Consider the following 115,343-nt stretch of genomic DNA (forward strand, 5'->3'; position numbering starts at 1 on the left):
GACTATACTATCGTGTATGATCCGAAACGTTATGAAAATCCAACATGGATTCCTACTGGTTGCGTCCGTACAATCCCACATCCGCTTAAAAATGAACGACAGTCATTTCTGAAGGAATTGGGGACACCCCAATTAGGAGTCATTTGCTCCTATAGTCGCATACTGTGGAAAGAGTTGATAGACCTATTCCCCATGGGCGTGGTGAATATCCATGGCGGAAAGCTGCCGGAATACCGGGGTGCCAGTACTCTGCAATGGGCCATTATTAACGGAGAAGATAGTACCGCTGCTACTCTGCATTTTGTGGATGAAGGAGTTGATACGGGGCCGGTTATTGATTCCGCTGAAGTCGTGATTGAAACACATGACAGCGCCTTAATCGTACTCGGCAAAATTTTGAATGCTTCTGCTTTGCTTTTGGACATCTGGCTTCCCAGCCTTCTTCAAGGAAAAGTTTCCGCTTACCCTCAGGATGAGTCTAAAGCGCATGTATGGCCCCGTTGCACTCCCGAAGATGGACTTATTGACTGGGCGCAGAGCGATGAAGAAATCAGTCTTCTGACACGCGCTTTGGCTGCGCCGTGGTCGGGAGCTTTTTACTACACCAATGACAACAAAAAAGTTGTGATTGATTACGCTCTTTCTCCGCCTGAAGTTGCAAAATTGAGAAAAGAGGCAGGGCGCGCTGCTTGGTAAAATTGGGAATTTGGGATTTGATCTGATAAATTAGGCCGCTGTTGCATTTAACCCTCCACAGTACAATGCGAGATCAAGTCCTTTTTATCCAGCGAATACATAGCATCGAGAAAATGCATCTGGAAACTGCCGGGACCGTCAGCCCTAGTGGCGGCCATCCCGCCCGCACTATTCATGATCACCATGCCCGCTACACCAGCATCAAATGCGGAGTCGGCCACGGCAGCACAGGCACCGCAAATGGCGGTAGCGGTACATCCCATGCCGGTTACCTTAGGCATTAGAGGACTGCCTCCCCGCAACCACACAGTATCTGCAGCGGAAACAACCATATCCAGCTCTCCACTTACGGCCACAACACAACCAAAGTGCTCTGAAAGATATTTAGCCGCTTCCTCTGCGGTCTGTGTCTCGTACATGGAGTCCACACCTTTTGTCTGTCCGTCTGCGCCAGCCATGGCCATAATTTCGGATGGATTACCGCGAATAATAGTAGGGGAAACTTCCTGAAGTATTTTCGAACAGGCCTGTGTCCGGAATGTGCTTGCACCCACGCCCACCGGATCAAAAACAACCGGCTTGGATGCAGCTTTTGCAGCTTTTCCGGCAATAAGCATGCTGGAAATCCATGGTTCGCTCAGCGTACCGATATTCAGCACAAGGCTGTTGGATATGCCTACCATCTCCTGCATCTCTTCCTGCGCATGCGCCATAATGGGCGATGCACCGATAGCTAGCAGGGCATTGGCTGTATTATTCATAACCACGTAGTTGGTGATACTGTGTACAAGCGGTGCTTTGGAGCGAATCTGTTCAACAACATTCCAGGCACGGTCAAGTATAGTCATAGTCAACTCCCATATATTCGTTTGATCCTGATATTCATCAATGACTTAGCAGTTTGCTCGACTAGATAGCGGTGGATTGAATTAATATCTCTGATTAAGTTTTCTGTCTAATTGATTCATTTGTCCTAATTATTGAGTTCTCCTTTGATGTTCGCGGGGTCAACCTATGTACTGAAGGCATAAAAAAAGGCTCATGAAACATTCCACTATGTACCATACTGGTGTGGATGTGCCATGAGTCTTTTTTTGAAAAAGTCCAATTATTTCAATTGAGTGGTGGAGGCGGGGGACATCGAATTTAGGGTTTATGTTGTCGGGATGTTTTTATTTTTTAAGTTAGGGAAATTGGTGTACTCGTGTGGGTACTCGTATGGGAGTAAATTATTTTGATTTAGCAATTTGAGGAAAGATTGATTGAATATTTTCGCTAGTAATACTTATGAGGTTGTGTGAAAAGTCTTCGTGCCGAACATAGCCAATAAATGGTTTATCAACAATAAAAATGGAGATGTATTTTTCTCCATCAAACCCTATTACTTCTGACTGTGCTGTGCATTTGGTTTCCTCATTGAATTGAATTTCTGAGCCATCATAGTTCTCAAAAGCTTTGGGGAAAACTATGGTTTTAGCTGGAAGTGTAATTGCTTTTAATGATGTGTTTGAAGACTTAAATTTTGCTCTATAAATACTTCTTGAAATAAGAATATCTGTTGTTGCTTGCAGAATATATTCTGCCTTGTTTTTGATATCTTCCATTTCAAAAAAGCCGTAATCTACGCTTGTATACCAATTTTTGTCTTTATCTTGATATACAGATGGTGTGATACGCCAAATATTCCAGAATGTTGCATGGTCAACTCCACATCTACTGAGTTGTCTGTCAACAGCATTGTGGTCTAGAATTATATAGTCAATTGGGTTACGAACGTTGTCTTCAATATATTTTTTATTTTTTGCGTAATGGGGGGCCCTTGAGTAAGGGCAAGTAATCCTTTATGAATATTATCATCTGCGAATTTGGAAATATCGTAATCTTTTTCAATATCTAAAAAAATTGCTTTTCGGCATTCAATTAAACACTCTCCATATTTACAATTTTCATAGTAAAAACTAGCTTTTGTCATGCAGCTTTTGATCTCGATATTATCTAAAGCATCAGTCATGTCGACAGAGTTAAAGTTAGAATTTAGTACGGTCTGCGTGGTTTCAAATAAAAAATTTGAAACAGCAGGAAGAATGTTATCAACTTCTCTCGCATTTGGAAAAATACCATAATGCTTTGCTGAAACTCGCATTTTATTTAATCTTGTCAATTGTTGTCTATATGGTAATTGTTCAGGGTGTATAGATGTATTTATTTTATCTATGTATGTGTTGAAATTATCCTTTTCTTTTATATCAACATTGAGATGTTCAGATACAGAAATTAAAAATGTTTCAATAGCATCTTGAAGCAGGATAACCCCGGTACATATTGAGAAATCATTAGCAATTTGTATGTTGTTTAGCCCAAGGTGATATTGATTTTTAGCTAAACATAGTTTTTTAAGTACAGTTTCAGTCATTACATACCTATATGGAGTTGAAGCAGACTTCGTATTTAACGAAGTCTGCTAGAAGGTTAGCTAGTATGGCACTCACGAGAACAGTAGTAGCATCCATTTGACTGCGCATAATATTTACGCGCTTCAGCTACAGCCTGATGACAACTTGAAAATTCACCAAGATAAAGGCGATTTTCTTCTTTAGGCATGTAATTGCAGCCTAATTTGTGAACTTCATGGTCTCCATTACTCTGAGCATTTCTATTCACATAATATCTAGCCATAAGTCCTCCTTTAGGGGGTGTAAATGAAATTGATATTGCTTTTATCACTGCTAGTTTTATGTGTAAATAGATTTCTCGAATTTTAATAGGCAAGTCAGAATCTAAGTCTATTTAATATATTTTGTTACATAGTTTAAAATGGGTGTGCCGTTAATAGTTGACGATGAGTTATTTTCAATGTTTGCCTTTGCGATGAATACCCCTCGACAATCACCGCAAAACCTGTGGCAAATAACCGCCTCATTCACCGCAAACAAGGGCAAAAGCAATGTGGATACACGAACATCAAGACTGGCCGAACTTCACATGGAACGCTGAAAAGCTCATTTCCAAGCTGGCAGACGTCCTGTAGCCCTGCGTGACATCAAAGATTTGAAGGAGCGTGGAATACTGCTGCAGAACCCCGGAGGCGGGCGGAGTACTAGTTATCGGTTGGATTGGTTTTCAAGTGAGGGGTCAGAGTAAATAGGATTTTTATTTTTACACTGTGCAATGTGAGATTAAGTCCGCTTTATCCGCGATATCAGGTAAGAAAAGGACTCACGGTTTTAAACGTGAGTCCTTTTCTTGTTTTCAATACTTGTTTCATCGGTAGGTAGGAAGAAGTGTTGGTCATATTGAGCTGGAACCTACTGAGATGAAAACACTTGTGCTTAAATATTAAGCTTGGTAGCATGAATTAAGTATTTGTATTACTTTTCGTTTATGCGGTTTAGGATCATATGATTTGATGCTTGATTTACAATTTATGTGTCTTGTTGGTGTTACTAAGTAGATAATTGTTCGACGTATTGCGGACCAATATGAGTGTTGTGCTTCTCTGATGTAAGGGGTTTAAAGATTTTTAAGGAATAATTTCGAATGGATAAATTGAAATGTAAGATCGAAAAATACTGGAATTGGCGGAGTTCAAGTTACGCTTTGGATGTTGAGAAATCACCGGAAACGGAAAAGGCTTGGGATACGACAATAAAAACTTTGGCAAAGTCCGGTCAAAATCTAGATGCATTGGATATAGGTACCGGGCCCGGGCAACTAGCCTTTTATCTCGCCGGGGCAGGTTTTAATGTAACAGGGTTAGATATTTCCCCGGAAATGATCAATAACGCCCGAAAAAGGGCGGAAGAGATGGAGCTTTCTATAGATTTTCGTACCGGTGATGCGGAACATCTGGATTTTCCTGATAATAGCTTTGACGTCGTAGTATCCAGAAACCTTATATGGACATTGCCCAATCCTGATCTGGCACTAAAAGAGTGGCACCGAGTCTTAAAGCCCGGTGGGCGCATTATCGTTTCAGATGGTTTCTGGCAAAACCAGACATGGAGGCGGTTTTATCAAATACCAGTGAACCTGCTAAAGAGTGTATTTCAAATAAATAGTAGAATATCATTACGTTTTTTTCTTCATTACGCCAGTATGATGAAACATTTACCGTTATATGAAGGGGTTAAAAAAAACGAAGTACAAAAGTTATTACAATGTGCCGGGTTCAATGAAGTTTCATCATGGGATATTGGGCAGTGCTTCGGAAAAAATCCTTATGCATTTGCGTTGAGTGTCAGCCCCTCGTTCTTCATCGTTTATGCCGACAAATAATTACCCCTTAAAATCATTCCACAGACATTTTATATCTTCGCACAGAATGGAGTATCCAGCTGAGCGATTCATCTATCTGTTTAACTTTTTCTTTTAAGGAGATTGCACGATGCTTTCAAAAAAAAGCACGAATGTTTCTAAGTGCTTGATTGTAGTTTTTATGTTGTTATCCGTTTTGATCTGTTCTTCGTTCAATGTATCCGCTGCACAGCCTAAAGTTGTACGCATCGGAGACCTTTTTGCTAACACCTATACCAGTCTTGATTCTCAGAAATCATCTTTCGGTTGGTATACGTCTACGTTGGGCCTTTCCGAGACCCTGTTCCGGATTGATGATAGCTACGCTGTTGTTCCTTGGCTGGCGGAGTCTGCTTCTGTTGATGGAAGTACTTGGACCATTAAACTTCGGGATGATGTAGTTTTTTCAGATGGCAGCAAGCTTACAGCTGATATCGCAGTAAGGTGTATAGAGCGTGCAAGCAAGGTAAATGAAAAGTCTCAAATGCTTAGGGGCGCGTCCTTAGCCGTCGTGGATGCGAAAACATTTACTATTTCCACTCCTAAGCTCCTGCCTACAGTGCTTAACGAACTCTGCAACGTTTATATGGCGATGATAAACCTCGACACCACAAAAGATATTGATAACGCTCCTGTCTGTACCGGCCCATTTAAGGTGGATAAATTTGATCCCGGTGTATCCACCAAGCTTGTGCGTAATGATAAATACTGGGGGGGCAAGGTAAGTCTTGATGGAGTTGAGGGACTGTACGTCGCAGACGCGGATACTCTCTCCCTTGCTTTTCAGAATGGAGAGATTGATGCATATATCGGCCCCACAACCAATGATCTCAGCATCTTTTCTGCCTCTCCTGAAAAGTATAAGGTTGTCGCTATTCCTGCTTCCCGCCTGTATTATTACTACTTAAGCATGGAGCGGCTTCCGTCTAAAGAGCTTCGTGCTGCAATCAATATGGCTATTAATCCTAGTGATGTATGCATCTTACTCGCTGGTCTGGCCAGTCCCACTGTAGGTGCCTATGGTACTACTACAGCATATGGTAATATTACAAAGCACGGTTTTGACCCTGTGGAGGCGAAGAAGCTTATTGAGAAACTAGGTTATACTCTTGATGAGAATGGCTACTATGCTAAAGATGGCAAGGAAATTGAGCTGGACATCGCTTACTACGCAGCCCGTTCAATTGATAAAATAGTTCTCCTTATGCAGGAACAGTTAAGATCTGTAGGTATCAAAGCCAAGTTGAGTGTTACCGAGGACCCGGACGGCACCTATATGAGTACTGGAGACTTCGATATCGGCGTATACTGCATGACTGCGAACCCTTCAGCTGACCCTTATTATTTTATGGAACGTGTAGTCGGCGGTGGTAAATACACTTCCGGCAGGTATAACAATGCCAGAGCCAAGAAACTTCTGGAACAGCTTTATTCGGAACCTGTTGCAGCACAACGTGCTAAGCTTGCCGTTGATATTCAGCAGCAGATTGTCAACGATGAAGCTATGGGCTTTTTGGCAATCCTTAATAAGACTACGGTTATGAGAGCCGGGGTTGCAAACTGCAGTGAAAGAAACCCGATCAGTTTCTATTTTCTGAATGCCAATACCGCTATCAATGACTGATGCATAAAGCTGATATGTTCTTCAACGGCGTGTGGAATTATACTCCACACGCCTTTTTGTGTCTTACAGGTTTACTATGCTGAAATATTTCCAAAATCGTCTACTAAGGCTCATTCCTGTGCTTTTAGTGATAACGTTCATTACATTTTCTCTTATGTTCCTTGCTTCGGGTGACCCGGCACAAAAGAAGTTGATAGCTCAGGGGATAGCACCAACAGAGGAAGTGCTCGAAGCCACTCGGGAGAGCATGGGGTTGAATGATCCCTTTCTAGTTCGGTACGGGAACTGGTTGTGGTGTTTTTTGCAAGGAGACCTCGGCGAGTCTTACGCAAAAGGGCTGCCTGTATCCCGGCTTATGTGGAGTGCGATGGGCAAAACAGCAATGGTGGCAGTTTCAGCATTGGCTCTTTCTCTGATTGTATCCATCCCACTTGGAATCTGGACCGCAGTCAAAAGAAACACAGTTACAGATTATCTTGTCAGGTTTTTAACTTTTTTAGCCAATGCCATCCCCTCTTTTTTGGCTGCTTTATTATTGATTTATCTGTTTTGCGTGTTTCTTCAATGGCTTCCTGTGCTTGCTAAAAACAGTTTTCAGGGGCTTATTTTGCCTACTGTCGCTCTTGCCATGCCGACAATGGGCAAGTTTATCAAGCAGATAAGAGCGGAGGTGCTTGGTGAGCTGGGACAGAACTATGTAACTGGAGCTCAGGCAAGAGGTGTAAAGTCCGGTACTATTCTTGTCAAAGACGTGCTTCATAATTCCATGCTTTCCATATTGACAGTCATAGGTTTTGCCGTGGGGCATCTGTTTGCTGGCAGCGTTGTCATTGAGGCTATTTTTCAGTGGCCGGGAATGGGAAAGCTGGTAATGGATGCCATTACAGCCAGAGACTACCCGGTTATACAGGGGTTCGTAGTTTATATTGCCATCATTTATGTACTCATTAATTTGCTGACCGATCTAGCCTACCGTTACTTTGATCCAAGGGTCACTGAGAGTTGAGAATAACCGTATGAAAACAATACATAAAGATTTTTGGATGTGGGTATTCATCGCTATAGCCCTTTTATTGATAGTAGGAAGTTTGTTTGCTCAGCACTTTGCTCCGAATGATCCGTATGCCACGCACATAATGCGTATGCGGGAGACTCCGGGGGCTGAGTATCCAATGGGTACGGACGGTATGGGGCGTTGTGTCTTTTCTCGTCTGCTATACGGTGCTCGGACGAGTATTTTTTCGGCTCTGAGTCTGGTTTTCGTCACTGCTACGTTCGGGGCTTTTGTGGGCATTCTTTGCGGTTATTACAGCGGTTCTGCCGATAAGGTCGTTATGCGTTTTATCGATGGCATTATGGCCTTTCCACAGATGGTTTTGGCTATTTCTGTGGCCGGTATTCTCGGAGGAGGAATGGGCAACGCAATGTTGGCAATGGGATTTGCTAGCTGGACACCATATGCCCGCCTCGCACGCAGTCGAGTCCTTTCGCTAAAAAATGAGGAGTTCATTCAAGCCGCCAGAATTTCAGGCTGTAGTGATGGTGTAATTATGGCCAAATATATTTTGCCGAATATTTTTAATTCACTTCTCACCTTTGCAACGTCCCAGATTGGTACAGTCATGCTTGGTTTTGCAGGGCTTTCCTTTCTTGGGCTCGGCGTACAGCTTCCTCAGGCAGAGTGGGGCAGTATGATCAGTGAGTCCAGGGGAATGCTGCGTACAGCTCCATGGACTGTCATGTATCCGGCTGCGGCTCTGGTTATCACTGTAATGGTATTTAACTATCTGGGGGATGCCTTGCGTGATCGTATCGACGTTAAGGATCTCGGTGAGGATCGTGTATGAAAAATACAGTGTTAAAGCTGCAGAATCTTAGCGCTGGATATAATGGAGAGGATGTCATACGAGACATTTCCTTTGAGGTAGGCACGGGAGAGATTTTCGCATTAGTCGGTGAATCTGGATCGGGTAAGTCTACCGTCTTAAAGACTATAATGGGGCTTCCGTCCAATGGAGTACGGATTTCCGGTGGCGGATTAACTTTCAATAGGCAAAAACTAACTGAGCTATCTGCTGAAGAACGTAGGCAATTGTTGGGTGAAAAATTGTGCACGGTATTTCAGAACCCTGCGACTTCTATGAATCCCATACGGAAGATACGCAGCCAGTTTCTGGATACTATGCGTAGCCATAACCGGAGTGATACTGAAAAATCTCTCGCTGCAATACGGACTGCGTTCACCAAGCTTGGGCTGGGCGATGCTGATCGGGTGTTGGATTGCTGTCCTTTTGAACTTTCAGGGGGGATGTGCCAGCGTGTGTCGTTGGCCATGGCTATGGTAATGGAACCAAGCCTTATTCTTGCTGATGAACCTACCAGTGCTCTGGACGTGATGAACCAGCGGCAGGTTATTGATGAATTTCGTATTTTGCGTGAAGAGTGCCGGGCTTCAATCCTTTTGGTTACTCATAACATCTCTCTTGCATCGCATATTGCTGACAGGGTGGCCATCATGCATCAGGGGGAGATTGTTGAATGTGGAGTTACTGGAGAGGTTCTTAATTCACCGCAGAACTCATATACGAAAAAATTGATAGCCGATGTACCCTGTGTTCGGACTGTTTGTCCTGTTTATGATTATTCATCTAAGTTTCTTGAGGTGAGTAATGTAACAAAACGGTACAGTGTTGCTGAACGGACGATAGAAGCAGTCAGGGACGTCGGTTTTACTCTTTCTCGTGGTGAGGTGTTAGGAATTGTGGGGGAGTCAGGATCTGGCAAGAGCACACTTTCCAGACAACTCTTGCAGTTAGAGAAGACGGATGAGGGGAGTATTAGATATGATGGGGAAGAAGTTACGGCCATGAACAGGCGGAGCCTATGCACCCTTTATCGTCGGGCACAGATGGTGTTCCAGATTCCGTTAACCTCTTTTGATCAGAATAAGAGAATTCGTGTAACCATGAGGGATGCTGTACGCAACCTCACTAATCGAAAAAGGAAAAAAGCGGCGGATGAATATATCAACGAATTGATGTGCCGAGTGGGACTTACACCTGAGTTGGCGGATCGTTATCCTTGGGAAATATCAGGAGGGCAGTGTCAACGTGCAGCCATAGCCCGAGCCTTGGTTGCCGAACCTGAACTTCTTATTTGTGACGAGGCTACCAGTGCGCTCGATGTTTCTTCCCAGGCACGAATTGCAGATCTTCTACGTTCTTTGGTTCGAAAAAGTAACATGAGCATGATATTTATTTCTCACGATATTGCTTTGGTTAGTGGGCTTTGCAATACTGTGATGGTGATGAAAAATGGTCGGTGTGTTGAATATGGTCCGGTAGAAAAAGTTATCACTGATCCAGAAAGCGAATATACTATGGAGTTACTAAAAGCGTCGTCTTTTTGTTATAAAGATCAACTTTTTTGTTCTTTGTGAAACTGTATGGGACAGTGACATGCATGTTTCATTGCCCAGTCGGTTTGCTAAAAATTGATTTGAGCATATAGCCTAGGTAACAATTAATTTTCCAAAAGGAAGCCCGTGTCGAAAGGCACGGGCTTTTTCATTCTCAACAGGCGGCAACGGACGATGATCTACTCCAAAGAACGTAACACTCCTTCGGTTCGCAGGAAAAGTCCGCTTCAAATTCAAAGCACTATTTATCTTTAAATACAGTACAATAATTCCCATCTTCATTCCGACATTTGGAACAATGCACGCATTTTGCCCGTTTTGTATCACCCTCTTTCCAGCGTTTGAACAGATCAGGTTCTGCCAGTAGAGGGCGGGATAAGCCGAAAAGTTCAATCTCCGTTTCGTTAAGTATGGATTCGATATGATCCGGTTGTGACAAGCCGCCCACGGTAATGACCGGGATACCCACATCTCGGCTGATGATGTCGCCATATTCGGCAAAGTAGCCCTGTTTTTTTAGTTCATGACCATCGAAAAATTCACCGGCCAGGGATTTCGCCTTGCCGTGGATATTGCCGGATATTTCTAAACCATCCACGCCCAACTTTTCCAACTTAATACTAATCAACCTTGTTTCATCAAAATTCAGTCCGCCTTCGAAAAATTCACTGGCGGTGAGCTTGACCAGAACCGGATATTCAGCACCGACTTCTTTGCGCATGGCTTCATATATTTCAACCAGAAAACGCATGCGGTTTTCTAATGAACCTCCGTATTCATCAGTGCGCCTATTGTAGTACGGACTCAAAAATTGATTGATCAGGTAGGTATGAGCTGCGTGGATTTCAACCCCATCAAAACCGGATTCCTTGGCCCGCCTCCCGGCATCGGCAAAAGCTTGAACGATATTACTGATATCCTCTTTAGTCATGGGCGTGCCGCAAGTTCCAGTGCTTCTCTCGGGAACATTACTCGGCGCGAAGATCGTCCGTTCGCCTACGTTGTAAGTGGTTTTGGTGCCGCCATAAGCTATCTGAAGGATAATTTTGGAACCGTGTTTGTGTACTGTGTCAGTCAGTTTGCGATAATCGGCTATGAAAAAATCATCGTAGATGCCCATCATGCCCGGATTGGGTTGCTCCTCAGCCACCACATTGGCGTACCCGGTGATGATCAGCCCCACTTCGTTTTCAGCCAGAGTTTTGTATATCTCGTAAAGTCGGGGAGTCATGAGCCCGTTCTCGGTGGTCATGTTTTCCCAGGTGGCACTGCGGACCAGCCTGTTTTTAAGATTCAGCGGACCGAGTTTACACTTTTCAAAGAGAGTCTTCATTTTTCTTCCTAATATGAAATTGTTTGAATCATAACTTTACAGTAAGATGTTACACTTTGTTTTTTTCCCGGAATGGCATTTGCATCAACTGTGCCTGATTCTTGACTCAAATTCTTTACTTTCATAGAAAAGAGTGAACAACAAATTAAGAGCCGATATGAAAACCCCCGACCCGAATCAATTAAATATAGCCGACGTGTTAAAACGCATTGATGAAGTGCGTGACAAGGATCTTCAATGCATCCTTAGAACTGCACTGGAAGCTGCTCAACAGGAACTCCAGAAAAGCACCAATGAACTTCATCGCTTGCGTTTAAATCTGGAGAATTCATTTAACAGCATCCCGGATGCGATTGTCACTGTGGACGAGGATATAAGCATCCTTTCTGCCAACGCGGCTTTCCTTTCCCTTTATGGTGGCATTCTAGCGGACTACAAAGGTAAGACTTTTGAGCAATGTTTCGGCAAAAACTCCGCACCGTACAACAGCGTAATCCGCCAGACCCTGGAGTTGGGCAGGCTGACCTCCCATTTCCGGGTGAATACAATCACGCCCGAGGGCAAGGTATGTAAACTGGAACTCAACGCTGCCCCCTTGCGCACCGGAGAATATAGCTTCGGAGGTGCGGTACTTGTCATTAAGGATATGACCAGACTCGCGGTTCTGGAACAACAACTGGAAGACCGCAAACTGCTCAATAACATGGTCGGAAAAAGCGACTCTATGAAAAGGGTTGCCACTCTGGTGCACAGCCTTTCGGACATTGCCACAACCGTGCTGATTACAGGGGAATCCGGTACGGGGAAGGAATTGATTGCCGATGCATTGCATTACACCGGGGGCAGGGCGGATAAAAGGATTGTAAAGGTGAACTGTGCGGCTTTGTCGGAATCCCTGCTGGAAAGTGAATTGTTCGGGCATGTACGCGGAGCCTTTACCGGTGCTTCACGAGATTCTGAAGGGCGTGTTGCCGCGGCTGAAGGTGGAACCCTCTTTCTTGATGAAATAGGGGATCTGCCGCTCTCCATTCAATTGAAACTGTTGCGGTTTTTGGAGTATAAGGAATACGAACGCGTTGGCAGCTCCAAGCCTCGTAAGGCTGATGTGCGCGTGGTTACCGCTACAAACGCTGATCTGGTGCAGAAGGTTAAAGACGGTTCCTTTCGTAAGGACTTGTATTACAGGCTTAATGTATTTCAGATTGAGCTTCCTCCGCTCAGAGAGCGTCGTGAAGATATTCCGTTGCTGGCGGAAAGTTTTATGAATACCTTTAATAATGAGCTGGGACGCTCCATAAAAGCCATCTCACCGGAATTCATGGATGCTCTTGTTAAGTACGATTGGCCGGGGAATGTCCGTGAGTTGCGGCATTGCATTGAGTATGCGGCAATCCTGTGTCTTGATGAGGTCTTGCAGTCCATCCATCTACCACAGAATTTCAGGAAGAACTTCAATTGTTTTTGTGATCATTCAGATGTGAAACAAGTGGTCCGGCATGAAGCTACGGCTCCTGCTGTAACCTCTGAATCATCTGCCAGACGGTATGCTTTTGATAAGCAAAAGGTACTTGATGCTTTGGAGCAGGCAGAATGGAAGAAAGCTCGGGCCGCTCGAATTCTTGGCATAAGTCGCCCGACACTTTATCGCTGGATGAAGAGGGCTGGGATCCTTGAATTGTAAACCGTAACGCTGACCTTTACACTTTGACATGTTCGGATTGTTTGTTACATGTTTATGTAACGAAAAGTGTAAAGAAGAGTGTGGTGTTACACATTACACTTTGTGTGAAATATAGAACAAACAAAACGTTTGAAACGCTTTTTGTATAATGTTTTTTTAGTATAAAACATTTAAAATTAACTACTTATGTCTACTTTAAAATTGTGGCACGCGAACTGCTAACGGGACGCAGGAGCGTAAATTATGACTCTTAACAGATGTAAAATGCTGACTCCCGACCAATACAATTCCTTGCTCGACGAGAGCATGGGATTATTGGTTGTAGGGTATCTTTCGGATGACCTGATCTCAAGCAGGCAGATGCAGATCCTTGCGGACTTTGCGCAATCTGCTGCAAAGCGAGTGACCTGTGCGATTTTGAATCCCGCATACGGTGCGTACTTCGAGAAGAATCTGAAGTTGGATGGAAGTCCTACTTTTCTGCTTTTCTTCGCCGGAGTGGAACAACGCCGCTTTCTCGGATCAGCCGATTTCGAAGACCTCAGGGAGCTTGCCAGCGGACCTGCGGGTGACGTTGCCTTGTAATCACGGTTGGAGGACTGTGGCAACGAAACTGTGCTGTCCACTGAGACTTAGAGTGCAATTTTAAAGGAGATGAAGTGTATGCCTGATTCTAAGGGTACAAAAGGTAAAGCAGCTATGATGTCCCGTCGTAAGCTGCTCATGAATGGAGGCGCCATGGCGGCTGGAGCTGTCCTTTTCGGTGCGACCGGCAGTCTTGCCAGTGAAAAAGCCCCTTCGGTCCGTTCCGAACTACCGACCACAAAGTGGGACGGAGAATTCGACGTGCTGGTTATCGGCAGCGGTTTTGCCGCTTTGTCCGCAGCTATTGAAGCGCGTCGCAAGGGCCTCGATGTTATGGTCGTTGAAAAAATGCGCGTGCTGGGCGGCAACTCCTGTATCAACGGCGGCCTTTTTGCTGTGGCGGGCAGTGAACTGCAGAAAAAGGAAGGCGTTAAAGACAGCATCGATACCATGGTCAATGATATGCTCAAGGCCGGACGTGGTATCAACCATGTAGAAATTACTAAAGCCATCGCCGAAGGCTCCATAGATGCCTACAATTTCGTTATCCAGTGCGGTGCTGTGTTCAAGCCCAAACTTTCATGGCTCGGCGGACACTCCGTAGCCCGTACCTACCTGACCCACAATGCTTCCGGTTCCGGCATTGTCCGTCCGCTGGTGGATACCGCCCGTGCTGAAGGCGTTGTCCTGCGCACCGGTTGCAAAATGCTCGACTTCATAGTCAATGACGATGAACGCATTGTAGGCATCCGCGTCCGCGACGGTTATCGTTTCCCGGATGAAGAAAGCGGACAGGTTCGGATGTTCCGCGCCCGCAAAGGCGTTGTTCTCGCTACCGGTGGTTTTAGTCAGGATGCTAAGTTCCGTGCTGCCCAAGATCCACGTCTGGCTGGCGAGATCGACAGTACTAACCAACTTGGTGCAACAGGAGAAGCCATGCGCGCGGCCTTTCGTGCCGGGGCTGTTCCCGTACAGATGTCTCTTATCCAGCTCGGTCCGTGGGCTTCTCCCGACGAAAAGGGATTCGGCGTTGCTTCCATGTTCAATATTCAGTCCGGTTTCCGCTACGGTGTAATGGTTGACCGTTCCAGCGGAACCCGCTTTGTAAATGAACTGGCTGACCGTAAGACCCGCGCCGATGCCATGCTAAAAAAAGTAGACGCCAACGGAAGTCCCGACTACCCGATCATCATCGTCGACAGCAAGGGCGCAGAAGCCTGCCCAACTCTGGACCGCTGCCTGAAATACAAGGTTGTGCACGGTTTTGATACCATCGAGCAGTTGGCTAATTTTTACAATGTTCCTGCTGCCAAGCTCTCCGAAACCATCAGCAACTACAATAAATACGTTGCGGACAAGCACGATCCCGAATTCGGCAAACCGCTGAGCACCGCAACTCCCATCGTCAAAGCGCCTTTTTACGCCGTGCGCGGTTGGCCCAAAGTGCACCACTGCATGGGCGGAGTCGAAATCGACGTAAAAGGCCATGTCCTTCATTCCCAGAACTTCAAGCCTATCAACGGCCTTTATGCCGCAGGCGAAGTAACCGGCGGCCCCCACGGGGCAAGCCGTCTCGGCAGTTGCGCAATCACCGACTGCCTGGTCATGGGACGTATCGCTGGCAACAGCGTTGCTGGAAACGAATCTAGTTAAGATTAGTTTAAAAAGGACATTCCAATGAAAAATATAAATAAATTCGCTTTCGGAGCGATTCTGCTTCTGTTTGCAATGGGAATTTTCCTTGCGCCTAACGCACTGCGCGCACAGGATAAAGTTGAAAAAGAAAAGAGTGTTGCTGAAATTGATATGGAGCAGCACAAGACCAAACAGTTCACTATCGACATTATTGACGATGTAGTCTTCGACAAACTTCCAGTCAAAAGCTACCACAAAAAGGTTCACCAGAACGGTGCTAACTGCGAACTTTGCCACGGAGTGAAAGCACCCACAGCACCGCCGGACACCCGCAATTGTGCCAACTGCCACGGCACTCCCGAAGATGTTGCCAAGCGCACTGAAAAACTTGAACCCAATCCGCATAACTCCCCGCACTGGGCCAAGGAACTCCCCTGTGACACCTGTCATAGAGAGCACGGTAAATCTGAGTTTTACTGCAAAAACTGCCACCACTTTGATTACCAGGTTCCCTAAGAATTAATCAGGAGGAATTTCGCATGCTTATTAAACAGGCTTCTGTTTGCCTGGTCTTGACTCTTGCCTTATTTATGGCCGGAGTAGTCCATGCAGCGGGCGATACAGCCGCCCATTCAGAGCAATTATACTCAAAGGCCGCCCAGTTGCGCCAAGGTGCGCTGAAGCAGAATCAGAAATGCTTCTCCTGCCATGGTGATGCTGAGATTACCGCAAGATGGGTAACTGACCGGGGCCGTACTCTTCAGCTACATGTTGATGAGGTGGACTACCGTAACTCAGTGCATAGCGGGCAGAGCTGCCAAAGTTGTCACGAAGGTGCGACTGAAGACGCTTTTGCAAGTGCACCCCATAAATTCAAAAACAAAAAGCCCATGGACTGCCAGTCCTGTCACGGCAACTACTTCAAGGATATCTACGAACAGGTTGACCGCAGCTACCATACCAAAGCCATAGTTAAGAAGGGTAAGGAATTCAGTTGCGCATCCTGCCATGATGCCCATTCTTTCCATCTCCCGGAAAGGACAGAAGAAATAGTATCAGGCGTTGTTGAGACAAACGAACGTTGCTTCAAGTGCCATTCCGACCTGCGAGGATACCAGAAACTGACTGATAAAAAACTGCTCGACCAGAAGATGGGCCATTGGTTTCTGCCCAATAAGGAAAAGCATTTTGAATCCGTTAGCTGCGTAGCCTGTCACGGAGGAAAAGAGGGGACTGAAGTTCACGTAATCATGGAAGTCAAAGACACCAAAATTAACTGCGAGAGCTGTCATTCCAAGTCATCCGCCATGACTAGTAAGCTCAACAAATACCGCAGTGAGCAACGTGCCTTTGCAATGGTTAACAAAGGTCTCTTTGACGATACTGAATTGAAAACTAAAAATGCTGAAGCCATCAAAGCTTCCATGGGCGAAGCTGACTCCATACTCGGCTTTATGAACGCCCGCCTGCTGGATGGCAAATACGTTGTAGGCGTGACCCAGACTCCGTGGTTGAACACTAAGTTTGTCCAGATTCTGGCTGCCATGTTGCTCCTGATCGCAGTACACGCGGCCTTGCGTATGAAAGGCACCAAAGCTGTCCACGCCGACGGTGAGACTGTAACCATGTTCCCCCTTGCGGTCAGGGTATGGCACTGGATCAATGCGGTTCTGTTTGCCATCCTCATTGTCAGTGGATTTGCAATGCACTTCGGGGTAGGCATGCCCTTCGAGCCTGCGCAATCCACCCACGCATACTTTGCTCTTGGGCTTGTAGCACTCTGGATTTTGTATTTACTCTATCTGATCCTGAGCGGACAGCTTATGCAGTATCTGCCGCGTGCGGATTTCATTTCCGCAAGCTTTGCGCAGGCCAAATACTACATGCTGGGTATTTACAGAGGACAAGAGAACCCGGCCGGACATGATCCTGCAAAGCGTCTGAATCCCTTACAGCAGACTGCTTATTTGTCCGTACTCTTAGTGCTGTTCCCTGCATTGATTGCATCTGGGCTGGCTTTGTTTATCCCTGAAGTTATCCCCCCTGAACTGATGGGCATGAGCGGTAAGCATCTCGTTTCTCTGGTTCACACTGGAGCAGCATTCCTGATGGTCCTCTTCATTATAATACATCTCTACCTTTGCACCACCGGAGATAGCGTATTCGCCCTTGTCCGTAGCATGGTCACAGGTAAGATGAAGAAATAACGTTAGCCATAATATACACCTACTGGACGGGGTCCCTCTTACCTGTCTCCTCGTGAAAGATGGGGCTGGGCCGTGAGGTCCAGCCCCTGCTTAAAGCTCAGTTTAAACTGGAGAGAGCATCTTATCTGATATCTGCTGAACAGGTCACAGGTAACCGGTAAGATGATTGAATAGCGTAAGCCATAATATACCTACCGGCAGGGCCCTCATTCCCTGTCACCTCGGAAAAGGAAGGGGTTGGGTCGAACGACTCAGCCCCGTCTTTTTAGATAAAAGTATAAGGATAGAGAGATGTATAAATTTGCACGTGTAATGACTTTAGGGATTTTTTTAATGTTGGTTGGCTCAACTGCTTTTGCTGCAGAGTTTGTTTGCCTGGATGTTCCTGAAAAGAAATGGACAAAGGAAGAGCAGCGCAACATAGACCTTTTTTGGAATGATACTCTTGCCTACCTTGAAGCCTATGTAAAAGCCCTTGAAACTCCCACCGGGAAATGCCTTGATTCTGCGGAAGCAGTAGTCAGTTCTTATAATTCTGAGACAGGTAAGCCCGAAAAAGAATGTATCACCAAGAAACGTGATGTTGAATTGCTGATCAAGCACGTCAAAGCTGTTCTTGCCGAGCCGGAAAAGGCTAAGCGCTGCTTCGATCCACAGTTAAGCAATTCTAATGGTTGGACTAAGCTTTACACTCCCAGCAGGGAACTCCAGAACTATTCCCCGGTTTCCAAGTGGTTGAACCGTCCAGTTGCTGTTGACTATTTCGAAAAGGTAAAAGATCCTGAAATCAAAAAGGCTGGCATTGAACTCAACAAAAACTTCGTTGCGATTGCTTCTAAAACAGATAGCTCTGACCATTTTAGCCGAGATGTCACTCTTAAGGGCTTGCCTCACCTTTGGTCTTCTGTAGGTTGGATTCCTTTTTATGCTGAAAGCGAAAAGGCATGGAACAAAGATATTCGGGGTGGTTACCTCTATGCTGAGGTGATGGGGCCATGGGGTAACCTACGCATCGATACCATTGATGGCGAAACCGTTGGGGCTGAAATCGGCATGACCGCGCAGTTGAACGATTCATCTTACCCAGTGCACTTCCACCATCCGCAGGAAATATACATGACCTTGACCACTCCTGAACACCCTAAACAGAATCAGTTTCTGCTGATGGATTGGGATAGTGATCAGTTTGAAGCTGTCCGCACTGAAGACGGATTTGACGTAGAGGTTAAAGGAGAAGGCAAATGGGAGAATTGGTATATGAGCGCAGACCCGAAAGAGAACTGGCTTATCTATCTTGAACGTAATGCGCTTCATGCATTTTATGCTGGAGATGACAAGAATGCAGACTTAGAAAATAGCGGTTGGGTAAGTGTCTGGGCTCGCACAACAGCGCGTGACAATAATCAGACAACTCAGATATCTGTCCCTGCGGACAAGAACACAAAAAGAATTTTGCCTGATACACATGTTCATGCTCATACCAAGCGCTGGAAACCATAATATTATTTTAAATGTTTAATATATAAAAACCGGGACGTTCGTAAGGCCGTCTCGGTTTTTTTATGAAAAAAGGTAAATCAAATCTTCTGAGATGAATGGAAAATATTAAGAATATCAACCGCTTCACCCTGAATACGGTAGGGGATAATGTAAGGTGAGATAATCACTTCTCGTGTCATTGGAACTCGACCGGGACGGCCACTTTCTGGGAACTGTTTCAATCGCTGGCAGCCGTCCCATATACGTTTTGCTTCGGATTCCATGACTTCTTCGTCAGCTTGCTCAGCTAGATAGCGGCGGATAGAATTAAGATCTCTGATTGCGTTCTTTGTCCAATTGATTCTAGTCAGCTTCAACCTTTAATCCCCACTTTCCGAAAGCTTCTTCTACTTCGGATGTTGTAGCGAATTCGCCTCTATCAGCCTGTTCAAGGCTTTCAACCGTCTGGGCTATCTGCCATGCCTGTTCTTCAAGAAAACGCTCCAGCGCGCTTGCAACAAGAAAGGACTTGCTGCGGTTCGTCGCTTTGGCAAGGGCATCAAGCTTTGATGCGGTTTCATCTGAAACTCGTGCGGTAACTGTGCTCATAGTTAACTCCTTTTAGACAATGTAGACATTGTATACATTGTAGTCAACTTTCTGATCGAGAGCTATTTTGACCTAATTATTAAGCTCTTCCTTTAGTCGCGCGGTTTTAACCAATTGATTTTCCAATTCCTCAAGTAAAGGATTAACTTTTTGTTCCGCTTCAACAGACTGACTGTTGGCTGCTTTTCGCCGTTCCTTTACCATTTCCTTAAAGGCTTCAAAGTCTCTACCGTTCTCGTCTTTGAGGGTAGGATCTGCTCCAAGCTTTAGAAGTAGCTTGACCGCTTCAAGTCTGTCACTGCCGTAAGCATAGTGAAGCAGGGGATGGCCTTCTATGCCGTCCACATTGAAGCCCATTGAGATGAACGCCAGCAACATTGCTTTGCAGTTATCCGAAAGAAAGCTGTTATATATTGCCGGTAATCCTCCGTCTGAAGGTTCATCATAAATATCAGCACCAAGAGCGACCATGGTCGTTACTGCTTCCACGGACAGACCGCAGGCCGCACGGTGTAAGGGAGGGCCGTAATTGCCATCTTCTACGGTTAGGGATGCGCCGTACTCATGCAGCATGATGATTGTTTCTGCTTTGCTCGCGTAGCATATGGGGGTGAGGTCTTCGACGTTACGGTTATTGGGATCTACACCGACATCAAGCAGCAGCTTTGTGGCATCGGTGTTATCGTTTAAGGCTGCGATATGGAGCAGTGAGTCTCCATATTCAGTGACATGGCGCGGATTGCCGCCATGCTCCAGCCATTCCCATACGGCTTCAATGTCGTGTTTGCTGAGCGCATCTTCGATATTCCCTTCGTAATGATTCATTTACTGACTCCTTTACCTGCTCAATAGTTTATTAATTCCAGCTTTTAAAGTCTTTTTGCGGCTTCTGGGGTTCATAATCTTTTGAACTAGAGCTGAGCTAATCTTTCCAATTCGTTCAAAACTTGCTCCAATTCGCTCTGCAAGTCCCGGCAACCTTGTATTTCCTTTTCCAGCTCGGCTATCTTTTGATTTTGTTCGCCCAGACGGCGTGCTTGTTCCTCTTCGATTCGGCTCAGCGCGTCCAATAAGCTCTTCTGTAATTCGTTCATGGCTTAATCCTTGAGTAAAATGGCGGGACGGTTTCCTGATTGCCAATTCTGCTTCAGGCTTGTTCCGGCTGGTAGAACTATGAACCTGCGGTTGTTGTCCAGAAGGGGCGTTACTCCCCAGCTTACGAGCTTTTTCTCTATTGTCCTCTGGTGTTCTATCTTCTGGGAAAGTTCTGCTAGGGTTGTTCCCTGAAGATCTATCCAGAATAGAGTCCCGCCCACTAGGACCAGACAGCAAACGAATGTCACCGCTAATGATACTGCGACTGGGATCTTCAAGGATCGGTGCATGTCGCGGATTAAGGTTTGTTGAATTTTCGAGAGTTCTGCGGTCTCTGTTTTTATAGCGGTTTCGATGGTACTCAGCTCGTGTTTGGCGGATTTTAGAAACGCTTTTCTCAAGCTCTGCAATCCTTCTTGAATTATCTGCTTGGAACTTTGCGCTTGTTCTTCCATCTGCTCCTTCATTTTCTCGGCTAAGCTCAGCGCGTTGTTTGAACTGCTCGGCTGTCCATGATCTTGCATAAAGTACTCCTTTTAGCCTGATGCGGCGGTTTTTCCGTTTCTGGGAAACAGTGCTTTGGTCGTTTTCTGGTAGTTCAATAGTTATGTATTCTTTGCCTTGGCGCGGTACACCAAAACCGAATTCCTCAATAGTCCTGACTATGTCTTGCCGGTTATGAATAAGACCGGCTTCCACACCTTGAACGATCGCTTCAGTTACGGTTCGTCTTACCTCTGAGGCATTGCCGGATTTATAGCTCTGTATCGAGCTGCCCGGACTGACCAACCTTGCGCGTTTCATTTCATCAGGGCGTGCCCAGTTGTGACGACGGTTGTGAAGTTCACACCACGGATTATACTGTTTCTCCCATCCCGGCGGGCAGGGATTGAAAGCTTTATCTGATCGCAACTCCGTGCGCGGAATCACAAAATGCATCTCATGATGGCCAGCATGGCTGTGGCGAACCCAAAGGATTGAATATTGATCCGGTTCAAGTCCTGCAAAAGCGTATGATTCAAAGCTATTCATCAATTTTACTTCGTCTTCAGGCGTGACCTTGTCCTCTGGTGCCCATGAGAGAACGCCGGAAGTGTATCGCCATTTGCGGGTAGTGGTATCGATGAGGTCTGAGGTTAAGTCAGGATCTCCACGCAGTACTTCAGGTGGATTCTCCTTTCTCTTGGAGTCCTTTTTACCCGTCACATATTCAACGACCTTCGCACCACGTCCGACTCCGTGCCGGAACACTTTCATAAGCATTTGAGCTGCTCCTTGATTTCGAGGAGAGCTAGAACCACCTGTGCCGCTTCAGCATTTTTCTTATAAGTATTTGCCCAACGAGCTATTTGGTTCATGTTGTTGCCGATGCGGGCCAAGTGGATGACTTTTTGTCTTTCTGCTTTCGTCTTCCTGACTCTTGGGCGATTGAGTTTTTCGCGCACATAATCGCCTAGGCTCATGTCTTCGGCTTCAGCCTGAAGCTTGAGTATTTTCTTTTCCGATGGAGTGACACGTGTGTTCACGAACTCGGTGCGTTTCTCTTCATTATTCTTCATGGAGTCTAAACCTCGCAGAGAGTGGAGTGCTTGCACGGCTCTTAATCTTACGTGGGATCGAAGGGAGAGAATCTCCCTCGCCAGTTCCCGATGTGCAACATTGGGTAAACTGGCTTGGACAGCTACAGCACATTACTATGTACGAATCTTGGTCTATCGTGCTGGCGCGAAATTGGGTCGCAGGTTTAACTCCATGGAGAAATATGAGAGCACTTTTATCAATATGAGTTATTAACCTTAAAATACGTGTCATAGGTGTCATAGCCGTCATTCCTGTTGTAGATCCTTGTTTTCATAACCATTTTTAGAAGTGACACCTGATGACACCTGAAAAATAGGTGTCACCTTAGATGTCACTTGCTTATCACCTTGAAATTCTAAACTTTTATTATCCTCAGTGACATCTGTGACGCCTATGACACCTTTTTCTACTGGGAAGTATCTTGAAAGAGTTTCGATGATTTCCGGGGTCAGTTTAGCGCCACGTTCCTTGCTGCTACGTCCCGTTTCGATGCCTAATTTTTTGTATGTTTTGCCAACTGCATCCGGCTTGATGTGAAATGATTCTGGCAATTCATAATTAAGGAATTCAACAATACGTGAGGTGGGAAGCAGGGCCTGATTTAGTTCTTTGGAAAGGGCAACAATTGCTTGCGCAACTCTCCGTTCAATGGCTGAAGCTTCCTGAAATTTGTTTCCGGCAGAAAGTAAGGTCCAGACTTGTCTTTGCTGTTCCTGAAGCCATTCCATCAAAACAATGGTTCGCTGAATTGATTCATGATGAACAGGACTCATCTCAGATTTGCCAGTGCTCCAGCAGTCCAACATGTGAATAATCAGGCAGATTTTGAAGAAAGCACCGCGTAATTTAGGTGCAAGAGATTCGAATTGTTCAAGCTCCGGTTGATACCAGTGAGACAGAACCTGATTGTCGTACCAGTCTTTGACTTTGTGTTTGGCTGCATCGGATAGCTTGATTATTTCAGGGGAGTTCTCCGGACCAAAATTCAAGTCTAATGCCTGATGAATGAATCCATGGATATGGTCAGCCGGTTCTCCATCAAAACTTTCAGATGTCCATAGAGGCGGAGCTTCTTGCTCACAACGAATGAAAAGGAAGCGGGGCAGAAAGCCGGAAACAGTATCTTTGTGCTTGAAGAGTGACGGAAGTAGATCCGGCTGGACTGTCCCGAAGATAGAAACGCAGGCGTGCGGTATATGAAGGGCATCCTTAGTGCTGCGAGACACTTTCCATGCGCCACAATCGTATGCGGAAAGCAGGCGGGCTTTGTCTCCTCCGTCACTGCCTTTGTTGTCGTAGCGGCCTAGATCGGCCAGCAGGCCGGAAAGTTCATCACGGTACCAGAGAATGCCACGGGGATTATTGGACAGAATTGAACCAACGGCTTGCGTGGTACTGTCCTCAACGTAAATTTGCTCCCAAGTAGGGTAGATGGGTTTGTCTGGAAGTGTGTCGTTTTTGCGCTGAGCGCGAGCAAAAGAGCTTTGCCATTCCCTTAATTCCAGCTCGTATGCTTCTAACTCTCGCTTATGCTCTTTAAATGCAGCATTCTCTTGCTCATGAATTGGTTTCAATATGGCATTTGAGCACGGACTTTTACCCATGCCCGACCGCGCTACCAGTCCCCAATATAGATTCGGGTGCGTGATCCAGCTTGGTTTAACTTCAAGGCCTCTGGTTCTTCCGACTGCTGCACCGATCACAGCAAGAAAGGTTACAGCAGGAACGGCAAAAGGAACCGTAAAAGCTGAAGCTGCTACGGATAGCGAGTCTTCAACACTGGCCGGGAGAACTCCTTGCGGGAAAGAGGTTGGCGAGGGGAGCAAGTTACTCCCCTCAAAAGCCATGGACGCCATATTAGACATGTTAGGCTTCGCTCTGATTTGGGAGTTCTTCAATCAGTCTGCGAATATCACAAACACGCCATGCTGTTGTGCGTTCAGTCAGTTTGACCGGCTTCGGGAATCTGCCGGTCTGAATACCTTTCCACCAAGTTGTTTTAGATACCGGGATGACCTTCAGGACATCTACAAGTCTCACAAAGCCCGTATTAGGCAGGTGGTATGAAGTCTGGTTTGTTTCGGTTCTCATAAGCTTTCCTCCGTTTTTTGACGTTTGAGGAAAGCCTACAAGAATCGAATTTGTTTGCTAGACGGGTTGAAGGGGTAAAAGGGGTAAAAAATAAATGTTTTTTTCTAATATACTAAAAAGTTAGATCTTTTTTTGAGAGAAACAGTTTTATAATTTGGGTTTAAATTGAAATTTTTATCCGTATTATGCTGTCAGTCGTCGAGTTTTACCCCTTTTGGCATACAACTCCATGCTTCAGATAAAGCTGATCCAAATGGTTTACCCTTTAGATTTTTATAGTCGGGGTAGTGAGAAATTACACGAGCTTAAAAGTCTTTTTGTTTGACTATGACACGGTCAGCCCTATGTGTAGTATTCTCTCTAATCGTATCAGCCATAGCTTTACACGCAGGACTAAACCATTTTTTCCAATTGTTTTTACTTATTGTTTCATGTGCTTCAGCAAGCTCGGCTCTTAATGATTCGACATGCTGTTCTAAGGCATTAATATATTCTTCTGTTGTTAAACCTTTTTCATGAAGGTGTGTTGCTATTTTTTCTTCTGAATTGATTTTTTGAGGGTTAATAATGCTTTTACGTTCATGCAATCTTCCTTCAATAACTTGTTCCAATGTTCTATGCAGCCATGCTTTTTCATATCTAGAATACGTGTATTTGCATGCTAGATAAAATAGCAGGATGCTAAATATCATTATTATTATCTGCGTGAATGTGCTTAAATTGATAGAGATAGTGCCTAACATAGAAAGCAGAAAAAATAATCCTAAGATGATCAGTCCTTCAAAGAGTAGAAAAGTTAAAGCCGTCATTCTCAATGCTGTACGTGTCAATTTACCAATCATAATTAATCTCCAAGAATGGACGGTATTTCTGTATCATTTTTCAAAGCATCTAAATAATCAGCCCACCATTGCATCATCTTGCGCCGTTCCGGTAGATAATCGGCATGGTTGTATGCTGCACGCACGCTATTTCCCTCAACGTGAGCAAGCTGTCTTTCAATCACGTCTGGCTTCCAACCGTTTTCATTAAGGTTGGTTGAAGCCATGGAGCGGAAGCCGTGTCCTGTGAGTTCTTCTTTGGTGTATCCGAGACGGCGCAGAGCACCGTTAACGGTATTTTCGCTCATGGGCGTTAGCTTGCTGCGTACACTTGGAAATAGAAACTCACCATCACCGGTCAGTGGTTTTAGTTCATATAAAATTTCTAAGGCTTGCCGGGATAATGGAACGATATGTGGGCGACGAGCTTTCATTTTACCCGCAGGGATTCGCCATTCTGCGGCTTCGAGGTCAATCTCACTCCATAAGCCGTGCCTCAGTTCTCCGGGACGGACGAAAACTAACGGAGCCAGTTGCAAAGCGCACTTGGTTATGTGTCTGCCTTCATATTCATCAATACTGTTGAGCAATGGGCCGATTTGTTTAGGGTCGGTTATTGTCGCCATGTGTTTGTGCTTTACTGGCGGAAGAGCTCCTTTAAGATCTGAAGTGGCGTCGCGAGTAGCGCGGCCGGTCGCTACGGCATAACGTAAAACCTGACCGAGAATACTTCGCACACGGTGAGCTGTTTCAAGCGCACCCCGGCTTTCAATTCTTCTTAGGACTTTCAAGATATCCGGCGGTTCAATTTCACTGACAACCATTTTGCCGATCCAAGGGAAACAGTTCAGTTCAAGACGTCTAATAACTGTTTGGGCGTGTCCAGCGGTCCAAGTACTTTTGAATTTGGTGTGCCATTCGCGGGCAATTGATTCAAATTCATTTTCTCCACTTGCCGCAGCTTGTTGGTCCTTTTTGTATTCGGAGGGGGTTATGCCACGTTCTAGAATTTTACGTTGTTCATCTCGCTTATCTCGTGCTTCTTTGAGGCTAGTCGCAGGGAATGAGCCTATGGCCATCATTTTTTCTTTGCCGTTAAAACGATACCGGTATCTCCATAACTTTGTGCCCGAGGGGGTGACTTCAAGACACAGCCCGTTTGAATCCCCAAGGCGATACAATTTCTTTTTGGGTTTTGCGGCTTGAATCTGCTTTACGGTAAGAGCCATGCGGGTTCCTCCTTTTTGCGGGTAGATTGGATGAGTATTTGCGATATACTCGATCGTCTACCCATATCAAACCACGGATGTCAACGGGGTTAAGCGAACTATAACGAACGTAGAAAAAACGAAAAAACCCTTGCTATTCATATGAATAACAAGGGTTTAGCGTTCTTTGTGAAACTGTATGGGACAGTATGAAATCAATGAAATGGTGGAGGCGGGGAGAGTCGAACTCCCGTCCGAGAATGCTCCACCAAGATGTCTACAGGTTTAGTTCAAGTATTGTTTCTCGCCCAAATGAACGCCCCTGAACAGGCAACATATGAGCCAGCGCGTGCTGGGTTCTCGCCTCTCTACGGACGTGCAACGCAGAGATAGCCAGCCTGATGGGGTTGTTGTCAAAGCTAATATCAGACATCAAAGCTATGACATGGTCAGCTTAATTAAGCTGCCATTGCGTAATCGTAATTGTCGTTTGCAATTATGATTGTGCCGCTTTTTACGTGGCCAGCGGCGCCACGACCTGCAACCTTGGTTTCATTCACCCCCGTCGAAACCAATGCGCCCCCATTTTTTCAAAGAACACTTCCTACTTATATTATATACACGTAGGAAGATGATGCAAGGGATTCAAGTAAATGAATTACTTCTTCCCCTTAAGGTGAAGAGATGTTTTCTATATCATTGCTGTGCTGTTGGCAAGAGCTCTGTGAGTACAAAATAAAATTATTTCCAACCTTGTTTGCATGGACCGCAGAGCTTTGAGCAGAGTGAAGAGGCTATTGGATCAAAGCCTCCTTTGCGGATTTCTCCGGTCAATTTGTTTGTGCAGGTATATTCCAGTTCATATTCGCAAACCCAGTCCGAGAGAACGTCACCGTTAACGTCTGTACATTTGATCTGAGCGGTACCAAAATTTACCCTTTCATCAATACAGGCCGGACCCTGATCGCATTTGTAGGTCGAAACATCTGCGAGCGCAGTGAAAGATGTGAATATGGTTAGGAAAAATATAGCGTACGTAATTGCGGATATTTTGGAGAATTTCATGCATGCTCCCATACTGTTGTAATTAAAATTCGGAATGATGGTTGAATTCTTATAATATTAACCCTTTCTTGTCATTGCGCAAAGTGATAAAAGCGCAGTGTTTACGAACATTAATTGTATGGAGGAACTATGCAGAATCCTTTTAAGTTTTATATTTATGAAGAAACGGCTTATATTTACGATTCTAATCAGAAACGTATTTTTAAAATGGGTGTTGAAGAAAGTGCGGATGTAGCAGGGGAGTTGGAATCTCAGATCCTTGAGAACGGTGAAGAAGTTAATAAAGATAAAGCGTGGGAAGTCTCAGGATTGGATAAGTTGAATCCGGCCTAAGATATTTAGTACAACGGGCTGTCATTTTCCAACATGACAGCCTGAAAAGCCCGCGCGCAATCCGGGCAGAGTTCTTCGTCCGATTTGGCTTCAATGAATTCCATGGCTGCCTTATGGGTGAAGGCTTCCTTATATGGTCTGTCAGTGGTTAGCGCATCATATACGTCAGCAATTGATATGATTCTGGCCCATAGAGGGATTTCTCCGCCGACCAGACCGTGCGGATAACCTTTTCCATTTATTTTTTCATGGTGGTGCAGCACCGCGGGGATGATGTCTTCCATACTGGGAATCGGGCTTAGAATGTCAGCCCCAAGTATCGGGTGTTCCTTAATCTTGCCGAATTCTTCATCGCTCAGCGGGCCGTTTTTCAGCAGAATATCGTCGCGTATTCCGATTTTTCCGAGATCATGTAACTTTGCGGCAAATCCTATCCTCTCCTGATCAAAATCATTCAGCGAAAGCTTTGCCGCAATTTTAACCGAAAGGTTTGAGACTGTATCAGAATGGCCTCGTGTATAGGAATCCCTGGCTTCCAAAGCCTGAATCAAACTGGTGATACTGCCCATAAGCAGGGTGCGTTCTTTTTTGAAAATCTCACGCTGCTGCAGCACTATCTGAAAATGGTCGCTGAGTAATTTTTCAGCTGTAATTACCAACTGGTCTATGTTGAAAGGTTTGACCAGAAATGCCGCCGCTCCTTTGTGCAGCAATTCGCGCATGGTTCTTCTGTCCGCACCTGAACTCATTATTACAAATGGCACATGTGAAAGAGATGGATGATTCTGTATTTTTTCACAGAATTTGATGCCGTCCATTACCGGCATATTGATGTCAGAAAGAATGAGATGCGGTACAATCTCGCTTGCTATTTCAAATGCCTCAAAACCGTTGCTGGCTGTGATAACTTTGAATCCGGCAGAGGTGAGTCCCGTTTTGACAACGTTCAGAATGTATTTGGAATCATCAACTACAAGTACAAGTTTATCGCGGAGCAGTTTTGCACGATCCAGAATCTCTTTAATATAGGGAAGCAGGTCCTGTCGGGCTTTGTTTTTGGTAATATAGGCCGCCGCTCCGACTTCGAATCCTTTCTCAATTTCTTCGTGCCGTTCGTTGCTGGATAGAATTATTACCGGAGTTGATTGGGTCTCCGGGTTGCTCTTGATCTCAGTGCATAATTGGTAACCGTCAATTCCCGGCATGGTGATATCTGTTATTACCAGGTCGTAATGGTGGTTACGGGTGTAGTCCAGTCCCTGAATGCCGTTAACGGCTTCCGTTACGTCAATGGAATGCTTCTTCAATTCCGAACTGATCACAGTGCGGATAGTCTTGCTGTCATCGACAACTAAAACTTGAGGGTTGAGCATCTTTTCTCCATTGAGAGTTGGTAATTACTGTAAATATAACGTGGTGTTGTGTCAGACTAACAAACTCGCTTAAATATTGTCATAATTAGCTTAATGATAAAAGTAAAGGCCGGAGGAACTTCCTCCAGCCTTTACTTTAGTTTTATAATAAGGCCGTTTTTGGCTTATCTTATTTGTTTTTAAAAGGAAGCATTTCAATCCAGAGAACTGCACCCAATTCTACATCTTTGCCTTTGATTTTGAAATCTGCGTCGTTCAGACCTGCAAAACCCCACCAGCCGGCTTTGGGGCAGGAAAAAGTGAATACGCCGTTTTCATCACACAGAACTTCCTGAGTCACCATACATTCATAAGGTGCTTCCAGTTTTGCATCTTTATTATAAAATTCAACTTCTACACGGGTGAAAGGTGCTGGCTTGCCATCAAGCAATACAATTCCCTGAAAAACATTACCGGCATAGTTACCCCAAGGGCGGGTCAAGGGAACGATTTCAGTTTTCACGCCAAGGGGTTTGTTCCAGTCTTCACCTTCGTCGAAAGCGGAAACGATAGTCTTGGTGTAGTGGATGATGTAATTATCTTCTGCCGGCTCAGGGTAGGGAGTAGGCTCCATAAAAAATGTGTACATGCCGGGCCGCTTAAACATGTATTCAGTCTTAAAGGAGTCGTGGTCCATGACTTTGTTATCTTTAAGGGTAGGAAGAAGATCGGTTTCTTTTCCTTCGTAAAATACACTGAATTTCTGGGGCTTAACCAGATTCATCCCGACAAGCTCGAAAGGATGTGAAAATGAAAGCTGAAGTTCAGCGTTCTTTTTTTTCGGGCTGATGATAGAATTCTCGGGGATTAACATTCCAAAATGTGCAAACGCAGAACTACTGAAGGCTAAAACCAGCAAAACGGTCAGAACGGGAATAATCTGTTTTCGCATGAACTCACTCCGTGCATTGATGTGTCAGGATAGCTATTTTTTCCGGGAGAGAAAAAAAGCAGCAACTCCAAAAAGTCCGAGGATGTAACCGATCCCCGAAAATATTTCATTAACACCGGGACCTTTTTCTTGCTGACTGATGATCAGCCGTTTTAAGGTCTCGACTTTATTGGTAAGGTTTTCTACCTGTGCTGTAAGGTGGGCAATTTCAGATGAGGAAGCTTTTGTCGTGTCGACAGATGATTTCATAGGCACAGGCTCGGCTGACTGTGCAGGGGAGGTGGGGATTGTAGATTCACTTTCTATTGGTGAATCTGGGAAAATCTCATCAGCAGTAAGTGTCCAGTCACCTCGATGTCCTTCTGAAGCTTGAAGATTGATCACCAGTCCGTTTCTGTTCTTTTTTATCGCTTCAGGGATGGGGAAATTAAAAAGTCCGCCATCATCAGTAACACCTGTGAGTAAAACTCTTCCTGTCTCTGAGTTTAGAATTTCAATCTTACCTTGATGCACTTTCTTTTTTTTACTGAAATAGCTTTCGGTAAAAACTGTATCGCCTTCAACGTAGGCAAACACGTTTACCCTGTGGGCAAATGAAGGTGTGCTCATTATAAGCAGAAGGATCAGTGATGCAAGCACTCTGGATAGATATTTAAATTTCATTTCTTCTCCTTTTGAGTCTTAAATCTCAAAACGGATGTTATTGTGTGTTACTCTTTTGGGATATGTGGTACTCTTCGGACTAAAAAAAGTCAATAATGAAATAAAAATAGCCCTTAACGATATCTCCGTTAAGGGCTAATAAGTAGATTGTTTTTTGAGTGCGGTCAGTCGAAAGTGTAGCCTATGTTAAACATTGTATCGAAGAAACCGCTGGGATCGTCTTTTTTACCGCCAAAAGTCTTCAGGTAACGGGAATCAAGCCCAATGGTGAAACCGGAATCGAATTCATAGAGAAATCCCGCTCCGCCACCTGCAACTGGAGCTCCGTCAGAAATCTTGAATATGGTTCCTGGATAATCAAAAAATGAATATCCGCCATGAGCAGCTATGTATGGAGTAAAGTTCCTGTCAGCATAGAATCTGTAGAGTAATGACCCCATGAAAGTATAAGTGGTAAAATTCTTGTTTTTATAATCGTAGGCAGTACCGTTGCTGTTGATTGTTCCGTTATCAAAATAAGTTGTCCCGTAAGTGCCGGAAGAGCCGGAAGAACTGCCCATTAGAAAATCTCCACCTATGCCGAAGCCTGACGGGAAGAAATGCCGAGCCGAGATTCCACCCAGACCACCGAAAGAAGAGTATGGTGTATCGCTCTTAGAAGACATAGCAGCCTGAGCTCCTCCGCCGACTCCTAAGAATGTTTCGGAGCTTTTCTTGGGAACGAAGAATCCTTTGTTTTTGGTCCTTCTTGTCTTTTTCTGAACTCTTACAGCCAGATCATAGTCTCGTTTTGCGGCATCACCGGGGCTTTGCATTTGCTTCGGTTGTTCCTGTGTTGTTGTCGGCATTGCTGCTTGATTCTGTTGCAGTCCAGGTTGTTGAACGTAATACATCTGCTGACCCGGTTGCGGAGCTACAGTCTGGGCTGGGCGTCCCGGCCAAAGTCCCAGCTGTTGCTGAGGCTGATATACCTGAACATAACGAACTTGTTGTTTAGGTTGAGGTTGCGGCGCTTGCTGTATTGTTTCATGAATGGGAGTTTGCGTAACTTCAGAAGCTGATTGAGGCGATTCTTCCGGCAAGAGGTCATCAGTAATTTTTGATGCGCTTGCCTCGCTGGTTGGAGAAGTCCTGGGTTGTGCCGTTTGAGCTTGTTCAGCAGCAATCGGTTGAGTTACTTCCTCAGGAAGCTCAACAGGCTTGGTGTCAACTGCCGGAGCAGCGTCAGCTGTGCTTTGCACAATGCCTTCATCCAAGAGTTCCTTTGATATGGATTTCCCATCGACAGTAATGTCACCAATTATGTTTCCGTTGTCGTCTTTACCGATTTCTCTAACTTCAACATCACGCATAAGGGTGAGATTGCTACTTTCGAGTCGCGCTTTTGCCGCATCCAGTCCTGATACGACTTTTACTCCGGGAATATTAACCTTGATCGGAGTTTGACCATCTTTGAGTACAATAAAAGAAGTTGCTCCTTCCACAGCCACGATTTTACCCGGCCATGCAAAGGACAGCGCTGGAAGTAGGAATATAGTGATAAGTATGGTCAATAATCTCAACATAATTCAGCCATTTTTATAGGTTATACCACATTACAAAAATGATCGGCATTAATTGGAGAAACTTAACACCAGATTGTTTTATTTTATTATGCTTTGTTCTGTTTTCAAGAATACCCTAAATTTAAAAGTATTTGAAATTATGTCTTAAGTCTGGACCATGAAGTGGTTTGATTGTTTCATAATGTTTTTGGTGTTACTGTGTTGTCGAAGTTTCAAGGAGGTAAGAGCTGGCGTGTTAAGACTCATTTTATTTGTTCTTTTAGTCTTATTGACTTTTCCGCCTACACTTAGTGCTAAAAAACTTGTTCTCGTGACCTTGGATACTCCCCCTCAAACTTATCTTGAGAATGGTAAGCCAACCGGCTTTTTGGTTGAAATAGTTTCTAAAGCTGCGACTCGGGTCGGATATACCCCTGATATACGCATCGTTCCATGGAAAAGAGCACTTACTATGGCAAAGAAAGGAACGGCTGATGCAGTCTTTAATGCTGGATTCAATGAAAAGCGTAATAAGTATTTAAGGTACCCGGAAACGGTTTTGATAACCGAAAAGGTAGTTGCTTTGCGCCGTGTAGGTACGGATACGTTTTTTTCGGCTGATTTCGAAGGAGCGGAAAAATACATAGGTGGCGTAGGGCGGGGCTTTTACTATGGCGAGAAGGTAAATTCGGCTTTAAAAAATAATTACTTCAAGCGGATTGAAGAAGTTGCGAATATTGACCTTAATGTTAAGAAATTGCTTTTGGGCAGGATAGATTTCTTTTTTGCTGACTATTATCCTGCTTTGAGCTTTTTGAATGATAATGCTCTTCTGGGTAAAATAGAAGCTATATTGGATCCGAAAACAGGGTTGCCTTTAGTCTATTCTATGTCGGACACGTATCTCGCCTTTTCGCGCATGAAAGATTCTGAAGCATTCGAGAAGGTCAGTTTGGAGCTTAAGAAGATGAAGAAAGAAGGGGTATATAAAAAAATAATGCTTAAATATATTCCTGTTCATGATGGCTTTTAAGGGCCGGAATTACTTCCAGCCCATTGTTTCATAGCCTTTCTCTCGGAGACAGCGTTCGACGAATTTCCTATACAATGGATCAGGATCATCCTGCATAGCACCGCCGACAGCTCCCCCGGCAGCACCGCCAGCGGCTCCGGCCAACGCCGAAGAACCGGGGCTTCCTGTTACTATACCAATACCAAGACCGACAGCTCCCCCGATCAGGCCTCCCTTAACTCCGGTTTTAACCGAAGTTTTTGCTTTGGATGTGTTGCCGACACTTTTTTCAGCAAATTCCATGCAGTAGGCGATATCATCCGAAACTTTTGCTTCTCCTGCCTCTTTATACTGTTCGTTGGGGTATAAAACAGGTTTCTTAGCACAGGCGGGGCAGGCCAGCACCAGCATAGCCAGTATCATAAAAAATATTTTTTTATTCATAATGTTATCACACGATGGGTAATTTTATAGTGAATTTTGTCCCTTTCCCGATTTCCGTCTCTATATCAAATGTTCCTTTGTGGTTCTGGGTTATTATAAAATAAGAGACAGAAAGTCCAAGTCCGGTTCCAACTCCGGGTGATTTAGTGGTGAAAAAAGGTTCAAAGACTCTCCTCTTTACTTCAGGGCTCATGCCCGGGCCGTTATCCTCTACTTCTGCAATAATAAATTTGTCATCCATTTTAGTCCGTAGAGTGATAGTCGGGGTTCGTATGTCAGAAATTTCGTTGGTTGCATAAGCAGCGTTTTTGACAAGATTCAACAATACCTGCTCAATTTCTATTCGCAGACAATTCACCTCGCCTAGATTTTCCTGATAATCTTTGATTATCGTAGTATGTTTAAAGTCATATTTCTTTTTGAGATCATAATCGCAAGTAATTATATTCATGATATCATCAAAAAGTTTGTTTAGATTGCAGACAGTCATGCCGCCATCATTACGGCGGGTAAAGTTCAGCATGGTATGAACAATGTTAGCTGCACGTTCACCGGATGAATGAATGCCATCAAGCATTCTGATTATTCCACGTTCTTCGAGATAGCTTTGAATCTGTTCGCAGGAGCAACCTATTTTCTCTGCAACATCTGTATTTGCCGGAACATTTGGAGAGATTCTACGGTAGATATTCTGCACAGCCTGAAGTATTCCGGCAAGAGGGTTGTTGATCTCATGGGCCATGCCAGCGGCTAACCCACCGACAGAAACGATTTTTTCTGTTTGGATAAGAAGTTCCTGTGTTTTAACCTTTTCTGTCATATCGATGATAGAGGCAACACAATCAGTACTTCCTTCAATTACTCCTACGTCGACATGAACATTTCTTATTTCTCCGTCTGTTCTTAAGAATTTGAAATCATAAGATTTAGGGGGAGATTGGTTGGCGGAAAACCTCGTTGAGGCATAGCTTGTCATACGTTCATATTCTTCAGGAGCTATGAAGTCTGTCCATTTTTGTTTGCTTTCTATGTCCTCAACCGTGGAGCCGCATAACTGAGCAAAATTTTCATTACATTTTATAATTGTATGTTTTTGATCGATGATAACTGTTGCCGCCCCTGTATTATCAAAAAGACTTCGATAGTATTTTTCACTTTTCTTGAGCTTTTCTTCGATTTCAAGACGGTTGTTGATTTCCTGTTTGAATTTACCGGCAATGAAAATAGAGGCAAACAGAACGATCATAGTAGCTGCAAAAATAACTGCCGCTATAAGTGCTGTCTCGTGCCTGATGGTTACTTGTCCTTCTGCCGGATTAAAAAAGAAGTTTGAAAGATCCTTGGTTTGGTCCACCATCCCCTGCTGTTTAAATTCGGCTCCTATTAGCTCCCATCGAACGGGATTATTGTGTCCGATGCGTACCAGATTTGGCAGAATTAGAGTCCTGATTGTGTCAGCCTCATACTTAAGGTGATCTTTGCTTTTCAAGGAACCGAATTTATCGGAAATAATATCAACCAGTTCACCGGGGTGTTCAAGAGCGTATTGCCATCCTTTCAAGCTGGCTCGCATAAACTTGCTAACCCGTTCCGGGTATTTTTGTATTTGGTTGCGGGACGTGAAAAGGGTGTCTCCATAAAAATCGACCCCGTGAGTGTAAGGGTAGATTATTGAATAAGGAACATTCTCTTTCTTCAGATAGTAGGGCTGGTTTGTGATGTAAGCTGTGATTATGTCGATGGAAGGGTCAAAGTAGTCTTCAGGCGTAGCAAAGCGGTCAACAAGTTTTACGTCATTTAAAGAAACCCCATTCCGTTCCATCAAGACCTTTAATTCTATGTCCTGAGATGCGGAACTCATGAGCACGTTTTTATTTTTTAAGTCCTGTGCTGAGTGAATTAAAGGTTGTGTTTTTGAAATAAAAACCAATGGAGAATGCTGGAACACCGAAGCAAGTAAAACAACGTTTTTGCCTTTTAGGTAATGGAGCAGGACTTCTGAATTGCTAATTCCAAACTCGGAATCACCGTTCAATACCTGATCGATAGGATTATGCCGTAGGTCCCGCTCGATGATACTTACATCAAGTCCTTCTTCTTCATAGAATCCTTTTTCAAGAGCGGCATAATATCCGGCAAATTGGAACTGATGAAACCACTTAAGCTGTAGAGTCACCTTATCAAGCTTTTTTGCAGAGGCAGTAGGCGTGCCGCAAAGCATGCTGCCTACTAAAATGGTAAGGATACAAATAGCAAATTTGCTTAAGCAGGAAGTAAGACCAAGGGGTAATTCTTTTTTCAAAGCATAAATCCTATTTTGAGTATGAATCTTACCCAAATAAATAACAGAAATGACGGTATTTGGAAATAACGGGAGTAAACTAATAATAGGATCTTGGAGTGAAGGGCAAAAGAAAAGGCCCTGCAAAATTTGCAGGGCCTTGAGATCTTCGTGGTAGCGAGGAAGGGAATTGAACCCCCGACACTGCGGATATGAGCCGCATGCTCTAACCATCTGAGCTACCTCGCCACGTTTGTGGTGTTGAACTTCCCGTCCAACGAGGACAGTGTTTATACACTCTTGATCCGCTTGGCAAGTAAAAAATGATAAAAATTTCGGTATAATAATTATATGTTGCCTTTACGGCTTTGGACAAAGAAAAAGGCCCAGCAAAATTTGCAGGGCCTTAAAATATTCGTGGTAGCGAGGGAGGGAATTGAACCCCCGACACTGCGGATATGAGCCGCATGCTCTAACCATCTGAGCTACCTCGCCACGTTTGTGGTGTTGAACTTCCCGTCCAACGAGGAGAGTAACTATACACTCTACGTGAACTTGGCAAGTAAAAAATGAACTTTTTTTAAATTTTTTTTGAAATAATCCAAATTGACGCCTAGTTAGCTCCAGAAGAATAAGACCAGCGGGGCAAGCGCCAACCGGTAATAAGCAAAGGGGCGCAGGGTCAATTTGCCCAGCAGGTATATGAATCCTTTTACCGCTGCCCATGCTGAAAGAAAAGAGACAATAAATCCGACCGCCAGAAAGGGCATGTCGGCCATGGTAAAGAGCTTGTAGCTCTTGAGCATGTCATATCCGGTAGCTGCAAACATAATTGGTACAGCGGCAATGAAAGAGTATTCCGCAGCAATTTTGCGTTTAGCTCCAAGAAGCATGCCGCCCATAATTGTAGCGGCAGACCGTGAAAATCCGGGCCAGAGAGCGAGGCACTGAAAGCAGCCGATGCCAAGAGCCAGTTTTGGTGTGACTTCGTCCAGAGTGAAACAGGATGGGCTGGTGTCTTTTTTCTCAACAATTAAAATCATGATTGCGCCCACACCCAATGCCCATGCAACTGTATAGGGATTAAAAAGGTGTTGCTTGATAAAATCGTGAGCCAGCAATCCCAGAACTGATGCCGGAAGGCTGGTCAGAAAAAGCAGATAGAGTCCGCGGATGCCGGAAAAACGCTGGCCCGGTTTCGGAAAGAGCAATCCCCAGAAGCGGGACCAGTAAAGAACAACCACAGCGAGAATTGCGCCGAGCTGGATGGCAACTTCAAATGAAGCCGCTTTTTCTCCGGTGAAGCCGAGCAGGTGGCCGGTGATGATCAGGTGTCCGGTACTTGAGACCGGGAGAAATTCAGTAAGTCCTTCTACAATGCCAAGTATGGCAGCGGTGAATAGAGATGTCATTGGTATTCCTTTATGATTGCCGGAAGTTCCGGTCTAGAATTCAAGTTACTCGGTTTGGGTAAGCCAGCCTGCACAAAGTTGCAAGGGGCGGCAAGCTGGTGTACTGATATATATTAATCAATTACGTCTTTAACCAAGGATTAAATATATGACTACTGTTGTGCCTCCCTGTGAATTGACCAGAAAAGCGATTAAATGGATTTCCGAACAGCACTCTGAGACTGGAAAGCCGCTGAAATCATTGCTTGAAGAGGCAGCCATGAGATTCAACCTGTCTCCCAAAGACATGGAGTTCATGGAACGTTTTTACGCTGAAAGCAATGGCGAAGCTCCGGACTGCTAAGCCTGATTTTTTTTGATTATCCTAGGTGGACTGTAATTAAGTCTGCGTTATTTTTGTGATTAACTTATATTGTCTGCATATTTTGCGGGAACTAAATTGAAGCTTCTTCATCGCAATATTTTTAAAGAACTCATATCCATATTCACCCTGAGTATTTCAGGGTTCATGGGGTTGATCCTCATAGGCAGGCTGCTCCAGTTCAGGGATCTGTTCATGGGACAGAGTCTTGGTGTACTGGAAATGGCTAAACTTTTCATGTACCTGTGTCCTTTTTTTCTGCTTATGCTTACCCCGATCGCGACCATGCTCTCGATCTTTCTTACTTTTTTAAGAATGAACGCGGATAATGAGATTACTGCACTCAAATCCGGCGGATTGAGTCTTTACAGGTTGCTGCCTGCTCCGATCATTTTTTGTCTGCTCTGTACCGGGGCGGATTTTTATTTTTCACTTTATGGGCTTTCATGGGGTACGGAAAATTTTCGTAATGCTCTTATGGAGTTTGCCCGCACACAAAGTCAGTTGGCAATTCAACCCGGAGTATTTAATAAGAATTTTCCGGGACTTGTCTTTTATGCTGACGGAGTTGACGAAAAAAGCGGTATTATGCGGTCTGTGTTCGTACGCGACAATACCCGTAAAGGAATGACCGCGACTATCGTGGCTCCTCTTGGTGAAATCCGCACTGATCCTAAAATGGGCCGACTGCTTATTCATCTTGAAAATGGTAAAATCTATCAGCAGGAAAGAGATCAGCTCAGTGTACTCAAGTTTAAGAACTATGATGTCCGCATTCCGCTCGCCAATATTTTACAAGGGTACGATGTAGATGAACTGCGGCCCAAGGAAATGTCCTGGGAAAAGCTGGTCCGCATCAGCAGAGCCGGAGACCGTGCCGGAGACATTGACCCCAGTTTCTTTAAAAAAGTTCAAGTAGAGGTTCAAAAAAGACTGGCCCTGCCTGTGGCCTGTCTGGTCCTTGGCATGTTCGCTGTGCCTATTGCCTGTATTTTCAGGGGATTGAAGCAGCAGTATGGCTTGATCATCTCTATGGGCTTGTTTCTTGTTTATTACACCATGCTTTCTCTCGGGGTTACTTTCGGGGAAAGCGGTGTGCTTACTCCAGTGATCGGACTCTGGTTGCCGAATGTTACTTTTGCAATAATTTCAGTGGTTCTGCTCAAGTTGGCGGTTATGGAACATTCATTCAGTATCAGGATTCCGTTTTTGAAGAAATTCAGGAGGAAAGAAGCATGATTCGCAGACTTCTTCCCGGATATCTTGCGTCGTATGTTTTAAAGCAGAATATCTTCCTAATGTGCGTTTGCCTTGGGGTAGGCACTGGGATTTATTTGCTTTCTGACCTTTTTGACCGTCTGGATGATTTCATTGAGGCCGGACTGGGCATGGGGACTATTCTGAAATATTTTCTGGTCAAGATGCCGCTCATCTTTTCCCAGATTCTGCCCGCGGTTTTCCTGATATCCATGATCGTACAACTATGTGTCATGGCTCGGAGCAAGGAGCTTCTTGCTTTGCGTACGGGGGGGCTTTCGCTTCTCTGGTTTCTGAGATTCTTTGTAATTTATGCCGTAATCTGGTCTTTTGGGCAGCTGCTCTTTTCGCAGGTTATCGGTGTATACGGAGAGCAGGAGGCCTATCGCATCTGGAAAGAAGATGTGCGTAAAAGCATGCTTGATAAGCGGGTGTTGAAAAATATCTGGCTTAAGGAAGGGCGTTTCGTGGTTGAGGCCAAGGAAGTCATGCCTTTCGGAAATCGGGCTAAAGACATTACTGTTTATGAATTTGCTGAAGGTAACGGTGGAATCAAGCGGGTTATTACCTCTGAGAGTGCCGAGGTCAGCAGTAAGTACGGCTGGAAGCTGGAAAATGCTGTGGAGCTCAGCCCGGATAAATTTGCTTCACAAAGGCATCCCATATTTACTATGCCCATCAAGCTGAATCTGAATGTGTTCAAGGTTGTTGACCCGGATATTGATCCGGCCCAGTTGCCGCTGTGGCAGCTTGATCAGGTCATTGAACAGCTCAAGCTTTCAGGTTCCAGTGTAGACAGGCTGATTACCGCATGGCATTCCAAGTGGGCCTACGCATTTTCCCTTTTGACCATGGCCCTTGTTTCATTGGCTCTGGTAACAATTACCGAAAATATATATCTGAATATCGGATTGGGACTGGCCATTATTTTTACCTATTACGCACTGTTCATGATTGGTGCTTCTGCCGGAGATACCGGGGCTTTGCCGCCGATTATTGCTGCATGGCTGGGGAATATTCTGGTCAGTTCGTTGGCTTTGGGGCGGATTGCATGGGTCTTCGTCCCTGAGCATCTCGGAAAGTATTTGTCCAGATTTAAAGCAAGTTAATCAAAAAAGGGCATTTCATCTTATGATGAAATGCCCTGAATTTGAATATTTCTGAAAAACGGTTATTCAGTTTCTTCTTCAATATCTGCCAGTTCGGGAATTGCGGTAACGTCCAGCAGATTCCAGAGTTTGGTGCGGTTCATACCGGTTTTACTGGAAACGCAGATCGGCTTGACCTTGAGGATCTCTTCCCATTTTTTCTGTACCTTTGAACGGTCTTTCTGCTTGGTCTTATCCGATTTAGTCATGATCGGAATAATGGGAATGTTGCAGTGCTTGAAGTATGAAATGAGATCAAGATCATTCTGCTGCGGGCTGTGGCGGCTGTCCAGCAGGACTGCAGCAGCAGCAACGTAAGCGTTATCAAGCAGGTATTTATCAATCAGTTTGGCCCACTTGGCGCGCTCGGTCTTTGAGCAGCGGGCGTATCCATAACCGGGAAGGTCTACAATGTAGTAGCCGTGCGGGCTCACTTCGTAGTAATTAAGGCTGCGGGTCTTGCCCGGAGTGGAACTGATTTTGGCCAGTTTTTTTCTGCTCGCAAGGCAGTTGATCAGCGAGGACTTTCCAACATTGGAACGACCGGCAAGAATGATCTGCGGGGCTGCGATTTCCTCAAGCTGATTGATCTCGTAAACTGTATTAATTAGTGTAAGTGTATTATCCATAAGGAATTGTCCTTGATTATTCGTTGTTGCGTGAACTTGCCTTGTTCTCTTATTTATCAAGGCTAGTCAAGCAGGACAATCATTACAAGGATATTTTCCTTAAACCTGAACACAAAAGGTGGATTTGATGAAAACCTTCCTGATTCTGAACGGACCCAATCTCGGATATGTGGGCAAACGTCAGCCCGAGATTTACGGCTCTGATAAAATTGAAGATATTCCTGAACATCTAAAGACACTTATGGGTGACAAGGCTGAGGAAATCCAGTTGGAATTTTTTCAGTCCAATTCTGAGGGAGCCTTGATCGACAGGCTGGAAAAAGCCCGTAAAGACGGTATTGATGGTGTTGCTTTCAATGCAGGAGCATACACCCATACCAGTCTTGCTATTGCCGATTGCCTTGCGTGGATCGAAGTACCTTGTGTTGAAGTTCATATCAGCAACATCTGGGCCCGGACTGAAGATCCGGTTCGCCAGCAAAGTTTTATGGGAAAACAGTGTATTGGAGTAATTGCCGGATTCGGAATAATGAGCTATGCCTTGGCCGTTCAAGCATTGTTTTCGCATGTGGCAGCTGATTAGCCGCAGAAAACTGCCGGCTGCTGTCACCTTAAACTATATGAAGACAGCGGGCTGAGGCTTAAAGGCGCCGTTTAAGGCCCTGCAAATAATATTTTATTGGAGGAAATATGATTTCTACTAAAGATTTTAGAAACGGACTTAAGATTGAGATTGACGGTAAACCTTATGAAATTGTTGAATTTCAGCATTTCAAACCCGGTAAGGGCGGAGCATTTGTCCGCACCAAGCTGCGTAACATGTTTACCGGCCGTATCACCGACCAGACTTTCCGTTCCGGCGAAAAAGTGAAAAAGCCCGACATGGCTAGCAAGGAAATGCAGTACCTCTATAAAGATGGCGAAGATTTCGTACTCATGGATCTCGAATCCTACGAGCAGATGAACGTCGCTGCTGACGTTATCGCTTCTGCAGGTGGTTTTCTTAAAGAAGGCGAAACCAACAAAGCCCTGCTTTACAATGGTGAAGTTATCGGCATTGAACTGCCTGCTTCCGTAATTCTTGAAGTAACCCAGACCGATCCCGGCGTACAGGGCGACCGCGTAAGTAACGCAACCAAGCCCGCAACCCTCGAGACCGGACTCGGTATCAACGTACCCCTGTTCATTAACGAAGGGGATAAGATCAAGGTAGACACCCGCTCCAGCGAATACCTCGGTCGCGAAAAGTAATTAGCTCTTACTTCTTTCGGGGGGCTTCGAGCTCCCCGAAAACTGAATATTTTGTCCATCTATTAATAGATAGATGCAACCAGCCCCTATTCGGGAACAAACGGAGGATGAGACACTGCCAAGCGGAAAATTCGCAAAAGAGATTTCCGGCCTGTTCTGGATTTTTTTAGCCGCATTTCTTTTTATAAGCATGTACTCGTACCATCCGGGGGACCCAACCCTCAATCAGGCTGTCAGCGGTAGCTGGAAGGTTAAAAACCTTATCGGCCCAGCCGGATCATATGCTGCCGGGATTCTGGTTGAAATGCTTGGTCTCGGCTCATGGTTGATTCCATTCTATTTCCTTTTTCTCGGGATTACTTCCTTCATTTCTGCACTTCGTCAGCCTTGGTGGCGCTGGATCGGGCTGGTGCTTCTTTATGTTTGCCTGCTCGCATGGTCTTCTCATCCGTGGCTGGTTGAATTTCAGAATACTCTCGTCATTCACGAGGGCGGTTTCATTGGTGCGCTCCTTTCAAAGTGGTCTTTCAAGTATCTCAAACCAGTGGGCGCATTCCTTTTCTGGATGTTCATGACTCTTGCCGGAATTCAGCTGACTCTGAATTTAAGCTGGGCAGCCATGGGCAAGAGAATACGCTCTATGCTCACCGATTTCTGGCTCAAGAACAAGGAACGTGTCGGCCGCAAAGCCAAGCGCATGCAGGCTGAGCAGAAAATTAAGCGTGCTGAGCGTAAGAAGGCTAAGGCAGAAGCCAAAGCCCGTAAGGCAGCAGATGCTGAACTTATTGAAGATGTAGATGCAGAAGAAGAGGGCGATGTCCTCGTTCTTAAACCTTTTGCCGACAAGTCTGCCAAAAAAGAAAAAGCAAAGGCCAAACCCAAGAAGCCCAAGGCCAAGAAAATAGATACCAGCACTGATTTTCCGGCTCTTGATTTCCTTTCTGAACCGAAGGTTGCCGGGGTTCAATTTGATCCCAAAGATCTCGAAGAGAAGACCGAAGCTTTAAAGGTCTGCTTGAATGATTTTAATATTGACGGTGAAGTTCAGAAGGTTATTCCCGGTCCGGTGGTAACCATGTTTGAATTTCGTCCTGCACCGGGCGTCAAGGTCAGCAAGATTGCCAACCTGACCGACGACCTCGCTCTCGCACTTAAAGCAACTGCTGTGCGTATCGAAGCTCCCATTCCTGGCAAGGATTCTGTCGGGATCGAGATCCCGAATGACAATCGTCAGACTGTTTACCTGCGCGAAATTTTCGAGCACAGCTGTTTCACCAAGTCAAAGTCCGCACTGACCATGGCTCTTGGTAAGGATATTCAGGGTGAGCCTGTTTCCGCCGACCTCGCCAAGATGCCGCATCTGCTGGTTGCTGGAGCTACCGGGGCCGGTAAGAGTGTCTGCCTGAACGGTCTGCTCATGTCCATGCTCTACAAGGCCGGACCTGAGGAACTTAAGCTGCTGCTCATCGACCCCAAGCGTATTGAACTGGCTGTTTACGCCAGTCTTCCGCATCTCGTGCATCCCGTAGTCACAGACATGGCTCTTGCCAAATCCGCGCTTGAATGGGCCGTTTTCGAGATGGACAAACGTTACGAAAACATGGCTCGTCTTGGCGTACGTAACATTGCAGGCTACAACGAAAAGCTTGCCAAGTCCGGTGATGATCTTCCCGAAGAGTTGGAAGATCTCGAACCTATGCCATATCTGGTCATAATCGTGGACGAGCTTGCAGACCTTATGCTTACCGCAGGTAAGGATGTTGAGATCAGCATCGTACGTCTGGCACAGCTGGCCCGTGCTGCCGGGATTCATATTATCCTTGCTACCCAGCGTCCTTCTGTCGATGTCGTAACCGGATTGATCAAGGCTAACTTTCCGACCCGTATTTCATTTCAGGTGACCTCCAAGCACGACTCACGCACCATTCTTGATATGGTTGGCGCAGAGAAGCTGCTCGGACGCGGCGACATGCTCTTCAAGCCCAGCGGCTCCAAGCTGCGCAGGCTTCATGGGGCATTGGTAGAAGATGACGAGATCAAGGGCGTGGTAGATTTCTGGAAGAAGAAATATCCGCAGGATTTCGAACTTGATTTCACCGATTGGAAGGATTCCGGTTCTTCCGGTCCCGGTGCCGGATCGATGCCCGGAGAGTCAGACGATCCGGTATACAACGAGGCTGTAGAATTCGTTGTAGGGCAGGGTAAAGCTTCAATTTCCCTGCTGCAGCGTAGGTTCCGTATCGGTTTCAACAGAGCTGCCCGTTTCATCGAGCAGATGGAGCAGGATGGAATTCTTGGACCACAGGACGGCAGCAAGCCGCGTATTGTTTTAGTTACTAAAGATTAAGAATACCTCTGGGGTTTGGGGAAGGGAAAACTTTTGCAAAAGTTTTCCCTTCCCCAAACCCCATCTCTTTCAAAACCTTTTAGTCTGCTTCGCAACCAGCACGCTAAAAGGTGTTTTTATTTCCAGACAAACTTAAACGGGCAACAATTGCCACCCTCAGCTAAAGTTGTTTCTCTAGTCATGCTTAAGCTATCGCTATAACCTTTGGCAAAGGGCTCGTCGCGAGAACAGGAGAGCAGGGTGCAGAGTTCCTCCGGTAATCCCATTTCGCGGTAGGATTCCTGATAACGGCAGCGGACGACTTTTACTGTCAATTCGTTGCCGTCAATTGAGATATCTGCAACTTCGATGGCGTCATCTTTTTTCCAGATTTCGACGACAGTTGCGAAATGTGCAAGATTTGGCGTATCTACGGATGCGGCAAAGGATTGTCCCGCCTTACGGGCTGATTTTTGCAAGTTTTCGGTTATGACTTGCAGAGCCTTTTCTTTACCGAACTGCTTGCTCATGGTTGCATAGAGTTCGCCGTAGAGCTCGGCTTCGATAAGTCTGCGGGAAATTTGTGATACAGGTTGTACTTTCATAATTAATCCAAAAGAGTTAAAGACTGTTTTGTAGATGAACCCGAATTCACGAGGAGAATAATGCGATTCAGGATTTTAATACTTGTTATCTCGGCACTGCTTTCATTCAGCTCAATTGCTATGGCAGATGAACTGACCACCGAGATTCAGAAAACATACGATTCAATTAAAACTTTCAAAGCTGATTTTACTCAGACTTTAACCAATGCCGCAAGTAAGGAACAGGACATCCGTTCCGGTAAAATTACTTTTAAGCAGCCTTCATTACTCCGGTGGGAATCAGTAAAACCGGAGCCGGAGCTGTTGATTGTGGGTGAAGCCATTGTCTGGGATTATTTTCCTGAAGACGAATTGGCTCTTAAATATCGCACCCAGCAGCTTTTTAATTCCAAAACCATGATCAAGTTTATCTCCGGGCAGGCAAAGCTCGAAGAGGATTTCGTGGTTGAGAATCAAGGTGAAGATAATGGGCTGATCAAGCTTAAACTGCTGCCACTTGAGCCGGAAACAGGCATGGTGCTAGCTTTTGCATGGATTGATCCGGAAAAGAAAATGATGCGCAAAGTTCTGGTGGTCGATTTTTACGGTAATGGAAATGAAGTTTCCATGGACAATATTGAAATTGACCCCGAAGTTGATGATGCGCAGTTCCAGTTTACTCCGCCCGAAGGTGTGAACGTGGAAGATAACACGCAGAATCAGTAGTTAAGACTGCACGAAAAAGCCCGGATTTGATAGTCAAATCCGGGCTTTTTAATTTAGTATTGATTTGCTGTACTCCGTGGCGAAGCCTTATTGAAAGGTTTTAAGCCGCCGGAGGCAAATTTACTTCATCTGTAAATCTTTCTTCAATAACGTCAGTTCTTTTGCACTAAGCTCACGCCAATTTCCGGGCTTGAGATTGCCCAGCTCAATTCGGCCCTGCCGGACTCTTTTAAGGCGCAGTATGGTCTTATCAAATTCACCGAACATACGCCTTATCTGGCGGTTAATGCCTTGGCGCAGTTCCATTTCATATTTGGTGGTCTCGCCAACTTCAGAAATAGCTTTGATTTTGACCGGAGCGAGCAGCTCCCCTTTGTCTTCAAGGTACATGCCGTTTTGCATGACGGAGAGTTCCTTTTCGGAAAGCTTTCCGCGAATGGTCACGTGGTAGACTTTTGGCAGGTGCCACTTTGGATGGGTCATGCGGTTGCATAACTCCCCGTCAGTGGTCAGCAGGAGCATGCCTTCAGAGTAGAAGTCCAGCCTGCCTACAGGAAAGACCCTGCGCTCGACGACATCCGGCGGCAACAGATCGAGCACTGTTTTTCGACCTTGCGGATCTTTGGCTGTGGTCACAGTCTCGATGGTTTTGTGCAGCAGGATGTATAGGTCGTTGGACTTTTCGTCATGCTGTATAAGTTTACCGTTGACTTCCACCCGGTCATTCTCAGGATCAACCTGAATACCGGGAGAATCTGCCAGCTCGCCGTTAATTTTTACCTTACCCTTCTGGACAAGTTCATCAGCCCCGCGCCGGGAAGCTATCCCGGCGGAGGCAATATATTTATTGAGTCTGATTGTTTGTTTTTCGGTCATGTAGGCTTTCTTAAGCCTTAATGACCTTGCTGGCAAGCTGCATGCTGGTGACTACGTCGAGCATATTTGTCGTTTCGCCTACTTTCTTTTTGTCGAGCAGGTCGAAATGATCGAGGCAGGTTCCGCAGACGAGAATGGATACGCCTGCTTTTTCAAGATCCTGCAGCTTTTCAAGGCATTTGCTGCCTTCGGTGGCCAGTTTAACCGCACCGTTTACCATGATGATCCTCCAGAGGGAATCACCAAGCTCCGGCAGGGTGGAAAGGAAGTTGAACATCAGGCCGGCACCCAGTTTATCGTCACCGCTGCCTAAAACGTCGCTATTCAGGAAAACAAGGGTCTTGCTCCCTACATTGGAAATTTCTTCATCGCTCATGACTTCGCATACTTCGCACTCAGCGGATGACTCAGTCGAAACGTCTGTCTTTCCTTTGATTACGAACAGGTTGTCTTTTTCCTTTACGCTTACTTCGTAGCCTTTGGTAGCCATGAAACGGGAGACATTTTCTTTTGCCGCTTCATTATCGACTGTGATTTTGATTTTTTCGGGATTTTCGGATTCAATAGCGTTCTTACATTTGAGTACGGGCTGTGGACAGGGCAAACCTTTGCAATCTATTTTAACTGACATTAAAATTCTCCTTCTATTTTTATAAAGATAACAGGGGCAATTTTGTGGTCAAATTGATTTATTCAATGGAAGTACCGCGAAATGATCAAACAAATCTATCTTAGCAGAATAGACACTTGCGATTGAAGCCAATGACAAGTAAGGAAAAAGCGCAATCGGCGTTCAGCCACAATAAAGGAGTTCTAATTTGCCTAAAGGCGGAAAATACAGCTATCTGAAAAACAAACATCTCATTAAGAGATGTCTTTCATATTTCGGACCGTACAAGTTCAAGATTTTTGTAGCATTTGTTTCTATGGTAATCGTTGCAGCAGCAACGGCCGCTACGGCGTATCTTATCCAGCCGGCCATGGATGATATCTTTATCAATAAAGACCGTGAAGCACTCAAATTGGTGCCTATCGCATTTGTTGCAGTCATGCTGATCAAAGGATTCTTTAGGTTCTTGCAGACCTATCTGATGAACAGCACCGGTCTGTTGGTGCTTGAACGTCTCAGAAACGATCTTTTTAACAAAATCATATGTTTGCCCATGAATTTCTTTGAAGAAAGTCAGGTGGGCATGCTTATGTCTCGTATTCTGAACGATGTTATCGAAATCCGGGCCAGCCTTCCTTCATTTATTATGATGATTCGCGAGGCCTGCACCATTATCTGTCTGATCGGTCTGGTTTTCTATCGCGATCCTTATCTGGCAGCTTTTGCGGTATTGGTTCTGCCGCTGGCAATTTTCCCGTTTTTTTATTTTGGTCGCAAGCTGCGTAAGCTGGGCCGTAAGAACCAAAGTAAGATTTCAGACATTAACGCCTTGCTGCAGGAGAGCTTTAGCGGGGTGAAGGTTATCAAAGCCTTTGCTAATGAGAAGCGCGAAACAGGCAAATTTGAAGAGGAAAACGGACGATTGGTTCGGATTGCTATCAAAGAAGTTCTGAACAGCGAGCTTTCCTCCCGCATTATGGAGATTGTCGGTGCCGTCGGTATCGGTCTTGTGCTTTGGTACGGTGGTTCTCAGGTAATTGAAGGTCAGTCTACACCGGGTACTTTCTTTTCTTTTATTGCCGCGCTGGTAATGCTTTATGAGCCGATCAAGAAAATGAACACCTCCAACCACACCATTCAGCGTGCACTCGCCGGGGCGGAAAGGGTTTTTGAGATTCTTGATTCCCCGAAGATTAATGTTGAGCAGGGCGGTTGCGTAGAGTGGGAGCAGGATTTTAAAAAGCTGGAAATCAAAGACCTGACCTTCAGCTATCCTTCGTCTGAAAAGCCTGTACTGGACAATATCAACCTTGATGTTGAAGCAGGGCAGAAGATAGCCATTGTCGGGCCAAGTGGATCTGGTAAGACAACTCTGGTTAACCTGATTCCCCGTTTTTACGATGCCACGGAAGGTTCTATTGCTATCAACGGCAGGGCTGTCAGTGATTATACTTTGAAGTCTCTGCGTTTGAATATTGGTATGGTCTCTCAGGAAACTTTCCTCTTTAATGCCTCTGTGCGTGATAATATCGCCTATGTAAGTCACGATGCTTCTATTGAAGATGTGCAGCAGAGTGCAAAGAACGCCTATGCTCATGAGTTTGTTGAAAAACTTCCCGAAGGTTACGAGACTATGGTCGGTGAACGCGGAGTAAGGCTTTCCGGTGGACAGAAACAGCGTCTGACCATTGCTCGTGCATTGCTCAAGAACCCGCCGCTGCTCATTCTTGATGAGGCCACCAGTGCCCTTGATACCGAAGCAGAACGCATTGTACAGATGGCCCTTGAAAATCTCATGAAAGACAGAACCAGTATTGTAATTGCCCACAGGCTTTCCACTGTACTTTCCGCTGATGTGATCGTGGTTATGGAAAAAGGCAAGATTGTTTCCAAAGGCAGCCATAAGGAGCTTCTGGAAAAGTGCCCGCTGTACATCAAGCTTTATAACATGCAGTTCCAGGATAACTCTTAGCCATGAAAATCAAGATTGATCCGGTTGTATTCGCTCCGCAGGTTGCTTTTCTTTACCGTTGGTGGGTGCGCTCCATGCGTTTCGATATCAGAGGATATGAAAATATCATCGAACCGCACAGGCAGGGCAAGCCGCTTATGTTGGCCTTGTGGCATAATGAGTTGTTCAGCCTGATCGGTCTTGGATTTTTGAAAAAATTGCCTTTAGTGACTATGGCCAGCGACAGCAAAGACGGACAGATGATCACCGAAGTGCTTGAGCGTATAGGCTATGAAGTTGCTCGCGGTTCTTCCACCCGCGGTGGATTGAAAGCCATGCTCGGGGTAGCCCGGGTCATGCGTAAGAAAGGTAAGATCGGTGCCATCACCATGGATGGTCCCAAAGGACCTCGCCATGAAGTAAAGTCCGGAGTTTTGGCAATTGCCCAGAAAACAGGGGCATCAATTATTCCCATGCGGGCTTATCCTTCAAATCCTATTGTTTTTGAAAAATCTTGGGACAAATTTGAATTGCCTAAGCCGTTCATGCCATGCAAAATTTTGTTGGGAAAACCTTTTGAGGTTACCGAGCAAAAACTTGATGAAGAAACACTTGCTAGCGAAGCCCTTCGCCTTAAAGCGATCATGGCAAGTATGACGTTGGACTAGTTCCTATTGTTATAAATATTAAAAGCCGCCCTGTTCCGTAAGTGGAGCAGGGCGGCTTTTAATTCGGTATAATCTCAGAGTTTTTATATACCAGCGGCATTGCTGAGCCGTTCGATGAGCTTTTCCAGTTCCTGTGCAGTCCTAGCTAATGAGGTGATGGACTTGGCTGACTCCTGCATGTCTGATTTAGTGTCTCCTGCCAGCATTTTCAAATCTTCCACACTCTTGTGGATTTGGTCATGGGCTTCAGATTGCTGGTCAGTGGCTTGAGCAATTTTTTCGATTTCAGTTGCTGTATCTACAGACATTCCTGAAATTTCCTGAAACGCCTGAACTGATTTTTCTACCAATTCGCTGGCATGCTCTACTGCCTCAACTGTTTGATCTGTATTTTCGATATTGGATTTAGCGGAGTCTTGGATACCTTTAATTGCTTCTTCCACTTCGCGTGTAGATTGCATGGTCTTTTCTGCCAGTTTCCGCACTTCATCAGCAACCACAGCGAATCCACGTCCGGCTTCACCTGCCCGGGCGGCCTCAATAGCTGCGTTTAAAGCCAGCAGGTTAGTCTGATCAGCAATATCATTGATTACTCCGATGATTCCTCCGATGGACTGGCTCTGTTCGCCTAGCTTATGCATGTTATTCTTTACCGTGTCGGAAAGGGATTGCAGTTGATCTATTGCCACGCTGGTCTCGGTCATGGTCTGCATACCGTCTTCAGCGCGTACACGGGTTTGCTTGGCTTGATCCGCCGCATTCTCAGCATTGGTTACAGAATTAAGCAGGGTCTGATTCATTTCTGTGATTGCCTGTGATGAGTATTCAATGCGGTCAAATTGTTTTTCAGTATTTGTGGACACCTGATCAACCTGTGTTTCAATCTCGGACGCACCTTTGGTCAGGTATTTTGAAATCGATTGAGCTTTTTCGGTGATTTCAACCATTACCTTGTGCTGTTCGTTGATCTGTTCTTCCTTTGCTTTCATGTCACTCAGGTCAATGATTATGGCGAATCCACCGATGAGTTCATTATCCAGATCGTAGAGCGGCGCCGCATCAATACGAACATCGCGGTAGTTATCTTTTTTGGTTTTCAAGCGCCGTTCAATATTGACGATAGGATGCCTTTCATCAAGGCAGCGGGTCAGAATCCCTTTTTCTCCGGTAGGAGCCTGCAAAAGATCTTTCACAGGGCGACCGATCCAGCTTTCGCAGGATTTACCGCTTTCCAGTAATTCACAGAGAGGTTGATTGATGTATGAAATATTCGCCTTCGTATCAGAGATGAGACAGGGAACCGTCATGCCGTCCAGCATACCTTGCGAGAAGCCGAGCTTGTTTTTCAGCTCTGCGACCATTGCCTGAATTCCATCAGCCAGTTTTTTGATTTCACTTTTGAATTTTCCCTCAAGGCTGGCTTTAAACTCACCACCGGCAATGGAGGTAACAAATGTTTCAATTCGTTCAAGCGGACCGAGGATGGAGGACCGCAGAAAAATAAGCGTGACCAGCACAACAATGATAGCTGTAATTCCAGAAATGATAAGGGCGAAAGTTCTGAGGGTTGTTACGGCTTTGAAGGCTTCTTCTTTGTGAATTTCAGAAATAAGGGCCCAGCGCTTTTTGCCGATTTCAATCGGAGTATAAGCGACAAGGTGGTCATTGTCGTTAACGTCTTCAATTATGTCTGTATTGCTTTTCCCTTCCAGAGCTAATTTTACTGCTACAGATTGGACTCTTCCTTTATCGGGGTTTTCGAAAGAACTGCTTACGCTGCGGTCAGGGTTAAGTTCAGAGTCAGAACGCATCAGGAAATCCGGCCCGACAAGATATGATTCTCCGGTTTCTCCCATGCCGGTACGCAGGGTCATGATTGAATTTATTTCCTTGAGCGGTATTCGTAAAGCAACTACGCCCTGAATATCTCCAGCATGAGAGCGAACCGGGGCGCAGATAAAAGCAATCGGAGCTCCCCCCATGGGTGCGTAAGGTTCAAAGTCTGCAAAAACAATCTCGCCTTTCACTGCCTTTTCAAAAGCCCGGGCGAGGTTAGTGTTTTTATATTGTCCTTTTTTGAGGTCTGCTCCAAGGTCTTTTTCTTTTTTAATGGATAATAGAACACGGCCATAATCATTAATAAGAATTGCATCATCGTAGCCCAAGGTTTTTACGAATGGAATAAACGGGGTTGCCGCGTATTGATGGACTTCCTTGTATTCGTCGGAAGTAATATCCAAGGGTTGACCCGGAATTTCATATTCTAAAGCATACTCACCAATCAGTCCTACTGCGTTGTATACTTCTTTCACGTTGGAGAAGAGTTTTACTTCGTGAAACCATTTGTTCACGAGATCTTGCAGGTTTTTCTTTTTAGCGTCACGAACAGACTCAAGCTGTCCGAATGCTTGAGCAGATAATGCATTTGACGCCATATTAACACTTAAGGTTCCGACAACTATCAGCGGTATCAGACCGATGGCAACGCAGAATGTAATCAGTTTTAATTTCAGAGACATGTAAGACTCCTCCTCGACTTAGTTGGAGGCAACTTATGTTCATGAAGACGACATTGAGATGTCCTGAAGGTTACATTTGTGTGAATAAATAGCTGTATTTCAAGCAGATGCCTGTGTTTTAATGAGGATTATGCGTGAATTGTCACGATGATAATCAAAATTTATAAATGATGTATTTTAGATTATTTTTTTTAATAAAATCTTTAATCTCAATGCAATTGACAATCATTTTCGATTAAAATAGTCTCACTCCCAGTTCATCGCTTATAAATTATGAATAGCTAATGGTGATCCATGAGAAAGATAATTAATTATTTTGATAGAAAAAGAGAACACGACAATAATGTAGCAAGTATGACGGTTCATCAATTTGCAGAGTCCTTGGGTAATGCAATTGATGCCAAAGACCATTATACCTGTTCACATTCAGAAGAAGTCGCCGTTGTAGCTCAGGCCTTGGGCGTACAGCTTGGCTTAAATAATCAAGAATGTGAGCTGCTGCATATTGCCGGTCATCTGCATGATATCGGTAAGATAGGTCTCCCTGATTCAATTCTTAAAAAAGAAGGCCGATTGACTCTGGAAGAGTATGAAACAGTCAAGAAACATCCGGCAATGGGGGCTGAAATTGTAAAACCTGTCGCTACAGTCTCGGGACTGGACCGCATTCCCGGAATGATCCTTCATCATCATGAAAGATTCGATGGAGCAGGTTACCCTTATGCCTTAAAAGGTGAAAGGATTCCTTTTGGGGCAAGGGTAATTGCTGTTGCTGATACTCTTTCAGCAATGGCCAGTAACCGCCCATACCGGAAAGCAATAGAATTCAATAGAATCATTCAAGAAATCGAGGCCTGTTCCGGTACGCAGTTCGATCCTGTTGTTGTAGATGCATTTATGGGGATAACAGACCAGATTAAAAACTACTTCCTTCAAGGAAGCGTTTTTGGTGAAGGGCCTGATCCTCAGAGCATTTGTGTATCTGAACAGTCAGTTCTGGTTCATCAATGATGCGTTCCGTTGTGACTGTTCATTTTTATTTCAAGCTTACGAACTCCAATTGAACACGGAAAAGTAAGTATAAAATACATGATGATTACCAGAGTCCAGATTTCAAAGGTTCTATAAGTGGCTGACATCAATTCCTGTCCGGCAAATGTCAGTTCTTGAATGGAAATGACTGAGACAATGGAAGAGTCTTTAATTGTAGAGATAAATTGCCCGGCCAGTGGCGGCAGGGACCGCGAAAATGCCTGCGGCAGGATGATATGAACCAATTGTTTACGTCTGTTAAAACCTAGAGCAGCTGAAGCCTCCCATTGTTCTTGGTCAATGGATTCTATTCCAGCCCGGACAATTTCAGTTATGTATGCCCCCTCAAATAATGCCATAGTCAGCACTCCGGACAGAAATGCCGGAAGCTGTTCCACTGGGCCGAAAAGGGTAGTTAAAATCGGTGAAGTACTATCATCAAGAGAGTATGAAAGCTCCGTTATCCCGGTAGCCTGCATTATTTGATCGCCGAGGAAAAAATAGAAGATAAAGATGAGCACCAGTGGGGGGATATTCCGGACCAGCCCTACATAGCTGCTGGAGATCATCCGTAACAATGGTCTTGGACTTACTCTCCACATGCCCATTATTGTTCCGGCTACGAGTGCCAGCAGAATAGACCAGAGTGATAGACGCAGGGTGACCAGCAGGCCCTGCGTGAGCATGCCCGCTCTCCAGTCTCCTGAATTGCTGTCGTACCGAGCAATATAGTCAGGAATAACGGACCAATTCCAATTGTAGTTAAGGCCTTGGGCAAGATGCCAGAAGGTGAAAAGAACTCCTCCCATGATACATGTCAAAAGCAAAATATCACGGGAGGAGATTTTATTTTGGGAATCGAACATTTATATAATCATTTTATCTGAGCTTCCAGGGACTGCTCTTAAACCAGTAATGATAACGGGTTTTGAGCCAGCCGTTAGAATCGCAGATCCTTATCCAGTTGTTCAGGTAAGTTAAGAAGTCATGGTCGCCCTTGCGAACAACGAATCCGCTGGGTTCACGGGCAAATCCGGAATTCAAGGGTAGATACAGCTTTTTAGGATACTTTTTGACAAGTATCTTAGGCAGAGGTTGAGACAGCATGAGGCAGGATATTTCACCGTTTAATAAAGCCTTGACGGAGGCATCCTCACTCTTAAAAATAACAGCCTTAGCCTTTGGGGTGTAGTTTTGTACCGCATCTTCAGCAGTTGTGCCGAGACGTACACCTATGCGGATATTAGGATTATTGAAATCTTCCAGAGTTGATAGAAGTGACGGGCTGATTTTGGCATTGTTATAATCTGCCCGAGTCATTTTTCCCGTTTCAGCATTTTTATTGGCGATAATGGACATTGAGTTGAATTCATAAGGATCAGAAAAATTAACCTTAAGAATTCTTTCCGGGGTCATATTCATACCACATATTATGATATCGAATTTGTGGGCAATCAGGTCGGGTATAATAGTATCCCAATCCGTCTCCACGAAATTCACTTGTACACCCATATCGGAGGCAAGCCGCTTGGCTACATCGACTTCAAATCCAATATATTCGCCATTTTGATCTTTCATGACCCATGGTTCGAAAATTGATATTCCGACATTGAGAGTTTTACGCTGAAGAATTTTCGCAAGGGTGTCCCCTTTTGAATAATCTCGCCCAATGTCATCAGCCAAAACCGGGAAAGCAAGACTGATTGCTAGAATTGCCACTGCAACACTTACACTGAGAGTTCTCCATAGATTCATCGTAACCTCCGATGTTTTAAATACGCTTTTTCTTTGCGAGAGATGTTGATGTCATCATCGAAAAGAAAGCATAATTTAGAATGGGGCATCTTCATTGTAAGATAAATTTTAAAATACTGAAAGTTCTCTGTAAAAAAGACATATGTGTCGCTTCGTTGATTGTAGAATGGTATAAAACACTATAAAACAACTTCTCTCGCGACAGTTTTGTCATGAAAGAAGTTGTTTTATATGTTTTAATAAGTATTTCTATTCTACTTGTGACTTCCAGTCTTCTGTTTTGAACCAGTAGTTGTAGCGGGCTTCAAGCCAGCCTTCGGAGTTGCAGACCCTGATCCAGTTGTTCAGATAATTAAGAAAGTCTGGATCACCTTTGCGGACCGCGAAGCCGATGGGTTCACTGGTGAAATCAGCCTGCAGGGGCAGATAAAGCTTGCCGGGGTATTTTTGGGCAAGGGTTTCAGGCAGAGGGTTGGAGGCCACGAGACATGCGGCCTTACCATTGAGCAGTTCCTGAATAGAAGCTGCTTCGTCATTGAATTTAAGAAGTTTTGCTTTGGGAAGGAAGTTCTTAGCTGCTTTTTCAGCTGTGGTGCCGAGCCGGACAGAGACACGGGTCTCAGCATTATTAAAATCAGCCAGCGAAGATTTTCCGGCAGCCACATCTTTATTGGCTACGATGGACATTCCGCTGAATTCATAAGGATCGGAAAAATTGACCTTCAGGTTGCGTTTGGGAGTAATGCCCATGCCGCCGATAATTATATCGAATTTACCGGTGAGCAGAGCAGGGATGATGCCGTCCCATTTGGTGGGGATAAAGCGTACTTTCACACCCATATCCGAGGCCAGACGTTTTGCTACATCGATTTCAAAACCGATAAACTCGCCATTTTTGCCTTTCATAGCCCACGGTTTAAATGTGGAAAATCCTACTCGCAGAGTTTCGCGTTTAAGGACTTTTTCTAGGGTGCTGTCTTGCGAAAGATTTTGTCTTGCATCTCCTGCCCAGACGGCGGAAGAGAGGCCCATAATCAGGATCGCGGTAGCAATACCGACGCTAACAGTTCTCCATAAGGTCATTGTTTCCTCCAGATAGTTAATACTTGAATTACCATTCGCTCTTGAACTTACGGGCGGTTTTGTCCAATACCCACGAGAGCAAAAGCGTAATCGAAAGATATATGGCTGCTACAGTAAACCATATCTCAAAAGTTAGGAAGGTTTCAGATATTATTGATTGCCCCTGCATTGTCAGGTCATAGATGGCGACTGTACTGACCAGTGCTGAATCTTTAACAAGGGCTATGGCTTGTCCTGCAAGGGGCGGGGCGATACGTGGTACAGCCTGTGGAAGAATCACATTTATATAGGCGAATTTTTTATCGCCCCCCAAGCTGAAGGCCGCTTCCCATTGTCCCCGGTCGATGGAAGTTATCCCGGCCCTGAAGATCTCAGATGCATAGGCGCCTTCAAAAAGACTTAGAGCGATGACTGATGCCCAGAATCCGTTAATGCCGATAATGGGAGCAGCAACAAAGTAGATGAAAAAAAGTTGAATCAGCAGGGGAGTGTTCCGAATTATTTCCAGATAGATGCGGGCAATCGCTTTGGCGGTAAATGAACCGGATAAGCGCATAATCGCTGTTCCCAGTCCGATGATAAAAGTCAGCACAAAACTTAATCCAGTTATCTCAAGGGTAACTCCAAGTCCCTCCAATAACGGACCGGGAATAAACTCTCCTTCATTTAAGCTGAAAAAAAATCCCGGAACCCGGAACCACTGCCAGTTATAGCCTAGCGATTCCGTTCCCTTATACAAAAGGTAGCAGAGAAAGGTTGAAATTATACAGAAGAGCAGGGAGTCAAAAAGGATTTTTTTATTATCGGCCTTTAATTGTCGGCCGTCGGAATCAAACATATTACTCAAATACTATGAAATTAGACACAAATCCAGAAGGTTATTCAACTTACCGCGTCAATGACAATTTGGATGAAATGCTGGCACTTTTTTACTGCCGATGAATGCTATAATAATTTGTAGTAGAAAATTAGTAGCTGAAAAATTGGCGGTGACTCTGAGAATGGAAATACCGTTAAGCGGTTTTAAATAAAATCCCTCTCAATTCTTAAGAGCTGAGAGGGATTTTTCATTGCGGTGGGAATGGTATTACATCATTCCGGCTACTTTATTCATCAAACGGACGAGCTGGTTGGTGAAGCTGGCTTCGTTGTCGTACCAGATGATGAGCTTGAGCATTTTCCCGTCCATGACTTCGGTCAGCGGACCGTCAACAACACCGCCATGGGTATCGCCAAGGTAGTCAGTGGAAACGAGGGGCTTTTCTGTAAAGCCCATGTGCTCGTTAGCAGCTTTGGCAAGCACGGCGTTAACTTCTTCCTTGGTAGTTTCGCGACCGAGGTCACAGGTAAGGTCCACAAGGGAGACGTTAGGTGTGGGAACGCGGATGGACATGCCGTCCAGTTTGCCTTTCAGTTCGGGAATAACCATGGTTACAGCTTTAGCTGCGCCGGTGGTGGTGGGCACCATGTTCACAGCACAGGCACGGGCGCGGCGGATATCCTTGTGGGAACCGTCGAGAACCCTCTGGCTCATGGTGTATGCATGAACGGTGGTCATCAGGCCGCGTTCAAGACCGAACTCATCGTTAATAACTTTGGCAACAGGAGCAAGACAGTTGGTGGTGCAGGATGCGCCGGAAATAATATTGTGTTCCGGTTTAATATCAGCATCGTTAACACCCATAACTACAGTCAGGTCTGCATCAATTCCGGGTGAGCTGATGATAACTTTCTTCGCTCCGCAGGCCATGTGTTTTTCACAGCTTGCACGGTCACGGAATTTACCGGTTGTTTCAACAACCATGTCACAGCCGAGATCTTTCCAGAGCCACTCGCCGGGAGCGCATCTGGTTACCTTGATCTGCTTGCCGTTGATGGTGAAGCCGTCATCATTGGCTTCTACATCAGCATGGAAAGTACCGTGAACGGAATCGTGCTTGAAAAGAAGAGCTAGGTCTTCATTTGATGCACGGGCGTTGATCGCAACAAGGTCAAAATCCTTACTGTCGTGAATCAGGCGGACGAGGTAGCGCCCGATTCTGCCAAATCCATTAATACCTACTTTTACAGCCATTGCTTGTTTTCTCCTTATTCTGTCTAAGAAATCTCGAAATCCGGACAGCTTCCCTAGCTTGTCCGGTTATATTCAAAATTTCAGAGGCTTAAACACTGTATGAGCCGCTATTTTTCCCTGGTTGCGGCGTGTTCAAACCCTGAGACATTCTTCCCTTTGGCATCTACAAAGATGCGGGTCCCTGGTTTATAGTATACAGGCCGTTAATTCCCTAAAATAACGGCCTGTAAAAAATTATACGGTATTGGAGCAGCCCAGCACGTTGATAATCTTGTGGCGGACCATTTCCTTAACGGCCCCGCGGGATGCACCCAGATAGCCCCTCGGATCAAATTCGGTGGGGTTTTCGGCCAGGAATTTACGGATAACACCGGTCATTGCAAGGCGAATGTCAGTGTCGATGTTGATTTTGCAGACTGCCTTGGAAGCAGCTTTGCGCAGGAGGTCTTCGGGTACACCTTTAGCTCCGGCAATGTCGCCGCCGAATTCGTTTGCCATGGCAACAAATTCAGGAACAACGCTGGATGCGCCATGCAGAACGATGGGGTAGTTGGGCATCAGGGATGCGATTTTATCAAGACGATCAAAATCAAGTTTTGCTTCACCGGTGAACTTGTATGCACCGTGGCTGGTGCCGATGGCGATAGCGAGGGAGTCGCAGCCAGTGCGCTCAACAAATTCAACCGCTTCGTCCGGGTCGGTGTAGATGGTCTTTTCGGAAACAACATCTTCTTCAACGCCTGCGAGACGTCCAAGTTCAGCTTCAACCCATACGCCCCTTTCATGGGCATATTCAACAACCTTTTTGGTTTCAGCGATGTTTTCCTCAAAAGGAAGATGTGAACCGTCGATCATTACGGATGTGAATCCGCCGTCGATTACTTCTTTGCAGATCTCAAAGTTTGCGCCGTGGTCGAGATGAAGTACTACCGGAAGGTCTGTATCCAGCAGTGCAGCTTCCATGAGTTTCATAATGTAGCCCAAACCGGCATATTTTTTAGCGCCGGCGGAAACCTGAAGAATGAGGGGAGCGTTCTCCTCGCTACCCGCTTCCATGATTCCCTGAATGATCTCCATGTTGTTCACGTTGAACGCGCCAATGGCATAGCCGCCGGCATAGGCTCCCTCGAACATTTCCTTGGGCGAAACTAGTGGCATGTAATCCTCCTTAGTGGATAACTATACTTAAATGATGAAGCGACATCTTTCCTGAACTTATATCTGGCAGACAAAATATTATGTAAGCCATACTTCCCTTATTCAGTTGCAGTTGCCGCAAATTGGTTCCAAATACACTCTTTATATCCTATCAAGAAACAAAATGTCCATATACTCTTTAAAAAGATATGAACTATATACCGAAGCTTTGCTCCAGAGTTTCAATTGCCTCTCGATCGGTGAAATCAAAATGCAGTGGTGTCATGGTAATGTGGCCCTTGGTCAGCAGATCCCTGTCTGTGCCGGGGCTTATCTTTTCTTTGGGCATAACACCGTTCAGCCAGTAATATTTATGTCCGCGGGGGTCTTCGCGTGTTTCATACCAGTCCTGCCATGAAACACGTGTATGACGGCAGATTTTGAGCACTTCGGCATCCTTGACCGGGACCGCCGGAAAATTGAGATTAACAACTGTTTTCTCGCCAAGCCTGCCCCAAGGTATTTTTTTGAGCAGTTCTGCGCAGTAATCGCCCTGATCAGTAAGTTCTTCCGGTTTGAAGCTGTCGTACGAAACAGCCATCGCCGGATATCCCATCAACGCACCTTCGGTTGCAGCGGACACTGTTCCTGAGTATAGAATATCAACACCGACGTTGGCGCCGCTGTTGATCCCGGAAACCACGATGTCCGGTTTTGTCTCCAGCAGGGTGGTCAGTCCCAGCTTGACGCAATCTACCGGAGTCCCGTAAACACCCAGCCCGGTAAAGCCATCTTCTTCAAACTTCTTGACTCGAAGGGGTGAAGAGAGCGATACGGCGTGTCCCACTGCGGACTGTTCCGCGACAGGGGCGACTACCTGGACATTCATTCCGGCCCTTTTCAAGCCGTGATATAGGGCGCGAAGGCCCACTGCCTGAATGCCGTCATCGTTGGTAAGTAGTATATTCATCAGTTTTCTCCGGTGGACATTTCAAAAATAATTGGACAGTCTTCCCGTGGGTTGACTATGAATACAAATTCCGGGCAGTTATATAAAAACGCCGTTGACAAGTTTAAAAATATCGTTGCCTGTTGGCGAGGTATCAAAGCAATTCAGGAATAGCAAGAAGTGTCACAAAAATATACATATATTAAAGATCTTATAAACGGGGAGAGAGTCAAGGATATCTTTCTCATCGGCGATGCCCAACTGCGTGAATCAAGGAACGGTCCGTTCTGGAATCTGCGTTTGCAAGATAATTCCGGGGCGGTTGAAGCGAAGATATGGAGTCCGTTAAGCCAGTCTTTTGCAACTCTCGAAGCAGGCATGTTTGTTGTTGCCGGAGGGATGGTCGGATCGTTCAGGGATAAACCGCAATTAACAGTGGAAGTCCTTGATATCCTGAATCCCGAATATGCTGGCTTGGATATCACCGATTTTCTTCCTTCGAGCAAAGAAAAGCCCGAAGATATGATGCAGGAACTGGACTACCTCATTGCAGAGCATATGGTTCATATCCCGTGGAAGAAATTTTGCCGGAGAGTGCTTAAGGATCAGACAGTTTATAACCGTCTTTTGACCGCCACCGGCGCTAAGACTGTCCACCATGCTTATGTCGGCGGTCTGTTGGAGCACACATTGGCTGTGGCTAAACTTTGTATGTCAATTTGCGACAATTATCCTGATGTTGATCGTCAGGTGGTTCTGGCTGCAGCTATTTTCCATGACCTGGGTAAGGCATGGGAACTTTCCGGAGGTCTGACCAACGACTATACAGATGAAGGTCGTTTGCTGGGCCATATTCATATCGGTGTTGAAATTATTGAACCTTTTCTACATAGATCTAAAGACCTTGACCCAAAGTTAAAGCTTCACTTGAAGCATTTAATTCTTTCGCATCATGGTGAATATGAATACGGTGCCCCCAAGCGCCCGAAGACACCGGAAGCATTTATTTTACATTTTGCTGATAATATTGACGCAAAAATGAATACAATTTTCGCAGAATTAGGTAAATTGGAAGGCTCAGAAAACAACTGGACTCCGTATCAACGGTTTCTGGACAGATATTTGTACAAGGCGGAAAAATCACCTGATAATCCGTCGAGCAAGTGTGAACTCAAAAAATCGGAGGCTCAATGTTCATTACCTTTGAAGGCATAGAAGGGACTGGCAAAACCACCCAGATTAAGAAACTCACTGCGTTTCTCGAAGAGTCCGGACATACTGTTGATGTTACGCTTGAACCCGGCGGAAGCCGGATCGGTAAAGAGTTGCGTAAGATCCTGCTCAATATGGACAGCACCGATATTACAGGCGAATGTGAGCTTTTTCTTTATCTGGCAGACCGTGCTCAGCATGTAGGGCAGGTTATAAAGCCTGCGGTCGAAGCCGGAAAAATAATTATTTCAGATCGGTTTGCAGACTCTACTATTGTTTATCAAGGGTATGGGCGCGGACTCGATCCAAAGCTGCTGCGCGAACTTAATGATGTCGCAGTTTCCGGGAATTGGCCCGATCTGACTATTCTTCTGGATATTGATCCTGAAATTGGCTTGAAACGGGCCATGACTCGCAATCTTCAGGAAAATAAGATGCAGGAAGAAGGGCGTTTCGAAGCTGAGTCCCTTGATTTTCACAGCAGGGTTCGTGAAGGTTATTTGACTTGGGCGGCACTCAACAATGATAGATTCATCGTTGTTAATGCTGACCAGACTCCTGACGAAATTTTTGAAGAGATCAAAGAGAAAGTCGTAGAAAGAATTAAAAGCGACTTCGTAACTAACGGTTAATCTCTGTTTTTATAAGCTTTTTTCCTAAGCGCAGCCCAAAAGGGTTGCGCTTTTTTTTGTCGTGTTATTTTTATTCATTAGTGTGTGAATCCTGTTTTTGTTATTTTGTTGTTAATGATTTCGTTTTCCAGATCAACTAAATACAAGAAAGTACTTGTTTGATGCATAATAATCTAAGATTGATGTTATTTGGTGCGATTTTTATCTATGAGCGACCAAAATAAGCATCAAAAACAATAATTTTTCATTTGGGGTTGACGCTCTCATAGTTAAATGGTTTAAGAGTAATTAGAATTTTCAATACATTAGCTTTGCATGAGAGTTGATATCAAAGTGAGACTGATATCTTAAGTTGAAGCTAATGGATAAAAATTTAGTGTGCATTGCGGCCTTTTAGGCAGGAACGTTTCCAGTCTTGAATTGAAGACTGCAATGCTTAGGGGGTAGACCCTACTATCTTTAATTAGAGGATGGAGGTTTTTATGAAATTCTCTGTGGGACTCGGAAAGGATGGAGCGGAAGAACGCCTTGAGCAGAATGGCGTCTCCCGCCGCGATTTCATGAAGTTCTGCGCAACAACCGCCGCTGTTATGGGGATGGGACCCGCTTTTGCGCCGACTGTAGCGGAAGCCCTGACTCAGAAGAAGCGTCCTTCTGTTGTCTATCTGCACGCAGCCGAATGTACCGGCTGTTCAGAAGCTGTTCTTCGTACTGTTTCTCCTTATATTGATGCTCTTATTCTCGACACCATTTCCCTCGACTACCATGAAACCATCATGGCTGCCGCCGGTCATGCCGCAGAAGAAGCACTGCATGAAGCAGTGAGTTCTCCTGAAGGTTACATCTGTGTTGTTGAAGGGGGTATCCCAACTATTGAAGGTGGAGCATGGGGTAAAGTTGGTGGTAAAACCATGCTTGAAATCGTGCAGGAAATCGTTCCTCACGCAAAAGCAACCATTTGCATCGGTACCTGTGCCTGCTACGGCGGTGTTCAGGCTGCTGCACCCAACCCGTCTCAAACTAAGGGCGTTTCCGAAGCTCTCGGTGGTGTTACCACCGTAAACCTGCCCGGTTGTCCGACTAACCCGTTCAACTTCGTAGGAACCGTTGTTCATTACCTGACCAAGGGAATCCCCGAACTCGATGATGTCGGCCGTCCGAGCCTCTTCTACGGTGAGTCCGTGCATGATAACTGCCCGAGACTCAAGCATTTTGATAATGATGAATTTGCACCTTCCTTCTCATCTGAAGAAGCTAAAAAGGGCTACTGTCTCTACGAGCTTGGATGTAAAGGTCCGGACACCTACAATAACTGTCCGAAAGTCAAGTTTAATCAGACCAACTGGCCTGTTGAGGCCGGTCACCCCTGCATCGGTTGCAGTGAGCCCGATTTCTGGGATGAAATGAGCCCCTTCTACGAGCAGGGCTAGTGCTGTCAACTACATAGAAGTTTAAAGCTAACTTTCTATTCATTTGGAGGATTGTATATGTCTGGTTGCAAGGCTAAATCGGGCCCCGCTGTAATGGCGACCCCTTATGATAAAAAATACACCGGTCCGGTGATTGTCGACCCGCTCACCAGAATTGAGGGTCACCTCAAGATCGAAGTAGAGGTCGAAAACGGTAAAGTAAGTAACGTATGGAGTAGCTCCCAGCTCTTCCGCGGTCTGGAAATTATTCTTAAAGGCCGTGACCCCCGCGATGCTCAGCACTTTACCCAGCGTTCCTGTGGTGTATGTACTTATACCCACGCTCTGGCTTCTACCCGTTGCGTAGATAACGCTGTTGGCGTTGATAAGAACCTTCCTGAAAATGCACGTCTTATCCGTAACCTTGTACTGGGTGCCCAGTACCTGCATGACCACATTGTGCATTTCTATCATCTGCATGCCCTTGACTGGGTTGATGTTGTTAGTGCGCTTCAGGCTGATCCTGTTAAAGCAGCTAAGATTGCAAACAGCCAGTCTACCCGCGTGACCAAAGCTGAAGATCTCAAAGCAGTTCAGGAAAAACTGAAAAAATTTGTTGATTCCGGCCAGCTCGGTATCTTCACCAATGCTTACTTCCTCGGTGGTCATGACGCTTACTATCTGCGTCCCGAAGAAAACCTTATTGCTACTGCTCACTATCTTGAAGGTCTGCATCTTCAGGTTAAAGCTGCACGTGCAATGGCTGTTTTCGGTGCAAAGAACCCCCATACCCAGTTCACTATTGTGGGCGGCGTAACCTGTTATGATTCCTTGACTCCGAAACGTATTCAGGAATTCAAGGATCTCTATAACGAAACTATGGCATTTGTTAACGAATGCTACATTCCCGACCTGCTGATGGTCGCATCTTACTACAAAGACTGGGCCGGAATCGGTGGTACTACCAACTTCCTGACCTTCGGTGAATTCCCGGATGTAGAAGCTGATATCAACAGCCGCTTCCTCGAACAGGGTGTAATTATGAACCGTGACCTCAGCAATGTCATGGATTTCAACCCTGATTCCATTAAAGAAGACATCAGCCACAGCTGGTATGACGGTGACTCTTCCCTCCATCCTTATGAAGGTGAAACCGAACCTAAGTATACTAACTATGAAGACCGTGACCGTTACTCCTGGATGAAAGCTCCCCGCTACAAAGGCGAATCCATGGAAGTTGGTCCGCTGGCACAGATGCTGGTATCCTACGCCCGCGGCAACAAGGACGTTGTTCCTGTTGTTAACCACGTTCTCTCCACCCTCGGTGTTGGACCTGAAGCACTGTTCTCCACTCTTGGTAGAACCGCTGCCCGCGGTATCGAAACCGTTGTTGCCGGTACCAAGATGGTTGAATGGGTTAACAACCTTGAAGACAACGTTGCTTCCGGTAACACCGACCTCGCGGTTGAGTGGGAAATGCCTGATGAAGCTGAAGGTGTCGGATTTGTTGGCGCACCTCGCGGTGGCCTGTCTCACTGGATTAAGATCAAGGGCGGCAAGATCGAAAACTTCCAGCTGGTTGTACCTTCCACATGGAACCTCGGTCCCCGTTGTAATCAGAACAAAATGTCCGCAGTTGAGGAAGCTCTCATGGGAACACCTATTGCTGATCCCAAGCGTCCTGTTGAAATCCTGCGTACCGTTCACTCCTATGACCCATGTATCGCCTGTGGCGTACACGTCATCGATGCTCATACCAACGAAGTTCACAAGTTCAAGATCCTTTAGTTGGTTCAAGCTTCAAATAAATATTACGGGAGCCCGCATTGCGGGTTCCCGTTTTTTGATTTTTATACGTAATATTTTGATTTTTCTATTGAATTCTCATTCCAAAGTACGCTACAGAAATCTATAGGGATGGAATAGAAATGGACTGCAAAGAATTTTTAAAAGATCAGTAGCGAAGCCCGCTAAAAGGTTTTGAAAAGGGGAGCCCAGAGGGGAAAAGCTTTTGCAAAAGTTTTTCCCCTCTGGCCCTCGGAGAGCCGCCGGAGGCAACTGAATGACAGAAGAGAAAAAGATTTTAGTTCTTGGTGTGGGAAACATACTTTTTACTGATGAAGGTATCGGCGTAAAAGTTGTTAATGAACTGATGAGCCAGTACTCATTTTCAGACAACGTTGAAGTCATGGACGGCGGTACCCTTGGTACCAAATTGATGGGCCCCATGATGGAATGCGACTTCCTGATCGTAGTGGACGCGGTTCTGGGTAATGACGAGCCCGGTTCTGTTTACCGCTTGACAGGAGAGGATTTGCGTAGGAGTCTGGCTTTTAAGGATTCAATGCATCAGACTGACCTGCTCGATACAATGGTTCTGTGCGAGTTGTGCGACAGACGTCCTGAATGCGTGGTTATCGGCGTGGAGCCGAAAGATTACCAGACCATGCATGATGAGGTTTCTGATGTGACGCTGGAACGGCTTCCTTTTATGATGGAAAAGGTGCTCGAGGAAGTTTCTGCAGCCGGCGGCAGTTATGAAAAGATGGCCTAGTGCCGATAAGGGGTGTTTTCCATGTGTTTAGCTATTCCTGTTCAGATTAAGTCCATTAAAGATCAAGTCGCAAAATGTAAGGTAGGCGAGGGCGAAACATACCTCGATGCTTCACTTATGCTTTTGCCTGATGAAGTTGAAATTGGCGACTACCTTATTGTCCATGCCGGATTTGCATTACGCAAACTCGATCCCAAAGAAGCGGAAGAAACCCTTAAAATTTTACGTGATATGGTTGAATTGACCGAAGCGGAAAGAAATAAAGCTTGCAATGCTTAACAGCTAATTCTTTTCAACAAAAAAATCCCGGTAACCTTAGAGGATACCGGGATTTTTTTGTTTTTGATTAATTTTATTATTTAGCAAATATGTTTTTGATACCAACGAGTCCGACTAAAGAAACTCCGAGAAGCCAGATTGCACCAGGAATAGGGGTGGAAGCAGAGGTTATTTCCATCACATAGCCATCGAGTATGGCTGCAAATAGTATTTTTCATGCAAGTATAACTTTTAAGCAAGATCTATTTTTGAAGGTTTTAAAGTAAAAAAAAAATTATATGGATATATCTCGTGCAGGTTGTTTTTTTATAAAATTATCCTGTTCAAGTGAATGCTTCGGTGTTAACTATTTTTTCAAATTTAAGTCATTTTTTGGAGATATTATGATAAATCAAGAACGAATTCTTGAATTGTTTTTTGACCTTGTTCGTATTGACAGTCCTTCTCTTAAAGAGAAAGAAGTAGCCGCTTATCTACGTGAAAAAATGGAGAAAAGGGGCTTTAAGGTAAGTGAAGACAAAGCCGGTGAGTTGAGCGGTGGTAATACCGGTAATCTCATTGTGCATATCCCGGCAACAGGAGAAGGCGAACCGATCACTTTTTCAGCCCACATGGACTGTGTGCAGCCCTGCATTGGTGTTGAACCGATCATTGACGGCGATGTCGTTCGCAGTGCCGGGGAAACAGTTCTCGGTGGTGACGACAAGGCCGGAATAGCGATGGCTATAGAGGCACTCAATCACTTGGAAGAAGAATCTATTCCTCATCCTGATGTTTATTTTGTTTTTTCCATTTGCGAAGAATCTGGCATGCACGGCGCAAAGAATCTGAATACAGATTTGCTCCCTGCAAAAGATATCGTCATTCTTGATTCAAGCGGCGAGGTAGGCACTATTGTAGTTGCTGCGCCCGCTAAAGCTGGGATTAATATTACCTTCACCGGTAAATCAGCTCACGCCGGAATTGCACCGGAAGAGGGGATCAGTGCTATTCAAATAGCGGCTGAAGCTGTTTCCAATATGAACCTTCTGCGCATCGACGAAAGTACCACAGCAAACCTTGGACGTATAGAAGGCGGTAGCGCAACCAATATTGTTGCCGAGTCTGCGACTCTGACCGCTGAAGCTCGTTCATTGCATGATGATTCTCTTAAAAAGCAGCTTGAGCATATGGAAGCATGTTGTACTGCAGCCGTTGAGAAAGTTGGTGGTGAATATAAGTTCGATTATGAGATTTCATATCCCGCCCTCAAAGTTGCTGACGATAGCAAGGTGCTGGCTCGGGTGGAAGAAGCTTGTAAAAATATCGGAGCTACTCCCAAAAGAGTACCTACCGGTGGTGGCAGTGACGCTAATATCCTTTACGGTAAAGGCTTTAATGCTGTTACTTTGGGAATCGGCATGAGCAAAGTGCACACCACAGAAGAGTTTATTAAGATCGAAAGTCTGACCGGGGGTGCTGAACTGGTGGCTGAAATTATGAAAAGCTAGTTTAATTGTTCTTCTCTGAAGTTAAAGTATAGCTTTAACTTCAGAGAAGTCATTTAATTGATTTCGGAGGATAAAATGCCTTTACCTGATAAAGACGCCATAATATTTCACCCCATCGGGCGTATTCGTTCTCCCTTTGATTCGCTTGAAGGCATGCCTATTCAGCCTTCCGGAGCAAAAGATGTTGAGGGAACAATTGAACTGCACGGAGCCTTGGAAGAAGGGTTGCAGGATTTAGAAGGGTTTTCTCATATAATTTTGCTGTATCATTTTCATAAAAATGATGGCTATAAGCTTAAGCTGACACCATTTATGGACAATGAAGAGAGAGGACTGTTTTCCACTCGTGCCCCGCGCAGGCCGAATATGATCGGAATGTCCACCGTGGAATTAATCCGTATTGAAGGCAGTGTCCTTCATATAAAAGGCGTTGATGTTCTTGATGGAACTCCACTTATTGATATCAAGCCTTATGTGAAAAAATTTGATGCTGTCCCCGCTGACCGCTTCGGATGGCTGGAAAACAATGCGGATAAATCTGAGACTTTAAAGTCTGACGAACGGTTTGTGGAAGATTAGGGTAGCTTATTTGGATCAATCCATAGGGATTTATCCTTTGTAGGAGTCTCAGGCGGCAATAAAGGATTTTCTAATTCAATTATGATGCGTTTCTTAAAACAGAGTTTTTTAAACATCGTGCTTAATTGCGGATGGTTGTAAAAGAGTTCGTCAAATGAACCATCTTTAATAGCTGCACGTAGTCCTTTTTCTATCCTCTCGGCCATCTTAACATTCTTACGGCTTACAAAAAAATAGAGTGGAGCTGTATACTTAAGCAGGAGCTTCTTTTCGACGACAAGCTCTTTGTTTGGGTATTTGGCAATTTCATTCCATGGTTCGCTCACTCCACGTGGTAGGTAATCGAACCTATTCTGGAGTAGCATGTCAAAGCAAAAAGAATATTGAGAACAGGTTTCTACAGGCAGACCGTTGGCTCTCAATATTTCTGTATCCGGCCAATCGTGTCCCTGCCCTGCGGTGAAATATTTCAAATTATTGATGGATCTTACTTTGTAGAATGAAGCTTGTCTGCCTGCCTTTATTATGAAAATGCGATATCCGAGAAGTCCTTTTTGGAGCGGTATACGTATTGCTCTGAGTTCCTTTTCTCTTTTAATAGATGTCATTGACCAAACAACGTCGATTCCTTTTTCATGGCTGGTCATGCGCAGGCTTCGGTTTTGTTCAGTTGGCAATGGGTACTGTTTTAGTTCATAATCCCCATATTCCTTAATTGTTTTATTCAAAGCAAGCTCTAGCAAATCTAATATATAATCATGCCTGTTATCCTCTGGATGAATATAAGGAATGGTTATTTGAGATACAGCTTCTGCTTTTATCTGATTCGGAACAAATATGACGATTCCCCAGATAAGACAGAATATTATGTATTTATAGTAACTCATAATTTGCCAGCTTATTTGCCGATTCTATATGTTTTTAATTAAGCCAGATTTTATATATTACTTGCATTCATTGCTTAAAAAAAGAAAAAACTCGCCGAAGCGAGCTTTTTCTTGGAGTGCTCGGACGAAATTCGTCCTTGCGTAGAATGTAGACTGTTTGTTTGGTTACTTAATTCCTTCAGGGTGACATGCGGAATTGATACATCCGGTCATTTCCTTGTCATTGCCAAATTCCTTGACGTGACATCCCAGACAGGAGGGGCGCTTTGCGTTGTTGCGCTTGTAGTGCATGGCTTTGAAGTAGGACTTGTAGCCCTTGGTCGGTATTGCCGAATAATTGTCATGACAGGTGGCACAACTGGTCGGTTCGCCGGACTTCTTGATATTATGATGGCAGTCAATGCACTCGTAGTTTTCATGGCTGGAGTGGTTGAATACCACACCGATACCTTTGTCAGGTTTGATGAAGTTGATGACAAGATCATCGTCCGGTGCGGTCCATTCTTCTTTTGCCCCCGCGCCGATGGCGACAAAGACAATTCCCATGCAGCACAGGCATGCGATCAATAATTTTTTCATCTTATTTCTCCTGTCTGCTAGGCTTTATTATTAAGAGCGGTGAGGAATCCGCGTCTTGATGTTTTAGAAGGGCTTACCCCGGCCATCAGAGTCTTGCGCTGATCAGCAGAAGCTACAACATTTTCATAGTAGCTTTCCGGCTTGGTCTCACAGAGATAGATTACGCGAACATCATCAGGATCGGCGAGGTAGGCGTTGGGGTTGGTCTTTTTGACCTCCGCAAGCCTTTCTTTTGCCATCTTAAGCATATCCGCACGATCACCAAAGTTCATGGTTCCGGTGGGGCAGCTCTGTACACAAGCAGGCTGCATACCCATTTCCACACGGTCAAGACACATGTCACACTTGGACCAGAGTCCGGTTTCCTTGTCCTGACGGGGAACATTGTAAGGGCAGAGTTCCCAGCTTTCCAGTTTACCTTTGCGGATAACAGCCTTGTCGGTCATTACCACTGCGCCGGTTTTTTCGTCTTGTACCACAGAGCCCGGGGTGTACATATTTGCAATGTATTTACACGGGGGCTCAATGCAGTGACGGCACTGTTCCGGGAAGAACAGCCAACGGAATTTACCGTCTTCGTCACGGGCTTCGCTGAAACGTACCAGACGGATGGTTTTTGAAGACAGATCCTGCGGGTTCTGGTGAGAACCAACGTTGCGGGTGTGTTCCGCAGGGAGGTCTTTCCACTGCTTGCAGGCAACCTGACAACCACGGCAGGCGGTACAAAGGGTGAGGTCTACAAAGAAGCTTTTACCGGACATTAGTTATCACCCTCCTTCCACTTACGGATGTTGACCATGAAGGCCTTATATTCGGGGATACCGGTGTTCGGGTCACCCACGTTGGGGGTTACGATGTTTGCAGAATCACCGCCGTTAATGGGGGTTACCCAGCCGTAATGCCAGGGCATACCAACCATGTGAACGTCAGTACCGTTGATGTTGTAAGGCTGGATACGCTCGGTAACCATGGCAATGGCCCAGAGTGATCCACGTACACTTTCAACAGTGACCTTTTCTCCGTTTTCAATGCCGCGCAGCTTGGCAAGTTCGGGGCTTATTTCCACGAACATCTGCGGTTCAGCTTCTACCAGCCAGTCCTGCCAACGGGTCATAGAACCGGTCTGCCAGTGTTCGGTGATACGATAGGTAGTACCAACAAAGGGGAAGCGCGGATCGCATACAGCCTTTTCCTCACCCTTGATCTGAACAGCCGTGGGGTTGTGCAGGGTTTTGGAGAAAGGATGTGTTTTAACCGGACATTCCAGTGGCTCGTAATATTCAGGCAGGGGACCGTCTGCGCGGCCGGGGCCGAAGAGTTGTCCGAAGCCGTTCTTACGCATGATGAACGGATGTTTTGTTCCGGGTTTCCAGCCGCCATCAGGTACGTCACCGATCCATTTGGAACCGTTCCACTTTATAACTGCTTTCTTGGGTGCCCAAGGCTGTCCCTTTTCATCAACAGAAGCTCTGTTGTAGAGAATGCGGCGGTTTACAGGCCAGCACCATGTCCAGTTGGGGAAAAGTCCGATATTGGCCTGTTCCTTGGTCTGGGTTGAGTCATGGCGCATGGATTTGTTTTCCGTATCAGATACGGAGTTACAGTACAGCCAGTTTCCGGAGGTAGTGGAACCGTCTGCCTGTAAATAAGCGAAGCTGGGGACCTGCTGTCCTTTCTTGAACTTCTTGCCCTTTATTTCAACATCGCGAGTGAACCAGCCGTTACAGAGTTTGGCGGTCTTACGGGCACTGAATTCCATATGGCCGTGCTCGTTTTCCTCACACATGTTTTCGAAGCTTAGGTGGGTGATAGGTTCAGGGTATGCACCACCTTCTTTTTCGTAGAGTTCTTTGAGTTCTTCCCAGATTTCGTGGAAGTAGTGACCGTCAGTCATGACGTCATCGAAAGGTTCGGGACCTTTGTAACGCCACTGCATCCAACGACCGGAGTTGGAGACGGAACCTTCTTTCTCGATCGCAGAAGCACAGGGAATGAAGAAGGTTTCGGTCTTGATTTTCTTGGGATCCATATCCGGGCCTTTCCAGAAATCACTTGTTTCGCACTGGAAGAGGTTGACGTTGACCATCCAGTCCAGTTTGCCAAGAGCCTTACGAGTCTTGACGGAGTCGGAGCTGGAGCAGGCCGGGTTCATACCCCAGATCAGACCGCCTGTGAATTTGCCTTCATACATGCGGTCGATGAGCGGAATCCAGGAATAAACGCTGGCCTTGTGGTTATCAAGACGAGGCAGATACTGGTAACCCTGTTCCGGGGTATCCTCGGAGTACATGGCCTTGATCAGGCTGGCCGAGTACTTGGGATAGTGCTGCCACCAGTTGGCGGATTCGGGGTCGCTGCTCTTGGGGGTGTAAGTATTGTTGTACTGCTCAAGGGTGTCCTGACCGGCCAGTGGAGTTTTCAGGTAGCCGGGGAGAATGTGGTAGAGCAGGGCGTAGTCAGTGGAGCCCTGTACGTTACATTCGCCGCGCAGTGCGTTAACACCACCTCCTGCAATACCGATGTTACCGAGCATGAGCTGAATCATAGCCATGGCACGGATGTTCTGTACACCTACAGTGTGCTGGGTCCAACCCATGGCGTACATGATGGTACCGGCTTTGTCTTTTTTGCCGGTGGCGGTGTAAGTGCTGTAGAGCAGTTCAAGGTCTTTCTTGGATACACCGGAAATGGAGGATACTTTTTCCGGAGTATAACGGGCATAGTGTTTTTTCAGGATCTGGAAAACACAGTTGGGGTCCTGAAGGGATTTGTCCTGCTTGGGAATGCCCTTGTCGTCCAACTCAAAAGCCCACTTGGATTTGTCGTATGAATTGGTCTTGGAATCAAAACCGGAGAACAGGCCGTCTTTGAAATCGAAGTCCTTGCCTACGATGAAAGAAGCGTTGGTATAATCAACCATATATTTATGGAAATAACGCTTATTCTTAATGATGTAATTGATCATTCCGCCCAGTACAGCGATATCAGTACCGGAACGCAAGGGGATGTATGCATCCGAGCGAGCGGAAGTACGAGTGAAGCGCGGGTCAACATGAATAATCTTAGCACCGCGTTTCTGTGCTTTTACAGCCCATTTAAAGGAAATGGGATGGTTTTCGGCAGCGTTACTGCCCATTATCAAAATGCAATCACTGTTCTGAAGGTCATTCCAGTGGTTGGTCATCGCGCCGCGTCCGAACGACTCTACCAGAGCCGCAACAGTTGCGCTGTGTCAGATACGTGCCTGGTGCTCAACATAGACCAGGCCGAGTGAACGCATGAAGCTGTGCATGGCATAACATTCTTCGTTATCCAGCGCAGCGGAACCGAGAGAGGCGATACCCATGGTACGGTTGACCACCTGTCCCTTTGCATTTTTCTTTTCAAAACTTTCGTCGCGAGATTTCTTGATCAACCGTGCGATGCGTTTTTTACAGAAATCCCAGTCCTTTTCTTCCCATTCTCCGCTGAAAGGAGCGCGGTACAGGAATTTACCGGGGCGCTTCGGGTTTTCGGTCATCTGGATGGATGCCGCACCCTTAGCACAGAGAGCGCCTTCGTTAATGGGGTGGTCGGGGTTACCTTCCACGTTTACCGCACGTTTTGTCTCAAGGTCGGTGTTAACCAGAAGTCCGCATCCCACGGAACAGAACGCACAGACGGATGTGGTCTGCTGGGTCCATTTGGGACTGAGCTGCTTTGCCCGTTCCTCGGCTGTATTGGCGAAGGCTTTGCCAAGCCCGCCGAACGCCGGAACAGCGGCAATCCCCGCAGCTGCAGCAGTCGTCAGCTTTACAAAATCTCTACGATTAATGTTCATCATCGCTCCTGAAATTTGAGGGTGTTCCAATCATCTGTGTAAGAACCTATCCGTCAATGGGGAAGATGAAAAAAAAAATTTGCTTGTAATGTGAATGACACAATTTAATATGTGTGCTTTTTGATACAATAAGCCGTTATCTAAATATTATATTGAATTTTAAGGAATAAATTACATATTAATGAGATGATAAGCGACAGAGGTTATTTAATTCAGCACTATTTGCGGAATAAAGTGAGTTTCAAGATTATTTCTTGTAACATACTGAAATAAGTGTTTTTCTGCTAGTTTAATGGTGAGAAATATAAGCTTCTAAAAGAGTATTGTTGCTGATCAGACATAATTACCTGAAATTAAGATGAAAAGAGGGTCATTTTTAATACTAAAAATGACCCTCTTTAATATATTCAGCTACTTACGAATAATGACAGCAAATTCATTGCTCTCATTTTGGTACTTAGAACCAGCTACATTACCCCGCAATTCAACTCCGCTGAATCCAGCGGTAGCAATTTCAGCCTCTAAATCAGCCGGCGAGAAGTATTGCAACCAATTATAGATTATGCGGGTGAGTGATGGTTGAATAATAATGTATTTATCCAGCATTATTTTTTCCTGTTCATATTTAAATGTGTTCAGGAATCCGTAATAATGCTCTTCGGCCCAAAATCCATCCATTAGATTAGGCTCAAAGACTCGTTTCTCAAATAATTTGTTGAATGCATTCAGTGAATAAACATCTAACAATACCGAACCGCCCGGTTTAAGCAGGGCATAGAATTTACGCAGGATAATTTGCCGCTGTTCAGGACTGAGAGCGCAAAAGTCGCACATGATCATTATGATGAGATCAAAGTGATCATTAGTACTGTAATCCAGATAATTTGTATTTACATAGTTGATTTCAAGATTACTGTTTTGGGCGGCTTCACTGGCATAAGCAAGGGAATTGCTGGAAAAGTCAATTCCGGTCACAACTGCTCCGGCTTTCGCAAAAGCTGATGTATACAGACCGGGACCGCATCCAAAGTCGGCAACTTTTTTGCATTTTGCCAATTCAAAATGGTCAATTATCCATTCTGATGATTCTGCAATAAAAGTAGAGTTGCGAGAAGCCGCATCGATGTCAGGGTGCAAATGATAATTCAGCATCTGTTTCGCGATGTGTTCATCGGTCCAGAGATCAGACGCAGTATAGAATTCAAAAGGCTGGGGACGTGAGTTTATGTACATAAGTTCTTTAAACATAACAAAACCTTAATATCCTTAAGTAGAATATTATTTGAAAATGTCGCTCAACTGCTCGAAGTACGGCAGGGCAACTCAAGAGCCAAAAGGTCTTTATATGATTAAAGTCTGGACATAATGATGAGTTTATAATTGATTATAAAGTCTAATTCAAGATGCGTTTTTTTGTGTGTAAATATACACATTGAGTTTGACGAGTTGTTGCGATTATGTAAGGATGCACATATTGGCTGGCACTGAAAGTGGAGATTCAGTTGAAGTTTAACCTAGCGGATTTAAGAAAACATCTTCATGACCTCAAAAAGATTAATCCAACTTTTAGAAAAGGATGGATGGTACAAAGTAAACACAGTTGGCAGCCACTGGCAGTTTAAACACCCTGAGAAGTCAGGCAGGGTTACTGTACCACACCCAAAGAAGGACTTATCGAAAGGAACTCTTCATTCTATTGAAAAACAATCCGGACTTAAGCTGCGTTAGGGATGATGGGAAAGATCTTTTCCCTTATTGTGAAATATGTGAGTTGGCAGAGAATGAGTGGAGCAATGTGATGGCAAGTTACTATGCAGTAATCCACAAAGATGATGGATCTGATTACGGCGTTTCTTTTCCAGATTTTCCCGGATGTATTTCCGCTGGAGTAACACTGGAAGAAGCCGAAGTCATGGCAAAGGAAGCCCTTGATTTACATGTTGATGGAATGAAAGAAGATGGAGAGGATATTCCTGCTCCTAATCTCGATTTCAAGGGTATTTATGAGGAATATTCAAGAGATGAGGATTTTCACAGCCTCATGCTCATTAACATTCCTGAAAAAATTAAACGGGTCAGAGTAAACATCAGTGTTCCTGAGCAGGATTTGAAATTTATCGATACTGTAGCTGATAAGTATGGAATGGACAGGTCTGCTTTTCTAGTTCTTGCAGCTAAGAAAATTGGAACAGGTGCTTGTGAGCTCTGAGTTCATCTGAAATCGAATTGAATATTAGGCCCCAGCGCAGTTCTCTGTGCTGGGGCTTATTTGTGTTTAGTTCTTGATGTAATCTAGCTTCTTATGCAGAACTTTTATATTAGGAGATTCTTCGCATTTATGTGGATGCTGTTTAGAATTGGTATAGATTATATCAATGGTAGTTTGCTGCAATTAGTCGCCAAATAAATTTCTTATGGGCCGAAATCTCTTTTTAATTTTTTTCTGCTGTTGAGGCTCTTGGAGAAAATTTATTATTTTGGTCGTACCTGCTATTTCCTGAACAGACTTACACACTGATTTCTGTTCTTGCGGGTCTAAGACTCCCAATATGACCACATTATTTTGCACTACTTTGACAGTAACTTTAGATGATGGATATTTGGGATCAATGAATCCTTTCAACTTGATCTCAAGCTCTGATGAAGTGCTATTCTCAGTAGTTTTCTTGTGCGGCAGAAAAAAGCTGACTCCATAAAGTCCAGAAATTTCCTTGGCGCTATTTATCAAAGTGTCCCGCTCGGCATCATTCTCAACTTCTCCAACGAGAAAGGCGTGGGCTGAATATACATAGCTCGAAATATTGGTCAGGCTTGCAGGGCAATTCAGAAGTATTGTTTTATGTAATTGCAATTGAAGACGGCTGTCTTGAGCTTGAGTGATATATGGCCGTTCATCTTTCACCGCTTTGAATATCCTGCCGTAGGGCACAAAACCAGCTTCAGCGCTGCAGGTGGTTGCCAGCATTACGGAGACCAAAATATATTTAATGATGTTGTACATAGCTAGGTTGTAATGTGCCTTTAGCCAAAAAGAAACCCCGCCACTTTGATAAAATGGCGGGGTTTAATTGATTCTGGAAAGATGAATCTAATCCAGCTTCTTACGTGCTGTGCCATCCTTATAGAACGGAAGCTCCGCCTTTTTAGCTTCAAGGTCTTTGCGAGCACCTTTGATGGTAAAAATATCAGCTTCAGCAGCATCTTTGGCCACATAGGCCAAAGCGATGGAGTAGCCGAGAGTAGGGGAGAAGGAACCGCTGGTAACCTTACCCACTTCCTTACCATCAAGCATGACTATATCGTCATGACGAGCAGAACGGCGACCTTCAATGGTCAGAGGAATAAGGAGTTCCTTTACATCGGTGTATGCGTCTGCGGGAAGCAGGAATCCGTAGCCGCCTTCGCGAGGATTATGCTCGGTATCAAGGTCCTGACCGTAGAGGGGGTAGCCGCACTCGAGGCGAAGGGTATCGCGTGCGCCCAGTCCGATGGGCTCTACTCTTTCGTCTGCAACCAGTTTTTCCCACAGGGAAAGAGCCTTGTCAGCAGGCAGGTAGAATTCGTAACCCAGTTCACCGGTATAACCGGTGCGGCTGATGATCAGCTTGTAGCCGTCAAATTCAGTTTCTTCGAAGTTGAAGTACTTGAGATGTTTAAAGTCGCGTCCGAAAACAGATTCCAGAACGTCCAGAGCAAGGGGACCCTGTAGATCGATCTTGGCTGTTTCGTAGGAAATATTTTCAAAGTTCAGGTCTTCAGGAAGTCTGGAATCAATCCAGTTAAAATCGCCTTCCTCACATGAACCATTGACCACCAGCATGTAGGAGTCTTCAGCAAGGCAATAGATGATCAGGTCATCAAGGACGCCGCCTTTGTCGTTAGGCAGGAAACCGTAACGGCATTTGCCCGGTGCAAGGGTATCCAGATTCTGGGTGACCAGCTTGTTCAGCCCGTCTTTTGCTCCTTTACCGCTGAGTTTGAATTCACCCATATGGCTGATATCAAACACGCCGACCTTTTCACGGGTTTGCTTATGTTCAGCAATAATACCGGCATACTGGACAGGCATTTCGAAACCGGCAAAGGGAACAAGTTTAGCGCCGTTTTCACGGTGCCACTCAGTTAAGGGGGTAGTGCGCAGTGCTGTCAATTTTTTACTCCGTATAAATTGAAAGCACCCGAATAAATCAAGGTGCTTTCAAAGTTAAATTTAAACCAATCCGCTGACGGCCCCTTCCTCGTAGAGGGAACGGCTCTTACGGATCGACCTGAATTCATCAAGTACCATAACCATACGACCGTAATATTTTTTTACATCAAGGCCATAAGGTGTAAGGTCTTCTTCTGGACAAGAAATATATTTACGTATCAAATATGAATCATTAAGAACTCTGTCGCCGATTTTCAAAGCTGTTTCAACGAGCTTGTCAAAGTAGTTTACGATTTCAAATTTGAGTTCATTCATGATTTCATGCATTGTTTGAAGCATTTCAAGGTAGCTTATTTTTTTACCCCGATACTTCCTTTCCCTGAGGTCTTCAAGGACTTTGAGCTTACGGGCCTGCTGAATGTAGCTGTATTTGGACCAGACCTCCTGATAAAGGTCGGTCAGTTCGTTGAACGGTTCATAGTTATCCGGGGCCAGCAGGTAGCTGTCCAGAACTTTCACTACGCCGGAATAAAATTCGTCGGAATACCCGATGATCCTGCGCTGATGTTTGGAAAGCCATGCAAAAAGAAACTTCAGCCGTCTTTCATGGGTCTCTGTGTCCTGAATCAGCTCATTTCGCTTGTAGACAATGTTTCCAGTGTATTCACCACGCACAATATCGTTGAGCAGGATGGTCATACTGGACGCATCCTTAATCACGTTGAAGTGGGAGGCGCACTCCCCGGTGAGGGGATGAATTACTTGTTGCTCGTAAACAGAAAGAGCACGGTCTTCACGGACGTTTTCCGGGTTGAATTTATGCTGGCGGTATTTAACCTTCAGAATGACAACCCTTTTTTTCTCATCTACAAAGAATCCGCCTTTTTTAAGTTCGGCAATGGTGTCTTTATTGTCTTTGCTGACCTGAACCAAAGCAATTTTTTCCACTCGTGGATAATGCTTGGCCTTTGCATGCGAAAAAAGAGAGGTAATAGTCCGGTCGGATTGCCCCAGAACACGGACCATGAATTTTTCACCCATCCGGTGCAGACGACGGGCAAAAAGAGCAGAGGAGGTGCGTCTTTCCGAAACAATGGGAAAACCATGCAACTCCATGAGAAAAGTGTAAACGAATAAACGGTTGTATTCGTAGAGCAGGTTGTCACCCGGTTTGAATTTACCGATTCTGATGCCGAATCGTTTCAGTTCGTTATCTAAATCGGATGGAAACGAGCCGAATACTCCGGCAAGATAAAATTTTCCGGTGTTATCCTGAGCCATAACCTGAGCTCTTTCGATCTCAAGCAGATGCGGGAGAATTCGATCGTAATTTTCAATGGCAGAGATATCAATATTGCAGAATTCGCTGAGAAATTCTTTGTGAGAACGTTTGGGCAGCCTGCTTTCAAAGGTGTCAATGTTCGCTTTGAGAATTGACTCAAAAAGCGGACACGCATCTTCGGTTGTAGAATCATCCAAAAGTCGTGGACTGTGCAGGATGTCGAATTGAAAAATTTCTTGAAAAAAATTCAGGGGACGTTCAAGAGCGACCATGCTGAAACCGGGAAGTTTCTTATACTCGTAAAGGTCTACCTCAAAAGAGGGCAGCAACTCGCGGTCGTCAACCAGAGGATATTGGTTGCGGTTTTCAAAGTAAGGACGGAGCAGGCAATTTTTAATGTGGACATGGTCCAGATGCAGTCGCAGCCCATCCAAAGACCGCATATCGTAAACATCCTGAGGATTTACGGTGTCCGTGTCACAGGCTCCCCCTGTATATTTGGAAAAGGCTTCCTGCCACATATTAAAACCCTGCATGTTGCTGTAGGATCAAATTGGACCTGTCTAATTGAAACTTATCAAGGTCATTTAAATTTATATTAATGTATGAGTAGCCCGAACTGCAACTAATTACAACTGAAATTATCTAGAAAAATTGTAGAATTTAATTTTTATTTAAAACTGATGCTTTTTTTTAGTTAACAGCAATTTTTGAGGTGGAAAAACGGTCATAATAGTAAATTACAACTTTTCGGGGGTGTTTAAAAAGGACTGTTATTAAAACGGGTATCTGTTGACCGGGAAGGCTCTTTCAAATAAGAATGATACGGATTTGATTATATCATATGATATCTCTCTTTTCTAACGACCATAATTTAAGGATGAAAATATATGAGTTTAGACGGTTGCTCCATCGAGAAAAATAAAATTGACTGTCCCTGCACCTACAGCGGTTGTTCCAGAGCCGGTGCCTGCTGCGAATGCATAAAATATCACCGCGCAAAAGATCAGCTTCCGGCCTGCTACTTTACACCGGAGCAGGAAAAAACTTACAACCGGAGCATTGATTATTTTATCGAGTGCAGGACTAAGTAGAGCATGCCTAGAAACGAAATCTTAATTAATATCCTCAGCATCGTCTGTAATGTTTTTGAGGCGCATAGTGTTGTTCTGTTTCTGCCGGACGGACAGCATGGGTATTCTCTTTCCACTTATTTCAGTCTTGGCGATGATATCTCTCCCAAGGGAACCCCCTTGCAGAAGAAGAGTCTGGCCGGAATCGTGATCGGCAAGAATGAGCCCCTTTTTATCAACAATATGGATCGCAAGGGTTCTACAACCATTGGTTATTATGAAAACCGTGAAGATTCAAAGGTTAAAGCCTTCATGGGTACGCCGTTGGAGCAGTCTCTCGGGGCTATATGTCTCGACAGCAAGCGGACTTATTCATTCAGTACCAAGGATTTGAAGATTCTTTCTCAGTTTGGGAAGATGATTACTTCCATGCTTTCCTGTATCCGTTCTGTGGACGCAGACGGAAGAAAAAATGAATATTTCATGACTCTTAAGCTGCTGCATGATTTACGCAAAAGACAGCCTAAATGGAATTCATTTTTAGATAACCTGTTGAATATGACCGCTGGAACAAGTGGTTTTTCCCACTCATTTCTTACTGTTATCGATCAGAGAGGAACTTCTTTTTACATGGAAGGGGAAAACAAGCCTATCCTCCACAAAGGAGATTCCAAATCTATGGCTTTCCCTCTCGGTAGCGGTCTAGTGGGCTGGGTATATAAAAATAACGAACCTATTTTCATTGAAGAAAATAATGCCGGACAGGCAGCCTCAAGTCTTCTCGGAGCCAGTGCAAGTACCGTAGATTTCATGAGTATAATCTGTCTTCCCCTTGTTTTTCAGCGCAAGACCCGGGGAGTTCTCGTGCTGGCAAATGACCAACCGAAGCGAATTGACGAGGACTTGAAGGATTTCCTGTTTATGGTATCTGAGTATCTTAATCAGTTTCTTGAAAACCTTTTTCTGAAAAGCAAGCTTGCGGAAGCACGCACTGCCTTGCAGAAAGTAACCCCGTCCAAAACCAATCCGGTTTTGATAAACGATAATTAACCGCTTCATGCATGAGGCCTGATTTATATGTTGTGGGCTAAAATAATGAGTTTTTTCGGCAAGGATCTTGCCATGGACCTCGGTACGGCAAACACACTGCTTTACACCCCGAAGGATGGAATAATCCTTAATGAGCCGTCTGTAGTTGCACTTGATGCCCGGGATGAGTCTGTCATCGCCGTGGGAAAGGAGGCCAAGGAATATCTTGGACGTACTCCTGATAAAATCAAAGCGATCCGTCCCATGAAAGACGGCGTTATTGCTGATTTTGAAGTAACCAAGAAGATGATCGCTTTTTTTATTAAAAAAGCGATCAAAGGCCGTAATCTGGTCAAACCTAAGATTATTATTTGCGTGCCCACCGGAATCACACAGGTTGAGAAAAGGGCGGTTATTGAATCCGGTCAGCAGGCCGGAGCACGTGAAGTGCGGCTCATTGAAGAACCCATGGCCGCAGCCATCGGTGCCGGGCTTAACATTCACGAACCGGAAGGAAATATGGTTGTTGATATCGGCGGTGGAACTACCGAAGTTGCTGTTATCACCCTTTCTTCCGTGGCTCACAGTCAGTCCGTACGTGTTGCCGGTGACGAGATGAACCTCGCCATTATGCGATACATGCAGGACGAATTTAAGTTGCTTGTCGGTGAGAATACTGCAGAAAGGGCCAAGATTCAGATTGGCTCCGCGATTGAACTGCCTGAGCCGCTTACCATGACTGTTTCCGGACGAAACCTGTTGGACGGTAAACCTAAGTCTATCGAAATCAATGATGCTCAAATCAGAGAAGCGATTGCTGACCCCGTTGCCGCGATTGTCCATTCTGTAAGGGTTGCTCTTGAAAGTACACAGGCAGAACTTGTGGCCGATATCGCCGATAACGGCTTGCTGCTCGCCGGTGGTGGAGCGCTTCTTAAGGGACTGGATAGATTGATAAGCCGTGAAAGTTCGCTCAAGGTTATTATTGATGGCGACCCGCTTACCACCGTTGTGCGTGGGACAGGCTTAAGCCTCCAGAAAGATAAAGGCTTTGAAAAAGTTTATATTAATTAAAACATGCAATCACTACTAGAAAAAGCTACTGCGGCTGTCCTTGAGGCCGGTGAAATAATCAAGGGAAGTTACAATAAGCCTAAGAAAATTAAGCACAAAGGGCGCATTGATCTTGTAACTGAGACTGATCTGGCGGTTGAAAAATTTCTTAAAGCTAAACTTGCAGAAATATTGCCGGGATCGTCCTTTCTTGCCGAGGAAACTGCTGGTGATGCCGAGCTGGTTGACCGTACATGGATCATTGATCCGCTCGACGGTACCACTAATTTTGCCCACGGGTTGCCCATGGTCGCTACTTCCGTTGCTCTTTGGGAGAACGGTCAGGTGGTGCTCGGCATAGTCAATCTGCCTATATTAAATGAAGTATTCACTGCAGTACGTGGCGGAGGGGCTTTTATGAACGGTGAACCGATTCATGTCTCGGATTGCGGTTACCTTGAAGAATCTCTGATTGCCACCGGTTTTCCTTACGCCATTGAAGAACATGTTGATTTCATAACCGATGCCTTAAGCAGGGTGTTGGTTAATACACAAGGCGTTCGCCGTCCCGGTGCGGCTGCTCTTGATCTCGCTTATACAGCCTGCGGAAGGTATGAAGGGTATTATGAAAATTCCCTCAAGCCTTGGGATATGGCTGCTGGATGGCTGTTGGTGGAGGAAGCCGGAGGGCGTGTCACGGAATACGGGCTTGGAGAATTCAACCTGTATTCACCCATGATTCTGGCCACCAACTCTCAAATTCATGAACAGCTTAATGCACTGATTCAGCCTAAATAAGCTTATTTGAATTTGAAGAGCAGATCCAGGTCATTCAAAAAGACAAGAGATGGTACCAGCAGTTCGCGATATTCGCGAATCAGCCAGTCCAATTCACTTTCAGAATAAAAATAGCCGGAATCAGCGTCTTCTGTCATTAACTCCGGAGTTGTGTTCAGTTTATCCAATACGAAAAGGGAAATGAATTCATAGCCTGTCTCGGATGATGCTTTGATCTCTTCGATCAACTTCAGGCTGGAACTGCGAATTCGAAGTTTGTTTTCAAGTTCACGCAAAGCCGCTTTTTCATTGGATTCGCCGGTATATACGTGTCCGCTTACGGAAACATCCCAACGGCCAGCATACAGTTTTTGTTGCGGGCTTCTTTTTTGAAGAAAAAGTTTTCCTTCATTGTCATAGACAAGTATAATCACCGAGCGATGCCGTAATGACTGGCGGTGGACTTCACTGATGTCCATACTTGTTAAAGGACGGTTGTTCTGGTCGACAACTTCAATCTGAACGGGATTTTTTTTCACTTTTAAACAAATTCTTTTCGTTTTTGAACACAGTCGTTCTTTCAATTCATGGAAATTGCGTGTATGAGGTTCATATTGACTTAGGTTGTGAACTCACACTTTCCACCCATGCACAGGTAGATACCCTATTTATGAAAAGCGCGGAAGTCATCTCTGGTACTCAAAAAATTTTCGAACTCGGTCCGGAACATCTCAGCCAGCTCAGGGCTCTGGAGTCTCTGTGTTTCGAATACTACTGGACCGAAGAGCAGTTCCGTCTGGGACTGGAAAAAAAGGCATTCTTTGTCCTCGGATATGAAGAGCAGGGTATGCTGGTGGGGTATCTGGCATATTCAATTGTGCTGGATGAAATGGAAGTTCTCAATTTGGGAGTCCACCCTGAGTTCAGAAGAAAGGGAATTGGCAGGGCACTTATGCTGGATCTTATGCAAAGGTGCCGGGAGATGAATGTGAAAAGAGGGCTTCTGGATGTTAAGGAATCCAATGCTTCCGCCATCGGGCTATATGAAAGTCTCGGTTTTGTTCAGGTGGGAGTCAGGAAGAATTACTATCCGGATACAAGGGAAGACGCCCTCTTGTATGACTTGGATTTTTAGTCAGTAAACTCAAACCGATTTAACCACGGAGTGATCATGCGCTTCATTGACCAACTTGATATTGCAGGAAAAAAACTGCTGATGAGAGTTGATTTCAACGTCCCCCTGGATGGAGAAACCATCACTGACGACAACCGCATCAAAGCCGCTGTCCCTACCTTTAAATATGCACTTGAAAAGGGCGCTTCGGTTATCGTTATGGCCCACTTGGGCAAACCCAAAGGCAAAAGGGTAGACTCTCTGAGCCTTGCTCCCGCTGCCAAGCGTCTTGGCGAATACCTCGGAATGGAAGTTCCCCTTGCTCCTGATTGCATCGGTTCTGATGTTGAAAAAATGGCTGCCGAACTGCAGCCCGGTCAGGTCATGATGCTTGAGAACCTGCGTTTTCATGCTGAAGAACAGGCCAAGACTCCCGAAGAGCGTGGCGATTTCGGCAAACAACTCGCCGCCCTTGCTGATATTTATGTAAACGACGCATTCGGCGTAGCGCACCGTGCTAACGCTTCCGTTGTTGACGTTCCTTATGCTGCAAAAGAATGCTGCGCCGGCTTCCTGCTCAAACTGGAATGGGAATACCTCGGTGAAGCACTTAAAAATGCTCGCAAGCCCTACATCGCTGTTTCCGGCGGTGCCAAGGTTTCCTCAAAGCTCGGCATCCTCAACAACCTGATCGGTAAAGTTGATGACTTTATCATCGGTGGCGCCATGGCCAACACCTTCCTGCTTGCACAGGGCAAGGCTGTTGGTAAATCCCTTGTTGAAGAATCTCTCGTGGATACAGCCAAGGAAATAATGGATAAAGCAGCTTCTTCCGGTACTACTTTGCACCTGCCCACCGACTTTATCTGGGGCAGGGACATTGAGACCGCACAGGGTGTTTGCGACGGCGATTCCGTTCCCGAAGACGGCATGCTGCTCGATATCGGTCCTGAGTCCGCCAAGAAATTCTGTGAAGTGATTGAAAGGTCCAAGACCATCGTCTGGAACGGTCCTATGGGGCTGTTCGAGAAAGAGCCTTTCGCACAGGGGTCCCTTAAGGTCTGCGAAGCTATGGCTAACCTTGATGATGCTACCACCATCGTTGGCGGCGGTGATACCGATGCCGTTGTGCATCAGGCCAAGCTTGAAGATAAGTTTACTTTTATTTCCACTGGTGGCGGCTCCTTCCTCGAGTTTCTCGAAGGCAAAGAACTTCCCGCATTTAAAGCACTTAAGGAGAACAGCTAATGAAAAAATTAATGGCAGCTAACTGGAAGATGTATAAAACCCGCGCTGAAGCTAAAGCAACAGCCGAGGATCTGCTAAAAAAAATCGAAGGCAAACTTCCTGCTGACCGTGAAGTTGTTATTGCAGCTCCTTACACCGCTCTGGAAACCGTAGGTTCCGTGCTGGAAGGAAATGCTGATTGCCACCTTTCCGCTGAAAACCTTTATCCCAAGGCTGAAGGCGCGTTCACCGGCGAGATTTCGCCTGCAATGCTTAAGGATGTAGGCTGTGTATATTCATTGGCTGGACACTCCGAACGTCGTGCAATCATAGGTGAAACTGACGAGCTGGTAGGCGAGAAGGTTGCTTTCGGTCTCGAGAACGGCCTGTCCATGATCCTGTGCATCGGCGAAACTATCGATGAAAGAAAAGCCGGGGAAGTACAGAAGGTTATTGACGAACAGCTCGAAGCTGGTTTAAAGAATGTAGCTTCCGACTTCGCTCCCGAAACCGTTGTTGTTGCCTATGAGCCTGTTTGGGCCATCGGTACCGGTGAAGTGGCCGGCGAAGGCGAAATCGTTGAAGCTCACGGTTTTGTTAGAGAAAAGCTGAAAAAACTTTTCCCTGAAAAAGCCAATGAAATCCGCATCTTATACGGTGGAAGCGTTAAGCCTGCCAACTGCGCCCAGATCATTGCACTTGACAATGTGGACGGTGTCTTGGTAGGAGGCGCGAGCTTGGACGCGGAAAGTTTCAGCCAGATCGCACTGGCTTAAATATCTGCCTTATTCCAGGTGAAAAAATAAAGGAAAAAAAGCTTTGCAAACGCTCGTAATTACTGTACACATTATCGCCTGCGTCTTCCTGATCATTTTCGTTCTTTTACAGAGCGGTAAAGAAGACATGGGCGTAATCTTCGGCGGAGGAAGTGGATCTGTTTTCGGTAGCACCGGAGCAGGTGGAGTTCTCGTAAAGATCACTGCATTTCTGGCAGCAATCTTCCTGGTAACTTCTCTCTCTTACAACTACCTCTCCGGCAACAGGATTGCTGATGAGTCAGTCATGCTTAAAGGTGACACCATCATTACTCCTGAAGTAGAAAAGCCTGCTGTCACTTTTGAAGAGCCCGCAAAGGCTCCTGCAGAAGAGACCAAATAGTAAGTTTTTAAAAACTTCACTGAAGTTCTTTAAAATATATAGCTCGTAGTTTCAGAGCCGAGGTGGTGGAATTGGTAGACACGCTGTCTTGAGGGGGCAGTGGAAGAGATTCCGTGGGGGTTCGAATCCCCCCCTCGGCACCATCTGAAAAGCAGGTGCTTCGAAATGAAAAACCTAAATATTACGAGCAATTATTTGCAAAAACATCTTGCAAATATGTTTTGAGAGCGTTAAGTATTTCCTCAACGAAACGTTCTTAGAACGACACCTCATGCCGAGGTGGTGGAACTGGTAGACACGCTGTCTTGAGGGGGCAGTGGAAGAGATTCCGTGGGGGTTCGAATCCCCCCCTCGGCACCATGCAACTAAGAAAGGGTTGAAGCGAAAGCTTCAGCCCTTTTTTGCGTTTAAACACCAAAAGATGTAACCTGTCATTTCATTATAGCTTGGAGTTACATCATGCCAGATCACAACAAACCATTTCAGCGTAAAGGGTCTATTTCCAATGCTCACGTTGGAATGGAGTTTGAACTTGCTGCTAAAGATTTTTGGGAATCTCAAGGGGTAAAACTTGTCCGATCAATCAAGTTTCCTATCGGCATTGATATAGCCAAAACAAAAGATCATGCATTTGATTTAGGATGCACTGAGCAAAAAGTTATAGTTGAATGCAAATCGCATAAATGGACTTCCGGAGGAAATGTCCCGAGTGCGAAATTGACTACTTGGAATGAAGCTATGTATCATTTTGTAACAGCGCCATCTGGGCTAAGAAAAATAATGTTTGTGCTACGAGATTTTTGTCCGAAGCATAATTGCACCCTAGCTGAATACTATCTCAAGACGAATTACCATTTAATTCCAAGTGATGTTGAATTTTGGGAGTATGATGATGAAAACGGAGCAGCACGTAAGCTTAAAACCTGATTCTTGTAGTCTGATTTCATTGATAAAAACCAAATCAAATTAATTTCAAATTATTATAAAAAACATCTTGCCAAGGGTGTCAGATTTACGTAAACACTTCTTCACACGACGCGGAAACGCGTTGTACACCTCTTGCCGAGGTGGTGGAACTGGTAGACACGCTGTCTTGAGGGGGCAGTGGAAGAGATTCCGTGGGGGTTCGAATCCCCCCCTCGGCACCATGCAACAGAAGAAGGGTTGAAGCGAAAGCTTCAACCCTTTTTTCATATCTGGAGCAAATATGATTATTAGAGATGTAACTAAAACCGACTATAGTGAGCTGATTCAGCTTTGGGAAAGATCTGTACGCGCAACTCATGATTTTCTTGATGAGAGCGATATAGAAGATTTGAGACCTCTTATTTTAGAGCAGTATTTCGATGCTGTTGAATTAAAGTGCGCAAAAGACTCACATGGAACAATTCTTGGTTTCTGTGGTGTCGCGGAAGGAAATCTTGAAATGCTGTTTGTTGATTCTCAAAGCAGAGGGAAGGGCGTTGGCTCGGCTTTATGCGCATATGCCATAGACAATTTAGCTGTGACCAAAGTTGATGTTAATGAGCAGAATCCCCAAGCTTTGGGATTTTACGAGCATATCGGTTTTCGTGTTGTAAGAAGGTCCGCTCTGGATGGTCAGGGCAAACCGTTTCCGCTTTTGCATATGGAGCTGGATTACAACAGAACACGCCGAAAAGTATAATTTATTGCAAAAAATATCATTCTCAGAATTGGCTCAGAATTGATTTTTAGAGTGTTTTGCTTGTGCTGTATTGCACCGCAGGTGGTGACGCGTCAGAAATGAATTCTGCGCCAAGTCGGTATTGTTTGATAAAATTGGATTGTTTTTGGGTTAATTCAGGATGTTTTTTCAATTTTTGATTGGCTAATCGAATGGATTGTCGTTGAATTAATTGATAAAAATGTAGTCTAAACTTTTTTTGGAATTATTAACAAAAACATCTTGCCAAGGGTGTCAGATTTACGTAAACACTTCTTCACACGACGCGGAAACGCGTTGTACACCTCTTGCCGAGGTGGTGGAACTGGTAGACACGCTGTCTTGAGGGGGCAGTGGAAGAGATTCCGTGGGGGTTCGAATCCCCCCCTCGGCACCATGCAACAGAAAAAGGGTTGAAGCGAAAGCTTCAACCCTTTTTTGCGTTTGTGGTCAAGTGATCCTTTTCAGTCAAAAATTTAAGAGAGAACGTCTACAAAAGCTTATGCATATTCTTCAAAGCCTCGCGTTTGCTTAATCCTGAAAGGCTATCCGCATTTGCATCAACATAGTCTTTCACTATTTGCGGATGAGTCCATGCATAATCCCGTAAGGACCAGCCTATGGCTTTGCGCAGGAAAAATTCTTTTGAATCAATATTAGGCTCAATGCATTGCTGCAATAAAGTGAAATTCAATTCATCTTTAAAGCGGAGCTGACAAAGAATGGACGATCGACGTTTCCACATATGGTCATCTGTGGACCACTCAAGCATCAATGCGCTCATTCGTTTCGGTTCAGCGCGTAAAATATTCCCAAGCGGTAAGGTCAGGGCATCGCAGTAATCCCACCATGATCCACTGACTATCATTTCTTCCACCATGGGCAGTGCTTCCCAAGTATGAAATTTTATGCAGGGCTTCCAGTCTATCAAATCTAAAGCACTGTATCGTTCTTCACGGAATTCAGCTTCGCGCCAAATTTCCAGCACTGCGGCTTGCCACTTATCAAAATCCCAAGGTTCGAATTCTTTAAAAATGCGAATACAGGACTTGCGACGAAGGGGAGTAGGGATGCCATAGAAATCCATTTCGGATTTCATATACTTTTTCATGTCCGGTGCGCGTTCAGGATCAGCGAGGTCTTGTAAAGTTTTGCGGACGGCGGTGAGGATGGACATGCTATCTATCCACCTTCAAATATTTAACATACTTCCGGTCAGTAGTCTTAATATGGTTGATAATCCAATCCTGCAGGAATGAATCGATGCTGTCCGGGAAGATATATTTTTTGTCACGGTTCAAGTCCATAACTTCGCGGGTGATACGGCGATGCTCTTTCATGTGTTTTTCAATTCCGGGAAAGCCGCGTTTTTGCATGAAAGCCTCTTCGCGAGCGAAGTGACTGGAAGTGTATTCCAGCAGACGATCAAAAAGTCGAGCAATTGCTTCGTGATCCTGCCCATCACGAAGGGCTGTCTGGAAATCTTCAGCATAACGAACCAATACGCGATGCTCGGCATCAATGGAAGGTATCCCGAGCGATAGATCTTCGGACCATTTGATATTGCTTTGCAATTCGCAGCAGGCCCCGTCTTTTTTGACCAGCTCAAGAACGGAATCGCCATAATTAAGCTCTAACTCATCGGAGGGGTTTTCAATATCAGTTCCATCAGCCCGATGAAGAACCAATGCGCTGATAGCTCCAGTTTTACCTTTCACTTCAGCTACTGTAGTCGGGGCACTGTCGTAGTGGGGAAAAATTCTCAGACTGTAACCCATCACTTCATGAGCAACAGGACCTTTTTCTTCCGGTTCAGCTACTCCGGCATGGCGGGCTAGAATATGCCCGATTTGTTCACCTCCCAGATCAAGAGGATAAACCACGGTATTCGCTCCGGCCCGGAGCATACGGTATTCAATAGAGGGGTCGGTTCCGCGCGCGACAACAAAAATATCGGGATTAAGCTCCCGGGCAGCAAGGGATATATTAATGTTGCTGGCATCATCATTAATACAGAGTACAATAAAATCTGCCCGGCGAATTCCTGCAGAAAGCAGGACTCCATCAACTGCCGCATCGCCATGTAAAATTTTGTACCCGCGCTGTTCAGCTTCGCCTAATTGTTCCTCGTCATTATCCAGAACAACAAAATTCAAACCCAGCTCATACAGCTTCAAGGAAATAGCCCGACCAATCTTGCCGTAACCGCAAACAATTGTGTGTTTTTCTAATTTGTTGATTTTGTCGTTCATTTTCTTTTTCTCGTAGAGGTTTCTAATTCCTGACTGGACAATAACTTTTGCGACCTGCGCTACAAATACAGCCGCAAGGCCAAGTCCCGCAAAAATTAAGACAATGGTGAAAATTCTTCCGGCAGGGGAGAGGTCATGTATTTCCCCGAACCCGATGGTAGTTATGGTAATTACAGTCATGTATAGGGCATCAAGTACGGACCAATCTTTTTCAAAATACAGATAACCCGCGGTCCCGCCTAGAAGGACAGTAAAAAATGCAACTAATAACTGAATATTTTGACGAATATTAAATGACATCTTGTAGCTTGTTTTCCAATATGTTTATATGCGAAGTGATTGTTTTTAAACTAAATATGGTAACTTTCCCATTTTATCAACCAATTGGCAGCTAGTTGGTAACGGCTGAGATGATAATTTTCATAGACATAGCAGATTACAGACAATACAATTCAACCTGCCTGTAAATATAGACAATTTCATTTAAAGGAGTTTCATAAATGAGTGATGTTAAAAAAAGCGTAGATTACATCTTCCATGGTCTGGATGCTCTTGATGTTCTGCTCTGTTCAAAAGAAGCTGAGAATCTCAATGTCCGTAATATTGTTGGACTTCTTCATCCTATTCTCGATGATGCCAAGCGTAGGGCACATACTGAAATTTCCGCGCGCAACGCTAAAGATAAAGACTCGTAGATCAAAAGGGAATTAAATGGATTTGACCGAAATGGTTCAGACTGAACTGGGTGATTTAGTCAGAATTTACAAGCACCTGCATGCCAACCCTGAACTTTCGCGTGAAGAAGAAAAATCTTCCAAACTGGTTGCAGACCAGTTGGAGTCATGCGGTATTTCTGTAACCAGAAATTTCGGCGGCTACGGTGTCGTCGGTGTTCTGGAAAATGGGGCCGGCCCGACTGTTATGGTCCGTGGTGATATGGACGCGCTGCCGATTACCGAAGAAACCTGTCTGGATTATGCAAGTTCTGTAAGAGGCAAAGATCCTTCCGGCAACGATACCGGTGTGATGCATGCCTGTGGGCATGATGTGCATATGACCACTCTTGTGGGGACAGCCCGAATCCTTTCTAAATCCAAAGAAAGTTGGAGCGGGAAAATAATTTTTGTCGGGCAGCCTGCCGAAGAATCTATGTCCGGTGCCAGAGCGATGATTGAACAGGGACTTTTTGAAAAATTCGGAGCTCCTGATTATTGCCTTGCTACCCATGTCATTACCAAACTTGAAGCCGGTAATATTATGGTTAAGTCCGGACCGATCATGGCCGGGACGTATCAGCTTAAAATTACCGTCCGCGGAGTAGGGGGGCATGGTGCGATCCCGCAAGAATGTATTGATCCGGTTGTACTCGCAGCAAGAATCGTTACTTCGCTCCAAACCATTGTCAGCCGTGAGTTCAGTCCGCTTGATCCCGCAGTTGTCACCGTTGGTTCCATCCACGGTGGGACAAGAGCCAATATCATTCCCGGTGAAGTGGTCATGGAAGTCACTGCAAGATTCTGTAATTCAGAAGGTCATGACCGAATTTTTAATTCAGTGAAGCGAATCTGTAAATATGAAGCCTTGTCTATGGGGCTGCCTGAAAATCTGTTGCCCATCGTTGAATTTGACGAAGAAAGCGATCTGCCCGCAACAACTAATGATAGTGGCTTAGCTGATATTGTCCGCAAAGCTGCTGCGGAACATCTTGGCGCAGATAAGGTACATGAAGCTAAAATGGTCATGGGCAGTGAGGATTTTTCTCTGTTCAGAACGGCTGGCGGCAAAGAAACTCCATCATGTCTGTTTTTTACCGGAGCGACATCTGCCGAAGAAATGACTTTATTCCATGAAAAAGGAATTAATCCGCCGTCTATTCACAACAGCAAATTTTATCCACCGCCGGAGCCGACCATCAAGACTGCCGTCACCACAATGGCCGGAACGGTATTAAAAATTTTGAGTTAAAATTAAAGGCCCTGCTAAAGATCTTAGCAGGGCCTTTGTTGTTTGGTTTTAATTTATAAGCTTCATGCGAAGCATAATAAAGTATTTTAGCTGCCGGAATTTCAGTTAAAACGGAAAACTAACTTCTTTTCCAGCTCCGACTTTGGCCAACTTGGTATCGATGGCGTTAAGTCTGGCCTGAGCAGCTTCTTTTTGAGCTTTTCGGTCAGCACGTTTAATGACTGTTTTCAGGAACCGCTTGGCAGTTTCGAACTGTCCTTTGTGTTCATAAATCATGGAAGCGCGATACATTGCGGTCACGGCCCAGATATTTTGTTCGGGGAATTCCCAAGCCAGCTCAAGATAATGCTTGAGAGCTTTGTCTTTTTTACCGATAGCGTGTTCACCTTCAGCAATCCAGAAAAGAACTTCCGCGCGTAGCTCGTCATTTTCCAATTGATCACGATCGGACCAAATTCTTTCAAGTATCGCTTGAGCTTTTTTCAGGTCACCTTTCTGCTGGATCATCAGTGCAAGCTTCAGTTCTTTTTCAGCAGGAAGAGTTCCACCGGACTGCAGAATCTCATTGTAGGCATTCATGGCCTTATCATCTTTCCCGGTTGCAAGATCATAGGCAACTGCGGCAGTGAGCCACTTAAGACGAAGTTTCGGACCGAATTTATCTTGATTAACACGCTTCAAATAATAGGCGGACAGCTTGAAGTCTCTATTTTGAGCTGCTTTATCAGCCAGGTAAATGAAGCTTTCCGCTCCTAATTTAGATTTAGGAAAAAGGAATGCACTGCGGCGGGCAATTTGAGTGTTTTGCTTGTTTTCTGCCTGTTGCGACAGGTCTGCAAACACAAGCAGCCTATCCAGCGGATTGGTATTGATGACCTCATTTAGTTTTTGGGAAGAAATTGGTTTCCAAAAAGAAGTGTTGATATCACTAAAATACTCAATCCCTGCAGCTTCACTCAAACCGGAAATGATAAAAAGATGCTCATTCTTTCCGTAATCTGCCGTACTGAGAACTCTGGATAAAGGCAGCTTGAAGGCAATGCCGCAGGCAATCCTGAGGCTCATGGGCAAGGTGTCCTTATCCAGACGCTTCAGAACATTTTCAGCATGTTTCATGTCACCGGTCAAAAAAGCAAATGCCAAACGGTAGTTTTGCAAAGCGTTAACCAGATCGCTGGAAAGAAGCAAAGAACCAGTTTCACGGTCGATGGTTTCAAGTGCTTCCTGAGGTTCCATTTCCAGCAGTTTCTTGCGGAAAACATTCCATGCAGGTGATGTCGGAGCACCGAGCTGCCAGAGAGTAGGGGAGATGATCGCCGGTTCTAAAGCCCCTGCCTTAATGAAAGAAGCCGGACGAACCAGATTCTCTTCATTAAATAAAGATACTGTCTCGGGGACTTTTCCGGACTCCAGATACTGATTTACAGATTTCCAGAAAGTCTGAACCGTAGAATTAGAGACTGCATCCAAAGCTCGATTTGATTTAGACCATTCACCGATACTGGCTGCGGCCAGAGATTGGGCAATGAGTACGCGGTCTGGGTCACCAACCACTGATGAATTGCTAACAAAAGGTTGGCTCTCAGCAGCATTATGCAAACTTTCAATTTTGGATTTGCTATTAACTACAAAATAGGTTGTAGGCCATACTTTTTCAGCTTGATCGAAAGTCTGTTCAAGGAGCATCTTCCGTGATTCCCGAGCTGAATCCGGTGTTACCCGATACCCCCAGTAAAGGGAACGCCAGACATCAAACCAAATACTTTTAAGATAGGAATCCTCTTTAAATTTTGCAGACATAATATCTTGGTCCATCAAACGAGCAGCCTGACTGAACCAAATTACACCCTTAACAGGATCACCCAGAGCTCGCTGGCATTTACCACCAAGCCAAAGTCTGGTGATTTCCTGTGTTTTATCAGTAAAAGCCGGGGTTGATTGCAGCGTTTCAAGACACGCTGAATAGCGACCGAGATTAAAAGCTGTTTCAGCCCGTTTCAAAATCAACTCAGGGGTATCCCCAGTCTGAGAATAGTTCTGTTCCAGAATGTCCCAGGCTCCATATTTTTCCAGCCAGGTTTCAAATGAAGCTGTCTTACTGGATGAAGCTGCAAATACATTTCCACTTCCTCCGAACAAAACAGCTGCAGCCAGAAGGGAAGGTAATATCTTTTTCTTAAGTCTCAAACTCATGAAAACCTCATGGATTTAGATTTCAATTCAACGTGAATTATTAGTTACCACTGAGATAAAGAAAAGCGTCTTAAGAGGCAAACTTAATCGCTACAATGAACAAAGTTTTACCTACAGACCAGTTAGAACCTCAATCAGCAGCATGAAAATGCCGGTTTTTCTTTACGATAAACTATAACTATCTAAATTTTAACATTTAAATAATTTAAAACTTATCGATGTTAATGAAGATAAAGTCCAAATTGCGAAAACTTTATTACATTCAATTCTCAAAGTTTACATAATTTACATTATGAGACATGCAAACAAAGTTAGTAATATCAATATGATGAGGTCATAAGTCTCAATTTTTCAAAAATTATGGTCAATAATGGCCAAATTCACTCTTTTCTTCTGAACTCATATAATGGACATGGCTTCTTTCGTTTTTAAGCTCTCTCATAGATGGTTAGAATGATGACCTTGGAAAACAATTTTTAAATGCTTAGGAGCTAAATTTGAAAGTCGTAATATTCGAATATAAAAGAGCCTTGTCTGCTATCAATCAGACAAGGCTCAAAACGTAAATTTTATATAATGATCAACTTAACGCTAACTGTCGTTCTCCAAAAACTTCATCAAACCAGTAAATGAAATTTCCAGTCCATCAACTCCAGTCGCGGTCACAGAATCAAGATCGATTGATTCACCGGACACATTTGCTAGCACACTTGTCCGCAATCCATATTCGCGAATCAACTTCACAGCCTGAGTCTGAAGTTTAAAGTCATCGCCATACTTTTGTTTGACCAGTTTCATATTAAAACTGACAAAATCTGCTCCTGATTTTGCCGCCATTATGGCTTTGGTTATGCTGTCCAATCCAGTGATCATTACGGGAACATCTTTAGCTGTCAGTAATTTGCAGGCTTTAAAACCTTCAAGTGTAGCTTTAATGCTGACCACAATATTTGGACTAAGCCGCAATAACTGTAGTGATTCTATGAGAACATCTTCAGCGATGTTGCCATCCGCTGACACAAAGATGGGACCATTTGTGCAGCCTATTATTGATTTGGTGTCATTATCAGTAGCAACACATTTGTCTTCCCCATTCTCCGGAAGCAGCTTAATTCCGTCAATGAGACCATATTCTCCGGCTTTACGTGCTTCATAGAGCGAACATGTTCTTAGGTAGATTTTCATAAAACTCCCCTACCCCTTTTCAGGCACAAAAAAAGAACCCTTTTAACTATTGTCAAAAGGGTTCAACGAAATATTACAAAAGCTACTCGCCGCTGTCAGCCTCAAGTCTTTTGATGTACTTGTCGCGACATTCAAAGGAGCAAAAGCATTCGACCTTTTCTCCGTTACGGACCCGGATGTCACCATCTTTAGGCACATAAGCTCCGCAGATGGGATCTTTGACCATCTCGCCGGTCTTGACTTTCTTATTGAAGTCCTTGCCTTCTTTTTCCTGCTTTTTCTTCTGGTCGCCAGTGAAGAGCTTCCACATGACGAATGCGGCAATTGCGATAACAACAAATTTAAGCATTACTTCTACACCTCAATATAAAAAAAGGCCGCACCAGTATTAGGTGCGGCCTGAGAATTAATCCTGATAAATCTTATTACCTTCAGTGCGGTAATCAATTTTCTTCAGAGCATCAGCAACGGAAGTTCCGTCCGGGAATACTAGTTCCGGATCGATGTCGGTCATTGGCAGAAGCACAAAAGCTCTATCCAAAGCACGAGGATGCGGAACAGTGAGGTAAGCCCCACTATTGATAACCCGGTCTCCGAAGAGAATAATATCCAGATCAATGGTTCGGGGGCCGTTTTTAACGTCCCTTACCCGATCCATCTGCCCTTCTACAGCCTGTAGCGTAGAAAGGAAGCCTTCTGCGGACCAGAGTTCGGGGTCAACGTCGAAACGGACCACCTGATTCTTAAACCACGGCTGATCTTTCAATCCCTGAGGTTCGGTCTCGTAAGTTTCAGACCAGACTTCAGGATCAATACCTTCATATTTTTCCAGTCTAGCAACGGCCTGATTCAAATTATCTTCAGTGTCTCCAATATTTGAACCAAGACTAACGTAGACCTTTACAGTTTGGATATCCGTGATACTGCCTCCTTGAGCCTATCGGTATCAACAGTCAGCGAAATTCTGAAATACCCTTCACCGGATTCGCCGAAGCCGTTACCGGGAGTAACAACAACACCGGTTTCCTTCAGGAGCTTGGATACGAACTCGGAAGAAGTGTAGTCTTCGGGAGTTTTAGCCCATACAAAGATGGATGCATCAGGCACCTTGCAGGAAATGTTGATCTTTTCCAGAGCTTCAATAACGCAATCGCGACGCTCTTTGTAGATCTTGCGGAATTCCTTAACGTAAGGTTCGCCTTCTTTTAGTGCAACAATTCCGGCTTCCTGTACAGCCTGAAAGATACCGGAGTCGACATTTTCTTTAATTTTTCCGAGTCCAGCAACAAGTGAGGGGTTACCTACTGCCATACCACAACGCCAACCGGTCATGTTGTAGGTCTTGGACAGGGAGTGGAATTCAATGGCCACATCTTTTGCGCCGGGAGTTTCCAGAATGGAAATGGGCTTATTGTTTTCATCGTAATAAACTTCGGTGTAAGCGGCGTCCGCTGCGATGATAACATTATGCTTTTTAGCTTTGGCAACCAGCTCTGCGTAGAATTCAGGTGTTGCGGTCGCAGATGTGGGGTTGTTGGGGTAGTTTACAAAGAATATTTTGCACTTATCCCATTTTTCATCAGAGATAGCGTCGAGTTCGGGGAGAAAGTCATTCTCTTCGAGCAGAGGAACAATCTCAACTTCACCGCCGGCAAAGCCGGATGCTACCGGATAAACCGGATAGTTGGGGGAAGCTACCAGCACGAGATCGCCGGGGTTAACAAAAGCCAATGGGAAGTGCGCAATACCTTCTTTGGAACCGATGAGGGAAACAACTTCTTTTGCTGCGTCCAGCTCAACATTAAATCTTTCCTTATACCAGTCAGCAACAGCCTGACGGAAAGTCAGCAGGCCAACATAAGAAGGATACTGGTGGTTAACCGGGTTCTTGGCTGCTTTGTGCAGTGCTTCAATAATAAAGTCGGGAGTCGGAAGGTCAGGATCGCCAATGCCGAGGCTGATGATATCTACTCCCTGAGCTGCTACTTCAGCTTTGAGTCTGTCAATTTCAGCAAAGAGATACGGGGGGAGTGTTGCGAGCCTGTCGGCAAGTTTAAATTCTGGCATTTCGGTATGCTCCTGTCATTTTTTGGTTAAATTATTATCAAAACTCTTTAAATGTGCTTGTTTGCTCTGTCAATCATCTTGAGCACTCGCGGTCATACGTGTAATGAGTATTGGATATGACCGAGAATGAAAACAATACATCCTGTAAACACCAATGGATCGACCGTTATCTGGAGTACCTGCTCATTGAGCGTGGTCTCTCTGAGAACAGCCTTAGTGGATATCTGAGTGATCTGGAGTCTTTTCAGTCTTTTCTGGAAGATAGGTCCGCGAAAATAGAAGACGCCACAAGTCAGACATTGCTGCTCTACCTTACATATCTAAGGTCAAAAGCATTGAAATCAACCTCGCTGGCGAGGCATCTTTCGTCTTTGCGGGGATTTTTCGCGTTCTGCACGTCGCGGGGATTCATTAAAGAAGACCCTGCAACTCTGCTGGAAAACCCGAAGCTCCCCAGAAAAATTCCTGAGTTCCTATCACCGGAGGAGATCGGCCGCATGCTCGCCCTGCCCAAGCTGACCGAGAAACTGGGGTTTCGCGATCGGACTATGCTTGAGCTGCTCTATGCAGCCGGAATGAGAGTCTCCGAATTGATCAATCTTAACATTGAAGACTTTGATCCTCAAACAGGAGTTCTCATTATTTTCGGCAAAGGTTCCAAGGAACGGCTGGTGCCGATTCATTATGTGGCGCAAAATTTCTTAAACCAATACATTAAGGATTGGCGTCCTGCTTTTAATCCCAAAGTCAAGAATATCTTCTTAAACAGATCAGGAAAAGGACTGACCAGACAGGGTGTCTGGAAACTGATCAAGAAGTTCGCTCTGGAAGCAGGTATAAAACGTTCAATATCTCCACACACTTTTAGGCATTCGTTTGCCACCCACTTGCTGGATGGCGGTGCGGATCTGCGTACAGTCCAGTTGCTTCTTGGTCATTCAGACATCAATGCTACCGAAATATACACACATATTCAAGCCGGAAGATTGGTCCAGCTTCATAAACGCTTTCACCCACGTTCTGTAATGTGAGATTTTAAGAATGTCAAAAAATGAAAACCTAATAAAAGCGGAAACAATAATTACCGGCCATGTAAATGCGGATTTCGATTGTTTAGCCGCTATTGTTGCAGCCGGAAAGCTTTACCCGGAAGCAACTCTCGTTTTTCCCGGAAGCCAGGAAAAAAACTTGCGTAATTTCTATATGGAAAGCGCAACATATTTTTTTAATTTTAAGCAGTTAAAGGAAATAGACAAAAATTCAGTCAAGCTTCTGGTTGTGGTCGATACCTCACGGCGTAAAAGAATTGTTCATGTTGATCCGATTCTCAAGAATCCGGGACTGAAAATACATATTTACGACCATCACATGAAGTCTGAATGCGACCTTGATCCTGAATTAATAATCAAAAAGCCGTGGGGATCAAGCGTTGCAATTCTTTCTCATGAAATTCGGGAGCACGGGATTGAAATAAATCAGGAAGAAGCAACCATTATGGGGCTGGGCCTATATGAGGACACTGGTTCATTTACTTTTAACTCCACCACTGAGCATGATTTTGAGGCCGGAAAGTGGCTGCTCAAGAACGGAATGGAACTGGATGTAATTACCGATCTGCTCAACCGTGATCTTTCTGCGCAGCAGATTACCCTGCTTGGTCGGCTGCTTGAAGGCGCGACTACCCATACAATTAATGATCTTGATGTGGTCATTTCTGAAATCAGCACGGCAGAATATGTGGTCGATTTTTCAGTGTTGGTTCATAAATTTATGGACGTTGAAAATATCAAGGTCCTCTTCGCTCTGGGACGAATGAACGATCGTATCCATCTGGTTGCCCGGTCACGAACCCCGGATATTGATGTAGGAGCAATTTGTACTGCTTTCGGCGGTGGAGGCCATGTCTACGCGGCATCGGCAACTATCAAGGACCGCACATTGGCTGAAGTGCGCGATGAACTTTTCGCTCTGCTCTACTCCAAGGTCTCCCCTCGTTTGAACGTGGAGTCCATTATGTCCAAGCCTCCGGTGGCAATCCCCCGCGATATGACAATCTCAAAGGCTGTAGAAAGGATGACTCAATACAGCCTCAAGGGTGTTCCGGTGGTGGACAGTATGGAGAATATGCGCGTTGTCGGCCTTTTGGAACAAAAGACTGCGGATAAGGCGTTATCCCACAATCTTGGTGATGTGGATGTTGAAATTTATATGCAGCACCCCTTTTCATCCATCAAGATCGACTCCGGTATGCACAGGGTTATGGAAATTATTCTTGGGCAGAAGCAACGGCTGGTTCCGGTTGTCGAAAATGACCGCGTAGAAGCGGTTGTAACCCGAACCGACCTGATCAATATGCTGGTACAAGACCCGGCTCGTATCCCTGAATCCCTGTTTCCAGATAAAAAACAGGAACGCAACATCCGCAATATCATGCGCAACCGTCTGCCTAACAAGATTCTCGATATCCTTGAGACTGCCGGGAAAATGGCTGCTGAAATCGGCACCGAAGCGTACGTTGTCGGCGGATTTGTGCGCGATGTGCTGTTGACTAAAAGCAATCTTGATCTTGATCTGGTTGTTGAAGGTGACGGAATTGCTTTTGCCAAGAAACTGGCCAAGAAAATGGATGGCCGTGCTAAATATCACCGCAAGTTTAAGACTGCAGTGGTTATCCTGCCGGACGGTCAGCGGGTGGATGTAGCGACCGCACGGCTTGAATATTATGAGTATCCGGCAGCCTTGCCTACTGTGGAACTTTCATCAATCAAAATGGACCTGTACCGCCGCGATTTTACAATTAATGCCCTTGCAGTGCACATCAACCCATCCAATTTTGGCAAACTGGTCGACTTTTTCGGTTCTCAGCGAGACCTTAAGGACAAGACCATTCGGGTTCTGCACGCCCTGAGTTTTGTTGAAGACCCCACCCGCATCATGCGTGCCATCAGATTCGAGCAGCGTTTTGATTTTAAAATAGGCGGGCAGACTCTTAACCTCATTAAAAATGCTCTCAAGCTGAATCTGATCAATAAGCTTTCCGGTTATCGCCTGACCCACGAAATGCGAATTATATTAAATGAAGCAAATGTCCTGCACAGTATTGAGCGAATGAACGAGCTGGGCGTACTTGAGGCGATTCATCCTTTAATGGTGCTCAATTCAGCACGTTCGCAAGTAATCGCCGAGCTTGAAAGGCTTTTGAGCTGGTACAGCCTGCTCTATCTTGAACCGCCCCTTTCAGTTTGGAAAACATATTTCCTAGGCATGTGTATGGGAATTTCCAAAGCCAAGATGGAACAGATTTATGATCGGTTCAGCTTTTCGCTCAGTGAGCGCCGGGAATTTATTCATCTTCGTGATACTGTTTTCTGGGCAGCCGGAAACATCATGAATATCAAGCAGGAGATGAAACCCAGTGAAATATATGAAACACTCAGTCCTGTTCCTCTTGAAGGGGTTCTTTTCATCATGGCCCGTACTAAACGGGAGATGATCAAGAAGTATATATCGCAGTATTTGACCAGCTTAAGAATGAAAACAATTGATGTAACAGGCGAGGATTTAAAAGATTTAGGCCTTGAGCCTGGCCCTTTATATTCAGAATTTCTTAATCAGGTTAAGCTGGCCTGCCTTGATGGAAAGTTGAAAGGAAGGGATGAACAGCTCCAGTTCTTAAAGGATAAGATTAAGAAATTAGGAAACACAAAAGGCGTATAATGTCAGTAAATGACAATTTATATAGTATATCAATGCTTAAACTTTTTGTTTCCCTTGCCCTTGGTCTGCAACACGTGTAGAACATGCGGACTTTTTCGATAGACTGGTAGAAAAAGCCGTTTGTTAATGTTTTTTTCGCGTTTAGGCTCTTTTTTTCATATTTATTGTTGATAATTAGCTGGTATTTAATTACTGGAAATTAATATTGTTTGATAAAAGACAATGCTAACAGTCTTTGCTTTTATTTAAGCAGGACACGCGGACAAGATCTTCACTGCTATGTAAAGGTCTTGCAAAGGTTGTTTTACAGATGGACGTATTATGGGCACCGTGGCGAATGGACTATATTCTTGGTCCAAAGCCGGACGAATGTGTTTTCTGCATCCCGGAAAACACCGACGAAGATGAGGAAAGATTAATTCTGCACAGAGCTGAGCACTGCTTTGTGATCATGAATAAATTTCCTTATAATAACTGTCACCTGATGGTTACGCCTTACCGTCATGTCAGTAAACTCACTGATCTTGAAGAAGCGGAAGCTTCAGAGATCATGAAATATATAACCATAAGCTGCGATATTCTAGAAAAGGCATGCAACCCTCAGGGGATAAATGTCGGACTGAATATAGGGGAAGCAGCCGGAGCTGGGATCGCCGCCCATCTCCATTTTCAATTGGTGCCCCGTTGGAACGGGGACGCATCGTTTATGGCAGTGTTCGGAGAAACTAATGTTATCCCCGACCATTTGTCTTCAACTTATAAAAGGCTCAAGCCGTTATTTGACAGCTGCTGTCGTTAAGTAACACTAAGGAGGGTTTCATGCGTTACTTGAAGGTTTTGGCTCTGGTAGTTCTCTTTTTCCTTTCCATGGTATTTTTCATTCAGAATACCCCCGAACTTTCTAAGGAAGTAACTCTGTCCATCGAACTGTTCAACTACAAGTTCATGAGCCAGCCTCTTCCGTACTACCTGTTGATCCTGATTGCTTTTGCTGCAGGTTCCGTTCTTTGCCTGCTCTACTTCATGGCTGATAAGATTCGTCTTTCCGGACAGCTTCGCACTTGTCGCACCAGAATGGCTAACCTTGAGCAGGAAGTTAACTCTCTCCGCAACCTCCCCCTCGATGAGGGGAACTATCCCTCCGCTGAAGCTAGCGAAGAGAAGCCTGCTGAATAAGTAAGCGCATAATTACGGAGTATACGTGTCCTTTTTAAGCGTATTTAAAAAGAAAAAAATGACGGCGTCCGATAATCGGGCGCCGTCATATTTGTCTGGAGCCGGAAAAGGTAAGTCCGGGCTTGCCGACACCCGTGCAGCTATTGATGAACTCAGCAAGGTTGTGAAGGATACTCCGGAAGCTGTAGAAATCTACCTTGCCCTTGGTAACCTCTACCGTTCTCAAGGTGAGATTGAACGTGCCGCTCAAATCAGGAACAGCCTGATTGTCCGGCCCGGTCTCGCCCCGGCTATCAAAGCACGCGCCCTCTATGAGCTGGGGCGTGACTTCAGTCGCGGCGGTTTTTTGGACCGTGCGATTAACGCTTTTGAAAAAGCCCGTGAAATTGCAGGTGATTCCCCTGAAATCCTGACCGAACTGGCCGAACTGGCCGCAGGAGGCAGGGAATTTGAAAAAGCGGCAGAATTCTATTCCATGCTGAACCAGCCTGTACAGGAAGCGCACTACCTTGCCCGATTGGCTGAAGATTATACATCTGAGGGCGAAGATGCCCTTGCCCGGCGTACCCTGAAAAAAGCTCTTAAAATTTCCCCAAGTTCAGTTGAGTCATGGTTACTGGTGCTTACCAGATTAAAACAGGAAGGCTCGCTGGACAAATTTAAGAAGAAATTCAATTCTGCACTTGCGCAGGTTCCCAAGCACTTGCAATTTGTCCTCATAGAAGGTCTACTCGCAGATTCTCTTGTTTTCGGGGATACCCCCATTAACAGTAAAGATCAGGACAATGACCGCAACTATCCATTTTATGAAGTGATGGTTGAAGAAATTTCCAAGTCTGACCCGGATGTAATCATGCACTACTACGGGGCCAGACTCCTGCAGCTTTGCGGAAAACAGGAAGAAGCCGGGGTCTGGCTTGAAAAGACCCTTATGCTCAACCAGAATTTCTGGTTGGCACGGCTGGAACTTTTTAACATTGCTCAGGATCAGCAGGAGCTGACATCATCTTTTAAAAGCCAACTGGATTTTTTCGTTAATATTGCGCGAAAAGTGCAAAGATTCACCTGCTCCAGTTGCGGCCTCAAGCGGGATAGAATATTTTTCAATTGCCCGAGATGCCGGAGTTGGCATTCAATTTCGTTCCGTAAAGAACTGAACCAGTAAGCCCCAGATATATTATTGTGAGCAAAAAGAAACTCACTCCCATGTTCGAGCAATACATGCAGATCAAGGCTGAACACCCTGATTCACTGCTGTTTTTCCGTATGGGAGACTTTTACGAACTTTTCTTCGAGGACGCTGAAATAGCAGCCCGCGAACTGCAGATCGCTTTGACCTGCCGTAATCCCAATTCTGAGGAAAAAATCCCCATGTGCGGAGTTCCGCACCATGCTTCACGGGCCTATCTTTCACAACTGATTGAAAAAGGCTATACCGTTGCGCTTTGTGACCAGCTTGAAGATCCTAGACAAACCAAAGGATTGGTAAAACGTGGAGTTACAAGAGTTTATACACCCGGCACCGTGGTTGAAGACGATACTCTTTCTGCTAAGGACAGTAACTACCTTGCAGCTCTGCTCTGGGATGAAGCTAAGTCCGTAGGCGGTTTGGCTTGGATGGATTTTTCCACCGGGCAATGGAGCGGTATTCAGAGCAAAAGTGAGAACGACCTCTGGCAATGGGCAATGAAGATCAATCCCCGTGAATTGATTCTTCCGCAGGGCAAAACCATCCCCGGCCAATATGGTGATATTGATGCCCGCATCGCCCCTGCTCCCTCTGCCGGATACTTTAATTATAAGTCTGCCAAAGATAACATACTTGAAGCACAGAATGTTGCTGACCTTGATTCGCTGGACCTTGAAGATAAGCCCCAGCTGACTCAAGCGTGCGGAGCACTTATTTCTTACCTGCGCCAGACCCAGTTGCAGGATTTTGATCATCTCGGTGAATTCAAGCCTTTGAATCTGACCAAATTCATGATCCTGGACGAGGTCACTGAACGAAACCTTGAGCTGTTCAAAAGATTAGATGGTAAGAAAGGTAAAGGCACGCTGCTTAGTGTTCTGGATAAGACCATTACCCCCATGGGCGGACGTCTTCTTGCGGTACGCTTGAAGCAGCCTTGGCGGGAAATTTCTCCCATTGAGCAGAATCAGCGTGCGGTTACATTTTTCCACGATGATGATTCTTTGCGAGCCAAGGTGCGTGAGCTGCTTGATACAGTGTACGACCTTGAGCGTCTTTCCACCCGTGTGGTGCTTGGTCGCGCAACTCCCAAAGATTTCATCAGTCTGCGTCAGAGTTTGAAAACTTTGCCTCCTATTCATTTTCTTTTGCATGAAGCCGTATCCGGGGCTGATGAAGATAATCAGGTTACTCCGGCTCTGAAGACCATTGTTAATAAATGGGATTCCATGACCGATGTAGCCGAGCTTCTGGAGCATGCCCTTGTTGACTCCCCTCCCCCGGTCATCACTGAAGGCGGGCTTTTCAAAACAGGATTCAACGAGGAACTGGACGAACTTATCCAGCTGACCGAGCATGGAGAGTCCACCCTTGCCGAACTGCTGGAAAAAGAAAAGAATGCCAACGACCTGCCCAAACTCAAGTTGGGATTCAATAAGGTTTTCGGTTACTACTTTGAAATTTCAAAAGCCTTCAAGGGTCAGATTCCTGATTATTTTGAACGCCGTCAGACTCTCGTAAACAGCGAGCGCTACATCACCCCGGACTTGAAGGAGATGGAAGAAAAAATAATTTCAGCTTCTGATAAACGTAAGACGCTGGAATATAATTTATTTCAGAAGATACGCGAAAATGTTGCCGGAAACCGTAGCCGCTTTGTTTTCATGGCTGATGCTATTGCCGCCATCGACTTCTGGCAGGGTCTTGCTGAAGCAGCACGGGCCAACCGCTGGTCCTGCCCGGAAATCCATCCCGGTATGGAAGTGGTCATTGAAGAAGGCCGTCATCCGGTTGTTGAAGCCGTTCAAGGTGCTGCAAACTACATCCCCAACAGCCTGACCATTGATGAAAAGCGGCGGATTCTGCTTATTACCGGACCGAACATGGCCGGTAAATCTACAGTACTCCGCCAGGTGGCTCTTATGGGAATCATGGCCCAGATCGGTTCCTATATCCCGGCAACCAGTGGACGTATCGGACTGATGGATCGTGTATTTTCGCGTGTTGGGGCATCTGATAACCTCGCGCAGGGACAGTCGACCTTCATGGTTGAAATGATGGAGACAGCCCGTATCCTGCGTCAGGCATCCAAACGCAGTCTGGTCATCCTCGATGAAATCGGACGCGGCACATCAACCTTTGACGGCCTTGCGCTGGCATGGGCAGTGGTGGAAGAGCTTTCCAAGCGTGCAAGAGGCGGCATACGTACCCTTTTTGCTACCCACTACCATGAGCTGACATCCCTCGAAGGTGTGATTGATGGCTTACGTAACTTCAATATTGCAGTACGCGAATGGAAAGGCGATATTCTTTTCCTGCGCAGACTGGTTCCCGGTCCGGCAGATAAAAGCTACGGTATCGAAGTGGCCAAGCTTGCAGGGGTGCCCAAACCTGTAGTAGTCAGGGCGAGGGAAATCCTTGCGAATCTTGAAGAAAAATCGCAGGATATGGATGGTCAGCCTGCACATCAGGCTCCGTCCGTGCAATCAATCCTACCGGGAATGATCTGCACCGGTAATGAAAAGAATGAAGCTCCGCCTGAAGATCATGCACTTATCAAAGAGCTGCGCAATCTTGATGTAAACGGACTTTCACCAATAGAAGCACTTACCCTTCTGAATCAGTGGAAAAAATCACTGGGAGAAAATTAATGAAATTTCATATCCTCAAAAAACAACTGCTGCTGGCCGTCCTCGCTCTCATGCTTCTGGCAACCGCCGGGTGCGGAGTTAAGATGTGGCCTGCTCCGCAGCAAAGTGAAGATCTGTATACTTTTGCTTCCGTTGAAGGCCGTCGCGTTGGTGAATGCCTTAAAGTAGTAGTAAAGGTTGACGGAGCATATAAAAATGTGGACAATTTGAGCCTTCAATTTCAAGCCGATGGTTCCGGTCCGGGCGAAGGCTGTCCGACATGTCCTTTCTTCCCGGCTATCAGGAAAGATTTTACCCCCGGTTCCGAAGGTATTCAATTTGACGGCTCTACTTTCGTATTCAGCGAATGTGGACTTGATCCCGCTAAAAGCTATCGTTGGAGAGTTGTTGGACGCAATGTCTACGACGCACTTGGAGTAGTAATTTCCGACGTATACACAGCTGCACCCTAATCTTTATAATGGAGTCCTTCCACAATGCATCATTTTGAAATTAAAAATAATGAATTGCATGCTGAAAATATCAGCATCACCGAACTTGCCAAAGAGTACGGTACCCCGCTCTATATTTACTCCGCAGCCACCCTGCGTAGACATTTTGAAGCTTTCGATTCCGCATTCACCGGACTCGATCACATGACCTGCTACTCAGTAAAGGCAAACTCCAACCTGAGCGTACTTAAGCTTCTGGCTGAAATGGGCGCGGGTATGGACATTGTCTCCGGCGGCGAACTTTACCGCGCTCTTAAAGCGGGTGTTCCTGCCAACAAAATCGTATTTTCCGGCGTAGGTAAAAAAGCATACGAAATCGCCGAAGCCCTTAAGGCCGACATCCTCATGTTCAACGTTGAATCCGTTGGCGAGATGCACCGCATCAATGAAGTTGCCGAATCCATGAATAAGACCGCACGTATCAGCTTCCGCATTAACCCGGACGTTGATCCTAAGACCCATCCCTACATTTCAACCGGGATGAAAAAGAACAAATTCGGTCTGGATATGGAAACTGCCAAGGAAGCCTACAAGACTGCAAAAGATCTTTCCAACGTATCCCCCATCGGCATGGACTGCCACATCGGTTCCCAGCTGACCACCATCGAGCCGTTCCTCGAAGCACTCGACAAGCTGCTTGCATTCCGTGACGAGCTTGGCGCAATTGGTATTGAGATTGAACACCTCGACCTCGGCGGCGGACTGGGTATCACTTACGATGAAGAAGAACCGCCTCATCCTAAAGAATTCGGTGAAGCACTGAGTAAGGCTCTGGCCGATAAAGGACTTAAAGTAATACTTGAACCCGGTCGCGTAATTGCCGGTAACGCAGGTATTCTCGTAGGTGAAGTCATCTACACCAAGAAAACTCCTACCAAGGATTTCCTCATTGTTGATGCTGCTATGAACGACTTGGTACGCCCTTCCCTGTATCAGTCCTACCATCGCATTTCTGAGGTTACCCAGAACAACCGTCCTGAAATCGATTACGACGTTGTGGGCCCCATCTGCGAGTCCGGCGATTTTCTCGCTAAAGACCGCATGTTGCCTGAAATGAAACAGGGTGAACTTATCGCAGTATTTTCTGTCGGTGCGTACGGTTTTACCATGTCCTCCAACTATAACTCCCGCCTGCGCGCGGCTGAAATCATCGTTGACGGCGATGACGTCATCATGGCCCGCAGAAGGGAATCTTACGAAGACCTGCTTAGGCTGGAATCTTAGTATATAATAGGCCTCCGGCAGTCTTGCCGGAGGCCTTGTTTTGATATGCTGCACGTAACTCCCCCCTTCATGGGGATTTTCTTTTTTGGGGACTTAAAATATCATAACGCTATGGCAAGACTTAATTCATTCTACTTACCTCCAGAAGATTGGGACGTCCCTTTTATACTTCAAGGCAGTGAAGCAAAACATCTTGGCAAGGTACTGCGCACCCGAGTTGGTGATACCGTGCGTCTCTTTGACGGCTGCGGGCGAGACGGCCTGTTCACAGTTACCGGGATTACCAAGAGCAAAGTTCAGCTTGAGCTGAAAGAAGAAACCTCAATTGCAGATTCGCGCAATATCACCCTCGCCATCGGCTGGAATAAATCAAGCCGGCGTAATTGGATTTTAGAAAAATCAGTTGAATTGCAAACACGCGGACTTATTTTTTATCAAAGTGAATTCAGTCAGGGCAAAGTTCCTGCCGAGATAAAAGAAAGCTGGAATGAAAAGCTTGTAGCTGCTGCCAAACAGTGCGGTAATGCATGGTTACCCGAACTTCAGACCGTGCCCGGATCAATTGAAAAGCTCATCGAATCTTCCTCGTCCTACGACAATAAACTTTTCTTGTATGAGAAAGCGGATAACGATACGGTGCCGGATAATTCCGTTTTTGCTGCTGAATCCACTCTGGCCGTGATTGGCCCGGAAGGCGGTTTCAGCCCGCGTGAAGCCGAGTTGCTCATAGATAACGGATTCAAACCCGTCAGTCTCGGCAGCTCAATCCTGCGCTGGGAAACAGCCGCCCTGCTCTGCATGGGCACTGCATACTTAGAAAGACAGAAATAAGGGCCGCCGGAGGCAACTCATGAAATTAGAACTCACAGACAATCAGCCTTTGGCTGACCGTATCCGGCCCAAAAAGATTGACGAATTTTTCGGGCAAAACCATATCCGCGAACGGGTCGAAGCTTTCGAACGGTCTAAGAGACTTCCCAGTCTTTTACTTTTCGGCCCTCCGGGTTGTGGTAAATCCACTCTTGCAATGCTGCTGGCAAAATCTACCGGTCGCCATTTCATGCGCATCAGTGCTCCCGAATCGGGTATTGCTGCTTTGCGTAAGCAGCTGGCCGGTATGGATATTCTTATCCTTGACGAACTGCATCGCTTCTCCAAGGCACAGCAGGACTTCTTTCTGCCTATTCTTGAATCAGGCGAGATTACCCTGCTGGCAACAACTACCGAAAACCCGTCTTTTAGCGTAACCCGGCAGTTGCTCTCCAGATTACACGTTCTACGCCTTAGATCATTAGGTAAAACGGATTTGCTGGCAATTTGTAACCGGGCCTGCGAAGAGCTCGAAATTGAACTCAGCGAAGACAGTTTAAACCTGATCACATCTATGGCTGGTGGTGACGGTCGTAGTTTGCTCAATTTGCTTGAATATACTTCGCAACTTCCTGCTGAGAAACGTGAAGCTGAAAATTTGAGAAAAATCCTACCCGAGACCGTTATTCGCGGCGATAGGGACGGCGATTCCCATTATGAACTGGCCTCGGCACTGATTAAATCCATTCGCGGTAGTGATCCAGATGCGGCACTTTATTATTTGGGCTGTCTGATTGAGAGCGGTGAAGATCCGAAATTTATCACCCGCAGGCTGATTATTTCCGCTGGTGAAGATATAGGTCTGGCTGACCCGCATGCCATGACCATGGCTGTATCATGTCAGCAGGCCGTTGAATTTATCGGCATGCCGGAAGGTTTTATCCCACTTTCCGAGGCGGTTGTTTATCTGGCTCTTGCGCCTAAAAGTAACAGCACTTACGCTGCCTACCATACCGTTAAACAGGAAATCCGCCAGAACGGTATGCTGCCAGTGCCGCTGCATCTGCGCAATGCAACAACCAATCTGCAAAAAGAATGGGGCTATGGTCGCAACTACCTCTATCCGCATTCTTATCCAAATTCTTATGTTGAGCAGGAATATTTACCGCCGGAAATTGCGGATCGTATGTTCTATGATCCCAAGGATCAAGGAGAAGAGCCGCGCCTTAACGCATGGTTAAAAGGCCAGCGCCGACCGCGTAGACAACGAAAACGGCCTGAACCCAAGAAATGGGGAAAATAACATAAGGATCTGAATAGCTGAGATTGCTAATTAAATTACAGCTAAAATATTAACTGGCTGAAATAATGCGTAAATTGAAATGCGTATTATTCAGCCTTTTTCATTATTGTCGCAGATAGTGTTTTGTCAGTAATATAAAGCTATTTTGTTGCTTGTGATCTTGTGGGGGTGTATGATGGAAGACAAAACTGTAAGGACACAAATATGCCCTCCTTTAATTCCATAATTGTTGAAAATATTATTGAGAGCCTTGATGTTGGAATAATGGTCATTTCCCCAGTAGGAAAGATTATTTTTTTGAATTCAGCCGCCTGCTCTATTTTAAATTTGGATATGAAAAAACATCTTGGCTTCGGTTGGGGAGAACTTTTTATTACCGATGCCACCTCAAATTTCGAATTTAATCAGGTCATTCTGGATGTCATAAATGAACAAAGAACTGGTCTTAAGCATATAGTTCCCTTCAAGAACAAAGATAGGGAATGCCCAAAAAAATTATCCATAACATCCTCATACCTTACCGAAAATAACGATGTGGTAGGGCTGGTCTTTCTTTTTGAAGATATAACGGAAATATATAATGCTGAAGAGCGGGAACGGAAAATTCTTTCCCGTAATGCTGAATTGCAAAACGAAAGAATTGAGGGTTTGGATTCTCTTTCGCAGGCGGTTGCACATCAGGTGCTTAATCCGACGACTGTTATCGGCGGAATGACCAACCTTATTTCACGGAAATTACCTCTGGAAGATCCTTTGCAGCGTGAGCTGAAAATAATCGCAGAAGAGGCTATGAAACTTGAAGGCTTGGTGGCAGCCGTTAAAACTTACTCTAATATTCCCAAGCCATATCCTTCAGAAGTTAATGCCGTAAAATTATTTAAAGAAGCATTACATCAAGCTAATTTAATACTAGACCGAATTGGTGAACGTATTGAGATGAAGCTTAATTGTTCCGTAGAAAATATTACTGTCGGCAAAAAATTGTTTGAAACCGCTGTTGTTGAGCTACTCCTTAATGCCAGTAATTTTACTCCTGAAAAAATAACTGATGTCAGAATAGAAATTGAAAGAATACAACAGACAATCCTAATTAAGATAATTGATCATGGAATGGGCATTGACCCGCATGTATTAAACCATGTGCTGGACCCTTTCTTTTCCACAAAGGCCAAAGGGGTTGGTATGGGACTTGCGCGGGTTAAAAAAATAATTTTTGAACATCAAGGAAAATTGAATATTGAGAGTGAGGGTGCGGGTAAAGGTACTACCGTGAGCATAGAACTCCCCTGTCCGGACGCTGACTGCTGTTCATCTAAAAAGATGCTAACTAAAGAAGTTACTGAATAATTCTTGAATCTGATAATCGTAATTTTCGACGATTTCCTTCAAGATTTCAGCGTCAATCCCTAACATTTCCCATATCTCATCATCCACTCCGGGAAGAACATACATACCTCCATCAGCAATTCCCACTGCTAGGGCAAGGTTGTCTGCTACCTGAAGAATTCCCGCCTCTTTTGTTGTTTCACTTTTACTAGGAGCGTGATGTGAACTGATAATTTCAGTTAAGGTAGGAGGGAAATTCCATTTTTCAAGCATACAGCGTGCTACTTCAGTGTGGTTAAAGCCAAGAACCATGTCTTCAGCTTCAATCAGTGGAATAAAGTTCTCGCGGGCGAAAAGCATCGTCTGCACTGCACTGTAAGGCATCTTTTTAAAGAGGATCAGCCTGCCTACATCATGCAGGAGTCCGGCAGTAAACATCATTTCCGGGACAACACCGTCAACTTTTTCTGCTATGACCTTACAAAAAACTCCGCAGGTCAATGAATGCATCCAGAATGAACGCATGTCGATGAGCTCAGGTGGAATATCTTTGAAATACCCGATGGTAGAAAGCCCAAGCGCCAGAGTGCAAAGTTCCTTTCCGCCGATTAAGGCAACGGCCCGGACAAGATTATTAATTTCAGATGGAAAACCGTAAAGAGGGCTGTTAACCAGCTTTAATAATTGAGTTGAAAGACCAACATCAAGACCTACAACTTCTGCAACCTGCTGAGCTGTACTATTGGAATCTTCAACCACTTCTTTAACTTTGAAGAAAATATCAGGAAATGAAGCAACCTTTATCTCAGCTTCGACAATATCTTCTATTGTTCCTTCATCACGGAAGAACAAATCCCGCATGTCATCAAGAGCGGTCACGTGCTGCTCATCTGCGGTAGGAAGACGCCAACCTTCCATAATTCGGATAGCGGTTTTATAAACCGCAACATCAAAAAGCTGCATCACGACTGGATCATCATGATTAATGAACATAAAATAATCGCGAGCATAGATGAATGCTTTGTCAATGCTATCTTCATCAGGCTCGGCTACATCTGATCCCACGATCTTAAGTTCTGCAATTCCCTGATTTTTGAAAACAGAAATATTCTTGTTCGTGAGGACAGACCCGGAAGGTAATAGCATTCTTCCTCCCTGCATCAGGTCTGCTGCTAACACCATACCCGGCTGGACGTCTTCAATGCTCACTGTCTGCATATCTCACCTCGTAAATCTTGATTGGCAGATTCAAATTTTATGATACGTAATAGTTCCGGCGTGCTGCCTGGGTTTGAACATGTCATTCACAATATGTAATGATTCTGAGTGTCCCACATACAAGTGACCGTTATCAAGCAAATTATTATGAAAAGCGCTGAGAACTTTCCTTTTCATCTCCTTATCGAAATAAATGATCACATTGCGGCAGAAAACAATATGTGATTTGGGCACCAGCTTCAATGAGTGGCTTTGATTTAAATTAATTTTTCCAAACTTAATTAAGCGCTTAACTTCTGGTTTTATTTGATAAATATCATTTTCTTTTTCGATAAAGTAATTGGCTATCACATGGGCTGGAGTCGTGCGCAGTGCATATTTTGTATAAAGGCCCTTCTCTGCCATTTTTAAAACATTTGTTGAAATATCATTGGCGGTTATACGAATTCGCCACTTTCGAATATCATCCTTTAAAGCTTCATGCAGAATAATTGCCAAGGTATAAGGTTCTTCTCCGGAAGAACAGCCTGCTGACCATATTCTAATTTCGCGACGTCCTGTTTTGTTTCCTGCATCAATTAATTCTTTAAGAGTATAATTGCGAAAAACCTTCAGCTGCGGGTTGTCTCTAAAAAAACTGGTTTCATTGGTGGTTATCAGTTCAGTGAGCATATGCAGCTCTTCAGACTTCCCTTTAGGATGATTCTTTAAATATTCAATATAAGCTGAATAACTCTTTAGTTTTAATTCCGAAAGCCGAGGAGCAAATCTATTTTCAACAAGAAAGCGCCTGTTATCCTGTAAATAAATACCGGAAAGCTCATAGATTATATCTCTGAGTTTCAAAAATTCATTTTGAGTAATTTTTATATTACCGTTAAAGCCTTTTCCTGAAAATAAATCACTCATATATTTCTACCGTATAATAAATATTATCATATTCAGTTTGTAGCTAATCTAGTAGTAGTTACTGTCTAAGTAGCAGAAATAAACAAGAAGTTCAAAAAAATTATCTGTTGTATATTTTCTTCCACTCATCCAAAAACAGAATAGCCGTATCTAACGAGCTCAACTGTCCCTGTTGCGAACGAATGGCTGTTACTAAATCATCAAATTCAACATTAGTTGGTAACCCGAGCTTATCTATCAGCTTCACTATATCTTTTTTTAGTTCTTCGGGAAAATCATCATTAAATAGTGCTTCTGTTTTTCTTTCCACAGGCCAGTCATCAAATCTTTCTGCAGTAAAATCAATTAAAGAATGCATTCTAACTTCGTAAGTATGATCTTTAAGAACTCTTGCACGGGCCTTTTCTACATAACTTTCCCTTTCTTCAGGATGGGCAAGAAAATGTCCGATCTTACGATCAAGATCCTCAAGGCTTTCAAAATGGGCCAATTCTCCTTCATCAAAAGCTTCAGGCATGAGAGTGCGCTTATCTACAAGCTGAAACGCTCCACAAGCTGCCAGCTCGAAAGTGCGAGGGTTAATAAAGTCACCCCCACTGACCAGTTCATCGGCATTAATGGAAGAATGCAGGTTAAGGTTGATCTTGGTTCCGTTAAAAATTTTTACACATTCATCTGATGAAACACGTCTACCATCGAGTTGAACATAGGGTTCAAGCACATGGTCTCCGTCCCATTCACTTCCCCATATCTTTAGGCCGTGGTGAATCAATTTGCGGAAAGCCAAACGTCTGTTGGGGTACCCTGCCCCCATAAAAGACACATCGCCGCCGTATTTGCGGGTATCAATCGAATTAAGCTTCTCAGGTTTATGAAAATCAGGATGGGCAGCCAAAGGCAGATAGAGGACATTCTCCACCCCGATTTGCTTTAATTCATTAAAAAAAAGTTCTTTCTGGATAACGGCAAAAACATCATAGAAAGGTGCAAAAGATTGCCAGTATGTGAATAAACGGAAATCTTCCACAAACCACATGGCAGTTTTCACATTATCCTTACGCAATCTTTTCAAAGCCTGATGGGTCAGCGGAGCTTGCGCCATGGCCAGAACCATGTCCGGCTCAAAAGTTTCAACTTTTGCCAAAACAGCTTGTGAAAGCATATTCAAGTAGCTGTTTCGGAGATACTGGTGTCTGTCCGAAGTGACTTTCAACTCATCAATAGCGTTATAAGCCCCGTAAAAATCGGGAGCTTCAAAAGTCTCAACCAAATGCCCCATCTTTTCCAATGCAGAAACACAGAATCTGCCCACGGGTAACGATCCGCCAT

General features: G+C 45.1%; 111 protein-coding genes, 6 tRNA genes and 1 other RNA gene (2 of these 118 cut by a window edge). 62 read left to right on the forward strand and 56 right to left on the reverse strand.

Going from position 1 to position 115,343, the window contains the following annotated elements; translation table 11 throughout:
* Positions 1-696, forward strand: partial view of a methionyl-tRNA formyltransferase gene (locus ACNI23_RS04910; RefSeq protein WP_420247099.1) — the 3' portion only. 69 nt of this gene lie to the left of the window's left edge; 696 of the gene's 765 nt are visible here — the last part of the coding sequence; its start codon lies off the left edge, out of view; the stop codon is at positions 694-696.
* Between the two features lie 47 nt (positions 697-743).
* Here ACNI23_RS04910 and thiM read toward each other — a convergent pair whose 3' ends face one another.
* From thiM to ACNI23_RS04930, 4 genes are all read right to left on the reverse strand, one after another.
* Positions 744-1,544, reverse strand: a complete 801-nt coding sequence (gene thiM / locus ACNI23_RS04915; RefSeq protein WP_420247100.1) for a hydroxyethylthiazole kinase — start codon at positions 1,542-1,544, stop codon at positions 744-746.
* A gap of 381 nt (positions 1,545-1,925) precedes the next feature.
* Positions 1,926-2,300, reverse strand: a complete 375-nt coding sequence (locus ACNI23_RS04920; protein ID WP_420247101.1) for a hypothetical protein — start codon at positions 2,298-2,300, stop codon at positions 1,926-1,928.
* A gap of 146 nt (positions 2,301-2,446) precedes the next feature.
* Positions 2,447-3,109 carry a hypothetical protein gene (locus ACNI23_RS04925; protein WP_420247102.1) on the reverse strand — a complete coding sequence of 221 codons (663 nt, stop codon included), beginning with the start codon at positions 3,107-3,109 and terminating at the stop codon, positions 2,447-2,449.
* Positions 3,110-3,165: 56 nt separating this feature from the next.
* Positions 3,166-3,372, reverse strand: a complete 207-nt coding sequence (locus ACNI23_RS04930; RefSeq protein ID WP_420247103.1) for a hypothetical protein — start codon at positions 3,370-3,372, stop codon at positions 3,166-3,168.
* Positions 3,373-3,640: 268 nt separating this feature from the next.
* Here ACNI23_RS04930 and ACNI23_RS04935 point away from each other — a divergent pair, with 268 nt between their 5' ends.
* The 6 genes from ACNI23_RS04935 to ACNI23_RS04960 all read left to right on the forward strand — a co-directional run bounded on the left by ACNI23_RS04935 (position 3,641) and on the right by ACNI23_RS04960 (position 10,052).
* Positions 3,641-3,724 (forward strand): DUF4172 domain-containing protein, encoded by an 84-nt coding sequence (locus ACNI23_RS04935; protein ID WP_420250554.1) that lies wholly within the window; start codon positions 3,641-3,643, stop codon positions 3,722-3,724.
* A 509-nt stretch (positions 3,725-4,233) separates the two neighbouring features.
* Positions 4,234-4,971, forward strand: a complete 738-nt coding sequence (locus ACNI23_RS04940) for a class I SAM-dependent methyltransferase (RefSeq protein ID WP_420247104.1) — start codon at positions 4,234-4,236, stop codon at positions 4,969-4,971.
* Between the two features lie 109 nt (positions 4,972-5,080).
* On the forward strand, positions 5,081-6,613 hold the full coding sequence (locus tag ACNI23_RS04945) for an ABC transporter substrate-binding protein (RefSeq protein ID WP_420247106.1): 1,533 nt from the start codon (positions 5,081-5,083) through the stop codon (positions 6,611-6,613).
* Positions 6,614-6,689: 76 nt separating this feature from the next.
* Positions 6,690-7,619: an ABC transporter permease gene (locus tag ACNI23_RS04950; protein WP_420247107.1), complete on the forward strand. Its 930-nt coding sequence runs from the start codon at positions 6,690-6,692 to the stop codon at positions 7,617-7,619.
* Positions 7,620-7,629: 10 nt separating this feature from the next.
* On the forward strand, positions 7,630-8,460 hold the full coding sequence (locus ACNI23_RS04955) for an ABC transporter permease (protein WP_420247108.1): 831 nt from the start codon (positions 7,630-7,632) through the stop codon (positions 8,458-8,460).
* Positions 8,457-10,052: an ABC transporter ATP-binding protein gene (locus ACNI23_RS04960; protein WP_420247109.1), complete on the forward strand. Its 1,596-nt coding sequence runs from the start codon at positions 8,457-8,459 to the stop codon at positions 10,050-10,052. Before ACNI23_RS04955 ends, ACNI23_RS04960 begins: the two co-directional genes overlap by 4 nt.
* Before the next feature lie 220 nt (positions 10,053-10,272).
* Here the strand turns inward: ACNI23_RS04960 and ACNI23_RS04965 are convergent, their stop codons facing one another.
* The gene (locus ACNI23_RS04965) at positions 10,273-11,364 is read right to left on the reverse strand and encodes an NADH:flavin oxidoreductase (RefSeq protein WP_420247110.1); all 1,092 of its coding nucleotides are present in this window, start codon (positions 11,362-11,364) and stop codon (positions 10,273-10,275) included.
* A gap of 157 nt (positions 11,365-11,521) precedes the next feature.
* On the opposite strand from ACNI23_RS04965, the gene ACNI23_RS04970 reads away from it, so the two are divergent.
* The 6 genes from ACNI23_RS04970 (at position 11,522) to ACNI23_RS04995 (ending at position 18,972) form a co-directional block, all read left to right on the forward strand.
* Positions 11,522-13,045, forward strand: coding sequence for a sigma-54 interaction domain-containing protein (locus ACNI23_RS04970; protein WP_420247111.1), 1,524 nt, complete (start codon positions 11,522-11,524; stop codon positions 13,043-13,045).
* Positions 13,046-13,288: 243 nt separating this feature from the next.
* Positions 13,289-13,630 carry a hypothetical protein gene (locus ACNI23_RS04975; protein WP_420247112.1) on the forward strand — a complete coding sequence of 114 codons (342 nt, stop codon included), beginning with the start codon at positions 13,289-13,291 and terminating at the stop codon, positions 13,628-13,630.
* A 78-nt stretch (positions 13,631-13,708) separates the two neighbouring features.
* The gene (locus ACNI23_RS04980) at positions 13,709-15,283 is read left to right on the forward strand and encodes a flavocytochrome c (protein ID WP_420247113.1); all 1,575 of its coding nucleotides are present in this window, start codon (positions 13,709-13,711) and stop codon (positions 15,281-15,283) included.
* 24 nt (positions 15,284-15,307) lie between these two features.
* Positions 15,308-15,781, forward strand: a complete 474-nt coding sequence (locus tag ACNI23_RS04985) for a cytochrome c3 family protein (protein WP_420247114.1) — start codon at positions 15,308-15,310, stop codon at positions 15,779-15,781.
* Positions 15,782-15,804: 23 nt separating this feature from the next.
* Positions 15,805-17,472 carry a cytochrome b/b6 domain-containing protein gene (locus ACNI23_RS04990; protein WP_420247115.1) on the forward strand — a complete coding sequence of 556 codons (1,668 nt, stop codon included), beginning with the start codon at positions 15,805-15,807 and terminating at the stop codon, positions 17,470-17,472.
* Between the two features lie 333 nt (positions 17,473-17,805).
* Complete coding sequence (locus ACNI23_RS04995; RefSeq protein ID WP_420247116.1) at positions 17,806-18,972, forward strand: dimethylsulfonioproprionate lyase family protein; 1,167 nt, start codon at positions 17,806-17,808, stop codon at positions 18,970-18,972.
* A gap of 77 nt (positions 18,973-19,049) precedes the next feature.
* Here the strand turns inward: ACNI23_RS04995 and ACNI23_RS05000 are convergent, their stop codons facing one another.
* The 11 genes from ACNI23_RS05000 to ACNI23_RS05050 all read right to left on the reverse strand — a co-directional run bounded on the left by ACNI23_RS05000 (position 19,050) and on the right by ACNI23_RS05050 (position 27,421).
* On the reverse strand, positions 19,050-19,328 hold the full coding sequence (locus ACNI23_RS05000; protein ID WP_420247118.1) for a type II toxin-antitoxin system RelE/ParE family toxin: 279 nt from the start codon (positions 19,326-19,328) through the stop codon (positions 19,050-19,052).
* Positions 19,315-19,560 carry a CopG family ribbon-helix-helix protein gene (locus tag ACNI23_RS05005; RefSeq protein WP_420247119.1) on the reverse strand — a complete coding sequence of 82 codons (246 nt, stop codon included), beginning with the start codon at positions 19,558-19,560 and terminating at the stop codon, positions 19,315-19,317. Before ACNI23_RS05005 ends, ACNI23_RS05000 begins: the two co-directional genes overlap by 14 nt.
* Before the next feature lie 72 nt (positions 19,561-19,632).
* Positions 19,633-20,385, reverse strand: coding sequence for an ankyrin repeat domain-containing protein (locus ACNI23_RS05010; protein ID WP_420247120.1), 753 nt, complete (start codon positions 20,383-20,385; stop codon positions 19,633-19,635).
* A 12-nt stretch (positions 20,386-20,397) separates the two neighbouring features.
* The gene (locus ACNI23_RS05015; protein WP_420247121.1) at positions 20,398-21,918 is read right to left on the reverse strand and encodes a relaxase/mobilization nuclease domain-containing protein; all 1,521 of its coding nucleotides are present in this window, start codon (positions 21,916-21,918) and stop codon (positions 20,398-20,400) included.
* Positions 21,909-22,214, reverse strand: a complete 306-nt coding sequence (locus ACNI23_RS05020) for a plasmid mobilization protein (RefSeq protein WP_051249765.1) — start codon at positions 22,212-22,214, stop codon at positions 21,909-21,911. The genes ACNI23_RS05015 and ACNI23_RS05020 overlap by 10 nt, the downstream gene beginning before the upstream one ends.
* 267 nt (positions 22,215-22,481) lie before the next feature.
* On the reverse strand, positions 22,482-24,101 hold the full coding sequence (locus ACNI23_RS05025; protein WP_420247122.1) for a DUF3987 domain-containing protein: 1,620 nt from the start codon (positions 24,099-24,101) through the stop codon (positions 22,482-22,484).
* Between the two features lies 1 nt (position 24,102).
* Positions 24,103-24,327, reverse strand: a complete 225-nt coding sequence (locus tag ACNI23_RS05030) for a helix-turn-helix transcriptional regulator (RefSeq protein WP_420247123.1) — start codon at positions 24,325-24,327, stop codon at positions 24,103-24,105.
* Positions 24,328-24,632: 305 nt separating this feature from the next.
* Complete coding sequence (locus tag ACNI23_RS05035) at positions 24,633-25,169, reverse strand: hypothetical protein (protein WP_420247124.1); 537 nt, start codon at positions 25,167-25,169, stop codon at positions 24,633-24,635.
* Between the two features lie 2 nt (positions 25,170-25,171).
* Positions 25,172-26,377 (reverse strand): tyrosine-type recombinase/integrase, encoded by a 1,206-nt coding sequence (locus ACNI23_RS05040; RefSeq protein ID WP_420247125.1) that lies wholly within the window; start codon positions 26,375-26,377, stop codon positions 25,172-25,174.
* Between the two features lie 203 nt (positions 26,378-26,580).
* Positions 26,581-26,940: a transfer-messenger RNA gene (gene ssrA, locus ACNI23_RS05045) on the reverse strand.
* Positions 26,941-27,097: 157 nt separating this feature from the next.
* Positions 27,098-27,421, reverse strand: a complete 324-nt coding sequence (locus ACNI23_RS05050) for a hypothetical protein (protein ID WP_420247126.1) — start codon at positions 27,419-27,421, stop codon at positions 27,098-27,100.
* A gap of 129 nt (positions 27,422-27,550) precedes the next feature.
* On the opposite strand from ACNI23_RS05050, the gene ACNI23_RS05055 reads away from it, so the two are divergent.
* Positions 27,551-27,754, forward strand: a complete 204-nt coding sequence (locus ACNI23_RS05055; protein WP_420247127.1) for a hypothetical protein — start codon at positions 27,551-27,553, stop codon at positions 27,752-27,754.
* Positions 27,755-27,759: 5 nt separating this feature from the next.
* Here ACNI23_RS05055 and ACNI23_RS05060 read toward each other — a convergent pair whose 3' ends face one another.
* The 4 genes from ACNI23_RS05060 to ACNI23_RS05075 form a co-directional block, all read right to left on the reverse strand.
* Positions 27,760-29,127 (reverse strand): response regulator, encoded by a 1,368-nt coding sequence (locus tag ACNI23_RS05060; protein WP_420247128.1) that lies wholly within the window; start codon positions 29,125-29,127, stop codon positions 27,760-27,762.
* A 169-nt stretch (positions 29,128-29,296) separates the two neighbouring features.
* Positions 29,297-30,058, reverse strand: a complete 762-nt coding sequence (locus ACNI23_RS05065; RefSeq protein ID WP_420247129.1) for a DUF4198 domain-containing protein — start codon at positions 30,056-30,058, stop codon at positions 29,297-29,299.
* A 33-nt stretch (positions 30,059-30,091) separates the two neighbouring features.
* Positions 30,092-30,721 carry an HI_1622 family ECF transport-associated protein gene (locus tag ACNI23_RS05070; RefSeq protein ID WP_420247130.1) on the reverse strand — a complete coding sequence of 210 codons (630 nt, stop codon included), beginning with the start codon at positions 30,719-30,721 and terminating at the stop codon, positions 30,092-30,094.
* A 164-nt stretch (positions 30,722-30,885) separates the two neighbouring features.
* The gene (locus ACNI23_RS05075; RefSeq protein ID WP_420247131.1) at positions 30,886-32,286 is read right to left on the reverse strand and encodes an outer membrane beta-barrel protein; all 1,401 of its coding nucleotides are present in this window, start codon (positions 32,284-32,286) and stop codon (positions 30,886-30,888) included.
* Between the two features lie 232 nt (positions 32,287-32,518).
* Here ACNI23_RS05075 and ACNI23_RS05080 point away from each other — a divergent pair, with 232 nt between their 5' ends.
* Entirely contained in the window at positions 32,519-33,298 is a 780-nt protein-coding gene (locus ACNI23_RS05080) for a substrate-binding periplasmic protein (protein WP_420247132.1), read from the forward strand.
* 9 nt (positions 33,299-33,307) lie between these two features.
* Here ACNI23_RS05080 and ACNI23_RS05085 read toward each other — a convergent pair whose 3' ends face one another.
* The 5 genes from ACNI23_RS05085 to ACNI23_RS05105 all read right to left on the reverse strand — a co-directional run bounded on the left by ACNI23_RS05085 (position 33,308) and on the right by ACNI23_RS05105 (position 37,414).
* Positions 33,308-33,721 (reverse strand): hypothetical protein, encoded by a 414-nt coding sequence (locus ACNI23_RS05085; RefSeq protein ID WP_420247133.1) that lies wholly within the window; start codon positions 33,719-33,721, stop codon positions 33,308-33,310.
* Between the two features lie 7 nt (positions 33,722-33,728).
* Positions 33,729-36,149: an ABC transporter substrate-binding protein gene (locus tag ACNI23_RS05090; RefSeq protein ID WP_420247134.1), complete on the reverse strand. Its 2,421-nt coding sequence runs from the start codon at positions 36,147-36,149 to the stop codon at positions 33,729-33,731.
* Between the two features lie 25 nt (positions 36,150-36,174).
* Positions 36,175-36,251 (reverse strand) — tRNA-Met (locus tag ACNI23_RS05095).
* A gap of 169 nt (positions 36,252-36,420) precedes the next feature.
* Positions 36,421-36,497 (reverse strand) — tRNA-Met (locus ACNI23_RS05100).
* A 122-nt stretch (positions 36,498-36,619) separates the two neighbouring features.
* Complete coding sequence (locus ACNI23_RS05105) at positions 36,620-37,414, reverse strand: undecaprenyl-diphosphate phosphatase (protein WP_420247135.1); 795 nt, start codon at positions 37,412-37,414, stop codon at positions 36,620-36,622.
* A gap of 148 nt (positions 37,415-37,562) precedes the next feature.
* Here ACNI23_RS05105 and ACNI23_RS05110 point away from each other — a divergent pair, with 148 nt between their 5' ends.
* The 3 genes from ACNI23_RS05110 to ACNI23_RS05120 all read left to right on the forward strand — a co-directional run bounded on the left by ACNI23_RS05110 (position 37,563) and on the right by ACNI23_RS05120 (position 40,141).
* Positions 37,563-37,757 (forward strand): hypothetical protein, encoded by a 195-nt coding sequence (locus tag ACNI23_RS05110; protein WP_420247136.1) that lies wholly within the window; start codon positions 37,563-37,565, stop codon positions 37,755-37,757.
* A 96-nt stretch (positions 37,758-37,853) separates the two neighbouring features.
* The gene (gene lptF, locus ACNI23_RS05115) at positions 37,854-39,014 is read left to right on the forward strand and encodes an LPS export ABC transporter permease LptF (protein WP_420247137.1); all 1,161 of its coding nucleotides are present in this window, start codon (positions 37,854-37,856) and stop codon (positions 39,012-39,014) included.
* Positions 39,011-40,141, forward strand: a complete 1,131-nt coding sequence (locus tag ACNI23_RS05120) for an LptF/LptG family permease (protein ID WP_420247138.1) — start codon at positions 39,011-39,013, stop codon at positions 40,139-40,141. The genes lptF and ACNI23_RS05120 overlap by 4 nt, the downstream gene beginning before the upstream one ends.
* A gap of 62 nt (positions 40,142-40,203) precedes the next feature.
* On the opposite strand, the gene yihA is transcribed toward ACNI23_RS05120, so the two are convergent.
* Positions 40,204-40,809: a ribosome biogenesis GTP-binding protein YihA/YsxC gene (gene yihA / locus ACNI23_RS05125; RefSeq protein WP_420247139.1), complete on the reverse strand. Its 606-nt coding sequence runs from the start codon at positions 40,807-40,809 to the stop codon at positions 40,204-40,206.
* Between the two features lie 127 nt (positions 40,810-40,936).
* Here yihA and ACNI23_RS05130 point away from each other — a divergent pair, with 127 nt between their 5' ends.
* The 3 genes from ACNI23_RS05130 (at position 40,937) to ACNI23_RS05140 (ending at position 44,407) form a co-directional block, all read left to right on the forward strand.
* Positions 40,937-41,392 (forward strand): type II 3-dehydroquinate dehydratase, encoded by a 456-nt coding sequence (locus tag ACNI23_RS05130; RefSeq protein ID WP_420247140.1) that lies wholly within the window; start codon positions 40,937-40,939, stop codon positions 41,390-41,392.
* 107 nt (positions 41,393-41,499) lie between these two features.
* Entirely contained in the window at positions 41,500-42,060 is a 561-nt protein-coding gene (efp, locus tag ACNI23_RS05135) for an elongation factor P (protein ID WP_420247141.1), read from the forward strand.
* Between the two features lie 73 nt (positions 42,061-42,133).
* Positions 42,134-44,407 (forward strand): DNA translocase FtsK, encoded by a 2,274-nt coding sequence (locus tag ACNI23_RS05140; protein ID WP_420247142.1) that lies wholly within the window; start codon positions 42,134-42,136, stop codon positions 44,405-44,407.
* Positions 44,408-44,523: 116 nt separating this feature from the next.
* Here the strand turns inward: ACNI23_RS05140 and ACNI23_RS05145 are convergent, their stop codons facing one another.
* On the reverse strand, positions 44,524-44,991 hold the full coding sequence (locus ACNI23_RS05145) for an L-2-amino-thiazoline-4-carboxylic acid hydrolase (protein ID WP_420247143.1): 468 nt from the start codon (positions 44,989-44,991) through the stop codon (positions 44,524-44,526).
* Between the two features lie 60 nt (positions 44,992-45,051).
* On the opposite strand from ACNI23_RS05145, the gene lolA reads away from it, so the two are divergent.
* Positions 45,052-45,696 (forward strand): outer membrane lipoprotein periplasmic chaperone LolA, encoded by a 645-nt coding sequence (gene lolA, locus ACNI23_RS05150; protein ID WP_420247144.1) that lies wholly within the window; start codon positions 45,052-45,054, stop codon positions 45,694-45,696.
* Between the two features lie 120 nt (positions 45,697-45,816).
* Here lolA and ACNI23_RS05155 read toward each other — a convergent pair whose 3' ends face one another.
* Together ACNI23_RS05155 and yedF are read right to left on the reverse strand one after the other, a co-directional pair.
* Entirely contained in the window at positions 45,817-46,572 is a 756-nt protein-coding gene (locus tag ACNI23_RS05155; RefSeq protein WP_420247145.1) for a pseudouridine synthase, read from the reverse strand.
* A gap of 10 nt (positions 46,573-46,582) precedes the next feature.
* Complete coding sequence (gene yedF, locus ACNI23_RS05160) at positions 46,583-47,203, reverse strand: sulfurtransferase-like selenium metabolism protein YedF (protein WP_420247146.1); 621 nt, start codon at positions 47,201-47,203, stop codon at positions 46,583-46,585.
* A 187-nt stretch (positions 47,204-47,390) separates the two neighbouring features.
* Between yedF and ACNI23_RS05165 the strand changes: the two genes are divergently transcribed.
* Together ACNI23_RS05165 and ACNI23_RS05170 are read left to right on the forward strand one after the other, a co-directional pair.
* Positions 47,391-49,154 carry an ABC transporter ATP-binding protein gene (locus ACNI23_RS05165; protein WP_420247147.1) on the forward strand — a complete coding sequence of 588 codons (1,764 nt, stop codon included), beginning with the start codon at positions 47,391-47,393 and terminating at the stop codon, positions 49,152-49,154.
* A gap of 2 nt (positions 49,155-49,156) precedes the next feature.
* Positions 49,157-49,801, forward strand: a complete 645-nt coding sequence (locus ACNI23_RS05170) for a lysophospholipid acyltransferase family protein (protein ID WP_420247148.1) — start codon at positions 49,157-49,159, stop codon at positions 49,799-49,801.
* Positions 49,802-49,884: 83 nt separating this feature from the next.
* Here the strand turns inward: ACNI23_RS05170 and ACNI23_RS05175 are convergent, their stop codons facing one another.
* Positions 49,885-52,320: a methyl-accepting chemotaxis protein gene (locus tag ACNI23_RS05175; protein WP_420247149.1), complete on the reverse strand. Its 2,436-nt coding sequence runs from the start codon at positions 52,318-52,320 to the stop codon at positions 49,885-49,887.
* Positions 52,321-52,614: 294 nt separating this feature from the next.
* Between ACNI23_RS05175 and ACNI23_RS05180 the strand changes: the two genes are divergently transcribed.
* Positions 52,615-53,331 carry an HD-GYP domain-containing protein gene (locus tag ACNI23_RS05180; protein WP_420247150.1) on the forward strand — a complete coding sequence of 239 codons (717 nt, stop codon included), beginning with the start codon at positions 52,615-52,617 and terminating at the stop codon, positions 53,329-53,331.
* Here ACNI23_RS05180 and ACNI23_RS05185 read toward each other — a convergent pair.
* From ACNI23_RS05185 to surE, 7 genes are all read right to left on the reverse strand, one after another.
* Complete coding sequence (locus tag ACNI23_RS05185) at positions 53,325-54,161, reverse strand: amino acid ABC transporter permease (protein ID WP_420247151.1); 837 nt, start codon at positions 54,159-54,161, stop codon at positions 53,325-53,327. The genes ACNI23_RS05180 and ACNI23_RS05185 overlap by 7 nt on opposite strands.
* 70 nt (positions 54,162-54,231) lie before the next feature.
* On the reverse strand, positions 54,232-55,107 hold the full coding sequence (locus ACNI23_RS05190) for a transporter substrate-binding domain-containing protein (protein WP_420247152.1): 876 nt from the start codon (positions 55,105-55,107) through the stop codon (positions 54,232-54,234).
* 249 nt (positions 55,108-55,356) lie between these two features.
* Positions 55,357-56,190, reverse strand: a complete 834-nt coding sequence (locus ACNI23_RS05195; RefSeq protein WP_420247153.1) for a transporter substrate-binding domain-containing protein — start codon at positions 56,188-56,190, stop codon at positions 55,357-55,359.
* A gap of 28 nt (positions 56,191-56,218) precedes the next feature.
* Positions 56,219-57,028, reverse strand: coding sequence for an amino acid ABC transporter permease (locus tag ACNI23_RS05200; RefSeq protein WP_420247154.1), 810 nt, complete (start codon positions 57,026-57,028; stop codon positions 56,219-56,221).
* 249 nt (positions 57,029-57,277) lie between these two features.
* The gene (gene gap / locus ACNI23_RS05205; RefSeq protein ID WP_420247155.1) at positions 57,278-58,264 is read right to left on the reverse strand and encodes a type I glyceraldehyde-3-phosphate dehydrogenase; all 987 of its coding nucleotides are present in this window, start codon (positions 58,262-58,264) and stop codon (positions 57,278-57,280) included.
* A gap of 234 nt (positions 58,265-58,498) precedes the next feature.
* The gene (gene fba, locus ACNI23_RS05210) at positions 58,499-59,422 is read right to left on the reverse strand and encodes a class II fructose-1,6-bisphosphate aldolase (RefSeq protein WP_420247156.1); all 924 of its coding nucleotides are present in this window, start codon (positions 59,420-59,422) and stop codon (positions 58,499-58,501) included.
* A gap of 193 nt (positions 59,423-59,615) precedes the next feature.
* Positions 59,616-60,371 carry a 5'/3'-nucleotidase SurE gene (gene surE / locus ACNI23_RS05215; protein ID WP_420247157.1) on the reverse strand — a complete coding sequence of 252 codons (756 nt, stop codon included), beginning with the start codon at positions 60,369-60,371 and terminating at the stop codon, positions 59,616-59,618.
* A gap of 159 nt (positions 60,372-60,530) precedes the next feature.
* On the opposite strand from surE, the gene ACNI23_RS05220 reads away from it, so the two are divergent.
* The 8 genes from ACNI23_RS05220 (at position 60,531) to tsaA (ending at position 68,505) form a co-directional block, all read left to right on the forward strand.
* Positions 60,531-61,565: a 3'-5' exoribonuclease YhaM family protein gene (locus ACNI23_RS05220; RefSeq protein ID WP_420247158.1), complete on the forward strand. Its 1,035-nt coding sequence runs from the start codon at positions 60,531-60,533 to the stop codon at positions 61,563-61,565.
* Positions 61,541-62,194: a dTMP kinase gene (gene tmk, locus ACNI23_RS05225; protein WP_420247159.1), complete on the forward strand. Its 654-nt coding sequence runs from the start codon at positions 61,541-61,543 to the stop codon at positions 62,192-62,194. Before ACNI23_RS05220 ends, tmk begins: the two co-directional genes overlap by 25 nt.
* Before the next feature lie 482 nt (positions 62,195-62,676).
* Positions 62,677-63,624, forward strand: coding sequence for a hydrogenase small subunit (locus tag ACNI23_RS05230; RefSeq protein WP_420247160.1), 948 nt, complete (start codon positions 62,677-62,679; stop codon positions 63,622-63,624).
* 57 nt (positions 63,625-63,681) lie between these two features.
* On the forward strand, positions 63,682-65,391 hold the full coding sequence (locus ACNI23_RS05235; RefSeq protein WP_420247161.1) for a nickel-dependent hydrogenase large subunit: 1,710 nt from the start codon (positions 63,682-63,684) through the stop codon (positions 65,389-65,391).
* 274 nt (positions 65,392-65,665) lie between these two features.
* Positions 65,666-66,157 (forward strand): HyaD/HybD family hydrogenase maturation endopeptidase, encoded by a 492-nt coding sequence (locus tag ACNI23_RS05240; protein ID WP_015851794.1) that lies wholly within the window; start codon positions 65,666-65,668, stop codon positions 66,155-66,157.
* Positions 66,158-66,178: 21 nt separating this feature from the next.
* Complete coding sequence (locus ACNI23_RS05245; protein WP_420247162.1) at positions 66,179-66,436, forward strand: HypC/HybG/HupF family hydrogenase formation chaperone; 258 nt, start codon at positions 66,179-66,181, stop codon at positions 66,434-66,436.
* A 383-nt stretch (positions 66,437-66,819) separates the two neighbouring features.
* Positions 66,820-67,926, forward strand: coding sequence for a M20/M25/M40 family metallo-hydrolase (locus ACNI23_RS05250; protein WP_420247163.1), 1,107 nt, complete (start codon positions 66,820-66,822; stop codon positions 67,924-67,926).
* A gap of 75 nt (positions 67,927-68,001) precedes the next feature.
* Positions 68,002-68,505, forward strand: coding sequence for a tRNA (N6-threonylcarbamoyladenosine(37)-N6)-methyltransferase TrmO (gene tsaA, locus ACNI23_RS05255; protein WP_420247164.1), 504 nt, complete (start codon positions 68,002-68,004; stop codon positions 68,503-68,505).
* Here tsaA and ACNI23_RS05260 read toward each other — a convergent pair.
* The 5 genes from ACNI23_RS05260 to ACNI23_RS05280 form a co-directional block, all read right to left on the reverse strand.
* Positions 68,502-69,392 (reverse strand): hypothetical protein, encoded by an 891-nt coding sequence (locus ACNI23_RS05260; RefSeq protein ID WP_420247165.1) that lies wholly within the window; start codon positions 69,390-69,392, stop codon positions 68,502-68,504. The two genes, tsaA and ACNI23_RS05260, sit on opposite strands and share 4 nt — an antisense overlap.
* 165 nt (positions 69,393-69,557) lie before the next feature.
* Positions 69,558-69,971 (reverse strand): cytochrome c3 family protein, encoded by a 414-nt coding sequence (locus ACNI23_RS05265; RefSeq protein WP_420247166.1) that lies wholly within the window; start codon positions 69,969-69,971, stop codon positions 69,558-69,560.
* Between the two features lie 17 nt (positions 69,972-69,988).
* Positions 69,989-70,732, reverse strand: a complete 744-nt coding sequence (locus ACNI23_RS05270; RefSeq protein ID WP_420247167.1) for a 4Fe-4S dicluster domain-containing protein — start codon at positions 70,730-70,732, stop codon at positions 69,989-69,991.
* Entirely contained in the window at positions 70,732-73,791 is a 3,060-nt protein-coding gene (fdnG, locus tag ACNI23_RS05275; RefSeq protein WP_420247168.1) for a formate dehydrogenase-N subunit alpha, read from the reverse strand. The genes ACNI23_RS05270 and fdnG overlap by 1 nt, the downstream gene beginning before the upstream one ends.
* 411 nt (positions 73,792-74,202) lie before the next feature.
* Positions 74,203-75,039 (reverse strand): class I SAM-dependent methyltransferase, encoded by an 837-nt coding sequence (locus tag ACNI23_RS05280; protein WP_420247169.1) that lies wholly within the window; start codon positions 75,037-75,039, stop codon positions 74,203-74,205.
* Between the two features lie 291 nt (positions 75,040-75,330).
* Here ACNI23_RS05280 and ACNI23_RS05285 point away from each other — a divergent pair, with 291 nt between their 5' ends.
* Together ACNI23_RS05285 and ACNI23_RS05290 are read left to right on the forward strand one after the other, a co-directional pair.
* Entirely contained in the window at positions 75,331-75,519 is a 189-nt protein-coding gene (locus ACNI23_RS05285; RefSeq protein ID WP_420247170.1) for a type II toxin-antitoxin system HicA family toxin, read from the forward strand.
* 70 nt (positions 75,520-75,589) lie between these two features.
* Positions 75,590-76,000: a type II toxin-antitoxin system HicB family antitoxin gene (locus tag ACNI23_RS05290; RefSeq protein ID WP_420247171.1), complete on the forward strand. Its 411-nt coding sequence runs from the start codon at positions 75,590-75,592 to the stop codon at positions 75,998-76,000.
* Between the two features lie 183 nt (positions 76,001-76,183).
* On the opposite strand, the gene ACNI23_RS05295 is transcribed toward ACNI23_RS05290, so the two are convergent.
* From ACNI23_RS05295 to ACNI23_RS05305, 3 genes are all read right to left on the reverse strand, one after another.
* The gene (locus ACNI23_RS05295; protein WP_420247172.1) at positions 76,184-76,792 is read right to left on the reverse strand and encodes a BON domain-containing protein; all 609 of its coding nucleotides are present in this window, start codon (positions 76,790-76,792) and stop codon (positions 76,184-76,186) included.
* 87 nt (positions 76,793-76,879) lie between these two features.
* Positions 76,880-77,941 (reverse strand): glycine cleavage system aminomethyltransferase GcvT, encoded by a 1,062-nt coding sequence (gcvT, locus tag ACNI23_RS05300; RefSeq protein WP_420247173.1) that lies wholly within the window; start codon positions 77,939-77,941, stop codon positions 76,880-76,882.
* A 60-nt stretch (positions 77,942-78,001) separates the two neighbouring features.
* A complete protein-coding gene (locus ACNI23_RS05305) occupies positions 78,002-79,744 on the reverse strand; it encodes a hypothetical protein (protein ID WP_420247174.1) in 1,743 nt (580 codons plus the stop codon).
* A gap of 369 nt (positions 79,745-80,113) precedes the next feature.
* Here ACNI23_RS05305 and ACNI23_RS05310 point away from each other — a divergent pair, with 369 nt between their 5' ends.
* Genes ACNI23_RS05310 through ACNI23_RS05325 form a run of 4 tightly spaced genes read left to right on the forward strand, consistent with a single transcriptional unit; the run spans position 80,114 to position 83,176 of the window.
* On the forward strand, positions 80,114-80,317 hold the full coding sequence (locus ACNI23_RS05310) for a DUF6485 family protein (protein ID WP_420247175.1): 204 nt from the start codon (positions 80,114-80,116) through the stop codon (positions 80,315-80,317).
* A gap of 3 nt (positions 80,318-80,320) precedes the next feature.
* On the forward strand, positions 80,321-81,346 hold the full coding sequence (locus ACNI23_RS05315; RefSeq protein ID WP_420247176.1) for a GAF domain-containing protein: 1,026 nt from the start codon (positions 80,321-80,323) through the stop codon (positions 81,344-81,346).
* A gap of 27 nt (positions 81,347-81,373) precedes the next feature.
* Positions 81,374-82,399 carry a rod shape-determining protein gene (locus tag ACNI23_RS05320; protein ID WP_420247177.1) on the forward strand — a complete coding sequence of 342 codons (1,026 nt, stop codon included), beginning with the start codon at positions 81,374-81,376 and terminating at the stop codon, positions 82,397-82,399.
* 3 nt (positions 82,400-82,402) lie between these two features.
* Entirely contained in the window at positions 82,403-83,176 is a 774-nt protein-coding gene (locus tag ACNI23_RS05325) for an inositol monophosphatase family protein (RefSeq protein ID WP_420247178.1), read from the forward strand.
* Between the two features lie 2 nt (positions 83,177-83,178).
* Here ACNI23_RS05325 and ACNI23_RS05330 read toward each other — a convergent pair whose 3' ends face one another.
* The gene (locus ACNI23_RS05330; RefSeq protein WP_420247179.1) at positions 83,179-83,694 is read right to left on the reverse strand and encodes an NUDIX hydrolase; all 516 of its coding nucleotides are present in this window, start codon (positions 83,692-83,694) and stop codon (positions 83,179-83,181) included.
* 59 nt (positions 83,695-83,753) lie between these two features.
* Here ACNI23_RS05330 and rimI point away from each other — a divergent pair, with 59 nt between their 5' ends.
* The 10 genes from rimI to ACNI23_RS05380 all read left to right on the forward strand — a co-directional run bounded on the left by rimI (position 83,754) and on the right by ACNI23_RS05380 (position 88,735).
* Complete coding sequence (gene rimI, locus ACNI23_RS05335) at positions 83,754-84,290, forward strand: ribosomal protein S18-alanine N-acetyltransferase (RefSeq protein ID WP_420247180.1); 537 nt, start codon at positions 83,754-83,756, stop codon at positions 84,288-84,290.
* 36 nt (positions 84,291-84,326) lie between these two features.
* The gene (locus ACNI23_RS05340) at positions 84,327-85,517 is read left to right on the forward strand and encodes a phosphoglycerate kinase (RefSeq protein WP_420247181.1); all 1,191 of its coding nucleotides are present in this window, start codon (positions 84,327-84,329) and stop codon (positions 85,515-85,517) included.
* Positions 85,517-86,272, forward strand: coding sequence for a triose-phosphate isomerase (tpiA, locus tag ACNI23_RS05345; protein WP_420247182.1), 756 nt, complete (start codon positions 85,517-85,519; stop codon positions 86,270-86,272). Before ACNI23_RS05340 ends, tpiA begins: the two co-directional genes overlap by 1 nt.
* Before the next feature lie 43 nt (positions 86,273-86,315).
* Positions 86,316-86,654, forward strand: coding sequence for a preprotein translocase subunit SecG (gene secG / locus ACNI23_RS05350; protein WP_420247183.1), 339 nt, complete (start codon positions 86,316-86,318; stop codon positions 86,652-86,654).
* Positions 86,655-86,710: 56 nt separating this feature from the next.
* A tRNA-Leu gene (locus tag ACNI23_RS05355) sits at positions 86,711-86,797 on the forward strand.
* 130 nt (positions 86,798-86,927) lie between these two features.
* Positions 86,928-87,014, forward strand: a tRNA-Leu gene (locus tag ACNI23_RS05360).
* Between the two features lie 99 nt (positions 87,015-87,113).
* Complete coding sequence (locus tag ACNI23_RS05365; protein ID WP_420247184.1) at positions 87,114-87,581, forward strand: hypothetical protein; 468 nt, start codon at positions 87,114-87,116, stop codon at positions 87,579-87,581.
* A 134-nt stretch (positions 87,582-87,715) separates the two neighbouring features.
* Positions 87,716-87,802 (forward strand) — tRNA-Leu (locus ACNI23_RS05370).
* 59 nt (positions 87,803-87,861) lie between these two features.
* Positions 87,862-88,320, forward strand: a complete 459-nt coding sequence (locus ACNI23_RS05375) for a GNAT family N-acetyltransferase (protein WP_420247185.1) — start codon at positions 87,862-87,864, stop codon at positions 88,318-88,320.
* Between the two features lie 328 nt (positions 88,321-88,648).
* Positions 88,649-88,735, forward strand: a tRNA-Leu gene (locus tag ACNI23_RS05380).
* A 93-nt stretch (positions 88,736-88,828) separates the two neighbouring features.
* On the opposite strand, the gene ACNI23_RS05385 is transcribed toward ACNI23_RS05380, so the two are convergent.
* Entirely contained in the window at positions 88,829-89,515 is a 687-nt protein-coding gene (locus ACNI23_RS05385; protein ID WP_420247186.1) for a DNA alkylation repair protein, read from the reverse strand.
* A 1-nt stretch (position 89,516) separates the two neighbouring features.
* Positions 89,517-90,890 carry a bacteriohemerythrin gene (locus ACNI23_RS05390; RefSeq protein WP_420247187.1) on the reverse strand — a complete coding sequence of 458 codons (1,374 nt, stop codon included), beginning with the start codon at positions 90,888-90,890 and terminating at the stop codon, positions 89,517-89,519.
* A gap of 200 nt (positions 90,891-91,090) precedes the next feature.
* Here ACNI23_RS05390 and ACNI23_RS05395 point away from each other — a divergent pair, with 200 nt between their 5' ends.
* Both ACNI23_RS05395 and ACNI23_RS05400 read left to right on the forward strand, forming a co-directional pair.
* Entirely contained in the window at positions 91,091-91,285 is a 195-nt protein-coding gene (locus tag ACNI23_RS05395; protein ID WP_420247188.1) for a hypothetical protein, read from the forward strand.
* Between the two features lie 16 nt (positions 91,286-91,301).
* Positions 91,302-92,555, forward strand: coding sequence for a M20 metallopeptidase family protein (locus tag ACNI23_RS05400; protein WP_420247189.1), 1,254 nt, complete (start codon positions 91,302-91,304; stop codon positions 92,553-92,555).
* A 105-nt stretch (positions 92,556-92,660) separates the two neighbouring features.
* On the opposite strand, the gene ACNI23_RS05405 is transcribed toward ACNI23_RS05400, so the two are convergent.
* The 5 genes from ACNI23_RS05405 to ACNI23_RS05425 form a co-directional block, all read right to left on the reverse strand.
* The gene (locus ACNI23_RS05405; protein ID WP_420247190.1) at positions 92,661-94,748 is read right to left on the reverse strand and encodes a tetratricopeptide repeat protein; all 2,088 of its coding nucleotides are present in this window, start codon (positions 94,746-94,748) and stop codon (positions 92,661-92,663) included.
* A gap of 591 nt (positions 94,749-95,339) precedes the next feature.
* Entirely contained in the window at positions 95,340-95,933 is a 594-nt protein-coding gene (locus ACNI23_RS05410; RefSeq protein WP_420247191.1) for a transaldolase family protein, read from the reverse strand.
* 82 nt (positions 95,934-96,015) lie between these two features.
* Positions 96,016-96,282, reverse strand: coding sequence for a TRASH domain-containing protein (locus ACNI23_RS05415; protein ID WP_015851826.1), 267 nt, complete (start codon positions 96,280-96,282; stop codon positions 96,016-96,018).
* 57 nt (positions 96,283-96,339) lie between these two features.
* Entirely contained in the window at positions 96,340-96,855 is a 516-nt protein-coding gene (gene folK, locus ACNI23_RS05420; protein WP_420250555.1) for a 2-amino-4-hydroxy-6-hydroxymethyldihydropteridine diphosphokinase, read from the reverse strand.
* Complete coding sequence (locus ACNI23_RS05425) at positions 96,834-98,000, reverse strand: LL-diaminopimelate aminotransferase (protein ID WP_420247193.1); 1,167 nt, start codon at positions 97,998-98,000, stop codon at positions 96,834-96,836. The genes folK and ACNI23_RS05425 overlap by 22 nt, the downstream gene beginning before the upstream one ends.
* Positions 98,001-98,116: 116 nt before the next feature.
* Here ACNI23_RS05425 and xerD point away from each other — a divergent pair, with 116 nt between their 5' ends.
* The 11 genes from xerD (at position 98,117) to ACNI23_RS05480 (ending at position 111,908) form a co-directional block, all read left to right on the forward strand.
* Positions 98,117-99,031: a site-specific tyrosine recombinase XerD gene (xerD, locus tag ACNI23_RS05430; RefSeq protein ID WP_015851829.1), complete on the forward strand. Its 915-nt coding sequence runs from the start codon at positions 98,117-98,119 to the stop codon at positions 99,029-99,031.
* 10 nt (positions 99,032-99,041) lie between these two features.
* Positions 99,042-101,717: a CBS domain-containing protein gene (locus tag ACNI23_RS05435; RefSeq protein WP_420247194.1), complete on the forward strand. Its 2,676-nt coding sequence runs from the start codon at positions 99,042-99,044 to the stop codon at positions 101,715-101,717.
* A 310-nt stretch (positions 101,718-102,027) separates the two neighbouring features.
* Positions 102,028-102,516 (forward strand): HIT family protein, encoded by a 489-nt coding sequence (locus ACNI23_RS05440; protein ID WP_420247195.1) that lies wholly within the window; start codon positions 102,028-102,030, stop codon positions 102,514-102,516.
* Positions 102,517-102,536: 20 nt separating this feature from the next.
* The gene (locus tag ACNI23_RS05445; RefSeq protein WP_015851832.1) at positions 102,537-102,893 is read left to right on the forward strand and encodes a LapA family protein; all 357 of its coding nucleotides are present in this window, start codon (positions 102,537-102,539) and stop codon (positions 102,891-102,893) included.
* A gap of 91 nt (positions 102,894-102,984) precedes the next feature.
* The gene (locus tag ACNI23_RS05450; protein WP_420247196.1) at positions 102,985-104,058 is read left to right on the forward strand and encodes a tetratricopeptide repeat protein; all 1,074 of its coding nucleotides are present in this window, start codon (positions 102,985-102,987) and stop codon (positions 104,056-104,058) included.
* Between the two features lie 17 nt (positions 104,059-104,075).
* Positions 104,076-106,733, forward strand: coding sequence for a DNA mismatch repair protein MutS (mutS, locus tag ACNI23_RS05455; RefSeq protein ID WP_420247197.1), 2,658 nt, complete (start codon positions 104,076-104,078; stop codon positions 106,731-106,733).
* Complete coding sequence (locus ACNI23_RS05460; protein WP_420247198.1) at positions 106,733-107,185, forward strand: hypothetical protein; 453 nt, start codon at positions 106,733-106,735, stop codon at positions 107,183-107,185. Before mutS ends, ACNI23_RS05460 begins: the two co-directional genes overlap by 1 nt.
* 24 nt (positions 107,186-107,209) lie before the next feature.
* Positions 107,210-108,448, forward strand: coding sequence for a diaminopimelate decarboxylase (lysA, locus tag ACNI23_RS05465; RefSeq protein WP_420247199.1), 1,239 nt, complete (start codon positions 107,210-107,212; stop codon positions 108,446-108,448).
* 45 nt (positions 108,449-108,493) lie between these two features.
* Entirely contained in the window at positions 108,494-109,279 is a 786-nt protein-coding gene (locus ACNI23_RS05470; RefSeq protein ID WP_420247200.1) for a 16S rRNA (uracil(1498)-N(3))-methyltransferase, read from the forward strand.
* 19 nt (positions 109,280-109,298) lie between these two features.
* On the forward strand, positions 109,299-110,561 hold the full coding sequence (locus ACNI23_RS05475) for a replication-associated recombination protein A (protein ID WP_420247201.1): 1,263 nt from the start codon (positions 109,299-109,301) through the stop codon (positions 110,559-110,561).
* Between the two features lie 204 nt (positions 110,562-110,765).
* Positions 110,766-111,908, forward strand: a complete 1,143-nt coding sequence (locus tag ACNI23_RS05480) for a sensor histidine kinase (protein WP_420247202.1) — start codon at positions 110,766-110,768, stop codon at positions 111,906-111,908.
* Here ACNI23_RS05480 and ACNI23_RS05485 read toward each other — a convergent pair.
* The 3 genes from ACNI23_RS05485 to ACNI23_RS05495 all read right to left on the reverse strand — a co-directional run.
* On the reverse strand, positions 111,885-113,105 hold the full coding sequence (locus ACNI23_RS05485; protein WP_420247203.1) for an HDOD domain-containing protein: 1,221 nt from the start codon (positions 113,103-113,105) through the stop codon (positions 111,885-111,887). The genes ACNI23_RS05480 and ACNI23_RS05485 overlap by 24 nt on opposite strands.
* 30 nt (positions 113,106-113,135) lie before the next feature.
* Positions 113,136-114,014 (reverse strand): CheR family methyltransferase, encoded by an 879-nt coding sequence (locus tag ACNI23_RS05490; RefSeq protein WP_420247204.1) that lies wholly within the window; start codon positions 114,012-114,014, stop codon positions 113,136-113,138.
* A 100-nt stretch (positions 114,015-114,114) separates the two neighbouring features.
* Positions 114,115-115,343, reverse strand: partial view of a CgeB family protein gene (locus tag ACNI23_RS05495; RefSeq protein ID WP_420247205.1) — the 3' portion only. It continues 46 nt past the right edge of the window; 1,229 of the gene's 1,275 nt are visible here — the last part of the coding sequence; its start codon lies beyond the right edge, outside the window; the stop codon is at positions 114,115-114,117.

The organism is Maridesulfovibrio pacificus (SeqCode), assembly GCF_048612815.1.
Classification (GTDB): domain Bacteria; phylum Desulfobacterota; class Desulfovibrionia; order Desulfovibrionales; family Desulfovibrionaceae; genus Maridesulfovibrio; species Maridesulfovibrio pacificus.

Coding starts and splice junctions, on each gene's coding strand:
- thiM (WP_420247100.1), bottom strand. CDS start 1,544: ATGACTATACTTGACCGTGCCTGGAATGTTGTTGAACAGATTCGCTCC.
- ACNI23_RS04920 (WP_420247101.1), bottom strand. CDS start 2,300: ATGGAAGATATCAAAAACAAGGCAGAATATATTCTGCAAGCAACAACA.
- ACNI23_RS04925 (WP_420247102.1), bottom strand. CDS start 3,109: ATGACTGAAACTGTACTTAAAAAACTATGTTTAGCTAAAAATCAATAT.
- ACNI23_RS04930 (WP_420247103.1), bottom strand. CDS start 3,372: ATGGCTAGATATTATGTGAATAGAAATGCTCAGAGTAATGGAGACCAT.
- ACNI23_RS04935 (WP_420250554.1), top strand. CDS start 3,641: ATGTGGATACACGAACATCAAGACTGGCCGAACTTCACATGGAACGCT.
- ACNI23_RS04940 (WP_420247104.1), top strand. CDS start 4,234: ATGGATAAATTGAAATGTAAGATCGAAAAATACTGGAATTGGCGGAGT.
- ACNI23_RS04945 (WP_420247106.1), top strand. CDS start 5,081: ATGCTTTCAAAAAAAAGCACGAATGTTTCTAAGTGCTTGATTGTAGTT.
- ACNI23_RS04950 (WP_420247107.1), top strand. CDS start 6,690: ATGCTGAAATATTTCCAAAATCGTCTACTAAGGCTCATTCCTGTGCTT.
- ACNI23_RS04955 (WP_420247108.1), top strand. CDS start 7,630: ATGAAAACAATACATAAAGATTTTTGGATGTGGGTATTCATCGCTATA.
- ACNI23_RS04960 (WP_420247109.1), top strand. CDS start 8,457: ATGAAAAATACAGTGTTAAAGCTGCAGAATCTTAGCGCTGGATATAAT.
- ACNI23_RS04965 (WP_420247110.1), bottom strand. CDS start 11,364: ATGAAGACTCTCTTTGAAAAGTGTAAACTCGGTCCGCTGAATCTTAAA.
- ACNI23_RS04970 (WP_420247111.1), top strand. CDS start 11,522: ATGAAAACCCCCGACCCGAATCAATTAAATATAGCCGACGTGTTAAAA.
- ACNI23_RS04975 (WP_420247112.1), top strand. CDS start 13,289: ATGACTCTTAACAGATGTAAAATGCTGACTCCCGACCAATACAATTCC.
- ACNI23_RS04980 (WP_420247113.1), top strand. CDS start 13,709: ATGCCTGATTCTAAGGGTACAAAAGGTAAAGCAGCTATGATGTCCCGT.
- ACNI23_RS04985 (WP_420247114.1), top strand. CDS start 15,308: ATGAAAAATATAAATAAATTCGCTTTCGGAGCGATTCTGCTTCTGTTT.
- ACNI23_RS04990 (WP_420247115.1), top strand. CDS start 15,805: ATGCTTATTAAACAGGCTTCTGTTTGCCTGGTCTTGACTCTTGCCTTA.
- ACNI23_RS04995 (WP_420247116.1), top strand. CDS start 17,806: ATGTTGGTTGGCTCAACTGCTTTTGCTGCAGAGTTTGTTTGCCTGGAT.
- ACNI23_RS05005 (WP_420247119.1), bottom strand. CDS start 19,560: ATGAGCACAGTTACCGCACGAGTTTCAGATGAAACCGCATCAAAGCTT.
- ACNI23_RS05010 (WP_420247120.1), bottom strand. CDS start 20,385: ATGAATCATTACGAAGGGAATATCGAAGATGCGCTCAGCAAACACGAC.
- ACNI23_RS05015 (WP_420247121.1), bottom strand. CDS start 21,918: ATGCTTATGAAAGTGTTCCGGCACGGAGTCGGACGTGGTGCGAAGGTC.
- ACNI23_RS05020 (WP_051249765.1), bottom strand. CDS start 22,214: ATGAAGAATAATGAAGAGAAACGCACCGAGTTCGTGAACACACGTGTC.
- ACNI23_RS05025 (WP_420247122.1), bottom strand. CDS start 24,101: ATGTCTAATATGGCGTCCATGGCTTTTGAGGGGAGTAACTTGCTCCCC.
- ACNI23_RS05030 (WP_420247123.1), bottom strand. CDS start 24,327: ATGAGAACCGAAACAAACCAGACTTCATACCACCTGCCTAATACGGGC.
- ACNI23_RS05035 (WP_420247124.1), bottom strand. CDS start 25,169: ATGATTGGTAAATTGACACGTACAGCATTGAGAATGACGGCTTTAACT.
- ACNI23_RS05040 (WP_420247125.1), bottom strand. CDS start 26,377: ATGGCTCTTACCGTAAAGCAGATTCAAGCCGCAAAACCCAAAAAGAAA.
- ACNI23_RS05050 (WP_420247126.1), bottom strand. CDS start 27,421: ATGAAATTCTCCAAAATATCCGCAATTACGTACGCTATATTTTTCCTA.
- ACNI23_RS05055 (WP_420247127.1), top strand. CDS start 27,551: ATGCAGAATCCTTTTAAGTTTTATATTTATGAAGAAACGGCTTATATT.
- ACNI23_RS05060 (WP_420247128.1), bottom strand. CDS start 29,127: ATGCTCAACCCTCAAGTTTTAGTTGTCGATGACAGCAAGACTATCCGC.
- ACNI23_RS05065 (WP_420247129.1), bottom strand. CDS start 30,058: ATGCGAAAACAGATTATTCCCGTTCTGACCGTTTTGCTGGTTTTAGCC.
- ACNI23_RS05070 (WP_420247130.1), bottom strand. CDS start 30,721: ATGAAATTTAAATATCTATCCAGAGTGCTTGCATCACTGATCCTTCTG.
- ACNI23_RS05075 (WP_420247131.1), bottom strand. CDS start 32,286: ATGTTGAGATTATTGACCATACTTATCACTATATTCCTACTTCCAGCG.
- ACNI23_RS05085 (WP_420247133.1), bottom strand. CDS start 33,721: ATGAATAAAAAAATATTTTTTATGATACTGGCTATGCTGGTGCTGGCC.
- ACNI23_RS05105 (WP_420247135.1), bottom strand. CDS start 37,414: ATGACATCTCTATTCACCGCTGCCATACTTGGCATTGTAGAAGGACTT.
- ACNI23_RS05110 (WP_420247136.1), top strand. CDS start 37,563: ATGACTACTGTTGTGCCTCCCTGTGAATTGACCAGAAAAGCGATTAAA.
- ACNI23_RS05120 (WP_420247138.1), top strand. CDS start 39,011: ATGATTCGCAGACTTCTTCCCGGATATCTTGCGTCGTATGTTTTAAAG.
- yihA (WP_420247139.1), bottom strand. CDS start 40,809: ATGGATAATACACTTACACTAATTAATACAGTTTACGAGATCAATCAG.
- ACNI23_RS05130 (WP_420247140.1), top strand. CDS start 40,937: ATGAAAACCTTCCTGATTCTGAACGGACCCAATCTCGGATATGTGGGC.
- efp (WP_420247141.1), top strand. CDS start 41,500: ATGATTTCTACTAAAGATTTTAGAAACGGACTTAAGATTGAGATTGAC.
- ACNI23_RS05140 (WP_420247142.1), top strand. CDS start 42,134: ATGCAACCAGCCCCTATTCGGGAACAAACGGAGGATGAGACACTGCCA.
- ACNI23_RS05145 (WP_420247143.1), bottom strand. CDS start 44,991: ATGAAAGTACAACCTGTATCACAAATTTCCCGCAGACTTATCGAAGCC.
- lolA (WP_420247144.1), top strand. CDS start 45,052: ATGCGATTCAGGATTTTAATACTTGTTATCTCGGCACTGCTTTCATTC.
- ACNI23_RS05155 (WP_420247145.1), bottom strand. CDS start 46,572: ATGACCGAAAAACAAACAATCAGACTCAATAAATATATTGCCTCCGCC.
- yedF (WP_420247146.1), bottom strand. CDS start 47,203: ATGTCAGTTAAAATAGATTGCAAAGGTTTGCCCTGTCCACAGCCCGTA.
- ACNI23_RS05170 (WP_420247148.1), top strand. CDS start 49,157: ATGAAAATCAAGATTGATCCGGTTGTATTCGCTCCGCAGGTTGCTTTT.
- ACNI23_RS05175 (WP_420247149.1), bottom strand. CDS start 52,320: ATGTCTCTGAAATTAAAACTGATTACATTCTGCGTTGCCATCGGTCTG.
- ACNI23_RS05180 (WP_420247150.1), top strand. CDS start 52,615: ATGAGAAAGATAATTAATTATTTTGATAGAAAAAGAGAACACGACAAT.
- ACNI23_RS05185 (WP_420247151.1), bottom strand. CDS start 54,161: ATGGGAGGAGTTCTTTTCACCTTCTGGCATCTTGCCCAAGGCCTTAAC.
- ACNI23_RS05190 (WP_420247152.1), bottom strand. CDS start 55,107: ATGAATCTATGGAGAACTCTCAGTGTAAGTGTTGCAGTGGCAATTCTA.
- ACNI23_RS05195 (WP_420247153.1), bottom strand. CDS start 56,190: ATGACCTTATGGAGAACTGTTAGCGTCGGTATTGCTACCGCGATCCTG.
- ACNI23_RS05200 (WP_420247154.1), bottom strand. CDS start 57,028: ATGTTTGATTCCGACGGCCGACAATTAAAGGCCGATAATAAAAAAATC.
- gap (WP_420247155.1), bottom strand. CDS start 58,264: ATGGCTGTAAAAGTAGGTATTAATGGATTTGGCAGAATCGGGCGCTAC.
- fba (WP_420247156.1), bottom strand. CDS start 59,422: ATGCCACTAGTTTCGCCCAAGGAAATGTTCGAGGGAGCCTATGCCGGC.
- surE (WP_420247157.1), bottom strand. CDS start 60,371: ATGAATATACTACTTACCAACGATGACGGCATTCAGGCAGTGGGCCTT.
- tmk (WP_420247159.1), top strand. CDS start 61,541: ATGTTCATTACCTTTGAAGGCATAGAAGGGACTGGCAAAACCACCCAG.
- ACNI23_RS05230 (WP_420247160.1), top strand. CDS start 62,677: ATGAAATTCTCTGTGGGACTCGGAAAGGATGGAGCGGAAGAACGCCTT.
- ACNI23_RS05235 (WP_420247161.1), top strand. CDS start 63,682: ATGTCTGGTTGCAAGGCTAAATCGGGCCCCGCTGTAATGGCGACCCCT.
- ACNI23_RS05240 (WP_015851794.1), top strand. CDS start 65,666: ATGACAGAAGAGAAAAAGATTTTAGTTCTTGGTGTGGGAAACATACTT.
- ACNI23_RS05245 (WP_420247162.1), top strand. CDS start 66,179: ATGTGTTTAGCTATTCCTGTTCAGATTAAGTCCATTAAAGATCAAGTC.
- ACNI23_RS05250 (WP_420247163.1), top strand. CDS start 66,820: ATGATAAATCAAGAACGAATTCTTGAATTGTTTTTTGACCTTGTTCGT.
- tsaA (WP_420247164.1), top strand. CDS start 68,002: ATGCCTTTACCTGATAAAGACGCCATAATATTTCACCCCATCGGGCGT.
- ACNI23_RS05260 (WP_420247165.1), bottom strand. CDS start 69,392: ATGAGTTACTATAAATACATAATATTCTGTCTTATCTGGGGAATCGTC.
- ACNI23_RS05265 (WP_420247166.1), bottom strand. CDS start 69,971: ATGAAAAAATTATTGATCGCATGCCTGTGCTGCATGGGAATTGTCTTT.
- ACNI23_RS05270 (WP_420247167.1), bottom strand. CDS start 70,732: ATGTCCGGTAAAAGCTTCTTTGTAGACCTCACCCTTTGTACCGCCTGC.
- ACNI23_RS05280 (WP_420247169.1), bottom strand. CDS start 75,039: ATGTTTAAAGAACTTATGTACATAAACTCACGTCCCCAGCCTTTTGAA.
- ACNI23_RS05285 (WP_420247170.1), top strand. CDS start 75,331: ATGACCTCAAAAAGATTAATCCAACTTTTAGAAAAGGATGGATGGTAC.
- ACNI23_RS05290 (WP_420247171.1), top strand. CDS start 75,590: ATGGCAAGTTACTATGCAGTAATCCACAAAGATGATGGATCTGATTAC.
- ACNI23_RS05295 (WP_420247172.1), bottom strand. CDS start 76,792: ATGTACAACATCATTAAATATATTTTGGTCTCCGTAATGCTGGCAACC.
- ACNI23_RS05305 (WP_420247174.1), bottom strand. CDS start 79,744: ATGTGGCAGGAAGCCTTTTCCAAATATACAGGGGGAGCCTGTGACACG.
- ACNI23_RS05310 (WP_420247175.1), top strand. CDS start 80,114: ATGAGTTTAGACGGTTGCTCCATCGAGAAAAATAAAATTGACTGTCCC.
- ACNI23_RS05315 (WP_420247176.1), top strand. CDS start 80,321: ATGCCTAGAAACGAAATCTTAATTAATATCCTCAGCATCGTCTGTAAT.
- ACNI23_RS05320 (WP_420247177.1), top strand. CDS start 81,374: ATGTTGTGGGCTAAAATAATGAGTTTTTTCGGCAAGGATCTTGCCATG.
- ACNI23_RS05325 (WP_420247178.1), top strand. CDS start 82,403: ATGCAATCACTACTAGAAAAAGCTACTGCGGCTGTCCTTGAGGCCGGT.
- ACNI23_RS05340 (WP_420247181.1), top strand. CDS start 84,327: ATGCGCTTCATTGACCAACTTGATATTGCAGGAAAAAAACTGCTGATG.
- tpiA (WP_420247182.1), top strand. CDS start 85,517: ATGAAAAAATTAATGGCAGCTAACTGGAAGATGTATAAAACCCGCGCT.
- ACNI23_RS05365 (WP_420247184.1), top strand. CDS start 87,114: ATGCCAGATCACAACAAACCATTTCAGCGTAAAGGGTCTATTTCCAAT.
- ACNI23_RS05375 (WP_420247185.1), top strand. CDS start 87,862: ATGATTATTAGAGATGTAACTAAAACCGACTATAGTGAGCTGATTCAG.
- ACNI23_RS05385 (WP_420247186.1), bottom strand. CDS start 89,515: ATGTCCATCCTCACCGCCGTCCGCAAAACTTTACAAGACCTCGCTGAT.
- ACNI23_RS05390 (WP_420247187.1), bottom strand. CDS start 90,890: ATGTCATTTAATATTCGTCAAAATATTCAGTTATTAGTTGCATTTTTT.
- ACNI23_RS05395 (WP_420247188.1), top strand. CDS start 91,091: ATGAGTGATGTTAAAAAAAGCGTAGATTACATCTTCCATGGTCTGGAT.
- ACNI23_RS05400 (WP_420247189.1), top strand. CDS start 91,302: ATGGATTTGACCGAAATGGTTCAGACTGAACTGGGTGATTTAGTCAGA.
- ACNI23_RS05405 (WP_420247190.1), bottom strand. CDS start 94,748: ATGAGTTTGAGACTTAAGAAAAAGATATTACCTTCCCTTCTGGCTGCA.
- ACNI23_RS05410 (WP_420247191.1), bottom strand. CDS start 95,933: ATGAAAATCTACCTAAGAACATGTTCGCTCTATGAAGCACGTAAAGCC.
- ACNI23_RS05415 (WP_015851826.1), bottom strand. CDS start 96,282: ATGCTTAAATTTGTTGTTATCGCAATTGCCGCATTCGTCATGTGGAAG.
- ACNI23_RS05425 (WP_420247193.1), bottom strand. CDS start 98,000: ATGCCAGAATTTAAACTTGCCGACAGGCTCGCAACACTCCCCCCGTAT.
- xerD (WP_015851829.1), top strand. CDS start 98,117: ATGACCGAGAATGAAAACAATACATCCTGTAAACACCAATGGATCGAC.
- ACNI23_RS05435 (WP_420247194.1), top strand. CDS start 99,042: ATGTCAAAAAATGAAAACCTAATAAAAGCGGAAACAATAATTACCGGC.
- ACNI23_RS05440 (WP_420247195.1), top strand. CDS start 102,028: ATGGACGTATTATGGGCACCGTGGCGAATGGACTATATTCTTGGTCCA.
- ACNI23_RS05445 (WP_015851832.1), top strand. CDS start 102,537: ATGCGTTACTTGAAGGTTTTGGCTCTGGTAGTTCTCTTTTTCCTTTCC.
- ACNI23_RS05460 (WP_420247198.1), top strand. CDS start 106,733: ATGAAATTTCATATCCTCAAAAAACAACTGCTGCTGGCCGTCCTCGCT.
- lysA (WP_420247199.1), top strand. CDS start 107,210: ATGCATCATTTTGAAATTAAAAATAATGAATTGCATGCTGAAAATATC.
- ACNI23_RS05470 (WP_420247200.1), top strand. CDS start 108,494: ATGCTGCACGTAACTCCCCCCTTCATGGGGATTTTCTTTTTTGGGGAC.
- ACNI23_RS05475 (WP_420247201.1), top strand. CDS start 109,299: ATGAAATTAGAACTCACAGACAATCAGCCTTTGGCTGACCGTATCCGG.
- ACNI23_RS05480 (WP_420247202.1), top strand. CDS start 110,766: ATGCCCTCCTTTAATTCCATAATTGTTGAAAATATTATTGAGAGCCTT.
- ACNI23_RS05485 (WP_420247203.1), bottom strand. CDS start 113,105: ATGCAGACAGTGAGCATTGAAGACGTCCAGCCGGGTATGGTGTTAGCA.
- ACNI23_RS05490 (WP_420247204.1), bottom strand. CDS start 114,014: ATGAGTGATTTATTTTCAGGAAAAGGCTTTAACGGTAATATAAAAATT.